The sequence below is a fragment of the Thermoanaerobacterium thermosulfurigenes genome (assembly GCF_051201035.1).
Classification (GTDB): domain Bacteria; phylum Bacillota; class Thermoanaerobacteria; order Thermoanaerobacterales; family Thermoanaerobacteraceae; genus Thermoanaerobacterium; species Thermoanaerobacterium thermosulfurigenes.
Map to the genome: position 1 here is coordinate 1 of NZ_JBPODR010000008.1, position 102579 is coordinate 102579.

Here is a 102579-nt window from a genome sequence, read left to right on the forward strand (position 1 = left end):
ATTGTGATTTGTTGATATTCGTTTGGTTTGAATGCCATGGCTATGTATCGCTCCTTCTATTTCTTTTTGTTTATATTTCTATTTTACCATATTTTCAGTTTATCATGGATGAAAAAATACTTTTGACACCTTAATCAATTATACTATATAACAAATTCGATTTCAACAGCTATTTGCCAATCATAGATCCAAATCTGCTTAAAGGCCAAATTCTAAATACTATTTTGCCCATTATAGCATCTTTGGATACATATTTGTTTTTCCAATACCTTGAGTCAAGAGACTGATTTCGGTTATCCCCAAGCATGAAGTAGTGATTTGGCGGGACTTTATACGGTCCAAATGTCTCATTTTTATTCATGGGCTCTTTAAGGTACGGCTCTTTTACTGGCTTTCCATTTCTATACAATATCCCATTTTTAATCTCAATGGTATCTCCGCCAATGCCGATTACCCTTTTTACAAAGCTTACAGACGGATCGTCAGGATACTTAAATACGACTATGTCACCTCTTTTAATAGGTTCAAATCTGTATATGAATTTTAATTCAATAAACTTATCATTAAGCTGTATTGTGTTAAGCATAGAACCTGTAGGTACGTCAACAAGCTCAAACACATACGTCCTAATGAACATAGCTATGATAAAAGCAAGCCCAATAGTAAGTATCCAACTTACAATCTCTTTTTTAGTATTGCTCTTCATCGTCCAATCTCCTTTTTTAAATATACAGTTATTATTATATCACATCAATATTTCAAATACTAACTTTATATGTATTACAATGTATATAATAAATATATGTGTCAATAATTACTATATAAAATAATTTATGGGGGAATATGATGAACGAAATTAAATATCTATTAGAAATTGCCGACATAAAAGACACAGAGTACAAAAACACTTTAGCTTTGACATCATTGATAGAATTGCTTATCGAAAAAGGTATAATATCTCAATCAGAAATAGCTAAAAAATCTTATGAAATCAAAATAAAGACCGCCCAATAAATAAAATCCGGCAAAACCGGATTTTATTTATTCATTTATGTAGACACGTGGTTATTCCGATACTATAATAAAGAGTAAGGAGGGGTTTTTCGTGAAAGATTTTCTCTCGCGGTATCAAAGCACCATTAGAAATTCAATCGTAATATTGGCAGTTGTACTAAGCTTTTATCTATTTGTGTTCAAGCTTATTCCATTTTTGATGCCTTTTGCAGTAGCATTGTTTTTGGCGATTTTAATTGATCCTGCCGTAGAGTTTTCAGAAAAAAAGCTGAAAATACCAAGAGGATTGTCATCTGCATTTTTTATACTTTTATTGATTGGAATAATTGGTCTTTTAATAAGCCTTTTAGTCACACAGCTTGTATTCGAACTCAATACCTTAGCTGAACACGCACCAAGTTACACAAAAAATTTTGATGTAGTAATATCTGATTTGATAGACAGAATTAGGAGGTATTATGTATCGCTTCCTACAAACATCTCAACTTTTTTAGAAAGCAATCTTCAATCGATTTTAAATAATATATCTGTGTACGCTAAAAACTTCGCAGGATGGATATTAGGCTTGGCAACAAAGCTGCCTAACTTTTTCTTTATGTCAATAATAACAATCGTATCGACGTTCTTTTTAAGCAAAGACAAATGGCTCATATTAAACTTTATAAAAAGACAATTTCCATCAAATTGGGCATTTCACGCTGAAAATATAAAAGGGGATCTTTTTCAAACTTTAATAGGCTTTATAAGGGCTGAAATAACCATAATGTTTATCACTTTTTTAGAAGTTTCCATAGGGCTTACGATAATAGGATTTGATTACGCATTTTTGCTAGGGCTTTTAGTCAGCTTTATAGACATACTGCCTGTTTTAGGATCAGGTTCTGTATTAGTCCCATGGGCATTGTACAATATATTCACAAAAAACTACCTTATTGGAATCTACTTGCTTATCATATATGCCATCGTCACAGTCGTAAGGCAGATGATAGAGCCAAAGATAGTCGGCCAAAGTATAGGCCTTCATCCTCTTGTAACGCTTTTATCCATGTTTATCGGTGCAAGGCTTTTTGGCGGTCTCGGGCTTATAATGGGACCTGTTTTCGTAGTCGTCTTTAAAACATTTCAAAAATCCGGCATAATACCATCATGGAAGTAAAATACCCATCTTAAAAGCGTAATGCTTATAAGATGGGTATTTTTCATAAGCTTTCTATTTCCTTTATCAAATTGGCCATCTCAATTGCTGTAACAGCCGCTTCAAACCCTTTATTGCCTGACTTTGTTCCAGCCCTCATGATTGCCTGTTCAACTGTATCCGTCGTAAGGACTCCAAATATTACAGGCACATCGTAATCTACCGATATTTTTGCTATTCCTTTTGATACTTCATTTGCAACATAATCAAAATGCGGTGTATCACCTCTTATTACAGCACCCAGTGCGATAATCGCATCGTATTTTTTTGATGTGGCCATCTTCTTTGATACAAGGGGTATTTCAAATGCGCCTGGAGTCCAAGCAATGTCAATGCTTTCATCATCAACACCATGTCTTCTTAAAGCATCCAAAGCACCATCCAAAAGTTTATTTGTTATAAATTCATTAAATCTGCTTACAACAATGCCTACTTTTAAGCCATCTCCAATGAGTTTTCCTTCATACTTTTTCAATACAATCTCTCCTTTGCTTATTTTTAAAATGAAGTAAATATGTGGTCAAATTTTTCTTTCTTTGTTTTAAGATATCTTTCATTGTGTCTATTGATTGAAACCTCTATAGGAACTCTTTCTACAATTTTAAGGCCATAACCTGAAATACCAACCAGTTTTTTGGGATTATTTGTCATTATCCTAAGTTTTTTAAGCCCAAGATCCTTCAAAATCTGAGCTCCAATTCCATACTCTCTCATATCAGCCGGAAAACCTAATCTGATGTTGGCATCTACCGTGTCAAGTCCCTCATCCTGTAAATGGTATGCTTTAATCTTGTTTAAAAGTCCTATTCCTCTGCCTTCCTGCCTTAAATACAACAGCACACCTCCTTCTTTGCCAATCTTCTCCATTGCTGCATGAAGCTGATCGCCACAATCACACCTTAATGAACCCATAATGTCACCTGTCAAACATTCTGAATGAACCCTAACCAATGTAGGGTTATGAGACAAACCACCTTTCACCAACGCAACATGTTCTTTACCTGTTAGGATTTCTTCATAACCTATTATCGTGAAATCTCCATACTTTGTTGGCAAATATGCTTCTGCCACTCTTTTTATCAGTTTTTCATTTTTTCTTCTATATTCTATAAGATCAGCGATAGATATTATTTTTAAATTGAATTTTTTCGAAAATTCAATTAACTCTGGGAGTCTGGCCATTTTCCCATCATCTTTTATTATTTCGCAAATTACACCAGCACTTTTAAGACCTGCAAGCCTTGCTAAATCACACGCTGCTTCCGTATGGCCCGCTCTTACTAAAACTCCTCCTTCTTTCGCTTCCAATGGAAATACATGTCCAGGCTTTGTAAAATCATCCGGCATCGATTCATCATCTATAAGCATTTTTATAGTAAGTGCTCTTTCATAAGCAGAAATTCCAGTTTTACAGTTTTTATGATCTACAGATACTGTAAAAGCAGTTTCTTTTTTATCGGTATTATCAAAAACCATCTTGCCAATGTTTAATTTTTTAAGCCTCTCCTCCATCATAGGAACACATACCAATCCACGGCCGTACTTTATCATAAAGTTCACATGGTCACTTGTCACTTTTTCCGCAGCCATAACTAAATCCCCTTCATTCTCTCTATCTTCATCATCGACTACAATGACCATTTTTCCATTTTTTATATCTTCTATTGCGCTTTCAATAGTATCAAACATCTATGAACATCTCCTTATAAATAATTTTCTATTAAAAATTCATCAACGTTTTTCTTCGCCAAAAGCCTTTCTGCATACTTTGAAAGTATGTCAACTTCAATATTTACGGTATCTCCGATTCTTTTTATATTTAAAGTTGTATTGTTATCTGTATGGGGTATAATTGACACTGTAAAGTATGAAGCTGATGATTCTACCACTGTCAAACTTATTCCATCCACAGCAATACTTCCTTTATCAGCCACATATTTTGAATATCTTTCACCAATTTTAATTTTAAATGTCGTCGTGTCGTTTATTTTGTTTTTATCAATTATTGTACCAACGGTATCCACATGACCCGTCACAATGTGTCCATTTAGCCTACCTAATATGCTTAATGCCCTTTCTAAATTGACAATGCTTCCTATCTTTAAACTTACTAAATTGCTTGTTTTAAGTGTTTCATACATTATATCTGATGTAAATAAATCTTTACCTATATTTGTAACCGTTAAGCATACTCCATTTACAGCTACGCTATCTCCAATTCTTACACCATCTAAGACTTTTTTGCACTCTACCGCTATTTTGGTAATATTTCCTCTTTGAATCATCTTGACCTTTCCAACTTCTTCTATAATTCCTGTAAACATCTTAACACCTACTTTTTTATATAACCTTCTATAAGTATGTCATCGTCAAATTTTTTTATATCTATCTTTTCAATCATTATTGCGTCTTTAATCAAAGCAATGCCATCACCTTCCACAGGCGTCAATGAATTGCTTCCACCTATTATTTTGGGAGCAATATAAAACATAACTTTGTCTACTATTCCTTCTTTTAAAGCAGAATAGTTGAGAGTTCCTCCACCTTCTATGAGAATACTATCTATCCCTCTTTCCCCTAACGTATAGATCAATTTATTCAGATGGACTTTATTATCTTTTTTTTCGATTGTAACCACATCAACACCCAAATCCTTCAAAGCTTTCACCTTATCATGTGGCATCATATCTGTTGTAGCTATTAATGTCTTAGCAGATTTATCAATGATGACATTTGCATCTAATGGAATCCTGCCGTGACTATCCACAATAACTCTTAAAGGGTTTTTATATCCTTGCAATCTAACGGTAAGATGTGGATTATCTTTTATAACTGTATTAATACCTACCATTATTGCCATAACGCTACCTCTAACTTTATGGACATACTCCCTTGATTTTTCATTTGTTATCCACTTAGAATCGCCTGTAAAAGTTGATATCTTTCCATCAATTGTCATAGCGGATTTTAATATTACATAAGGTTCTCTACTTGTAATGTACTTTATAAATACTTCATTCAATTTCTCTGCTTCATCTTTTAACAATCCAGTATAAACATTTAAACCAGCTTCTTCAAGCTTTTTAATTCCCCTTCCTGCTACAAGTTCATTTGGATCCTCCATAGCGATAAAAACATTTTTTATGCCTGATTTTATGACAGCATCGACGCAAGGTGGTGTTTTTCCATGATGGCAACATGGTTCCAATGTCACATAAAGCGTGGCTCCATTTACATCTTCTTTAGCGTTTTTTAATGCATTTATTTCTGCATGTGGTCCTCCATAGTATTCATGATAGCCTTCACCTATTATCCTGCCATCTTTAATAATTACAGCTCCTACTAAAGGATTTGGGTTTGTGTGTCCTACACCAAGTTTAGCAAGCTGCAATGCCCTTTTCATGTATTTCTCCATAAAATCACCTCAAAAAATTAGCCCTGAAGCATGTAATACTTCAGGGCATAATGACAATTGCCATTTCGCCTTCTTTCATCCAGACTATACTGTCGGCTCTGGAATCTAACCAGATCTGCCATAAGGCTCGCGGGCTTTACCGCCGGTATGGAATTTCACCAATCCCTGAAGGTTTAATCTTATTTAGTTTCTATAATTATAACATTGATTTTATAAAAATGCTAGTCTATCATCTCTTCAATGGTTCCTCCAGCAGGAATAAATGGCAGAACCATTTCGTCTTTGTCTATGATACACTCTAAAACATAAGGATTGTTGTTTGACAATGCTTCACTAAAAGCATCTGTAAATTCTTCTTTTGTGTAGATCCTTCTTCCAGTTACCCCAAAAGCTTCGGCGACTTTTGAAAAGTTGAGATTCGGATTTAAATCCGTCTGAGAAAATCTTTTATCGTAAAGGAGATTTTGCCATTGTCTAACCATGCCAAGTGTTTGATTGTTGAGGATTATCGTTATAACAGGTATGTTGTACACCGACATCGTTTCAAGTGCATGAATATTCATCCTTATGCTGCCGTCACCTGCAATATTTACCACTCTTTTGTCATCTCGCCCTACTTGTGCACCTATTGATGCAGGAAGTCCAAAACCCATAGTTCCAAGTCCACCAGATGTGACAAATGTCCTTGGCTCTTTGAATTTATAGTATTGAGCCGTCCACATCTGGTTTTGCCCTACTTCTGTCGCTACTACAAGATTGTCTCCTCCAAGCTCTTGAACCCTTTCTACTATCCACTGTGGCTTCAATTTCCCATCGTCTTTATATTTAAAGGACGTTTTATCTTTTATTGATATAAGTTCATGAATCCATTCCCTATTGTCTTTTTCTTTTATCATTGCATTTAAAAGAGACAGGACTTCTTTGATGTCTCCTACTAATGGCACATCGACATCGATATTTTTGCCGATTTCCGCAGGATCGATATCAATGTGAATGACTTTTGCATTTGGCGCCAGACCCCCTGCTTTACCTGCAACTCTGTCGCTAAACCTTGACCCTACTGCAATAACCAAGTCTGATTTATAAACAGCCGTATTGGCATATCTGCTTCCATGCATTCCAATAAGCCCTAATGACAATTCATCATCTTCTGGAAAGCATCCAAGTCCCATAAGCGAAGTAGCTACAGGTATCATGTGCTTTTTAGCAAAATCGTACAAATTCTTTGATGCCTCACTCCATATAACTCCACCACCAGCAAAAATAACTGGCCTTTTGCTTGATGAGATTAACTCTGCTGCCTTTACTAAATCTGATTCTAATACTTGATGTTTCTTTGTTTCAACGTAAAAATCTTTTCGCTTAACAAAGTTTATATCTGCAGTCTGAATGTCCTTCGGTATGTCTACGAGAACAGGACCTGGTCTTCCATCTTTCGCTATAAAAAAGGCTTCTCTCAAAGTGTCCGCTAATTTATCAGGTGATTTCACAATAAAATTGTGCTTTGTCACAGGCATCGTAATTCCTGCAATATCAACTTCTTGAAAAGAGTCCTTTCCTATGAGGCTCGTAGCAACTTGCCCTGTTATAGCAACTATTGGCACAGAGTCCATGTAGGCATTGGCTATTCCTGTGACTAAATTGGTAGCACCAGGTCCTGATGTAGCAAAACACACGCCAACTTTTCCGGTCACTCTCGCGTATCCATCTGCCATGTGGGCAGCCATCTGTTCATGTGTTGCAAGAATATGCCGCAAGTCAGAATTGTACAAAGCATCATAAAGAGGTATGACAGAACCGCCTGGAATGCCAAAAACAACTTCTACTCCTTGCTCTTTTAATACCTCTATGACAACCTGCGAACCTTTTATGATCACGATATGCGCCTCCTTTCATGGAATTTAAGCTTTATCAATCGTCCTTTAAAACCGCACCAGTATTTGCAGATGTGACTAATCTGGCGTATCTTGCCATGTAACCTGTCTTAATGTGAGGCTCAGGCCTTCTAAAATTTTTCCTTCTTTCTTCCATTTCTTCAACGCTTATCTTTAAATTAAGCTTTCTTCCCGGTATATCTATTTCAATAATGTCCCCATCTTTTATCAAAGCGATTTCGCCGCCTTCCATGGCTTCAGGCGACACATGACCTATGCAAGCTCCTCTTGTAGCACCAGAAAATCTTCCATCTGTAATAAGAGCTACATCCTTGTCAAGTCCCATACCGGCAAGTGCTGATGTAGGACTTAACATCTCCCTCATGCCAGGCCCACCTTTTGGACCTTCATACCTTATTACAACAACATCGCCTTTTTGTATCTTGCCATCGTAAATCGCTTTTATGGCCTCATCTTCTGAATCAAAAACTCTCGCAGGGCCAGAATGGTGAAGCATCTCTTTAGACACTGCAGACGCCTTTACTACAGAACCATCCTTCGCTATATTTCCATACAAAATCGCCAAACCGCCTGTATTGCTGTAGGGATCTTCTACTGAGTGTATTACATCATGATTTTTTATCCGTGCATCTTTGAAATTCTCACCAATTGTATCACATGTGACTGTAATGCAATCTGTATTTAAGACTCCTAATTTTGACAGTTCTTTCAATACTGCCTGTATACCGCCTGAGTGGTAGAGATCTTCTATATGATATTTTCCTGCAGGACTTAATTTGCACAGATTTGGAACCTTCTCATTTATTTCATTTATCTTTTCAAGAGGTATATCGACTCCTGCCTCATGTGCAATAGCCTTTAAGTGAAGAACTGTATTTGTAGAGCCTCCTAAAGCCATATCTAAGCAAAAAGCATTTATAAAGGCATCTTCTGTCAAAATATCCCTTGCCTTAATGTCCTTTTCTACAAGCTCTACTATCTTCATTCCTGCTTTTTTTGCAAGTCTTATTCTCTCTGAGTAAACAGCAGGTATCGTGCCATTACCAGGAAGTCCCATGCCAAGCCCTTCTGTAAGGCAATTCATCGTATTTGCTGTAAACATACCTGAGCATGACCCGCACGTAGGACAAGCTGACATCTCCATCGTCTTTAACTCGTCCTCACTTATCTTACCTGCCTTCAATGCGCCTACTGCCTCAAACATGGAGCTTAAATCGCATGTTTCTCCTTCGTAACTTCCAGCCAACATCGGACCTCCGCTTATTACGATAGCTGGTATGTTTAGCCTTGCAGCCGCCATAAGCATACCTGGAACTATCTTGTCGCAGTTTGGTATCAGCACAAGTCCATCAAGGCCATGGGCCATAGCCATCGTCTCAACGCTGTCGGCTATCAATTCTCTTGAAGCAAGGGAATACTTCATACCTTTGTGATTCATGGCTATTCCATCACAAACACCTATTGTGGAAAATTCTAAAGGAGTGCCACCAGCAAGCCTTACACCAGCTTTTACTGCCTCTGCAATCTTGTCAAGATTTATGTGTCCAGGAATTATGTCGTTTTTTGAATTAGCAATGCCTATTAAAGGCTTATTTATCTCTTCATCGGTAAGCCCTAAAGCATACAAAAGTGATCTGTGGGGTGCTTTTTCAACTCCTTTTTTCACGCTATCGCTTATCATAAAATCACCTCTTTAAATATTTTACAACCATATCACCCATCTCTTCGGTGTTTAACATAGTGCCTTTACCTAAATCAGGAGTCCTGTATCCATCTTCCAAAAGATCATTTACCGCATTTCTTATGTCATTTGCGGCATCAATCATATCAAAGGAATACTCCAGCATCATCGCGACAGACAGTATTGTAGCCAAAGGGTTAGCTTTCTTCGTGCCAGCAATATCAGGAGCCGAACCATGTACAGGTTCGTAAAGCCCAACTTTGTCACCTCTCAAGCTGGCTGATGGCAACATTCCTATTGATCCGGTAAGCTGTGATGCTTCATCAGACAATATGTCTCCAAACATATTGGACGTAAGTATCACGTCAAACTGTGATGGATCTTTTATAAGCTGCATAGAGCAATTGTCAACATACTGATGGTTTAATTCTACATCTGGGTATTCCTTACTTACTTCATTGACGACTTTTCTCCATAATCTTGATGAATCCAAAATATTGGCCTTATCAACAGATGTAACTTTTTTCTTCCTGTTTCTCGCCGCTTTAAACGCTATATGGGCAATCCTCTCTATTTCCATCGTGGTATATGATTCTGTATCATATGCTTTATACCCATAATCAATCTTTTCAGTTCCTCTATCGCCGAAATATATGCCACCTGTCAATTCCCTTACAACAAGTACATCTAATCCGTCCTTTAAAATTTCGTCTTTCAAAGGAGATGCACTTCTTAAAGAATTAAAGAGAGTGGCAGGCCTTAAATTTGCATATACATCAAGGCTTTTTCTCAGAGCCAAAAGACCTGCCTCAGGCCTTTTATCGCCATCTAAATCGTCCCACTTAGGACCACCTACAGCCCCTAATAAGACTGCATCGCTTTTAAGACATGCTTCTTCTGTTTCCTTAGGATACGGCGTTCCAAACTCATCTATGGCACAGCCGCCAAACAGGTACTTCTCTACTTCAAATTCAATGCTGTATTTTTCTGAAACAGCATTTAATACTTTAAGGGCTTCCTCCATTACTTCTTTCCCTATTCCATCTCCTGGTAATACAGTTATCTTGTACATCTATACCACCTTTTCCTTCACGTAGTTTACAAGGCCGCCACATTCGATTATCCTCTTTATAAACTCAGGAAATGGCTGCGATTTAAACTCGATACCTTTTGTTATGTCTTTTATGACACCTGTCTCAAAATCGACTGAAACAATATCACCGTCTTCTATTGAAGATGCCGCTTCAGGACATTCTAATATAGGCAATCCTATATTTATGGCATTTCTGTAAAATATTCTGGCAAACGACTTTGCGATGACACAAGATATACCAGACTCCTTTATGGCTATAGGTGCATGTTCTCTTGACGAACCGCAACCAAAATTGTCCCCCGCAACCATTATATCTCCAGGTTTGACTCTATCTTTAAAGCTTTTATCTAAATCTTCCATGCAATGGGCAGCAAGTTCTTTTGGATCAGATGTATTTAAAAACCTTGCAGGTATTATTACATCCGTATCCACATTATCACCGTACTTTATTGCCTTTCCTTCCAATTAAGCCACCTCCTCAGGACTTGCTATATAGCCTTTTATGGCTGATGCCGCTGCTACAGCAGGACTTGCCAAGTACACTTCGCTTTCTGTGTGACCCATCCTGCCAACAAAGTTTCTGTTTGTAGTAGATATTGCCCTTTCACCTTTTGCAAGTATCCCCATGTGACCGCCTAAACAAGGACCGCATGTTGGCGTAGATACAGCAGCACCTGCCTTTATGAACTCTTCTATATAGCCTCTTCTCACACATTCCAAATATATATCTTGTGTGGCTGGAAAAATTATCAACCTTACATCTGGATGAACCTTCTTGCCTTTTAAAATTTCATACGTCACTTCCATATCTTGTAGACGACCATTTGTACAAGAACCTATTACAACTTGATCTATTTTTACATTTCCAACATCATCTATGGACTTTGTGTTTTCAGGCAAGTGAGGAAATGCCACTTGCGGCTTTATCGTTGATAAGTCTATATCGTATATCTTTACGTATTCTGCATCATCATCAGCTTTAAACACTTTGTAATTTCTCTTTGCTCTCCCCAAAACATATGCTTCGGTAATTTCGTCGTAATCGAAAATACCATTTTTAGCCCCTGCTTCTATAGCCATATTTGCAATTGTAAACCTGTCATCAATCGACAAAGACGAGATGTCGCCAGTGAATTCCATCGACTTATAAAGTGCGCCATCTACACCTATCATGCCGATGATGTACAGTATGACGTCTTTTCCGCTTACCCATTTATTAAGCTTTCCTTTAAGATTAAACTTTATGGCTTCGGGAACTTTAAACCAAGCCTTGCCTGTAGCCATGGCACAGGCCATATCAGTGCTTCCTATGCCTGTAGAGAAACACGTTATTGCACCGTACGTGCATGTATGGGAATCTGCACCTATTACCACATCTCCCGGCAAGACTAAGCCTTTTTCCGGTAAAAGCGCATGTTCTATCCCCATTTGTCCTACTTCAAAGAAGTTTACTATGCCATACTCTCTGGCAAATTTCCTTACAATATTTACTTGCTCTGCAGACTTTATGTCTTTGTTTGGAACAAAGTGGTCAGGCACTAATGCAATTTTCTCTTTGTCGAATACTTCTTTTACACCTATCTTTAAAAACTCTTTTATGGCAACAGGCGATGTGACATCATTGCCTAACACCATGTCAACGTCTATCTCTATAAGATCTCCAGGTTTAACTTCATATCCGGCTTTATTAGCTAAAATTTTCTGCGTAAGCGTTAACCCCAAAGCTCTCCCTCCTTAAAACTTTTACTGTTTAAAATGACATCTTCTACGATTTCTCTTATATCTTCATCATCTACAACCTTTTTGTTATCAGCTACATCCTTAAATCTCTTAAAAGCAATATTTATCTCATCTCGCGAAAGATTGAATCCCATGTTTTTTAACTTCAATTCAAAGGCATTTCTTCCGGATAATTTGCCCATAGATATATGATCAGTTGTTATACCTATGTCTTCTGGTTTCATTATTTCATAGGTAGCTTTATTATTTATAACACCGTGCTGGTGGATTCCAGCAGTGTGCCTAAAGGCGTTAAATCCAACAATGGCTTTGTTTGGCTGAAGTTCTATCCCTGCCATCTCACTTACCAGCTTACATGTGCTGTAAATTTCCTTTGTGTTTATGCCGTGGATTACATTAAAATAATCCTTTCTTGTATTTATGGCCATGATGACTTCTTCTAAAGCAGCATTTCCAGCTCTTTCACCTATCCCACATACAGTAACTTCCACTTGATCTGCACCGCTTTCCACTGCTGAAAGGGAGTTTACTACAGCCATACCAAGATCGTTGTGACAGTGAACGCTTATCGTCACATTTTCTCTGTCGTGAATATTATCTTTTACGTACTCTACTAATCTGCCAAATTCTTTTGGAACAGCATATCCTACTGTATCAGGTATATTTATTATCTTAGCTCCAGCATCAATGACTTCGTTAAATACTTTTACTAAAAAATCCCAATCAGTCCTAGATGCATCTTCGGCAGAAAATTGAATTTCATCAAACTTACCTAAAGCATATTTCACACTGTCAACTGCCATTTTTAAGGCTTCATCTCTGGATATTTTTAACTTGTATTTTAAATGAATATCAGATGTAGCAATAAAAAGATGTATCCTGGATTTTTTTGCATTTTTTAATGCTTCATAAGTTCTATCTATATCGCTTTTCACACATCTCGACAATCCTGCAACAGTGACACCATCTAAATTTTCCGCTACATATTTCACAGCCTCAAAATCACCGTTTGATGCAGCAGGAAAACCAGCTTCTATGACATCTACCCCAAGTGAAACAAGCTTATTTGCTATCTTATATTTAGTTTCCTTGTCAAAATTGACGCCTGGTGTCTGCTCACCATCTCTCAACGTCGTATCAAAAACAATGACTTTTCTATCCCCCATAAACAAGCCCCCTCTTTACTTCTTTTTAAGCCATGACATCATTCCACGGAGCTCTTTTCCTACCTTCTCAAGCTTTTGATTTGCTTCTCTTTCTCTTATGGCATTAAACTGCGGTCTTCCTACAGCATTTTCTAAAAGCCATTTCTTTGCAAACTCCCCTGTCTGAATTTCATTCAAAACTTGTTTCATTTCGTTTCTCGTATCTTCCGTTATTATCCTTTTGCCTGTCAGATAATCACCATACTCTGCCGTATCAGAGATGGAATACCTCATGTTGGCAAAACCGCCTTCATAGATCAAATCGACTATAAGCTTCATCTCGTGTATACACTCAAAATAGGCTATTTCAGGTTGATAACCAGCATCTACTAAAGTTTCAAAACCTGCTTTCATAAGCTCCGTGACACCGCCGCACAAAACCGCCTGTTCACCAAAAAGATCCGTCTCTGTCTCCTCTTTAAAAGTAGTTTCCAAGACACCTGCTCTTGTGCCTCCAATTCCTTTAGCATAAGCTAAGGCTATCTCAAAAGCCTTTCCAGTGTAGTTTTGATGAACCGCAACTAAATCAGGAACGCCTTTTCCTTCAGTAAAAACTCGTCTCACCAAATGTCCAGGTCCTTTTGGTGCTACCATGAAGACATCAACGTATTCTGGTGGCACAATTTGATGGAAGTGTATATTGAAACCATGGGCAAAAACTAAAGCATTTCCAGGTTTTAAGTGTTTTTCTATGCTTTCTTTGTACACTTTTGACTGCTTTTCATCAGGTATTAAAATCATTATTATGTCAGATACTTCACACGCATCATCTACATTTAAAACCGTAAGTCCATCCTGTTTCGCTCTTTCAGCAGATTTGCTTCCTTCATATAGACCTACCACAACATCTAAACCAGAATCCCTTAAATTAAGAGCATGTGCATGTCCTTGACTGCCATACCCAATTATCGCAATTTTCTTTCCTTTCAAAAGATTTAAATCTGCATCTTCATCATAATACATTCTTGCCATTTACAATTCCTCCTCGTATTCTTTTAAAATTCTATTTCCTCTTTCTAAAGTTATAAGACCTGTTCTTGTAAGTTCTCTTACTTGAAATTGTTTGATGAGTTTTATAAATGCCTCAACCTTTTCAGTGTCTCCAGTCATTTCAATGATGATAGAATCCAGTGAAATATCAATAACTTTGCCTCTAAAAGTATCTACAATATGCATGATGTCATCTCTCGTGCTGGAATTGATCTCGACTTTTACCAGTACAAGCTCCCTTGAGACATTAGGAAATTTGCCTACATCTTGTACCTTAATGACATCATACAGCTTGCTAAGCTGTCTTATTATTTGTGTTATCACATAATCGTCACCATCGACTGTTAAGGTAATGCGAGATTGATCGTTTTGTTCTGTGGTGCCTACAGCCAAACTTTCGATGTTATAGCCTCTTCTTGAGAAAAGACCTACAACTCTCGACAATACACCAGAATGATTGTTTACCAAGACAGATATTGTGTGTATGATAATATCACCCCTTTCACATATTAAAAAATCCCCGCCCTATATTCAGGGCGAGGATCATCTCGCGGTACCACCTGATTTCGTATTTACCTCACGGCAAATACCTCAGCAAGTAATCATACTTTACCTTTAACGCAGGTCTTACGGTTAAGCCTACTAAAACTTCAACTTAACTACTCCGGAGCGATCTAATATATGTACTCGCACCGGTTTGCAGCAACCACCGGCTCTCTTTAGCTTATACATATACCCCTCTCCATCATCGCTTTTATTGAGATGAAATATCTTAAGGTGAAATTAATAGTTATTCTATCAGCATATTGAAAATAAGTCAACTTAATTTTTTGTAAATTCTTAATAAATCATCGTTTACATTTATTAAAAAATTTTAATTTTTTAAGCAAATAAATACTTTTTTTATCAGTATCATCATAGTATGAATCAACATATATTTTTAAAGAGGTGAATTTTAATGGTAAGCAAAAAAGAGCTTATATCAAACTTGAATACTGACTTAACCAAGGAATATGCCGCAATGGTGCAGTACATCCAGCATTCCAGCATGCTGCACGGTGCGGAATACGTGGAAGTCATCGACAAGATATTAGAACACGCAAAAGATGAACACGATCATGCGGTAATATTGACAGACATTATACAATACCTTGGTGGTATCCCCACAGTGGAAGTTTACCCAAGGCAAACTTCTCTTGACAATAGAGAAATGCTTTATCAAGATTTAAACTACGAGTACGACGCATTGAATGGATACAATCAAAGGATAGCTCAAGCGGAAAATTTAGGATTGTTTGACGTAGGACAAAAGCTCAGAAATATAGCTTTAGAAGAAGAAAATCACATAATAGACCTGGAAAAAGCATTAGGTATACTAAAAATAGATCCATGAAAAAGACCCTCCAAAATGGAGGGGTTTTTTATTTCTTAGCATCTTTCAATGCTTGATTTGCCAACTCTACAAACGTCTTTGATGATTCTGTAGCACCTGCCACAGTATCGACTTTTGACGTATCTTGGCTATCTACTAATTCTTGCTGAAGTTTTTCATCTACTTCTTTTGGCGTTATGTTGTTTTTAGCTTTCATCTTTGATGCGTAGTCGGCATCGTCTCTTTTGAACTTGCCGTTTTTATCTACTTCATTGTACACAACGCTTGAAATCTTGCCGTCTTTTACGGTGATCTCAATCTGTCCTTTGTATCCGTGTGCATCGAATGATGCTTGTTCTGCTTTGTAAGTACCGTCTTTGTACGCACCTGATGAGCCAGATGTATTTGAAGACGTATTGGAGCTATTTGAACCACAACCAACCAAGCTTACTGCAATAAATGCCGTAGTAAGCCCAATAGCCAATGATTTTTTCATGGTAACCTCTCCTTTAGAAAAATTTTTAACAATTTACCTCTATATATATATTCAACATCTATCTTAAAAATCCTTCTTTTGTTAAAATAAATTTTAACAATTTATTCCTCATCATTTGCTATCCTTGCAGTCGAAACAACTCTATCCCCTTCATCAAGCTTCATCAGCATCACACCTGTAGTATCCCTATGCATCTTTGATATATCAGCAATTTTTGTCCTTATAAGGATTCCATTGGCTGAGATTATCATAAGCTCATCTTTTTCACTTACAGACATTATAGAAACCAATTTTCCAGTTTTTTTCGTTATTTTTGCAGCTATTATTCCTTTTCCTGCCCTTGTCTGCGATCTGTATTCATTGGCATCGCTTCTTTTTCCATATCCATTTTCTGTAACAACTAATATGTCTTTATCTCTATCGACCAAATCCATCTCAACAACATAATCATCGTCTCTAAGTGTAACTGCTATTACACCTCTTGCCTGTCTGCCCATTGGCCTTAAATTGTCCTCATGGAACCTTATGCAAAAACCATTGGCTGTACCTATTATGATTTCCCTATCACCATCTGTAAGCATGACGTTTATAAGCTCATCTCCGTCGTCAAGCTTTATGGCTGTATTGCCACTTTTCTTTATCTTCGGGAAATCGTCGATTTCAGTCTTTTTGATTATTCCATTTTTCGTGCACATTACGACATACTTAGCATTGTGAGATTTCTTAATTGGTATCACAGCATTTACTTTTTCATCCTGATCTATCTGAATGAGGTTTATTATAGCTGTCCCCTTAGCTTGCCTTCCTGACTCAGGTATATCTATAGTCCTTAAGCTGTACACCTTACCTTTATTTGTGAAAAACAATAGCCTATCATGTGTCGTAGTCGTAAATACATTTTCCACAAAATCGTCTTCCCTTGTAGATATGCCAGATATGCCCTTTCCACCACGCTTCTGTGCTTTATAAGCATCAAGAGGCATTCTCTTTATGTAACCAAAGTGCGTCATGGTTACAACAGCGTCTTCCAATTGAACCAAATCTTCAATGTCAACTTCGTCTTCTTTTGCCACAATGTGAGTTCTTCTGCCTGATGAATATTTATCTTTTACATCTTTAAGCTCTTTCTTTATTATGTCCAACACCTTTTTTTCATCTGACAGTATGCTTTTTAGCTCTTTTATTTTTTGGTAAAGATCGTTTAATTCATCTTCTATCTTCTGTCTTTCTAATCCTGTAAGGCGTCCTAGCCTCATATCAACGATAGCCTGTGCTTGCCTATCACTAAGCCCAAACTTGTCCATCAAATTATTCTTCGCTATAGGCTCTGTTTTGGAGCTTCGTATAACATTTATGACTTCATCAATATGGTCAAGGGCAATCTTCAAGCCTTCTAAAATATGTGCCCTTTCTTCAGCCTTTTGAAGGTCAAACTTAGTCCTTCTCGTAATGACATCCACCTGATGATCCACGTACTTCTCAATAATCTGGTTTAACGAAAGTATCTTTGGAGCTCCATCTACAAGGGCCAACATGATAGCTCCAAACGTCTGCTGCATCTGTGTATGCATGTACAATTTATTCAAGACGACCTTTGGATTTACATCTCTCTTTAATTCGATGACAATTCTCATGCCGTTTCTATCCGATTCATCTCTTAAATCAGAGATGCCTTCTATATGCTTGTCCCTTACAAGCTCTGCTATCTTTTCAACCAACTTTGATTTTATAACCATATAAGGCAATTCTGTTACGACTATGCGATTCCTGCCATTGTGCTCCTCTATCTCTGCCTTAGCTCTTACTATTATCTTCCCTCTGCCTGTCTCGTACGTTTCTCTGATGCCATCTTTTCCAACTATAAGACCACCCGTAGGAAAGTCAGGGCCCTTTATATACCTCATAAGCTCATCTGTAGCAATATACGGATTATCTATATACGCAATTATGCCGTCTATCACTTCGCCTAAATTGTGAGGAGGAATATTAGTAGCCATTCCAACGGCTATTCCTTGTGATCCATTTACCAATAAGTTTGGAAATCTTGATGGAAGAACTACAGGTTCTTTGTAGTTTTCATCAAAGTTTGGCACAAAGTCTACAGTCTCTTTATTTATGTCAGTAAGCATTTCCAAGGCTATCTTTGATAACCTTGCTTCTGTATACCTCATGGCAGCAGCCGGATCACCGTCGATGCTTCCAAAATTACCATGCCCGTCAACCAATGTCTCTCTCATAGAAAAATCCTGCGCCATCCTAACCATAGCGTCGTAAACTGCCACATCGCCGTGTGGATGGTATTTCCCTAATACTTCTCCTACGACAGTTACGCTTTTCTTGTAAGGCTTGTCAGGCGTAAGACCAAGGCCATTCATTGCATAGAGAATTCTCCTGTGAACAGGCTTTAATCCATCTCTTACATCAGGCAAGGCCCTGCTTACGATGACGCTCATGGCGTAATCTATAAAAGATTTTTTCATCTCATCTTCTACATCTACTGGTATTACTCTCAATTCTTCATTATTTGTGTTATCGCTCACTTAAATCACCTGCCTATATATCAAGATTTCTAACGGTTTTAGCGTATTTTTCTATAAATTCACGCCTTGGCTCTACTTTGTCGCCCATCAAAATAGTAAATATTTCATCAGCTGCAATAGCATCATCAAGGCTTACTTTCAGCATAGTCCTTTTCTCAGGATCCATCGTAGTATCCCAAAGCTGCTCCGCATCCATTTCTCCTAAACCTTTGTACCTCTGTACATTGTAATTTTCTCTTCCGATTTCTTTTAAAATATTGTCAAGCTCTTTATCGGAATAAGCGTAGTATACCTTTTTATTTTTCTCTATCTTATAAAGTGGTGGCTGTGCAATATATATATTTCCATTTTCTATCAAAGGCCTCATAAACCTGTAGAAAAATGTAAGAAGCAATGTCCTTATGTGGCTTCCGTCAACATCGGCATCTGTCATTATAACGACTTTATGGTATCTAAGCTTTGAGATGTCAAAATCGCTACCAATTCCAGTGCCTAATGCTGTTATCATCGCTTTTATCTCATCACTTGATAAAATTCTATCAAGCCTTGCCTTTTCTACATTCAAAATCTTACCTCTAAGAGGAAGTATAGCTTGATATTTGCTATCTCTCCCCATTTTTGCAGAACCGCCTGCAGAATCACCCTCAACAAGGTAAAGTTCGCATTTAGATGCATCCTTTTCTGAACAATCTGCTAATTTACCTGGAAGTGAAGTAGATTCCAGCGCTGACTTCCTTCTTGTAAGCTCTCTGGCTTTTCTGGCTGCTTCTCTTGCTCTTGCAGCAGATGTAGCCTTTTCAAGAATGACTTTTGACAGTGAAGGGTTTTCCTCCATGAAAGCCGTCAGCTTTTCCGTCACGACAGAATCGACTATTGAACGCATCTCGGAATTACCTAATTTCGTCTTCGTCTGTCCTTCAAACTGCGGATTCATGAGTTTCACGCTTATAATCGCCGTAAGCCCTTCCCTTACATCTTCCCCTTGCAAATTTTTGTCGTTTTCCTTTATGATGTTAAACTTTCTTGCGTAGTCATTAATGACTTTTGTCAATGCTGTTTTAAAGCCTATTAAATGTGTGCCGCCTTCTCTTGTATCGATATTGTTTGCAAAGCTAAATATGTTCTCCGTATAGCTGTCATTGTACTGCATCGCCACTTCAACTTCGTACGTATCGCTTTTGCTTTCCATGTAAATAGGCTCTGGATGCAACACTTCTTTATTTCTGTTTAGATACTTTACAAACTCAACTATGCCACCTTCATAGTGAAAAACATCTTCTTTTCCATCTCTCTCATCAACAAGCCTTATTTTTACGCCTTTATTCAAAAACGACAATTCCCTTAGCCTCTGTGAAAGCACGTCATAATCATACTCTAACGTCTCAAATATTTCCCCATCTGGAGAAAATGTTATTGTCGTACCGGTTTCATCTGTCTCACCGATTACTGTAAGATCTGTCTTTGGAACCCCTCTTTCATACTTTTGCTGATACACTTTTCCATTTTGCTTGACGATAACTTCAAGATTTTTTGATAAAGCATTTACTACTGATAGTCCTACACCGTGAAGACCACCAGAAACTTTATAAACGTCATTGTTAAACTTACCACCTGCATGTAGCACAGTCAGCGCAACTTCAACACCTGATTTACCTGTTTGCGGATGTATGTCTGTCGGTATTCCCCTACCATCATCTATTACAGATACAGAATTATCTTTGTGAATAATGACATCTATATTTTTGCAGTACCCTGCCAATGCCTCATCAATGCTATTGTCTACTATCTCATACACAAGATGGTGAAGTCCCCTGCTGCTGGTGCTTCCTATGTACATGCCAGGACGCTTCCTTACAGCCTCAAGACCCTCTAATATTTGAATTTGACTTGCACCATATGTTTCATCATTTGTCATATACATACCTCCGTACTAAATTCCAATAGTTTTATTGTATCATTTTTTTGTTTTTTATACAAGGAAGCGAATTTAAGCAGATTTTTTTGCATTTTTACTTCTAAAAGGAAATTTTTTATTTTATAAAAAGACTATTTTATAATATACTTAAATATGTAGATATGATGTTCATTTTCAAGGTGGTGTTATATTGGATCTTCTCGGTATCTTAGTAGGAAAATTTGTAATACTTGGTTGTAAATTAACTGGAAAAAACGGTACATCATTGCCAGGAAAATTAGCTTTAAAGGTAGATTCTGATATCATAAAGAACATCGTAAAAGATGTAAAAAATGAAAAGATAGTTGTGACGGGAACAAATGGAAAGACTACTACATCAGGACTTATAGCGGAGATTTTAAGGTCGTCTGGCAAGAAAGTAGTTCATAACAGAGAAGGAGCAAACATGTTAAGTGGAATTGCCACTGTGCTTATAAAAAACAGCGACATCTTTGGCAATATAAGTTGCGATACTGGCGTGTTTGAAGTTGACGAAGCGAATATGCCTCTTGTCTTAAATGACATCAATCCAAAGGTAGTCGTTGTGACGAATTTTTTTAGAGATCAGCTTGACAGATACGGTGAATTAGACACGACAATCAAAAAAGTCAAGGAATCTTTAAGTAAACTTCCTAAAGATTCAATGCTTCTTTTAAACGCAGATGAGCCTTTTACAGCTTCTTTAGGCGATGACCTTAACATAAATGTTTTTTACTACGGCATCTTAGATAAGTTAAACTACGGTTACAGCCTATCACCGGCATTTGAACAAAAATATTGTCCAGTTTGCGGTGGAAAATACGTCTACAAGGATGTTTTTTACGGTCAGCTTGGCGACTACTACTGTCCTAAATGTGGAAAATCACGTCCAAAATTGGATTTCGGTGCACTTGACATAAAACTTACAGAAGATGGAATATCATTTAAATTAAAATACAAAGACAAATTGATAAACGTAAAAAGCCATCTTACAGGTGCATACAACATTTATAACGTCATGGCATCTGTAGCAACAAATGTACTTTTAGGTATTTCATTCTCAGATATACAAACGGGACTTAACAACTACACGCCTATTGCAGGTAGACTTCAAAAGACTTATTTAAAAGGCAAAAAAACCATAATAAATCTCATTAAAAATCCAATAGGCTTTGACAGCACTTTAAATATGTTAAGAGAAATCAATAAACCTTTAAACTTATTAATTGCCATAAACGATAATTACGCTGACGGTAGAGATGTATCTTGGCTTTGGGATGTAGACATCGAAAACTTTGTATCACATACAAAAATAAACCATGTTGTAACATCGGGGTTAAGGGCAGAAGATATGGCCTTAAGGCTTAAATACGCCGGAATAGATCAAAAGAAGATAAAAATCATAAAACCAATAGATGAAGCAATGGACTACATTCCAACCATAACAGATGAAGAATTGATAGCTGTACTTCCTAACTACACATCATTGCATGAAGTAAATAACTACTTAAAATCAAGAGGTGTAAAACAATGAAACTCGTAATAGGCCATATGTACCCGGAACTACTGAATCTTTATGGAGATAGAGGAAACATAATAACACTTAAAAGAAGATGTGAGTGGAGAGGAATTGAAACCGAAATAAAAGCTATAACAGTGGATACCAATACAAATTTCAAAGACATCGACATACTGTTCTTAGGCGGCGGCTCTGACAGAGAACAAAAAATCGTCAGCGATGATCTGACATTAAAGAGAGCAAATAATTTAAAGTCTGCCATTGAAGATGGATTGACGCTTCTCAGCATATGTGGCGGATATCAACTGCTTGGCATGTACTATTTATCTTCGGACGGAAACAAATTGCCTGGCATAGGTGCACTTGAAATATACACGGTAGCAGGAAACAAAAGGATGATTGACAACATAATAATAGAATCATATATCGATGGCAAGACATTTAAGATGGTAGGATTTGAAAATCACTCCGGAAAGACATTTTTACAGAATAACGTAAAGCCTTTAGGAAAGGTCATATATGGAAATGGCAATAATGGAGAAGACGGCATGGAAGGTGCAATATACAAAAACACATTTGGAACGTACCTTCACGGTCCAGTTCTGCCTAAAAATCCAGAGTTTACAGATATATTGATAAAAAAAGCTCTGGAAAGAAAATACGGCAATTGCACTCTAATGCCTTTAGATGACTCCTTCGAACATCTAACACAAGATGCGATCGTTAATAGATTTGTAAAAAAATAGAGGTTTTACCTCTATTTTTTATTCACTGTATTTTAAGGCCCTTTTTATAATGGTGTAGGACGATATGGGAGATATGTAAATTATGCTTTTTTTATTTCTCTCTGTTATTACAAAAGACTTTATGTTGTCATCTGATATTTTTACAATAAATCCTTCTTCTTCAGCAATCCTTAAAAATTCACTGGTATCTTTTGAAGATTTAACATCTATATTAAAAACTGCAATTATTTCATCGTCTGGCACCACTACATTCCCACCTAAATGAACGTACATAATTTCCTCCTTAATCAGATATAATTAAACCATCAGAAATCAAAAAATATTTATCACCTTTTACGTCTTTTTTTTCTGTATGTGTTATAAAAGTCTGACATCCCTCAACTTTATTTAAGATATATTTTCTCCTATTTTCATCTAACTCTGACATAACATCATCAAGCAAAAGTATAGGATTTTCACCATTTTCTGATCTTATTACTTCGTATTCTGCCAATTTAAGACATAGAGCAATAGTTCGCTGCTGACCTTGTGAAGCGAAAATTCTTGAATCATGGCCATTTATAAATATTTTCACATCATCTCTGTGAGGCCCGTACTTCGTATCGCCGTATTTTATATCAACATCCCTGTTTAATATCAACTTATTTAAAAGTAAATCTTTGATAGACTTAATGTCATCAATTTTGTCTGTAACATTATTCCAATATATCAAATCAACTTTTTCACATGAAATATCTTGAACAATTTTTTTTACTATTAAGTCAAGATTATTGATGTACTGTCTTCTGTACATAATAATTTTCGAACCAAAAAATGAAAGCTGTTCATCCATAATGTCCAAAAGTCTTGCACTTTCTTTTTTAAATTTTACATCCTTTAAAACCTTGTTTCTGTTTGCTAAAACTTTGTTGTACTGTATTATGTCGTAAAGGTAGTTTCTCTTGATCATTGAAATAGATGCATCCATGTATCGCCTTCTTAATGAAGGACTGCCTTTTACGATATTTAGGTCATCTGGAGAAAAAATCGTAGTAAGTATAACGCCGATTAACTCCGAAATATTCTTTATCTTATTGTTATTTACCTTAAAAAACCTGTTTTGATTTAACTTATACCCTGTCTCAACTGTTACTTCTTCGCCATCTACGTCGAAAACACCTTTTATATAATAATAATCTACATCAAAACAAACCATGTCCCTATTTTTACTATTTCTAAAGGATTTTCCAATGCTTAATAACCTTATGCATTCTAAAAGATTGCTTTTTCCTTGCGCGTTTGAACCGTATATTACATTTGTACCAGCAGAAAATATAACCTTTTGATGCTTTAAATTCTTAAAATTGTCAACAATAAGCTCTTTTAGATACATTCATTCCTTTTCCTTTCGTACAGCAAAACTGTACTTTATTTAATCACAAACTGTTTTTCATCTACGATTACCGTATCACCTTTGCGCAATTTTTTCCCTCTTTTAAGCTCAATATTTCCATTTACCTTTACAAGACCTTTTAATATCATTTGTTTACCTTTACCACCAGTTTCCGCTATACCTACGTACTTTAAAAACTGGTCAAGTGTAATGTATTCAGTGTTTATTTTTACCTCTTCCATCATACCAAACCCTCTCGATTAATCATTTAATTTTACAGGCAACACCATGTACAAGTAGTCATCATCTTCTATAGGTGTTATTATCATGGGGTTTATGCTGTTTATCATGCTAATCTTTATTTTTTTAGAATCGATGACTCTAAGAGCTTCTAAAAGGTACCTGGAGTTAAAAGCTATTTCAATCAGATTACCTTCAATTTCTATATTAAGCCTTTCTGACATCTTTCCCTTTTCAGAGTTTGATGATATCACAAGTTCTCTTTCATTAAAAGTAAATTTAATCAAATTACTTTTATTTGAAGCCAACAATGACGCTCTATCTATAGCACCTATTAAATCATCTTTATCTATAATGACTACAGACTTAAAATCCTTAGGTATTACTGTCTTATAATTCATATAATTCCCATCTAAAAGTTTCGATATAACTTTTGTATCGTTAAATTCAAATAAAATCTGATTACCTGTAAAAGATATAGATACCTCATCATCACTATCTTCCATAACCCTTAAAAGCTCATTAGCTGTAGTACCTGGTATGACAACGCTAAAATCATCCAAATTTTTTGATAAAGGATCTTCTGAAACGTATTTTTTTATGGACATTCGGTATCCATCAAGTGCTACCATATTTATCGTATTTTTGCTTACTTCCATAAGTATACCTGTCAAAATCGGCCTAGCCATATCTTGAGCAACACTGAATGAGGTCATTTTTATCATTTCTTTTAGAATCTTCTGATTTAACGAAAAAGTCACATCTTTTATTACATCCGGAATATCAGGGAATTCATCAGAAGAATTTCCTGATATAGAAAATTCAGTTAAACCACACTTTATATATACCATATTGCTTTCATCAGATTCAAAAAAAACCGTATCATCTGGAAGCTTTCTTACAAGATCTGAGAAAACTTTAGATGAAACAACTATGCTTCCATCTTCAATGATAAATGCCTCAATACTACATTGAATTCCTATTTCCATGTCTGTAGTATACATTACTATCTTGTTGTTTTCTGATTTTAAAAGAATACCTTGGAGAATAGGGAGGGTGGTACGGGGGGTTACCCCTTTTATAACTTTATTTACAGCATTTAATAATGAAATTTTATCACAAGAAAATTTCATAAAAAATTTCGCTCCTTTTAAGCATATTTAAAAAAAATAAAAATATAAATAAATAATAATAGTAGTAGTAATAATAGAGCTTGTTAATATGTTAAAAACTCTTAATTTAGTTAATATACCATATTTTTATGTTGTTGATAACTTATTATTATTTTTGAAAAGATATTGACAATATCAACAAGCCCAAAAAATTTATGTTATCAACAGTTTATCAACGTTGATATGTTAAAAACCTTTTATTCTCTTTTTAAGTTCTTCAATTTGCTTATTTAAAGATTCATCTTCCTTTATGTCGTTTGAGATTTTGTCGTACGCATGAATAACTGTAGTGTGATCTTTGCCAAATTCTTCACCTATCTTAGGCAATGACAAGTCTGTCATTTCACGGGCTAAGTACATGGCAATTTGCCTTGGGAAAGCTATTGTCTTAGTCCTCTTTTTTGATATAAAATCTTCGTAGTTTATGTTGTAGTATTTGCATACCTCTTCTTGTATTAGCTTAACTGTTATCTTTCTAACTTTGTTTGATATTATGTCCTTCAAAGCATCTTTTGCAAGATCAAGGTCTATGTTCGCCTTTGTAAGTGAGGAAAAAGCTACGATTCTTATTAAAGCACCTTCTAATTCTCTTATATTTGAAGGTATTTTTTCAGCAATGTATACTAGCACATCGTCAGGAATATTTAGGTTTTCGTTTTGCGCTTTTTTCTTTAGTATTGCTATCCTCGTTTCGAAATCTGGTGGCTGTATATCTGCTATAAGGCCCCATTCAAACCGCGATCTAAGCCTGTCTTCCAGCGTTGGTATTTCTTTAGGAGGTCTATCGCTGGAAACTATTATCTGTTTATTGGCTTCGTACAGTGTATTAAAAGTATGGAAAAATTCCTCCTGCGTCCTCTCTTTTTTAGCTATAAATTGTATGTCGTCTATTAAAAGTATGTCCATGCTTCTGTATTTATTCCTAAATTCTTCATTTTTGTCGTCTTTTATAGAGTTAACCAGCTCGTTTGTAAATGTCTCTGATGTAACGTACATTATCTTTGTGTTGCTGTTGTGCTCCAGCACAAAATGACCTATAGCATGCATTAAGTGGGTTTTGCCTAGGCCAACACCTCCGTATATAAACAGTGGATTGTACGCTCTTGCGGGTGATTGTGCTACAGCTAAACATGCGGCGTGTGCTAATTTATTGCTATTTCCTACAACAAATGTATCAAAAGTGTACTTTGGATTTAACATATTAGAAACAGTCTTGTCCTTTTCGCTTTTAAATTGGACGGTTTCTTTTATTTTCTTGTATTCTTCTTCATCCTCGGATACTATCTTTATTTCAATTTTTTTATTTGTTATCGATTTTGCTGCATCGTATATTACATTTAAGTACCGTCCATTTATTATGTTTTTTGTAAATACATTTACCGCTGATAGCACAAGTATGTCATCTAATAGTGCCACAGGTTTTAAATGAACAAGCCATGTGGTATAGCTGGTGGTTGTCAATTCGCTTTTTAATTTTTCAAATATTGCATCCCAAAGTGAGTAACAATCGTCATACATTTTGTGACCTCCTACAAATATAAACAAGCTGTTGATAAAAAATAATTTATATGTGTTTATATCGGCAAGTTGTTAATAAATTTTGTTAAAAAGACAAAAAAATATTAACAATGTAACATTGTTTTTTTAAGATATAAAAATGCTGTTGATAAAATTTTATTTGATAAAAATATATTAAAAAAGGCTTAAAAAACCTAATTATAAAATTAATGAATAAAAAATAAATCAAAATAATAACAAGTTATTCACAGATTTATACACAACCTGTGAATAACTAAATATACATACTGATAAATTTTAAAACTTATTAACAACTTCGATTATATGATACCAAAATATTAACACATTATCAATAAAAAAATAAAAATTATTAACAGCTATTGAATAAAACTTTTTAATATGTTAATAACATTAGTGGATTAATTTATTGACATGCACATAAATAAACGATATAATCTTATTAGCATTTTTATGGTTTTAGGAGGTGTAGTAGTGTTACGTACACATCAGCCAAAAGTAAGGCATAGAAAAAAGGAACATGGATTTAGAAAAAGGATGTCTACGAAAGATGGTCGTGATGTTTTAAGAAGAAGAAGGAGAAAAGGTAGACATAGGTTGACAGCATAAGGAAGGCCTTAATGGGCCTTTTTTGCAATCGGAGGTTTATAATATATGATATGATAAAGATAAAACGCAGTAGAGATTTTAAGAATGTTTATAGGCATGGGAAATCTATTTCTAATCAATACATCGTCATGTATTTTTTAGAGAATGGTTTGGATGTCAATAGAGTCGGTTTTTCTATCAGTAAAAAAATAGGTAAGAGTGTAGTTAGAAATCGCTACAAGAGGTTGTTGTATGAAAATTTCAGGTTGTTAGATGGAGATTTAAAAAAAGGATACGACATTATTTTTATTGCCAGAAATAAAATTGTAGAGTCAGATTTTTATACGTTAGGAAATGCTATGAGAAGGCTTCTTAAAAAATCTTCTCTTTATATGGTGAATGATAAATGAAATACATTTTTATATATTTAATAAAGTTTTACCAAAAATTCATATCTCCCATGAAGCCAAAATCCTGTAGGTTTTACCCTACGTGTTCTCAATACGCTATTGACGCTATTATGAAGTATGGCATTTTGAAGGGTGGAATGATGGCTCTGTGGAGGATATTGAGGTGTAATCCGTTTAATCCGGGTGGATACGATCCTGTAAAATAGCTAGGAGGTTTAAAATGGCATCAATTGGTATGTACCTTGGCCAATTATTGAAATTTATATACGATTTTGTTGGAAATTATGGTGTTGCTATAATCATATTTACGATTCTCATAAGGGTTATTCTTTTACCTTTTTATGTCCAACAGATGGGAACAATGAGAAAGATGAAAGAAATTAGCCCTTTAGTTGAAGAGATCAAGAAAAAGTACGCAAAAGATCCCCAAAAGATGAATGAAGAGATGATGAAACTATATAAAGAAAAGAACGTAAATCCTATGAGTGGTTGTTTGCCGATGTTGCTTCCTCTTATAATACTTTGGCCGCTTTTTGCCATGCTTAGAAGTTATCCTGCGTTTAGCACGGCTTCATTTTTATGGCTTAAGAGTTTAGCTGAAAAAGATCCTTATTTTATATTGCCGATATTGTCGGGTGTTACTACGTATATTTCCTCTGCGATGATTCAGACAGACAATAATCAGAAGTCAATGAATCTAATTATGTCTGCTTTTATGATTTGGATAACTGTTTCTCTACCTGCTGGTGTAGGAATATACTGGGTTACCAGCAATATCTTTCAGATAGTGCAGCAGTACATCTTTTTAAGACCTACCGAACCAATGAAGGGAGAGTCTTCAAATGAGGGAAATAATAAAAACAGGAAAGACAGTTGATGAGGCTTTAAATGCTGGACTTTCAGAGTTAGGTATAACGAGGGATTTGGTAGATGTAGAAGTAATAGACGAAGGCAGTAAAGGATTTCTGGGCTTATTAGGTAAACAGGCAATAGTGAAGATAATAGTCAAAGATGTCTTCAAGGAAAATATCAAAAGGTTTTTAGATGGCTTGATAAATTTTATGGGCATAGATGTTGCATACGATATTAGCGAAAAGGATAATACAATATTGGTGAATTTAAAGGGAAAAGGTGTTGGACTGCTGATAGGGTACAGAGGGGAGACGTTAGATTCACTGCAGTACCTTGTATCTTTGGTGGCAAATAAAAACAATGTAGAAGGTATACACAAAAAGGTTTTATTGGATGCGGAAAATTATCGTGAAAAAAGAGAGAAGATACTTATAAATTTGGCAAACAAGATTGCCAGGAAGGTAAAGCAGGAACATAGAAGCATTACATTAGAACCTATGAATGCCAACGAAAGGAGAATAATTCATCTGGCTTTGCAAGATGATCCTGATATAGAGACATTCAGCGAAGGCGATGAACCAAATAGGAGAGTGACAATATCTTTGAAGTAATGGATACCCAAAAGGGTATTTTTTCTTTTACCTTATTGTAAAATAACAATTGGTGTTATATTATCATACTAAAGATTTGAAAGTTTGGTGGTTTATTATGATAGATGATACAATTGCTGCAATTTCAACTCCAATAGGTGAAGGTGGTATTTCCATCATAAGGATAAGCGGCAACGATGCTGTAAAGATAGCTTCTTCAATTTTTAAAGCAAAAAGAAATATAGATTTAAACAGTGTAAAGAGTCATACGGTTCATTACGGGTTTATATACGATAGGAAAAATGACGAGATATACGATGAAGTTTTGGTAAATGTCATGAAGAGTCCACATACTTACACTAAAGAAGATGTGGTAGAGATAAACTGCCATGGTGGTTATATTCCTGCTAAAAGAATTTTGGAACTTGTACTCAGAAATGGCGCAAGGCTTGCCGAACCTGGTGAATTTACAAAAAGGGCTTTTTTAAACGGAAGATTGGATATATCACAGGCGGAAGCTGTCATAGACATAATTAGATCTAAGACAGACCTTTCTAATAAATACGCTTTGATGCAGCTAAAAGGCAGTGTCAAGGACAAAATCACAAAGATAAAAAATGATCTTGTGGCGCTTATTGCACATATATTTGCACTTATGGATTTTCCTGAAGAAGATGTGGAGCTATTTAATGATGATGAACTTATAGATGGTATTAATAAATCAATCAGAGATATTGATGAGATACTTAAAACATCTGAAAAAGGTAGAATCATAAGGGAAGGGCTTAACACAGCAATAATTGGGAAGCCTAATGTGGGTAAATCGTCGCTTTTAAACGCATTGTTAAATGAAAACAGAGCAATTGTGACAGATATACCAGGTACAACACGAGACATCATCGAAGAACATTTAAGCATAAAAGGCATACCTATAAATCTTATAGATACAGCAGGCATAAGGCAGACTGATGAGATCGTGGAGAGAATCGGCGTTGAAAGAAGCAGGGAAGCTATAGATAAGGCTGATTTGATAATGTTTATCTTTGATAGTTCACGCCCTTTGGAGAAAGATGACTATGATATACTTAAACTAATAGAGAATAAGAAAGTCTTGTACATTTTAAATAAGATCGATTTGCCTTCTGCAATTGACATCGATGAAGTCGATAAATTATCAGGTGGAAAATATGTGAAACTGTCATCTTTCACAAAGGAAGGATTAGATATATTAGAAAATACTGTATACAACATAGTTATGGTTGATGGTTTATCGCACGATGAGTTTTTGCTGACAAACATGAGACACAAGGATGCTTTAATTAAAGCGAAAGAAAATTTGCTGTCGTGCCTTAGAACGATAGAAAGTGGTCTTACGGAGGATTTTGTATCGATTGACTTAAATGCTGCAATAGATCATTTGGGTTTGATAACTGGTGAAACTGCAAATGAGGATTTAATTAATGAAATATTTGAGAGATTTTGTGTTGGAAAGTAGGTGTAAGGATGGTATACGATGCAGGTGTATATGACGTAGCTGTAATAGGTTTAGGCCATGCTGGATGTGAGGCAGCTTTAGCCACTGCAAGACTTGGCTTAAAGACAGTCGCTTTTGCTATAAATTTAGATTCTATTGCTTTGATGCCGTGTAATCCTTCGATAGGAGGTCCGGCTAAGACTAATCTTGTGAGGGAGATTGATGCACTCGGTGGCCAGATGGCCATAAATACCGATTTAACATTGATACAACAGAGGACTTTGAATACTAGCAAAGGCCCTGCTGTAAGGGCTTTAAGGGCACAGTCGGATAAAAAAAGGTATCAATTTAATATGAAGTACACGCTGGAGAAACAGGAGAATTTAGACATAAAACAGGCAGAAGTTGTAGATATAGAAGTGGAAGATGGACAAGTTAAAAGTGTTATTACAAAGACAGGTGCAAGGTATCTTTGCAGATCTTGTATTGTTACGACTGGCACATATTTAAGAGGTAGGATAATCATCGGCGATGTAAGTTACAGCGGTGGACCTAATGGATTGTTTCCAGCTAATGAGCTTTCTAAATCCTTTGAAAGGCTTAACATAAGATTGATGAGGTTTAAGACAGGTACGCCAGCGAGAGTCGACAAAAAATCTATAAATTTTGATGCCATGGAGATACAACCTGGTGATGATAAGGTAACGCCTTTTTCATACATGCACGATGAGATAAATGTTGAGCAAATCCCATGCTGGCTTACATATACAAACACGAAGACGCATGAAGTTATAATGAAAAACATAGACAGATCTCCTCTTTACAGTGGTGAAATTAAAGGTGTTGGGCCAAGGTATTGTCCATCTATTGAGGACAAAGTCGTTAAGTTTCCTGACAAGTTGAGACATCAGCTTTTTATAGAGCCAGAAGGAAGAGATACAAATGAGATGTATGTTCAAGGCATGTCATCAAGTATGCCTGAAGATGTCCAGATAGAATTTTTAAGGACAATTAAAGGATTGGAAAATGTCAAGGTAATGAGGCCGGGATATGCCATTGAGTACGACTGTATAGATCCTACTCAGTTGAAACAGTCTTTAGAATTAAAGACTATTTCAGGACTATTTTTTGCAGGTCAAGTAAACGGCACGTCAGGATATGAGGAAGCTGCTGCACAAGGACTTATGGCTGGTATAAATGCTGCTATGAAGCATTACGGCAGAGAGCCATTTATTTTGGATAGATCTGAAGCATATATAGGCGTACTGATCGATGATCTTGTAACTAAAGGAACAAATGAGCCATACAGGATGTTGACATCAAGGGCGGAGTACAGACTTATTTTACGGCAGGACAATGCCGATTTCCGCTTAACTGAGAAAGGAAGGCAGATAGGATTAGTCGATGATGAGAGATATAATAGATTTTTAATGAAGAAAGATCAGTATGAGAAAGAGATGGAAAGATTGAAAAACACCATGATAGTCCCTAGTCATGATGTAAATGAGTATTTAAAGTCAAAAGGAAGTTCACCTATCGTCACAGGGATGACTATGTACGATTTGCTAAAAAGGCCTGAGATAGATTATGTTTCGTCGAAAGTGATTGATTCGGATAGACCTGATGACATTAGAGATGATGTAGCTTTTCAGATTGATATAAACATAAAGTATGAAGGATATATAAGGAAACAAATGGAGCAGGTAGAGAAGTTTAAAGCTTTGGAAAATAAAAAGATTCCATCATGGATAAATTATGATGACATAAAAGGTATAAGCATTGAGGCAAGGCAGAAATTAAAAAGCATCATGCCTACATCTGTCGGTCAAGCATCGAGGATTTCTGGTGTTTCGCCAGCAGATATATCTGTCATCTTAATTTATTTGCAGTCAAGGAGATAGGTATATGAATAGAGAATATATTGATATACTTGTAAATGGTGCTAATGATTTAGGGATAGAACTCAATATGTTCCATGTGGAACAATTCTTAAAATACAGTGATCTTCTTTTAGAGTGGAATGAGAAAATGAATTTAACGGCCATTACAGGAGAAAGGGAAATCATCATTAAGCACTTTTTAGACAGTTTAACTGCATCAAAGTGTAAAATAATAAAGGGTCATGAAAAAATAATCGATGTGGGCGCAGGTGCTGGTTTTCCATCAGTGCCTCTTAAAATTCTTTATCCATCTTTAAAGCTTACTATAGTAGATTCTTTAAAGAAGAGAACAGTGTTTTTAGATGAATTGGTGAGCTATCTTAATTTAAAAGATGTAGAAATTATACACGGAAGAGCAGAAGACTTAGGCAAAGATAGCGGTTTGCGGGAGAAATACGACATTTCTCTATCAAGAGCTGTTGCACAGCTAAATGTGCTAGTAGAGTATTGCATACCTTTTACAAAAGTTGATGGATATTTGATAGCGTATAAAGGGTCTAATACAGATGAAGAAATAGCTACATCGCAAAATGCTTTAAATGTTTTAAGGTGTCAGATAGAAAATGTCATTGATGTTACATTGCCTTACACCGACATTCACCATAAACTTGTTTTAATAAAAAAGCTGGATGCTACTGACAGTAAATACCCGAGAAAGCCAAAATTGATTGAAAAGTCACCACTTTAAAGAAAGGGTAATGATTTATGAGTGATTTTAGGGCTTGTCTGTTAGTTTCAAGAGGTGTTATCATTAAAGACGACAAAGTTCTTCTTGTGAAACACCAGACGGAAGATGAGGTAGGCTGGGTTTTTCCAGGAGGCCGTGTAGAGGAAAATGAGTCCCTTGTAGATGCATTGGTGAGAGAATGCAAAGAAGAAACAGGGTACGATGTTGTAGCTGATAGTGTGTGTTATCTTGAAGAATACCTTATTTACTACGCTACATACTTTAAGTGCAGAATTGTAGGTGGTGATTTGAAGTTAGGCTCTGATCCTGATATGCCTAAAGAGCACCAGGTGATCAAAGATGTAAAATGGATTGACGTATCACAATTTGATAGTTTAGACATATATCCAGAAGGGCTTAAAAAGATGATCGTAGATGGAAGTATTAAGGATCAAAACATAGAACTGCCAGAAATATACAGATAAAAATTAATAAAAATATTAAGGATAATAATGGAATTATAGGAGGAATTTTGATATTATTGTAGAATATATATAATATAATCTATTGTTTTACGAAGAGGTGTTTTTTATGGTGTCGATAAAACAGCAGGAAATAAAATACTTGCCGATAGACCTTATTAGACCAAATCCATATCAGCCTCGCAAAATCTTTGACACTGCTAATCTGCAAGAGCTTTGCGATTCTATAAAAGCTTATGGAGTGATACAGCCAATAAGTGTGAGAGTCGTAAATGGCAATTCGTATGAGCTTATATCTGGAGAAAGACGGCTAAGAGCATCAAAGCTGGCAGGTCTTACGACGATTCCTGCTATAGTTTTTGAGGCGTACGATGAAGATTCTGCAGTAATCGCATTAATAGAAAATTTGCAAAGAAAAGACTTGAATTTTTTAGAAGAAGCTGAAGGGTACTACAATTTGATAAATGACCACAATCTTACACAGGAAAAACTGGCCATTATGCTGGGGAAAAGCCAGTCTACCATTGCCAATAAGTTAAGGCTTTTAAAGCTTAGCGATAATATAAAGGCTAAATTGATAGAGCACAATTTGACTGAACGGCATGCAAGGGCTCTTTTAAGGCTTCCAGATGAGGAAATGCAAAATAAAGTCATCGACATAATCATAAAGAAAAAGTGCAATGTTAAAGAAACAGAGAAAATTGTACAAGACATGATAAACAAAATAACGATGGAAGAAGATAAAAAGCAAGAAAAAAAGAAGATGATGAGGTTTTACAAAGACATAAGAATTTTTGTAAATACAATAAAGCAAGCCATTACAATAATGAAAAATTCAGGTGTCGATGCTGAATACACCGAACTTAACGAAGATGACTACATTGAATTTAAGATAAGAATTCCTAAGAAGTAATTTTTAATCACCCCGTACAATTATTTAACTTTTGTTCCACATGGAACAATGCTATAATAAAAATATGATAAAATTGCGGGGTGATAAATTGGGCAAAGTAATAGCTGTGGCAAATCAAAAAGGTGGCGTTGGCAAGACTACGACAACTATAAATCTTGGCTATTCTTTATCTGCTACTGGCAAGAAGGTGCTGTGCGTTGATATGGATCCACAAAGCAATATGACCAGCGGATTTGGAATAGATAGTTCATCTATTAAATGCACTACGTATAATATTTTAATTGAAGGAAAAGACATAAGAGAAGCATACATAGAGTTAGAAGATATGAGTGGAATTACCATTGTGCCTTCCAGCATACAGTTAGCAGGTGCAGAGATAGAGCTGGTGCCGATGCTGTCGAGGGAATTTAGGCTTAAAAATTCCATAAATGAAATAAAAAAAGAATTTGACTACATTATAATCGATTGTCCTCCATCTTTGGGACTCTTGACAATAAATGCATTGACGGCATCGGATTCTGTTTTGGTTCCGATACAATGTGAATACTACGCGTTGGAAGGATTAACACAATTAATGAACACTATAAATTTGATAAAGAAAAACATAAACCACGATTTAGAAATTGAAGGTGTGGTTTTGACCATGTTTAACGCCAGGACAAACCTATCGATACAGGTTGTTGACGAGGTTAAAAAGTATTTTAAGGGAAAAGTGTACGGCACCATAATACCAAGGAACATAAGGTTAGGTGAAGCGCCAAGCTTTGGAAAGCCTATTTCTCTTTATGATCCACATTCAAAAGGTGCTGAAGCATATGAGGAATTGGCGAAGGAATTAATTGAAAGGAACGGTGAGGCAGGTGAATAACAAAAGAGGGCTTGGTAGAGGTTTACAAGCTCTTATACCGGAGATAGATGAAGAAAGCGCAAAAGGCGTCGAATACATCAAAATCTCAGATATTGAGCCAAATCAATTTCAGCCGAGGAAACATTTTGATGATGAATCGTTAAAAGAGTTATCCGATTCCATAAAAGAACACGGAATTATACAGCCTATAATAGTCAGGAGGAACGATTTTGGGTATCAGATTGTGGCTGGTGAGAGAAGGTGGAGGGCGGCAAAGTTAGCGGGGCTCAAAGAAGTACCTGCTATAGTGAAAGATTTTGATGATCAAAAAGTGATGGAAATAGCCCTTATAGAAAACCTTCAGAGGGAAGACTTAAATCCAATTGATGAAGCAAAGGCTTATAAATCTCTGATGGAGCAATTCAACCTGACACAGGAAGAAATATCAAAGAGGGTGGGGAAAAGCAGGTCGTCAATTGCCAATAGCATAAGGCTCCTAAACTTGGATGAAGAAGTTCAAAATATGTTGATGGAAGGCAAAATAACGACGGGACATGCAAAAGTCATATTAGCCTTGCAGGACGCTGAAAAGCAAAACATGATAGCTAAGAAAATAGTGGACAAGAACCTAAATGTGAGAGATACTGAAAACCTCATAAAAGAAGTCACATCGTCCAAGAAGAAAAAACGAAAAGAAAGCGATGCGTATATAAAAGAGATAGAGGATAATTTTTGTAGATTTTTTGGTACAAAGGTTAAAATTATCCATGGTAAAAACAAGGGAAAAATACTAATAGAATACTACAGTGAAGAAGATCTGTCGAGACTTACTGAACTTATAATAGATAGGTAATCTTAATGCATTTGTAAAAACAAATGCATTTTTCTATTGTAACAAAGGCTAAATAAATATAAAATATAGGTATATGAATAAATTTAAGGTGATATAGATGGAATATTGTATAATAATCTGCAATTCAACGCAGCACATGCTTAATGCAGATAAGATATTAAAGGAAAATAGCATCAAGACAGAATTAATACCAGCTCCGGCGGAGTACGGTTCTGTTTGCAGTACCGCAATTAAAATTGATGCATATAATGTAGATGTAGCAGAAAAGCTCATAAAAAGCAATTCTGTATCAGTAAAAGGTATATATCCTTATAAAATTAGGAAGTTAGATGGCTTATTAGAAAGAATAAATAAAGGATTAAATGGGGATATAAAAGCTGTCTTGGAAAAAGTAGAAAAAGGCATAGAGCTTACAGAAGATGATATAGTTTTGCTGCTTAGCGCTGATGGCGATGAGAACTTAAGTTCCATATACAGAGCCGCCGATGAGATGAGGAAGGCGGTTGTAGGTGATGTAGTCGACATAAGGGCTGCAATAGAGTTTTCTAACATCTGTAAGAAAAATTGTCTATACTGCGGGTTAAGGAGAGACAATTCAACTGTTGACAGGTATAGGATGGATGTAAAGGAGATAGTTGAAACTGCAAAAGAACTAAAGCAGATGGGGATAAAGACGGTTATTCTTCAATCGGGAGAAGATCTATGGTATACAGAGGATAAAATAATAGAGATAATAAGAAAAATCAAGAAAGAGACTAACATGCGGATAACATTAAGCATAGGTGAAAGGACTGAAGAAGAGTACGAGCATTTTATGGAAGCTGGTGCAAACAACTTCTTGCTTAAAATAGAGACTACAAACAGGGAGATATTTAAAAATATACATCCTGATGATGATTTTGACTATCGCGTAAGATGTAGCCAATGGCTTAGGAAAAACGGATATATAAATGGCAATGGAAATATAATAGGTCTGCCCGGTCAGACAGAAAGAGACATTGCAAGAGATATACTTTTCTTTAAAGAGATGGGCATTCACATGGTGGGCATTGGTCCTTTCGTGCCTGCTGCAGGTACGCCTTTAGAAACGTATCCGCATGGAAGCGTCGATATGACCCTTAAAACTGTTGCTGTTACAAGACTTGTACTAAAAAATGTCTTTATTCCAGCAACGACTGCATTGGCCACTGTTGACAAAGAAGCCCAAGTAAAGGCTTTGATGGCTGGCGCAAATACTATCATGCTTATATCTACCCCTTCAAAGTACAGGAACAGGTACAGGATTTACAGCAATAAAAACATGGTGGATCTTAAGACGGCATACATGGCTATTGTAAAAGCCGGCAGAAAATTGCCTCCTTATATAAATAAAGAGTATATAAAAGAGATAGTATAGAAAAGTCGATAGGAGGGTTATCATTGATTTATTTTGACAATGCAGCTACATCGTATCCTAAGCCTGAATCAGTCTATGATGAGATTGATAGAGTGATGAGATACTGTGGCAATCCAGGCAGAGGAAGTCACAGGTTGGCAATAGAATCTGGAAAGCACATATTGGAAGCCAGACAGGAACTTTGCAATCTATTTAATATAAGTGATCCTATGAGGATAGTCTTTACGCTTAACACGACGGATTCATTAAATATTGCCATAAAGGGAATTTTAAACGAAGGCGATCACGTTATAACGTCCAGCATGGAACACAATTCAATGATAAGACCGCTTATTGCGCTGAGGGATAGAAATTACATTGAACTAACTGTAGTCAAATGCGATGAAAAGGGAAATATCGATGTGGAGGATGTAAGGAAATCTATAAAGAAAAATACAAAACTGATTGCCATGATCCATGCATCAAACGTGACTGGAACGTTGATGCCAATAAGGGAAATAGGTAGTATTGCCCGGGAAATGGGTATATATTTCCTTGTAGATGCTGCCCAGACTGCAGGAAGTTATCCTATTGATGTGGAAAAAGACAATATTGATTTATTGGCATTTCCAGGTCATAAATCTTTGTTAGGTCCTCAAGGTACTGGTGGGCTTTATGTGGGAGATACGATAAAACTTAAGACGATAAAAGAAGGGGGAACAGGTAGCAATTCGGAAAACATACACCAGCCTGATATGATGCCTGATATGTTGGAAAGTGGTACGCCAAATACGCCTGGGATTGCAGGTTTAAAAGAAGGCGTAAGATTTGTGAGAAATGTAGGGGTAGAAAATATTTTGAATCACGAAAGTATGCTTGTTAGGAGATTTATAGATGGTGTAAAAGAAATTCCTAACCTTATCTTATATGGAAACGAAGATTTAAAAAAACGAGTCGGCGTCGTTTCGGTGAATATTAACGATATTGATTCTGGCGAAGTCAGCTATATATTGGATAAGGCATTTGATATAGCAACGAGGTCTGGACTCCATTGTTCATCATTGGCACATCAGACAATAGGCACTATAAAAACAGGAACCGTCAGATTTGGAATAGGATATTTTAACACAGAAGATGAAGTTGATAAAGCTATTGAAGCACTGTATATCATAGCAAAGCAAGCTGTTTAAATAATCTTAATATGCGGAGGAAGAAAAACTATGCAGGAACTTATGATGATGCTTAATAAAAATGTGAATCTTCTTGTATTATTTGCAATTGTCCTTGGATTAATAGATTTCATAGTGGTCATTGTGATTAATTCAAAATACACAAAATTGAAAAATAAATATAAAAAGCTTATTAAAGAACTAGAGATGGGGGATGTAGTTGACCTTTTGGCTAAAAATATAAGCAAAAATGACGAGTTTAACGAAAAGTTGGAGAAATTCAGAAAAGAACTAAGCATGATAGACAATGAAATGAAAGCTTCAATAAAAAAGGTTGGAATTGTAAGGTACAATGCTTTTAATGATGTTGGTTCTGATTTAAGTTTTTCGATAGCTCTTTTAGATAGCGATGACAATGGAATAGTAATATCGGGTATCTATGGAAGAAATGAAACAGCCACATTTGCAAAACCTATAATTAAAGCACAATCAAATTATCCTTTGTCTGCTGAGGAAATACAGGCTATAGACAAGGCAAGAAAAGGTCAGAGGTGAGGATAATTTGATTGCCTTTATTGTAAATCCCGCTGCTGGCAATGGTAAGGCATACAAAATGATTCCTAAGATAGAGAAGTATATGAATGAGAAAAACATAAAGTACAAGTTTTTTATAACAAAATATCCAGGACATGGGACTGTACTGGCGAGAGAAGCTATAAAAGATGATTTTGAAATTGTGGTAGCGGTAGGTGGCGACGGGACAGTTCATGAGGTTATCAATGGCATAAGAGATTCAAACGTAGCACTTGGCATAATACCTTTAGGTACTGGCAATGATTTTGCAAGGTATTTCCGCATTCCAAAGGATGTATATAAGGCATTAGAAATTCTACTAATGAAAAACACAAAGTTTATTGATAGCGCTGTCATAAACAAGTATATTACATGCAATAATGTGGCAAATATAGGTATCGATGCAGATGTTGCGGTGCAAGTAACCAGGTTTAAAAGATTTTTCAGTGGAATTTTAGCTTATACATTAAGCCTTATAAATGTGCTTTTTAAATACAAGCCATACAACGTAAAGATAGATATAGACGGAAAGATGATAAAGAGAAAGATAATGTTGGCTGCATTTGGCAATTGCAGCTTTTACGGCGGTGGATTTAAAATTTTGCCTGATGCTAATCCGGATGATGGATATTTAGACGTGATAATTGTAAATGAGATTAGCAAGTTTAAGCTGCTTTTCTTGCTTCCTATGGCTATCTTTGGAAAGCACACATCATTGAAATGCGTTGAGACTTATAAAGCAGAGAAAATACATATAGACGCTGAAAAAGAGTTGGCGCTTTGCGTTGACGGGGAAGTCATTTTATCAAATACTATAGTCCTTAACGTGAAAAGGAATTCTGTAAAAATTTGTACGAATTAAATAAAAAAGTATATTGTCAAAAAACTTCAGCCATACTATATATGGTTGAAGTTTTTTATTTTTTTACTTCTGTGGAGGCGTATAGATGGATGAAATAAAAACAGGAAAACTAATCATAATTGGTGGCGCGGAGGACAAAAAAGATAAATGTGTAATCTTAAGAGAAGTCATAAAGTTATCAGGTGGTGAAAATGGCAGGATTGTGGTGATGACTACGGCAACAGAAAAGCCGCAAGATGTAGGTAAAAATTATGTAGAAATTTTTAAAAGGTTAGGAGCTGGGATTGTAGAAACTGTAAATATAGATTCAAGAGATGATGCAAAAGATGAGATTGCTTTAGAAAAGCTTAAAAAAAGCACATGCATTTTCTTTACAGGTGGAGATCAATTAAGGATTACAAGTATACTTGGCGGAAGCGGTGTAGATAAACTATTGAATGAACTTAATAAGCGAAAAGGGACGGTTATAGTTGGCACAAGTGCTGGTGCTTCTGCTATGTCAGGGACAATGATAATAGGTGGAGATGACGAAGAAGCTCCGAGAAAATGTACCATAAACATGGCTTCTGGGTTGGGACTTTTGAATAATGTCATAATAGATCAACATTTTGCTCAAAGAGGCAGGATTGGAAGATTGCTTACGGCCATAGCTGAAAATCCCAACAATCTTGGAGTAGGAATAGATGAGGATACTGCCATTGTAGTCGATGGTGACAAGTTTAAAGTCATCGGCTCAAATGCAGTAACTGTTGTAGATGGAAGGACTCTAAAAAACACAAATGTATCAGAGTCAAGCCCTGATGAAATATTATCATTAACACATGTTACACTGCATATACTCCCGTCTGGATATGGTTTTGATATCATGTTGAGGGAGCCTTTTAAATACAATGAGGAGGATAAATAATGAATATAAAGGACATAAAGGTGTATCGAGGCAGAAACATATACTGTCATAGACCTGTTGTAAAGATGGTTGTAGATACAGGTGATCATGATATACCTACGAAAGACATACCTGGATTTAATGAGAGGCTTTTAAAGACAATTCCAGGTTTAAGTAAACACTGCTGCTCATACGGCTATGAAGGCGGATTTATAAAAAGGCTTGAGGAAGGAACATATCTTCCCCATGTGACCGAGCACATAATACTGGAGATACAAAATATGTTGGGCTATGATGTGAAATTTGGGAAAGCGCGACTTATTGATGGGCACATGTACAATGTCATTTTCGAGTACGAACTGGAAGAGTGTGCATTAAGATCTGCAAAGTTAGCAGTAAAAATGGTAAATAAATTTATAAACAGTGAGGATTTTGATTTTCAGCAGGAGTTGGAGCAGATTAGAAAAGTCGTCGTAGAAGTGGAATTAGGGCCCAGCACGATGGCTATAAAAAAAGCTGCTGAAGAAGCATCAATACCTGTGACGCGAGTAGGAAATGGCAGCATATTGAGGCTTGGGTATGGCCGCTATCAAAAGATGATAGAAGGTACCATAACGCAAAATACCAGTTGCATTGCCGTAGACATAGCATGCGATAAAATTCTTACGAAAAAAATAATCAAAGAATATGGATTGCCAGTTCCTGAAGGAGATGTGGCGTACAATGAAAATGATGCTATTGCCATAGCTGAGGAAATTGGATATCCAGTTGTAGTTAAGCCTTACAACGGCAATCAAGGAAAAGGCGTCTTTTTAAACCTTTCTAACAAGGAGGAACTTATTGTTGCTTACAGAAATGCTAAAAATATAAGCGATATTGTCATAGTGGAAAAGCACATCAAAGGTAAAAATTATAGAGTTTTAGTCGTAGGCGACAGAGTGGTGGCAGTGGCTGAGAGAATACCTGCAAGAGTATTAGGGGATGGCGTACATGCGATAAGAGAGCTGGTGGAGATAGAAAATGAAAATCCTTTAAGAGGTATTGGACACGAAAAACCTCTTACGAAGATAAATATAGACAACATTTCTCAATTCGTCTTAAAAAAGCAGGGTTACAACATAGATGATATTCCCCAAAAAGGCGTGTACGTTTATTTTAGAGAAAGTGCTAATTTAAGCACCGGTGGAACGGCAGTAGATAGGACAAAAGAAATACATCCAGATAATATTGAAATAGCTGTAAGAGCAGCTAAAGCCATAGGACTCGATATTGCAGGAATTGATATCACTATGGAAAATATATCGCTGCCTTTAAATAGGGAGAATGGTGCAATAATTGAAGTCAATGCAGCGCCTGGAATAAGGATGCACCACTATCCGTCACAAGGGAAACCAAGAGATGTAGCTAAGGCAATAATAGATATGCTTTATCCTAAGGGAAGCAAAGCTACAATACCAATCATATCAGTGACGGGGACAAATGGAAAGACTACCACTGTGAGGATGATATCACATATACTTAGGACATATGGTTATACGGTAGGCATGACTTCAACTGACGGTATCTACGTAGATGATGTGTGCATATACAAAGGCGACAATTCAGGGCCGAAAAGCGCCAGAACATGCCTTGCAGACAAAAATATCGATGCAGCAGTTTTGGAAACTGCCAGAGGTGGCATAGTGAGAGAAGGCTTAGGATATGATTTAGCTGATATTGGCATAATCACTAATATATCAGAAGATCACCTTGGGATAGAGGGCATTGAAACATTAGAAGATCTGGCTTTTGTAAAATCACTGGTTGTTGAGGCAGTAAAAAAGGATGGCTATTCTGTACTAAATGCAGACGATCCTATGACACCATACATAGCGAAAAGAGCAAAGGGAAAGATCATATACTTTTCGATGCACGAAAACAACCTGACGATAAAAAGGCATCTTGAGAATGGTGGAATATCTGTATATTTAAAGGACGATACTATAGTCATAGCAAATGGCGAAATCATACCTATTGTGAAGGTCGATGAGATTCCAGCTACGCTAAACGGCAAAGTCTTGTACAATGTGGAAAATGCCATGGCGGCAATTTCTGCATGCTATGGAATAAAGATTCCAGTTAATGTAATATCGAGAGGAATTAGGTCTTTTTACTGTGATGAAAACCACAATCCAGGCAGATTTAACATATTCAACATAGGAAGCTTTAGAGTATTGGTAGATTATGGCCATAACATCGATGGAATAAAAAAAGTTATAGAATCTGCTCGCAAATTAAATCCAAATCGTTTAATCGGCGTCATAGGTGTGCCTGGTGACAGAAGCGATTCAAGCACACTGAAGGTGGGAGAGATATGTGGGGAAGGATTTGACAAAGTCTACATAAAAGAAGACTTGGATTTAAGAGGGAGAAAACCAGGTGAAGTGGCAAAACTTCTTGAGATAGGCGTCTTAAAAGGTGGGCTTTCTAAAGAAGATGTAAAGGTGATCTTGAAAGAAGTGGATGCACTAAAAGCAGCAATGTATGAAGCAATGCCAGGCGATCTGATAGTCATATTCTATGAAAAGTACACACCGATAATCGATGCGATAAACAATTTTATAAGATTAAGCCAATTTAATATCAATGAAAGCAAAGAAAGGGCGTGATTTACGCCCTTTCTTTGAGGTTTATGATGTTCATTATAGATTGTGTTATGCCGTACGTTATTATATCTGCCATTTTCATAACGATATTAAGCCGCGTATTCTGCAGAACCATAAATTCCATAAAACCTGATATATTTACTATTCCGGTTACGTACATGTTTCCGATAGGAGGCAAATCCTTAGAAACACCGGCGCCAGGTTTTATAGATCCTTCACCTATTGATATGCACCCTACGTGGTTTAAAGAGCCAAGACATGCATCTACAGCAACTATAAAAGGATTCTTATGTACTTTGTTTATTGTATTTAAAGTTTCATTTAAGTTTTTAGCGTGGACAGGTTCATTTAATGTGCCGTATATGCCTATTTTATCAGAGAAATAGTTTTTTAATTTGTATCCCACGATAGGTCCCAGGCTATCTCCTGTGGATCTATCAGTGCCGATACATACTATGACAAATTCGTCCTTAAAATTAAACAATTTATTAAAACATCTTGAAAATTCAAGGCTAAAATCGCTGTAACAAGTTTTGTCATTTATGTTTATCAGTTTCATTGTAGCCCATCTCCTTTAAGCAATCTCATATTTATTTTTCACAATTTTTACCTTGTTAATACACTGATGACATTTTAGGTTGAAAACAAATGTAGATATGTGTATTATAATAGTAGTTGCATTTTAAGGTGGTTTATATGAATATTGTTGATGTGGCAATACTTTTGATAATAGCTTATTTTATATATACTGGCTTCATCAAGGGATTTATCATGACTCTATATGGGATGGCCAGCATTGTGCTATCATGGATTTTGACTAAAAGATTTTATCCAGTTGTAGAACAATTAATATTGAGAAATAATAAATTGGTAAGTTTTATAGTGAAGATTACAGGATACGGTGATGCGGTTTTAAGCGGTGCATCGACGAAGATGATTGTCATATTAATAAGTTTTGTATTTACGTTTTTGATGTCTTTGCTTTTTTTAAAAACCGTTGCAGTAATTATCAATAAGTTGATGGATTATCCTGTCATAAGGACTTTCAACAGAATCGGTGGTGGAATTTTAGGCGCTATAGAAGGATTTGCATTTCTATTTCTGCTGTTTGGATTGTTAAGTGTAGTAAATAGTATGTTGCCATTAAGTTATTGGACTTACATAGAAAAGTCTCAATTTGCAAAGCTGTTTTTGACAGATAAGGACTTTGTTAAACTGCTTTTGCTTTAAATGAAAGGATGTTTAAATTGGATTACATAAGTAGATTTTACGATCAAATATTGAAGCTTTACGATATAAAAATTTTTGGAACTGCTTTTGACATAATAAAAGTCATCATAATAGCCTATATTGCCAAAAAGTTAGGGTATCTTTTAATAGATCGATTTTACATAATGCAAGAGAAGTCAAAACTTCAATTTTCTGAGCGAAAAGTAAAGACTCTTTCTTCACTTACGAAAAATATTTTAAAGTACGTCATATATTTTGTAGCTGTTTATTCTATTCTTGAGATATTAGGGCTTAAAATGGGTTCGATATTGGCTGTTGCTGGTATAGGCAGCCTTGCTGTAGGATTTGGAGCACAAAGCCTTGTGAAAGACGTCATTACTGGTTTTTTCATAATATTTGAAGACCAATTTGGTGTAGGGGACTACATAACAATAAACAATTTCTCTGGTACTGTGGAGGAGATCGGGCTTAGAGTCACAAAAATAAGGGATTTCTCGGGTGATTTAAACATCATACCAAATGGAGAGATAACATCTGTGACAAACCATTCAAAAGGTGCTATGAGAGCTCTTGTGGCTGTATCCGTATCTTATGAAGAAGATGTAGATAGGGTCATAGAAGCTCTTAATGAGATATGCGAAGAAATGAAAAGGGATAGAACCGACCTTTTAGATGGTCCAAAAGTTCTTGGAATAACAAACTTTAAAGATTCCACAGTGGAAATAACTGTAGTAGCAATGGCAAAGCCAATGCAGCAGTGGGCTGTTGAAAGGGATCTAAGGTACAGGATTAAGAAGCTTTTTAAAGACTACAACATTGATTTGCCATATCCTCACATGAATGTGTCAATCGAAGACAAAAATAAAAAGGGTGATGTCAGTGCCGAAAGAGATTAATGTAGGTGATATTGTAAAAATGAAGAAAGTTCATCCTTGTGGCAATGATGAGTGGGAAGTGCTTAGGGTTGGGATGGACATAAGGATAAAGTGTTTAAAGTGCGGCAGGATGGTTTTAATGCCCAGGCCCAAATTTGAAAAAGGAATGAAAAAAGTGATAAAAACTGTTGAAAAACCAAATGAACAATGATAAAATAACAATATGGATTGCCGCCTTGCCCAATAGGGCCGTAAAGTCCATAAGGAGGTGAAAGAATGAGAGCGTATGAAACAATATTCATAATTTCTCCAGATGTAAATGACGAGGCAAGACCTGCTTTAATTGAGAAATTTAAAAATCTCATAACAGAAAAAGGTGGAGAAATTACTAAAGTTGATGAGTGGGGCAGAAAAAAGCTTGCATATGAAATCGATAAGAAAACTGAAGGATATTATGTATTGATGAACTTTACAAGCAATGTAGATGTCCCACATGAACTTGAAAGAGTATACAAGATCACAGACGGTATATTGAGATACTTAATCGTAAAAGTTGATAAATAATGAACGATAGGTGGGTTAATGATGTTGAATAAGGTTATATTGATAGGCCGTTTGACTAAAGATCCTGTCCTTAAGTATGCTTCTGCAAACATGGTTCCTGTGACCACATTTACACTTGCTGTCAATAGGAATTACACGCAGCAGAACGGAGACAGGCTGGCTGATTTTATACCCATCGTTACATGGAGAAAGCTGGCAGAAGTTTGTGGAAATAATCTTAAAAAGGGAAGATTGGTGGCTGTGTCCGGCAGCATTCAAACTCGCACATGGGATGATAATAGCGGCAATCGCCACTGGGTTACGGAAGTTGTGGCAGACGAAGTCAAATTTTTGGACTCAAATAAATCCAGCGGTAGCGATCCTATGCCAGATCTAAGTAAGGATATTCATAATTTTGATATCGACTTAGATGGCGGCGATTTTGATGGGTTCAGTCCGGTAGAGTCAGAAGATGATCTTCCATTCTAAGGAGGGTAGATGATGTCAAACAACAACAGCAATTCTAAGGAAAATTCCGCTCAAAAGAGGAAAAATAGAAAAGCTAAGAAAAAAGTATGCGCTTTTTGCGCTGACAGGATAGATTATATAGATTACAAGGAAGTGGGAAAGCTTCGCAAATATATAACTGAAAGAGGCAAGATACTTCCGAGAAGAATAACAGGAAACTGTGCTATACATCAAAGACAGCTTACAGTTGCTATAAAAAGAGCGAGACAGATTGCACTACTACCATATACAGCCGAATAATGATATAATATAGAGAGGGTCAAACCCTCTCTTGTTTTTCATGTGTTTAAGGTGGGATATTATGGAGAATAATTTTGATATAATGAGAAATATTAAGAGTTTGGAAAATTTAAAAGTTGAGCTTTTATCGAAAACTGCATCAGTTTTTAAAAATTTTAATAATGACGAATTACCTCAGGAATTGATAGATGATATATGTCATGTGATAATAATAGGATATCTTCTCGGTAATAAATTGGGGTATGATTTTAAAGAAATTGATGATGAAATTTTAAAGAGGATAAGGTCTATTTCGGCAGAAATAGAAGAAGATGCGCAAAATTACAGAGAACTCGCAGAGCACATTAAGAAAAGGTAAGACTTTCATGGAGGATAAAAAATGAGCAGCAAAAACATCGTAAATGGAGCTTTAATGGTGGCTGTAGCGGTTATAATGGTTTTGATTGGGTCATATGTACTGCCGCTTTTTTTCATACTGTTTTTTGTGTCAGTACCTGTAAGCGTGGTTGTAATAAGGAACAATAGTTTGCTGTATGGCATCTTAACTACAGTTTTAATTTTTATTGCTACATTTTTGTTTACAGACATAATCACAGCTTCAATTGTGGCGGCTTTAAGCGCTATAGGGATTGCAATGGGATATTTCATTAAAAATGGCAGTACTCCTCAGGATGTGGTGATTGAAACTGGTGCAATATCTTTGGTAGGCTTTGTAGGAGCATTGTATGTCCTTAAATTATTTAGAATAAATGTAATAAAAAGCATTTTATATGACTACCAGCAAATTGGAAATCAGATATTGGACATCTACAAAAACTCACCTGATGCAGCTTACATAAGAAACATGATAAGTTATACATTAGAGTCTTTAAAAGAGCTTATGCCATCTATCTTTGTCATAATGATTGTCCTTATCGTCTTAGCCAACCACATGCTTCTTTCAAGGATAATGGCAAGGGAAGGCAAAGTAAAGAAATTACCTCCGTTTATGTTTTGGAGGATGCCTTACATGACGGGATGGATTTTTATAGGTGCTCTTTTGTATCAGTATTTTGTAAATTCAAGTGTTGTTGCATCTAATCTACTGTTGCTTCTATCTATAGGATTTACCGTAAGCGGTCTTTCATATGTAAAATACTTTATGACAAAGAGATTTAATGTAAGCTCCTTAATAAGCGATGTGATATTAGTGGCACTATTTATGTTCCCGATTACTTTTTCGCTGATGACGCTACTGGGGGTCATAGATACAAGCATGAACTTGCGAAGATTTACGTGATAAGGTTTTTGTATCCTGATTTAAGGGGATGTATTCATGTTTGATAATAAGAATTACAAGTTAATATCTTCTGTAAGTTTATTAAACATCATTTTATCAATGGTGCTTACTCTTATATTCTTGTACTATAATGTCTACATCAGCATTGTATCAATGGTTCTTTTAGCGTACATTTTGTACCAGGAATATAGAGGGGCAAAAAAGAAGCGGACGGAATTTGATAAGTATATTGAAAGGCTTTTTTTTAGCGTCGATAAGGCATCAGGAAATGTACTGCCGCTTTTGCCTATACCTGTAGCATTGATGAGGGAAGATGGGAACATTGTCTGGTACAATTCTTGCTTTGCCCAGACTTTTGAGGATAAAAAGGATATAAACAATGTTTTTTTAAAATACGCGAAGGCAAAAAAGGATGAAAAGTACCACTTCAGGATTGACAATAAATACTACTACATGATAAGCATAATCTCTAAAACCAGAAAAAGAAAATCTAAAGACAGTGAAAATTACTACAATGTCTTCATCTTTGACGAGACTGATTACATGGAAATATCGAAAAGACTTGTAAGATCTCAACCTGTCTTAGGTTACATACTTGTAGATAATTACGAAGAAGCTTTGCAGTCTGCAGATGATTTAAATAAGCCTGTTGTAACTGCAGAAATAGAAAGGCGATTAAACATCTGGATTCAATCCATGAATGCCTATATAATAAAGTACGCCAATGACAGGTATATCTTTGTGACGCAAGAGGCGGATTTGAAAAATCTCGAAGAAAATAGATTTGAGATACTTGACTTTATAAGAGATATAAATGTGGGAAATAAAATACCCATTACACTAAGCATAGGTGTTGGTGCGGATTCGTCGGAATTTGCAAAATTAAACGAGTACGCAGTTTCTGCCATTGATTTGGCATTAGGCAGAGGAGGCGATCAGGCTGTAATCAAAAAAGGCGAAAAAATCCTCATATACGGAGGAAAGACACAGGCTGTAGAAAAGAGGACGAAGGTAAAGGCGAGGGTTGTGGCACATGCCATAAGAGAGCTTATTGAAGATTCATCAAATGTTTTGCTTATGGGGCACAATTTTATGGATTTTGACTCATTAGGTGCTGCAATAGGCATGTACAGGTGTGCTGTTTCTTTTGGAAAAGATGCAAAGATAATTTTAGACAAGTCAAATCCAGCGATAGAAACCCTTTTAGAGAAGATAGAGAAAGATGAAGAGTACGCAAATCCCTTTATCGATATAGGCAATGCCAAGAATATGGTTAATCCAAAGACGCTTCTTATCGTCGTTGATGCTCATAGACCCAGCTACCTCACGTACCCTGAATTGATAAATATGGTGGACAGGATAGTAGTCATCGATCACCATAGGAGAGGAAAAGAATTTATCGATAAGGCATTGCTTATTTACCTTGAGCCATACGCATCATCGACATGTGAACTTGTGACTGAGATATCACAGTATATAAAGGACAAGATTGATTTAAAACCGATAGAAGCGGAAGCCCTCTTAGCAGGAATTACGGTGGATACAAAAAATTTCACATTTAGGACAGGCGTAAGGACATTTGAGGCCGCATCTTATCTTAGGAGAAAGGGTGCCGATACTATATCTGTAAAGATGCTGTTTCAAAATGACTTAAAATCGTATATAATAAAATCTACGATAGTAAAAAATGCTGAGATAACAGAAGAAGGAATAGCGATTGCAGTGAGCCCTGATGAGACGGACAATGTCATTGCTGCACAAGCTGCAGATGAACTTCTCAATATAAAAGGTGTTCAGGCATCTTTTGTCGTATTTAAAAGGCATGACGATGTGGCCATAAGCGGAAGATCGATAGGGGATATAAACGTTCAGGTAATACTTGAAAAATTAGGCGGCGGCGGTCATTTAACTGTGGCAGGGGCTCAGGTCAAAAAGCCTCTTAAAAATGTTGTAGATGATTTAAAGAAAGCCATAGATGAATATTTTAAGGAAGGTGAGTCGTGATGAAAGTGATTTTGCAAAAGGATGTAAAGGGCATAGGCAAAGCAGGTGACGTAGTAAATGTAAGCGATGGTTACGGTAGAAACTATCTTTTGCCTCGTGGACTTGCTATAGATGCCACGAAGTCAAACATAAATGTTCTCAACGAAAAGAAAAAAGCGGAGGAGAAAAAAAGGCAGAAAGAGGTAGAAGCTGCACAAGAGATGGCTAAAAGGCTTTCGCAAGAGTCTATCGTGCTTAAAGTTAAAACAGGCGAAAACGGCAAATTGTTTGGTTCTATAACATCAAAAGACATACAAGACGAGCTTAATAAAAAAGGATACGATATTGACAAGAAGAAGATAAATCTTGCGGATTCTATAAAGACAATCGGCACTTATAATGTAGACATCAAAATATACCCCGGCATACAAGCGAAGGTAAAAGTAGATGTTGTAGGACAATAATTGTTCCAGTTTATTCAAGACTTGGTGGGGAAAATACACAAGGTTTTGGATGCTTTAAGGGGGGAATGAGATGGAGTGGAATAAAATCCCTCCTCAAAATATAGAGGCAGAACAGGCTGTCTTAGGTGCAATGCTTTTGTCCAGAGATGCCATAATCGATGCATCAGAGATAGTAAAAGCAGATGATTTTTACAAAGAGTCAAATAAAAAGCTTTTTACCATAATGATGGATATGTTTGAAAAGAACATACCTGTCGATTTGGTTACGGTGGTTGATGAGCTGAGAAGGCAAAATATGCTGGAGGCTGTAGGCGGGCTTGACTACATAACAAATTTGTCATCCAGCATAGTAACTACTGCAAACGTGTCGTATTACGCAAAGATGATTAGAGAGAAAGCGACTTTGAGGCGTCTCATCCAAGCATCATCAGAGATAATGGAGTTAAGCTATGAGGGTGGAGATCTTCACGATGTGTTGGATACGGCTGAGCAGAAAATATTCGACATAGCACAAGGCAGAAATACCGAAAATTTTTATCCTATTAAAGATGTGTTGATGGACACATTTTACAACATAGAAAATCTTTATAAAAATAAAGGACATCTTACTGGGGTACCATCTGGCTTTCCTGATTTAGACTTAAAGACGTCTGGTTTTCAGCCGTCTGATTTTATACTTCTTGCTGCAAGGCCATCTATGGGCAAAACGTCGTTTGCATTAAATATTGCGGAAAATGCTGCATTGGCACTTAAAAAACCCGTCGCCATATTCAGTCTTGAGATGTCTAAAGAGCAGCTTGTAAGTAGGCTAATATGCTCTACGGCAAACATAGACAGTCAAAAGCTTAGGACGGGAAATTTAGATGACGACGACTGGCCAAGGCTTGCTGCTGCAATGGCTCCTCTTTCCACAGCCCCAATATACATTGATGATACACCGGGTATATCAGTCATGGACATAAGGGCAAAGTGTCGAAGACTGAAGCTGGAGAAGGGCTTGTCTTTAGTGTTAATAGACTATTTGCAGCTTATGCAAGGAAGGGGAAACTCGGAAAGCCGTCAGCAGGAGGTTTCTGAAATATCAAGGTCATTAAAAGGCCTTGCAAGGGAACTGCAAGTTCCTATAATAACACTTTCGCAGTTATCTCGCGCACCTGAAGCCAGATCCGATCACAGGCCAATTTTAAGCGATTTAAGAGAGTCAGGTGCAATTGAGCAGGACGCTGATATAGTCATGTTTCTTTACAGAGATGATTATTACAACAAGGATTCTGAAAAGAAAAACATCGCAGAGCTTATCATAGCAAAGCACAGAAACGGTCCTACAGGTACCATAGAGCTTCTGTGGATGGGCCAGTACACGAAATTTGTAAGCATAGATAAATACAGGACAGAGTAGTCAAGAGGGTATTTTTATGGGTGATTACGATTATTTAAGAAAGATACCGTACTTCAATGTCTTAAGTGAGAAATCTCTATTTGAGATCAGTAAAATAGCTTTGGTGAAGGAGTACAAAAAAAACACCGTCATTTTTTACGAAGGTGATGAAGGTGACGCCATTTATTTTGTAAAAAAAGGCAAAGTCAAGATATCTAAAATATCACAACAGGGAAAAGAACATATAATAAGAATAATGGAGGATGGAGATATTTTTGCTGAATCCCTTCTGTTTATAGGTGGTAAGTATCCAGCCACTGCAGAGGCCATAGAGGATTCAAAGATTATTGTGCTTAAAAATAAAGACATAGAAAATTTGATACTGAACAACAATGAAGTAGCCTTAGGCATAATAAAACTCATGGCAAAAAGACTCCAAAATGTGGCGGTCATAATAGAGAACTTAGCGCTTAAAGATTCTCTCGGCAGGACGGTTTCTATTCTTTTGACGTTTGCCCGAGAAAAAGGCATACAAGGCAAAGATGGGATAGCAATAGAATTAAACCTAAATAGACAAGATCTTGCTAACATGGTAGGCACGTCTCGAGAAAATATGACAAGAATCTTAAGCCAGTTAGACAAAGAAGGTGTCATAAAGCTTGAAAGACATGCTATAGTAATAAAAGATGTAAATGCATTAAAAAATTTGTCATAAATTTGTTGTAGTTATATTCAATGTGTGTTATAATTTATATGCAATTGAATAAAGTTCGTTAAGTGAGGCTCCTATGCGGATACATGCTGATGCCCGGAAACATCGAGAGATGCCAATGGGTCAACAGATTCTACCGTTACAAGGTTTAATCTAATTCAGCCGGTACTACCTATGCCGCATAGTGCTAAAACCCAACGAGTGTGTTGAGATTAGAGCCTTTTACGTTTTGTAAAAGGCTTAAATTTTTTAAAGGCAGGTGGTAATGATGGACTCTGGCCCTTATAGTCATAAGCGAATAAAATTTAATAATTCAAAAAAGAATATGAGGGAGGAGTCTATCTTACCTTAAAACTCCTCCCTTAGAAAAGGAGGTAGTGAAATGCCAATTTTAAGCCTTTATTTAAGCAGGATTTTAGGCAATAAGATATTGCTTAAAAACGGTGAGATCTTAGGTAAGCTTAAGGATATTGGAGTTTCAACGGCGTTGACGCATCCGATTGCAATATCCATGTTGGTAAAGACGAAGTCTGGCGTCAAAGAGTACAAGTGGGAGAACATAAAGATAACGAAAAAATTTGGGCAGTACGAACTTATGTGCACTAATCCAGTAGAGGCACATAACCTTAAAGATATTTTGTACTTGTCGAAAAATGTCTTAGATAAGCAGATTATCGACGTAAATGGAAGAAAAGTAGTAAGAGTCAATGACATAAGGTTGGCGCTTTTAGATAAAGGCTTGTTTGCGATTGCTGTCGATATAGGCATTGAAGGCATATTGAGACGACTTGGCTTTGCAAAGCCTTTAAAGAAGATTTTAAAGAGATTTGGTAAAACAATATCCAGTAAATTTATACTTTGGGAAGATATAGAGACGATTACTCGCTCAAGAGAAAACATAATGTTGTCAAAGACGTATCATAAATTGGCAACACTTCACCCTTCTGACCTTGCGGACATCATAGAAGATCTGGATTTAAAGGCCGGTATAGATATATTTTCCAGTTTAGAGCATGGAAGAGCTGCAGATGTGCTGGAAGAAATGGAGACAGATACTCAAAGAAGCATATTAAACGAGCTGCCTGTTTCTAAAGCTGCGGACATCTTGGAAGAAATGCCTGCAGATGAAGTTGCAGACATACTTGACGATCTGAATGAAGAAAAAGTGGAAGAGCTCTTAAATGAGATGGAGAACAATGCGTCGTTGGAAGTCAGGGAGCTGATGGAGTACCCTGAGTACGCTGTTGGTAGCTTGATGACGACTGACTTTGTGGCATTTGAAAATACGCTTTCCGTTGAGGAGGCAATACGGGAGCTTAGGCTTTTAAAACCAGACGAAGATATCATTTATTACATCTATATAGTTGATGAGTCAAACAGGCTTTTAGGTGCGGTTACACTTAGAGATTTGGTGATTTCAGAGCCTAACACCCTATTAAATGAAATTATGAATAAAGACATCATCTATGCTCGTGATATGGATTCAATAAAATCCCTCATAAAGACAGTGACGAAGTACAATTTGGTAGCGATTCCTGTTGTAGATGAAGATATGAAGCTATTAGGCACTGTCCTTATAAATGATATAATATACGAACTTATGAGAAGTGGAAAGACATTTGCAAGGAGGTAGTGGGAAGTGACAAAGAGGAAAACTTTTTTGACTAATTTATTGATATTTTTGTCAATTTTGGGGCCTGGTATAATCACAGGAAGTGTCGACAATGATGCAGGTGGCATAACCACGTATTCTGTGGCAGGTGCTACCTATGGATATAAACTGCTTTGGACATTGATACCGTCATTTATCGTCTTAATCGTCATTCAGGAGATGAACGCCAGGATGGGCGTCGTGACAGGAAAAGGGTTGGCAGATCTTATAAGGGAAAACTTCGGCGTAAGAGTGACGTTCTTCATCTTTCTCGGACTGCTTATTGCAGATATTGGAAATACTGCTACGGAGTTTGCCGGTGTGGCAGGCAGCATGGAAATCTTCGGCATAAGCAAGTATATAATGGTACCATTGGCTGCTTTAGCGGTATGGCTTTTGATCGTTAAAGGTAATTATACTGTAGCGGAAAAAGTGTTTTTGATATTTAGCGTTTTTTTGTTGTCATACGTAATATCAGCCATTCTGTCACATCCAGATTGGAAAGCTATAGGTGAGTCCATCATAAAACCTACAATGTCATTTAAGACAGATTATTTAAGCATGGTAATAGGACTTGTAGGTACTACGATAGCTCCTTGGATGCAATTTTACATGCAATCATCTGTTATAGAAAAAGGTATAAAGATAGATGATTATAAGTACACAATTTGGGATGTTGTGATAGGCTGTATTGCAACAGTCGCTGTAGCTTTTTTCATAATAGTTGCTTGTGCATCGACTCTCAATGTGAATGGCATAAAAATAAATGAGGCAAAGGATGCAGCCATGGCTTTAAGGCCGTTGGCTGGTGAGCTGGCATCAGGTGTATTCGCATTTGGGCTTTTTATAGCATCTATCTTTTCCGCTGCCATACTTCCAGTGGCGACGTCATTTTACATCTGTGAAGCATTTGGCTTTGAAGCAGGCATAGACAAAAGGCTTGATGAAGCGCCAGAATTTTATACGCTTTTTACAGCCATAATTATAATAGCCGTTGCGATTATATTGATTCCACATGCGCCGCTTATTACAATCACTATATGGACGCAGGTTTTAAATGGAATCTTGTTGCCAGTGGTTTTGATTTCCATGATGCTGCTTGTAAACAATAAAGAGATAATGGGGAAATACGTAAATAGCCCAGTGAAAAATTTAATAGGATGGACTACCACAATAGTATTGATATCATTGACTGCCATCCTCATGGTTTTTTCATTTGTTTAAAATATAAGATAAGCAAAGAAGGCGGGAAACCGCCTTTTATTTTTTGCCACAATATGATTAAAATATATAGTATACGATATTGTTTTTGATATCTTATGATGTTAAATTAGATGTGAGGTGGTAATATGCCAGAACTTATATATATAGTAGACGATGATAAAAATATAAGAGATCTCATGGTTAAGTACGTCGAAAAGGAAGGATATACTGTAAAATCATTTGAAAATGCTGAAGCGGTTTTAGATAACTTTGAAAAAGACAAGCCTGACATGCTTATATTGGATATAATGATGCCAGGCATGGATGGATATGAGCTTTGCAGACAGATAAGGAAAAAAAGCGACGTGCCGATAATAATCGTTTCAGCGAGAGATGAAGATTTGGACAAAATATTGGGATTGGAATTAGGCTCAGATGATTACATTGCAAAGCCATTTTCACCGCGAGAGCTTATAGCGAGGATGAAATCTGTATTTAGAAGGGTTAAAATGCCTAAGAGAAACGATGAGATAAGGATAAAGGATATCGTCATTGTGCCTGATGAGAGGAAAGTAATATACAATGGCGAAGAAATAGGATTTACTTCTATGGAATTTGAGCTTATACAATTTTTGGCCCAAAATGCCAATAAAGCTTTCACAAGAGAACAGCTTTTAGAGAAAGTGTGGAAGTACGACTCTTTCACTGAGACGAGGGCTGTTGACGACATGGTGAAACGGATAAGGAAAAAACTGCAAAGTTATGGGTGTGAATTTAACATATCGACTATTTGGGGATATGGGTATAAGGTGGAATCGTGATGTCTATCAGGTTTAAACTTATAATTTCATATATGATGCTGGTATTCATCTCTTTCTCTATAATAGGTGTATTTTTTAATCTGATGATAAGGGATTTTTTGATAAATGAAGCCAGGCAAAACCTCATAAGGCAAGGAACTGTCATTCAGCGGCTTTACAATGGAAGGATAAGCACTCCAGAGGCGCTGCAATCCATAAGGTACATGCCTAAGTTTTGGGTGGGAGGAAGGATTTTGGATGGCGACCTTATAGTTGTCGATTTAAACGGCGATATTGTGTATTCATCAAGGCAAAATCCCTTCGGCGGAGGGAATAGGATAGAATACGCAATACTTGACAAAATAACAAAAGAAGGCTCCTACAACAGCATAAAGATTGGAAACACAGATGTGGTAGCTGCAGTTTTTCCAATAATAAGCAACTTAAACGGAAAAGTCATCGGCTCTATCGTCATGTACACGCTTGTAAAAGGCATAAAGATAGCATCCCTTCAGATAGTAGGTGTCTTGCTAAAGGGTATTTTGCTTTCTGGCATTGTATCATTGATAATAGGCTACTTTCTTTCAAAGTCAATCTCTGCCCCTATTGCAAAGCTTACAGAAGTGGTAGAGAAAATAAAGGATAAGAAGTTTGGAGAGAAGGTAAACATAAAGTCAGATGGGGAGATAAAACTTTTGGCAGATGCCTTTAATGAAATGTCTGTGGAGCTTAGGAATTATTACACATCTCAGAGGCGGTTTTTGCAAAATGCTTCACATGAGCTAAAGACTCCACTTATGTCTATACAAGGTTATGCAGAAGGCATAAAAGATGGTGTCATAGAAAAAGACGATATACCAAAATCACTTGATATAATCATAGATGAAAGCAAAAGGCTGAGAGATATAGTAAACGACTTGATGTACCTTACAAAAATCGAAACAAATCAAGAAGGCATAAAAAAGCACAAAGAGTATTTAAAGGACATTTTTGAAGAATGTATAGAAAAGATAATGCCTCAGCTAAACAAGAAAAACATAAAAATAAGTTTAAGTGGCGACGATGTAAATGTAAAATGCGACAGAACAAAGCTTATGCAGGCTTTTATGAATATATTAAGCAATGGCGTAAGGTATGCAAAGACGTCTATTGATATAGAAATAAAGAAGATAAAGGATTATGTGGAGGTAAAGATAAAAAACGACGGAAGGAAGTTTACTGAAGAAGAGCTAAAAAACATGTTTGAGAGATTTTATAAAGGTGATGAAGGTGAGACAGGCTTAGGACTGGCTATAACTAAAGCTATAATCGAATGGCATGAAGGCACCATAGAAGCATTCAATACAGATGGTGGCGTATGCTTTTTAATAAAACTAAATGTTGTGTAGGTAAATAATTTTTGTGGTATAATATAAAAGCTCTAAAGTTTGTAAGAGTAATGTCGATAATTCTAAGTGAGGTGTTAAATTGAAAGCGTCGATTTTAGCATTATTTACGGGTTTTTTGGTAGGTGTGATTTTCTCATTTTTAAAGCTGCCATTGCCTGCGCCAAACGTTCTTCCAGGTATTGCAGGAATCGTAGGCATATACTTAGGTGGTCAGCTATTTGTCTATCTGATGAGGCTTTTAGGTAGATAGCCTAAAAAGCTCTTCAAAGTAGGGGAAACAATATAAGTTAGGGGGTATATGGATGAGAAGTGTATTTTGGAGACTGATGCTTTCTTTTATAGTTGTAGCGCTTATTCCTCTTGCAGGAACATATCACTACGTATTGGATGACAAAAGTGCCGGTGTGTTTATTTTTGTAGCTGCAGCGTCGTTTTTATTATCAATATTATTTTCAATATACATATCTTTTACGATTACAAGACCTATAGCAAGACTTAAAGAGGGGTTTAAAAAGCTTTCAGACGGCAATTTCAATGCCAATGTTGCAAAAGGCCGCAATGATGAGATTGGCTCTTTGATAGAAAGCTACAATCAGATGGTGGATAAGGTTAAAGGCATAATCAAAAATGTCACTGAATTTGCAAAGAGTGCAGAAGCTACAGTAAGCAAGTTTACAGAGTCAATAGAGGAAGCAAACAATACATTTACTCAGATAGCCAAAGCAGTAGAAGAAATAGCACAAGGTTCTTCTGAACAGGCGAAAGATGCTTCAAATGCAGCAGAAATGGCTCAAAAGATGGGTCAAAACATAGACGAATCTGCAAATTACTTTAAAGCTGTTGAAGAGTCTACAAACAATGCCAATAGAATAAGTCAAAACGGCATAGAGACCATAAAGTCACTTAAGGACAAGACGGCAGAGACGAAAAACTCCATCGATAGTGTCGTGACAGAAATAAATGAATTGCAGTCTAACTCAAGGCAGATAGAGAAGATCATAGAAGTAATTACAGGTATATCCGATCAGACAAACTTGCTGGCTTTGAATGCAGCCATTGAGGCCGCAAGAGCTGGTGAAGCAGGCAAAGGATTTGCAGTTGTTGCTGAAGAAGTGAGAAACTTAGCTGAACAGTCAAGAGAAGCTGCGGCTGAGATAGCAAAGATAATAAGCACTATAAAACAAAAGACAGATGCTACAGTGCAGCAAGCAAGCGCTGTTAAAGAAATAGCAGATGAGCAATCAGATCAAGTTGAAACTACAGCACAAGCGTTTAACGAAATAAAGTCCTCTATCGATACAATAACGAAAAATACGCGAGTCTTGAATGATGCTGTAGTAGGTCTTACTGAGTACAAAAATGAAATAATATCTTCTATTGAAAACATATCTGCGGTTTCAGAGGAAACTGCTGCATCGACAGAAGAAGTATCAGCATCAACAGAGGAGCAGTCTAAGTTCATACAAGACATAAAGGATAATCTTGAGGGCTTATTATCCACTGTAAGAGAGCTTGATAAGGAGCTTTCAAAGATTACCGTCTCATAATCCTGGAAAATGAGATCACAAACATAAGTCCGGCGGCTATTGCCAAAGCGATGCCGATGGTTTGCAGGCCTAAATCAAAGGCCTGTTTATTATTGCCCTGGATTATGGCAAGGACAGTCTTGTAGGAATACGCACCAGGAACAAGAGGTATTATGCCTGGAATGACAAATATGGTGGTGGGGTACTTCTTCTTTTGAGCGAATATTTCCCCCATTATGCCTATAAAAAGCGATGCTATAAATGTAGCGGCGATGATGGAAGGATATATCTTCATGACAAGTAGGTAACCTGCCCATCCCACTGCACCTGAAAGTCCCGATACTACAATGGCATCAAGTGGCACATTGAATAAAAATGCAAATCCTGCTGTTGCTAAAAATCCAAAGAAAATCTGCTGTATCATAATTTGCCTCCAATCACGTACCAAATATTTAGAACGAATCCTACTCCAGCAGCTATACTTATGGCAGACATTCCGGCTTCAACGCCTCTTGACACGGCTGAAACCAAGTCACCCCATATAGCATCTCTGACTGCATTCGTTATGGCTACCCCCGGAAGCAATGTGACGATTGACCCTATTATTATGCCATTTAAAGTGCCTATTGCAAAGTGAGAAAATGCTAAACCTAATAATGCGGCAAAAGCACCGCCTATGATGTTTATTATGAATGTAGAAAGGCGCAGCCCTTCAAAATACGTTACAATACACTGAAGCATTGTAGCTGTTATGAACGTAGGAATGAAATCCCTTATGGTGCTGCCTAAAAGCATACCAGATGATGCTGCAGCAACGCCTGCAAAGAAAACTCTCAATAAATAGCTGTATTTGCCTTTTGACCTAATTTTTATAAGTTCATCTGTGTATTTTGAAAAGTCGAGTGTATCTAAACTTTCTTTGCTAAATCTTCTGGACAAATCGTTGACAAGAGCGACTTTGTTTAAGTCGCTATCCCTCTGTTTGACTCTTGTTATCGTTGTTTCTATTTTTCCGTTGTTTTCAATAGAAGCAAAGATTCCTGTAGGGGTTACAAATGTCTCTACTCTCTCAACTTTATTATTAAGCATCCTTTCTATGGTGTCTTCACTTCTATACGTTTCACCGCCGTTTTCAAGTATTGTTTTTCCGGCTATTACAGCGAATTTTAGGAGATCTTCATGGTTCAATTGTCCACATTCCTTTCATATCTGAAATCACAAGACTATTATATATTATTTTAAGCTATAAAAAAATGATGAATTTGGCTTTATTCTATTAACGGGGAAAAGTTTCTGAGATTTTATCAATATTTTGCCGAAAAATCAAAATAAAAACCGGCAAAAAACGAACATTATAAAAAAAATAATGATTATAATTCGTAAATTTAGTTGATTAAAATTAGAATATCTGATAATATACTAAAGGGGATGTTGTTATACTATCAAAAAGGAGTGTTCAAAATGAAATCATATGATGTAATAATAGTAGGAGGCGGTCCGGCAGGACTTTTTACATCCCTGGAATTGGTGAAAGAAAATAGTGGACTTAGTATATTGCTTTTAGAAAAAGGCAGGAACATAAGAGGTAGACTTTGTCCCATAAGCCAGTATGGCTCTAAGTGTGCAAACTGCAAACCATGCTCTATAACTTGTGGCATAGGTGGTGCAGGTGCATTTAGCGATGGAAAGCTGACTTTGACATCTGATTATGGTGGAGTATTGGATGAATATATACCAAAAGGTGAGTTAAATGAGCTTATAAAGTATGTGGATGATATTTACGTAAACTTTGGAGGCACGAAAGAAGTACATGGCACTGATAAAGCTAAAATAAGGGAGATAGAAAAAAGAGCTGCTGCGGCAGACTTGAAGTTAATCCCTGCTGTCATAAAGCATTTAGGGACTGAAAAGTGCTACGACATAATAAAAAATATAGAAGATTACTTGATGGATAAAATAGAGATAAAGACTAAAAAGATGGTCAAAGAAATATTGACAGACGGCGGCAAGGCGTGTGGCGTCGTCACAGAGGATGGCGAAAAGTACTACTCAAAGTATGTGGTAGTAGTGCCTGGAAGGGAAGGAGCAGACTGGTTTAAAAAGGAATCTGAGAGATTGTCGTTGGAGACTAAAAACAATGCAGTTGATGTTGGTGTGAGAGTAGAGATTCCTGCTGTTGTGATGGAGGATATAACCGATGTCGTCTATGAGTCAAAGTTTATATACTACTCCAAATCATTTGATGACAGGGTCAGGACGTTTTGCATGAATCCATATGGAAAAGTAGTAGTAGAAAACAACGATGGCCTAAAAACCGTAAATGGACACAGCTATAAAGACATAAAGACAGACAATACAAACTTTGCAATATTGGTAAGCAAGGAATTTACGGAGCCTTTTAAAGAACCTATAGCTTACGGAAAGTACATCGCATCCCTTGCAAATATGCTGGGAGATGGTGTAATCGTGCAAAGACTTGGAGATCTTTTGTCGGGGAGAAGGTCAACTCCGGAAAGGCTTAAAAGAGGGCTTGTAGAACCTACTCTTAAAGATGCTACGCCTGGAGATCTAAGTCTCGTATTGCCTTATAGATTCCTCCAGTCTATAGTGGAAATGCTTAAGGCTCTCGACAAAGTGTCGCCAGGGATATATTCGAAACATACGCTTTTATACGGTGTGGAAGTTAAGTTTTATTCTTCAAGGGTGAAACTTACAAATAAATTTGAGACTCAGATAGAAAATTTGTTTGCTGCCGGTGACGGTGCAGGCATAACAAGAGGACTTGCACAAGCATCTGTGTCAGGTATCGTTGTGGCGAGGGAAATTTTAAATAGAGTAAAGTAGAGAAAGGGGCAAAATAATGTCAACGCTTGTAATAGTAGGCTCACAGTGGGGAGACGAAGGAAAAGGAAAAATAACAGATTATCTTGCTGAAAAGGCTGATGTGGTCGTAAGGTATCAAGGTGGAAACAATGCAGGGCACACAGTTTTAAAGGATGGTGTTGAGTATAAACTTCACTTAATACCTTCTGGCATTTTGTACCCTGACAAGATCTGCATTATAGGAAATGGCGTCGTTTTAAATCCTGGTTCTTTGATTTCTGAGATGAATGAGCTGAAAAATCAAGGAGTAGATGTAAAAAACCTCAAAATCAGTGATAGAGCACATATAGTCCTTCCGTACCACATTAAACTTGATGAATTAGAAGAAACTTCAAAAGGCGAGAACGACATTGGCACAACAAAAAGAGGAATTGGACCATGTTACATGGATAAATCGGAGAGAATAGGGATAAGAGCTTGTGATCTTGTAGATCAAGAAGTGTTTAGGGAAAAATTGATGATAAATCTCAGAAAGAAAAATGATATATTTACAAGGATATACGGTGCATCTGAAATGAGCTTCGAAGAAATATACGAAGAATACATTGAATACGCAAAAATACTTAAACCGTACATTGTAGATACGACTTCATTGCTGTACGATTTAATAAAAGAAGGCAAAAAAGTATTATTTGAAGGTGCGCAAGGAACGCTTCTTGATATAGATTTAGGAACATATCCTTATGTGACAGCATCACACCCCATATCTGGTGGAGTAACAGTTGGAGCAGGAGTTGGCCCAACAATGATAGATGATGTAGTTGGTGTTGTTAAAGCATATACGACGAGGGTTGGAAAAGGACCATTTCCAACAGAGCTTTTGGATGAAGAAGGTGAACTTCTAAGAGAAAAAGGGCATGAATATGGTACAACGACAGGAAGACCGAGAAGATGCGGATGGCTTGACATTGTCATCGTAAATTATGCCATAAGGTTATCTGGAATAAGGTCGTTTGCGCTTACTAAGCTTGATACTCTCACTGGATTTGAAAAGATAAAGATATGCGTAGGATATAAGTTAAATGGAAGGATAATAAACACATTTCCAGCCAGCCTGAAAGATTTAGCTATTTGTGAGCCTGTATACGAAGAATTGGATGGATGGACTGAAGACATCACAAATGTAGAAAGATTTGAGGACTTGCCTCAAAACGCAAAGAAATATGTAGAAAGAATAGAAGAATTGACAGGGATAAATGCTTCTATAATATCTGTAGGACCCGGAAGGGAGAAGACGATAATAAGAGAGGAACTGATGAAATAACCATCAGTTTCTCGCAAAAATTTCTCAAAAAAGTGTTGACAGAGTGAAACTTAACCGGTATAATATATAACTGTCAGGGCGATAAATGCTGGCGTAGCTCAATCGGCAGAGCAGCTGACTTGTAATCAGCAGGTTGAAGGTTCGATTCCTTTCGCCAGCTCTCATTTTAAGAGGATTTCAGGGTATCGAGATTTGATCGATACCCTTTTTTGTATGCAAAACTGGAAAATCTTAATTTTAGGATTTTAAAGTATCGATAAAAATCAATACTTTTTACGTCTAAAATTAATTATAAAAGTGCAAGCAATTTATTTGTTTTTTTCTAATATTTGGATTATAATTATAATTAGATAAAGAAGAAAGGAGGTGTTAGCATGAAATCCAATGTAGGCAGTGTTGACAAAATAGTCAGATATGTAATCGGAATAATTCTTTTACTCTTGTTATTTATCTTAAAAGGCAATGCCAGATACTGGGGACTCCTTGGACTAATACCTATACTTACGGCTGCATTTGGTTTTTGCCCTTTATACAAAATTTTCGGTTTCAGCACTGCAAAGAAGGAAGACAAGTCAGAAAAGAAAAACTAATATGCTGTATAAAATTGAGAGTGAGCGCAATACTCACCCTCAATTTTTTATAAATTTACCAAAAAGGTGATACAATGGATAAAATCCGTTTAGAACGATTTGATTCTTATGGATATGCTCGCTATATATGCACATCATGTTATCACTGCGAAAGCAAAATGGGTATAAGTTATTGCAGCATTAAGATGAGAGGATGCTGTTCATATTTTCCGAAGTTTGAGCTTGTTGATATTCATAGAATGGTAAAATCAACTGAAGGCCTTAATGTGCTAAACAGGATAATTGATAATCCAGGAACAGTAGTGTATAGTTATTACATTCACGCAAAAGGGTATTTTGACAAGGAAGGATATGAAAAGTATATAAAGACAAACGCTGATGACAGTGGAATAAAAGACAAGACGATATTTTTTAGAGCTTGTCCCTTTGTTAAAAGCGGTTTTGGCTGTACACTTCCTCCTGTTTATCGTAACTATGTTTGCAATTTTTTCATCTGTGACGAGGTTATGAGCAAGGTTACTGATGATGAAATTAAAGAGCAATATGTAAGGGAGAGGGAAAGATTTGTAAAATGGGCTGAATGGGAGAATAGATCGCTGGAGACAATTTTATCTGAGCGCCATATAAATTTGAGAAACAACTTGGAGGAATGTATAAAAGTTTTACAAGATGTGCCTCTTACAATTTTCGAATTTCCACAATTAAAAGAGCTTAGTGTATTTGACACAGGCGAAAAAGAAGCGTGATAAACGATAAGAAAAAGGTATGCTTGACTTTAGCATACCTTTTTTGGTGAATATTAGAAACAGCTAAATGAAAACAAATATATAGCAAACAACCAAAACGGCCATGGAAATAGGAATTCCTATTTTGGCCCACTCTTTGCTTTTTATTTCCAGCTTCCCTGCTGATATAATATTTGGTATATTTCCGGGTATCAACATGCCCCCGCTTATTAAAAGTCCCATTAGAATAGCGCGGATGTGCTCAGGATCCATTGCTGGGCTTATTTCCGCTGCTGCTAATGTGGCATTGTCTAGTACTGCTGAAATCATGTTTACCCAGTATAAAAGCCGAACGTTCATGTGCATTACATAGTTGTCAACCAACGGCTTAAATCCTGCACTTAAAAGCTCTAAAGCCAGCAAAAATATGAAGATTTTTATTGAACGGATGACGATAAACTTAATATTTTCTATTTGTCTAATTTCTATTTCTTCTTCTTTAAAATATTCTTCCTCTTTTTTTGGTTTCGCATTATTTGTAAATCTATTTACGTAAAAAGCACCTAAAATACCCATTACAAAAATTGTAGGTACAATGTAAATGCCAATCGTTCTTAGAAGGTAGAAGAAATCTTTTTTTAAAGCAGAGATTACCAATGTGGATAAAGGCTCTCCTACAGGTGTCAATGCCGCTCCTAAGCCAATCGAAAGGCATGCGATTACAGTGATGACGACTTTGTCTTTGTGATGTATTGGCAAGATGTGGACTATTTCAACTAAAACTAATGAAGCAACAATCGCAGTTATAATACTTGATGTAAGTCCTAATACGACTATTAACATAAAAACAAAAATTTTAAGCGATATGTGTTTTAAAATTGACTTTACTAATTCTTTAATTTTATTTTTAAAAGTTTCAAATAGAAAACCACTTATAAAGACGGCAGCCGTTATAATGTACAAAAGATGGTTTTTTAATATATGTGATAAAAGATCAAGTGACATTGCACCTGATACGGTAACTGCGATGATGCCCATAGCAAATAGAAAATACTCAATATTATCTTCTATTACCTTTACAAAAAATGGTACTGTCAGTATTATTAATAGTATTGCAAACAAAATAGCGTTAATCATGTAAATCACCTTTCTTTATTTTGTCCATTAATAAAAAATAAAAAGGCAGAAAACCCATCATGACGATGAGCTTCCCACCCTAGAAGCCAAAAATCTTGAAGCAAGAAAATCTTGCTCAACCGAAAAATCAATTATTAAACTAAACTGAATTGTATCACAAAAATTGTTTTAAATCAATACTAAGCGATGTTCCTTTTAGTTTTATACTTTCGACTTTTTATATCAAAATTATAAATTTTACTTGGAAATTTTGGAGGATTTTTGATGGTTTTGTAGAATATATAAGGTAAAACATCTTAAAGTCATTGCAGCTTGATTTTAAATAATCACAGAAGGAGTAAAGCGATTCAATGATTTTTAATGAGGTTGAGTATGTAAAATTTTTTAAAGATGTGACTGGATTTGAGCCCTATGATTTTCAAATAGATTTGGCGACAAAGGTTTTTGCTGGGAAAAATGTAATTATGCAAGCGCCTACTGGTTCAGGTAAAACATGGGCTAGTATTATGCCGTTTTTATTTGCGTATTGTAAAGGAATCAATTTTCCGAGGAAATTGATATATAGTTTGCCTCTGAGAGTTTTGACTAATAGTCTATTTAATGATATACGAGAAAAGGTAGATAAGAAGTTTAATGGGAATATACAAGTAACTATTCAGACTGGTGAAAACAGCAATGACCCTTATTTTTTAGATGGTGATATAATATTTACAACAATTGATCAAAGTTTAAGTTCCTTATTGTCAATACCTTTTTCGTTGTCAAATAAACAAAGTAATATAAACACTGGAGCTATAATCTCTTCCTACTTGATATTTGATGAATTCCATTTATTGGATGTTAAACGTTCGTTATCTACGTTGTTAAATATTGTAAGTAAATTAGATGGCATAACACCTTATTGTCTTATGAGTGCCACACTTAGCAGTAAGCTACTAGATAATTATTGTAAAAAATTAAACGGTAGCCAGATATCTATTAAAGAAAATGAAGTTGCCAAAATTAAAAGTCAGAAAGATAAGGTAAAACGAGTCTTTGTAAAGGAAACGACCATCAGTGCAGAAGAAATCATTAAAAATCATGTTAAAAAGACAATTGCAATATGTAATACTGTAGAAACGTGTCAGAATTTGTTTTTAGAACTTAAAAACAAAATTGATAAAGAAAAGTCATTGAATAATGTTAGACTTTTGTGTATTCATTCGCGGTTTAGCTCAAATGACAGGAAAGACAAAGAAGAATTAATAAAGAAATTTTTCAACAAATATAGCGATGAAAATGTAATACTAATTTCAACACAAGTTATAGAAGTTGGACTTGATATAACCTGTGATGTAATGCATCTTGAAATTTCTCCAATAAATTCTTTTCTTCAAAGGATTGGCAGATGTGCAAGATATGAAGGAGAAAATGGGAAAATTTTTGTTTATGATGTAAATAGGGATGATAAAACAAAACCTTATTTACCGTATGATGAAGAATTGTGCGTTAGGACTTTGAATAAATTGAAAAGTATAGGGGATGGTGTGAATATTGATTATCAAAAAAGCGAAGTTTTGATAAATGATATTCTTACTGATAAGGAATTGAGAGATTTCGAGCGTATTGAAGAAGGAAAGCATAGGAGATTTACAGAAATAGTTGATTGCTGGATAAATAATGAAAAAGGAAATGCCAGTCGATTAATAAGAGATATAGACACAATTAATGTGTTAGTGGTTCAAAATGTAAGTCTATTAAAGAATCCATATACATATGATGCGATTCCGATAAATAGGTATACATTAATTTCAAGATTAAAAAAGGTTGTAAAAGAAGATGAGGAAGACTGGCTGGTAAGAGCAATAGAAGAGTCTTTTCTTGATGATGAAGATTTATTCGGAAAGTTTAATTATCCTCAAATAGCATTTGATGATATACGATTGAAAGTCGAGAATAGAGTGATTTTAAATTCTAAATACGTGTTTTATGATTATGACATTGGATTAAACCTTTTAAATGTTGGTCAACGAGAAATTTTAAAAATAGACAAACTTCAACAAAAACAGGATTACATAATTACAAAAGATACTTATGAAGAACACATAAGGTATATGATGGTGGCTTTTGATGATTTATTCAAAGTTAAATATAAGTATATATTTTTAAAATTAAAAGAAAGATTAAATTTAAAATATGATATGGAAGAATTAATAAGATTTATCATTATAATGCATGATTATGGCAAGTTGAACGCTGTTTGGCAAGCATCGGCTTCTAAATACCAAAACAAAAAAGGAAATTATAACAAAGAAGAATTATTAGCGCATACTGATTATAATCCAAATGTTGATGAAAATAATAGACCTAAACTACCTAATCATGCGGGTATTGGTGGTGTTGTAGCTGCAAGTTTAGCTGGCGATATATTGGATTATGGGGTTTGCATAGCTATTTTAAATGCTATAGCTAAACATCATTCAGTAAAGACTGAATCTTCCGCAAAGTATAGAATCATGAAGGAAGGCAAGGAAAAAACTTTAAAGTTAATAAAAACTTATTGTCCTAATTTGTATAAAGATATTGATAAATCAAAAGAATTTTTATCAGAAGGAGATGAACAATCTTTTAATGACTATGCAGTCAATTTTAATAAATTTGGTATTGATTTTGATGTATTATTATATTTTCTTTTTGTTAGGATACTTAGAATTTGTGATCAAAAATCATTTGCTTATAAGCAGATTATGATGGAAGGAGGTGAATATAGAGATGACAGATAAAAAATATTATGTATTGAAAGAAAGCGGAACATATTCAAACGCGTTGGAGGCTTATGGACTAGCCGAATTGATTTTAGGACTTACTCATGAGAAGGCAAAAATATCAATTATTGATAAAGGTATTTACTATGAACTTGATGTAAAAGATATGGAACTTTCTGAAATCAGGTACTTTGATTTATTTCCTTATTTAAAGAAAAAAGATGATAAGGAAGTGATAGAAAAAGGAATTAAAAATTATGTCGATTTAGAAGAGGAAAAAGAAAGAAAGAATAGATATAATGATTATCTTAAAAAAATAAATGAAGAAAAGAAAAAAGCCAAAAGTTTACCTGATGCAAAATCTATATTAGCTGAATTAGATAAAAAAATTAAAAATTATGAAGATAAGCCAATAAAAGAATTGGATGTTATAACAGGCATAAATCAGTTTAAAGCACTTGATATGTATAAAAAAACATATTTTAATTTATACGATAACAAGGACAGTTTCCAAAATATTATTGATGTGGTATTAAGACTATATTCTGATACAACTAACAACATTGAAGAAGCAAAAGCAATAATATCAGATTTAAAAAAGAAAAGAAAAATAAAAAATATAGAAAAAGTAAATAGTTTACAGCTATATAATCCGTCAATGGTTAAAGGGGCACATCCTCAAAAAAGTAATGACATAACTCCAAAATCCGTCGATGGATTTTGGCTGCAAGAATGTTTAAAAATTGCCGGAAGTTTCACTTCTATGGTTATAAAACCTGTACAAATAGCTAAACAAAAGTGGGACAATAAAGTTTATGTATTCGATGTAAATAATTTAGATTGGGATATAAGCAAGAAGGTATTTAACGAATTTAAGAAACTTTTGAAAGGAAATACGTCTGTAAGATTAGACATCAATTCTGTGCTTTTGATGACTAAAGAGTTGATTCAACATAGGGAAGATTATAAAAGCAATAGAAAATTTCTAAATGGATATCGCCCTCACGATGAGGTAAAGGGATTTTATGCAGTTTATTTTAAAAATATGGGGAATGCTAATTCGCCTACTAATATTTCGTTTATTGAACTGCCTTTGTTTATAGAGATAAATTCAGATAAAGAGGCAAAAGATTGGATAGAGATAATTGATGAACATTTAAAGATCATCAATAATATACGAAACTCTATTTCAGATCAAGATGAAAGTGGTAATATAATTTCTTTACTTAAAACATATAGACAGTTTTTAACGACATCTGATATGGATTATTTTTACAACTTCATAGGACAATATTCAATCTTTCTAATGGAGCAGATCGCAAAGAAAAATTATTTTACTAAACCTTTTAGTGAAAAATTGATGGAGGTGTTTTTGTTGAAAACTGATAGCAAAATATCAGAAATACTACAAAATCAGGGCTTTAGGAATATTGCTAAAGCTATACGCAAATCCACAATCTCGGAACAATACGCAAAGAGCAAAGGGCAACAAAAATATGATATTAGGTATGGACTTGCTCAGGAATTGTTGAGGAAATCAGCCTATAAAGAAGACTTGATAGAATTTTTGTCAGAATTTATTGTATCATATAATCAAGAGACAGCTAAAATGGCTGAGAAAGATAAAGGGAAAGTTAGAGCTACAATAAAGCAACAAGATTTAGAAGATTTGGTGAAATTAATTGATGAATATGATAACCCATCGTTAATAGGTAAATTATTGTGTGCCTTTGGATATTCACTTGACAGGAAAGAAAAAGAAGATGAACTGGCAGAAGATGAAAATAATGAACTTGATGAGATTAATGGTTAAAAAGGGAGGAGAATGAGAAATGGATAAAAACTTTATTTCTTCGTTATCGATTTGCGGAGAATTAGGACTCAATATGCATTCATTAAATAATGAAGGAGGGGAAGGGAATCAAGTTTTGACTCGGGAAGTTACAATTGTGAATGAGGACGGGAAAATTTTCACTGTAAATGCAGTTAGCGGAGACATGTTAAAACATATCCAAGCCGAACATTTGTATCATATATCAATAGAAAAAGGGCTTCCGCTTTGTGAGAAGTGTAAGGTTTTTGATGCAAATAGGATAAGTGGGGACAAAACCTTTACAGAAGAAACAAAAGACAAAAAAGATGAAGAGATTTTGGACATGTTAGTTAATAAATGTGCCATAGATGATTTGGAGGGCATCTTGATAACCAATAATAATAAAAATTTACCGAGAAAGTCAGCAGCAGAATTTGGCTGGTTGATTGGAATACCTGAAAAGGTAAAAACGGATACCTTTTTCCATGTCAAGTTAGTAGCAAATGCAGGAAATAAAAGTAACGATGAATCAGCAAATCAAGGACAAAATATATTTCATAGACCTGCTAATTCTGGCATTTATGCGTTAGTGTCTAATTTTGATGTATATAGAATAGGTTATAATGAGATATCAAGAACATATGCTATTGATGCGATTCAAAGATGCGAAAGATATAAAGCTTTTTTGCAATCCATAATGTACACATTTATTAAACCTAATGGTGCTATGAGAAATACCCAAGATCCCCACATTATTTCTTTCAAAGGGGTTATTGCGATTTCAAATAGTACGGTTCCTGCTCCAACTATAAGTCCATTAAATGATACATATACAAATGAAATAAAAGCTATAGCAGAAAATATTAATAAATTAGAGAAAAGTTCAATTAGGGTGATAGAGTTCAATACTTTGTCAGAGTTCACTGAAATTATGACTGATTTGATACAAAATTATGAACCATATGAGTTGGGAGCAAATAATTAGAAATGAAAGGGAAGATAATTTATGCTTCTTGAGGTTGTTTATAAGCCGACTTCTCTATTCTCATTGAGAAGAAGTGATGCAACAAACCCCGCTGCAAAGTCTTTGATAGCTCCTTCTCCGTATTCAATTAAAATGGCTTTGATTAATGCGGCAATAACCTTTAAAAGTTTTGATGATGATATATTTGAGATGATTAAAAACTTGGAAATACATTATAACCTCCCGGATTTTATATGTGTAAATAATTGCTTTGTTAAAAATCAAAGTAAATATGAGGTAAAAACAAAGAAGGAGAATGTGAATTTAGAAGATATTGAGGGATATGCCTTTAAAACAACAATTGGATTTAGGGAGTATATATACTATAATGATTTGGTAAAAATTCTGATAAAGACTGAAATAAAAGAAAAAAAAGACATAGATTTTCTTAAATCATTATTTATGAGGGTAAATTACTTTGGAAAAAGAGGAAGTTTTTTTCAGTTCATTGAAGCAAAAGAGTACAATGATAATAAAAGACCTCCAGGCTACAGCTATATTTTTGATGAAATAGTATCAAATAATTATGGAAAAAATATGATAATTTTTAAAATGGATGATGTTGATAAAGAGGCAAAATTCACCAATATGAATTCTTATTCGGGAGAAAAAGCTAAAAGAGTTAGCAAAATATATTGCTTTGAATACGAGCAATATAGGGCAAACAAAAATTTTACTTTACTGAGAAAAATAAAATGATGTTGTCTGAGGGATATATGATAAAGCTAAATGCTTTACCATATATCCCAGTATGAAATTGGTAAGGTGATACTATGGATTTAGCGACGGGTACAGAAGTAAATTATTATTTCGTCTGTAAGCACAAATTATGGCTTTTCGCACATGGCATAAACATGGAACATAATTCAGATTATGTTGACATAGGGAATGCAATTCACGAGAAAAGTTTTCAAAGAGAAGACAAAGAAATTTTGCTGGATGAACGGATAAAAATCGATTTTATTAAAAATCAGATGGAAATACATGAAACCAAAAAGAGTAAGGCTATGGAAGAAGCTACTAAATACCAAGTTTTATACTATATTTATTATTTAAAGACAAAAGGAATGGAAAATGTTAAGGGTGTCATACATTATATGGATAACCATTCAAAAGAAGAAATTAATCTTAGTGAAGAAGATGAAAATGAAATAAAAAAGATAATTGGAGAAATCAATAAAATAAAATCTGCAGATAAACCGCCGGCGATAGTAAAAAGTAGGGTTTGCACAAAGTGCAGCTATTATGAATTGTGTTTTAGTTAGAAGGTGATTTTATGAAAAAAAGCATATATATAAATACAAGTGGACGACTTAGCAGGAAAGACAATACCATTTTCTTTGAAAGTGAAACACTTGGAAAAAAGTTTATACCCGTGAACAATGTCGAAGAAATATTTTTATTTGGAGAAATAGATTTTAATACAAAAGCAATTAATTTTTTAGCACAAAACAACATAACGGTGCACGTATTTAATTATTACGGCTATTATTCCGGAAGTTTTTATCCAAGAGAACATTTACCATCAGGCTTTTTATTGGTTAAGCAAGTGGAAAAATACAAAGATGATGTGGAGAGACTTAATATCGCAAAGGAAATTATAAATGGCGCTAGTCATAATATATTAAAAAACATTAAGTATTACGCCAATAGAAAAGAGGGATTAGACGAATTTGTAGAGAGGATTGAAAACGAGAGAAAAAATCTAAAGGATATAAAGACAATAAATGAGCTCATGGGTGTCGAAGGTAGGATTAGAAATATATATTATTCTGCTTTTAAAACAATAATTGATGGAAAATTTGTATTTAAGAATAGAACGATGAATCCTCCGGATAATCCCATAAATGCATTGATTTCCTTTGGGAATTCGATGATGTATTCTATTGTTCTTACAGAGATTTATAATACACAGTTAAATCCGACTGTAAGCTATTTGCATGAGCCTGGTGAAAGGAGATTTTCTTTAAGTCTTGATATAAGTGAAATATTTAAACCAATCATTATAGATAGGATTATTTTTAGCTTAATAAATCAAAAAATGATAAGAGAAGAGCATTTTGATCAGGATTTAGAGATGTGCTATTTGAATGAGAAAGGTAGAGTTATATTTCAAAGAGAGTTTGAAGAAAAATTGGGGACTATTATTAAACATCCTGGCTTAAATAGAAGTGTAAGCTATAGAAGACTTATAAGACTTGAATGTTATAAAATTATTAAACATTTATTAGACGAAGAAAAATATGAATCATTAAAAATGTGGTGGTAAAGTGTATGTACTTATAGTTTATGATGTTGATGAAAAAAAGGTTGCAAAAGTAAATAAATATTTGAAAACTTATCTAAATTGGGTGCAAAATTCAGTATTTGAAGGTGAATTAACAGAAGCCCAATTAAATAGAATTATGTTATGGTTTAAAGGACATTTGGATTTAGAAAGCGACTCGGTTTTGATATATACAGCAAGTTCTCAAAAGTGGCTATCAAAAAGAATCATAGGAATAGAGAAAAATTCTACTGATAATATTTTGTGAGGTGGTACGATTGAGGATAAAAATAACATTATTACCAGAGGAAGATAAAAGCTTAAATATAAATTATAATTATTTTTTATCTGGATGGGTATATAACACTTTAAAAAAAGCGAATAGAGAATTTGCGGAACACCTTCACGAAAAAGGATATAAATATGGGAAAAAGGTTTTTAAATTATTTACTTTTTCTCAATTGCGCAGTAAAAAGCTCAAAATAATCGATGATGAGATAATGTTTTTGGACGAAACATACCTATACATAACCTCTCCCAAAAAAGAGTTTATGTTAAATTTTGTGACAGAAGTATTAAACAATGAGTTTTTAAAATTACAAGATTACCAATTTAGGATTAAGAGTGTGGAGATGTTAAAAGAACCGGAATTCAGTAATAGAGAAGATAAATTTATATGTTTATCTCCAATAGTTATGTCTACCGCTATTGAAATTGATGGAAAGAGGAAAAGTATAAATCTACCTTTACATGATTCTCGATTTATTGAAAATATAAAAAATAATTTGATTGAGAAATACTATGTTTTATATAACACGCTTCCAGATAATTTAAATATAAATATAGATTTTGATGTAAATTATTATATGAAAAATCCTAATGGGAAGAGAATAAAATTCAAAAATGTTTATGTTAAAGGATATATGGTACCTTTTAAGATGTCAGGTAATCCCGATTTAATAAAAGTAGCATACGAATGTGGATTAGGGGAAAAGAACAGTGCTGGATTTGGAATGATACAAAAAATAAAATGAATAATTATAAAAGAGCAATCTTTGTCGACCTTTCTCGATGTAAAAAACATAGGAGGTCGACAAAGAAATTGATAATGTAAAAGATTATTGTTTTTTGTTACTAAAGGGAGAGACGATGAAAATTGAATTTTTATACAATGTCAATAAACGGACTGGAATTTTAAAAAGTATTGAAAAATAACTCATGTTGTGTTAAATTGAATTTAAGCGGGAAAGTATTTTCATGCAATTTTCGTGGGATTTAATCTAACCATAGTGGAATTGAAACTTTGTTATTACAGCTGCTATAAATGCCCATTTACTTGATTTAATCTAACCATAGTGGAATTGAAACTGTGTAAAAATAGTCATACCAGATGCCAATAAAGAAGATTTAATCTAACCATAGTGGAATTGAAACTTGTCTTACTAATTGCCAACCTATTTTGTCGTTTGGTTTGATTTAATCTAACCATAGTGGAATTGAAACTAGGAACTCTTGGAACGATATTTGCGGGGATAGAAAGATTTAATCTAACCATAGTGGAATTGAAACTCACTAAGAACATAATTATAACCATCAGCATCAGGATTTAATCTAACCATAGTGGAATTGAAACTATAACTTACAGTCATATCAGTAGAAGTATCAGTTTGATTTAATCTAACCATAGTGGAATTGAAACTTAACAACACCTCACAATTTTTTATACAAATTTTATGATTTAATCTAACCATAGTGGAATTGAAACGACGTAAAGTACAAAAATTAGTAACATAATCAGCAGATTTAATCTAACCATAGTGGAATTGAAACCCAATCTCAAATGCGTATCATTTAATAAATCATAAGATTTAATCTAACCATAGTGGAATTGAAACCAAGAACGTTTAAGGATATGTCAAGAATTATTGCAAGATTTAATCTAACCATAGTGGAATTGAAACGAAAAAGATATACCAAGTTGTTCAGCCAACCGTAAAGGATTTAATCTAACCATAGTGGAATTGAAACTTTTCAGAGCGAGAATTTCTATTTTCAATATCTTTCAGATTTAATCTAACCATAGTGGAATTGAAACTACGCAATCGGAATTTTAGTTATATTTTTAGGCTTGATTTAATCTAACCATAGTGGAATTGAAACAAATGAAAGGTTCTGTTGATCCTTTTATTATTCGTAGATTTAATCTAACCATAGTGGAATTGAAACATTTTTTGATAATATCCACATTTTCATCTCTCCTTTTGATTTAATCTAACCATAGTGGAATTGAAACAGAGAAGCTTTGAAAATATTACAAGAAAAAGGTGTAGATTTAATCTAACCATAGTGGAATTGAAACTTGTTCGGGACAGGCACTTTTTGAGATTAGAATAAAGATTTAATCTAACCATAGTGGAATTGAAACTTGTGATAATTCCTCTGCTTCTATTGGTGTTACTGGGATTTAATCTAACCATAGTGGAATTGAAACGATATAAATTCCAATGCAGAATTAGAAGCAGACCAGATTTAATCTAACCATAGTGGAATTGAAACCTGCATGGCAGCAGCGGATTAGGTGGTAAAGGATTTGGATTTAATCTAACCATAGTGGAATTGAAACGCGGATTTTGTACCTGTTATCGCATGGAGAAAGCTTGATTTAATCTAACCATAGTGGAATTGAAACAACATCATCGAGGCAATAACAGTCCACACAGAAACAGATTTAATCTAACCATAGTGGAATTGAAACGGAATTGATTGACAACAGTCCATACACAGGTGACGAGATTTAATCTAACCATAGTGGAATTGAAACTAAGAGGTAAGTCACATCTGTAGCCTTTTTAATGAGATTTAATCTAACCATAGTGGAATTGAAACCTAACTCTTTCATCTGTTGAAATGAATATGTCATATGATTTAATCTAACCATAGTGGAATTGAAACTATTACTTTTATCCATTTTATGATATGTGTTATGTGCGATTTAATCTAACCATAGTGGAATTGAAACTTTCTAAAGACGTATACATATTTTTCTGAAAGCAGGTTAGATTTAATCTAACCATAGTGGAATTGAAACTATTGTGCTACTTCTGATATAGGCATAATAGACCACGATTTAATCTAACCATAGTGGAATTGAAACTATTTTAACGCCTCCTCTTTTGTATTCATATATACAGATTTAATCTAACCATAGTGGAATTGAAACTCTTAAAAGATTTTTGTCAATTTTTTTATTTATCATTGATTTAATCTAACCATAGTGGAATTGAAACTAAAAAGAGGCAAAGAGGTAGCAGACAGAGAAGTAGGATTTAATCTAACCATAGTGGAATTGAAACGTTCCTCAAAAACATCTATGATGCTTTGAGGAGTATGATTTAATCTAACCATAGTGGAATTGAAACTAGGATCTCAAGCCTTTTGGAAGTATTCTTTTAGCCGATTTAATCTAACCATAGTGGAATTGAAACTTTTTTAGCGACGTTTTTGCATTATCAAATAGCTTAGATTTAATCTAACCATAGTGGAATTGAAACTGTTTTTATAGTTCATTTTGGTTACTTTTTAGCTATGATTTAATCTAACCATAGTGGAATTGAAACGAATTCGTCGTAAAATTCCATATAGTCAGGTTCAAAGATTTAATCTAACCATAGTGGAATTGAAACCTATATTATCAACTTGATTAAGACGCTCTGTTTTAGGATTTAATCTAACCATAGTGGAATTGAAACGTTATAGCTAATTTTGAGTTAAATTTTAGTGCTATGATTTAATCTAACCATAGTGGAATTGAAACGGAAGTGGTGATTATTTTTATGTTGATGGTATACAAGATTTAATCTAACCATAGTGGAATTGAAACCCAATTATCATTTTTTTTGCTACTGTCTGAAACATAGATTTAATCTAACCATAGTGGAATTGAAACAATTTCATTCTCCGTTTTAGCAGGAATGATACCCAGGATTTAATCTAACCATAGTGGAATTGAAACACACAATTAGGACAGGAAATTAAGCAACTATATGAAGATTTAATCTAACCATAGTGGAATTGAAACAACAATATATAGTCCTGATAATACTGATAGAGCAGCGATTTAATCTAACCATAGTGGAATTGAAACAAAACAAATTGGAATGTTGAGACACCGCCAACTTAGATTTAATCTAACCATAGTGGAATTGAAACGTAGCAAAATCGGTCTGTGTAGCTTCTGTTTTTGCGATTTAATCTAACCATAGTGGAATTGAAACCGATTTTGTATAAATTTCTGCAAGAGCATCTTCTACGATTTAATCTAACCATAGTGGAATTGAAACTGCTGTAGTGTGGAACGGTGTCAGAGCTGCTATGGGGATTTAATCTAACCATAGTGGAATTGAAACAAACTTCATTTTGTGAGGCAATACGTTCATTGTCTTTGATTTAATCTAACCATAGTGGAATTGAAACAATACATTATCAGCAGTTTGTTGGGGATAACTAATAGATTTAATCTAACCATAGTGGAATTGAAACGCGTTCACGTGTATTGACACAAACAAGTTAGCATTGGATTTAATCTAACCATAGTGGAATTGAAACTATATATCATGTAACCCTGCGTATTGACTTTGTTTTTGATTTAATCTAACCATAGTGGAATTGAAACGGGAGCAAAGGCAAAATATCACAAATACAAAAAGGCGATTTAATCTAACCATAGTGGAATTGAAACGTGTGAAAGTTGGGTTTGTGTCACTGATTGCTGTAGATTTAATCTAACCATAGTGGAATTGAAACAGCTGTAAATCCGCCAACTACTAATACAGCAACTGCGATTTAATCTAACCATAGTGGAATTGAAACGATATGCTAATGCTTCCATGGAGCCGAAATGGACTACGATTTAATCTAACCATAGTGGAATTGAAACATGGCATTAATAATGCTGCAATACTTACGCCATCTAGATTTAATCTAACCATAGTGGAATTGAAACAAATAGGCAATCAACTTGAAAGTATATCTGTAGATCGATTTAATCTAACCATAGTGGAATTGAAACATATATCAACTTTATCTTTATAATCCTTCAAAACATCGATTTAATCTAACCATAGTGGAATTGAAACAAATTTTATTTTTAGAAGTCTTTATTGACTTCTATTGATTTAATCTAACCATAGTGGAATTGAAACAGACATTTGCAGGAATTTTATGACTTATTGCGAGAACGATTTAATCTAACCATAGTGGAATTGAAACGTGGTTTTACAGTAGGTTCCAGTACTCGTAGCACTGGGATTTAATCTAACCATAGTGGAATTGAAACAATGGAGGACATCCTATATATGAATACCCAGGTGCAGATTTAATCTAACCATAGTGGAATTGAAACGAATCTTGATGAACTTATACAGAAGGCCCACTCAAGATTTAATCTAACCATAGTGGAATTGAAACTGAAAAAGTAGCAAATCAGAGAAAGGACTACCTGCAGATTTAATCTAACCATAGTGGAATTGAAACTGCCAATAAATAATCGTCAATGCCTTTCCCTAAATTGATTTAATCTAACCATAGTGGAATTGAAACGTAAGAATGAGCTTATATTTTGCAACCTTACTCAACGATTTAATCTAACCATAGTGGAATTGAAACGTCTATATTGGCAAAATAACGTGGAAGAAAAAAGACGATTTAATCTAACCATAGTGGAATTGAAACTTGCGTCACCGGTCTCGGAACAAAAACAAAAATTGGATTTAATCTAACCATAGTGGAATTGAAACGAGATAATTGTTTTTTTTGACACTGAAAGTCATGTAGATTTAATCTAACCATAGTGGAATTGAAACATTGTCGTTTTGTCATACACGTTCACAAGCCCGTCAGATTTAATCTATATATGAGTGTAGAATAATGCCGAAATGTTCGATATATATAAGAGAAAATATATATGGGGGGCGTATTTACAAATGAAAAAGAAAAGTATTATTAAAAATGAACATGGGCAGACCATAAAGAGTTTAAAGAAATTCAAAAGAGGACTTAAAGATTCAAGGAAAATAGACCGTATTAATGTTATTATTCTTGCATTTCGAGGAAAGAATCGGCTGGAGATAGCAAAAATACTTGGGTTTAACAATCAAACCGTTGGAGAATACGTGAAAAAATACAATGAAGGCGGCTTGGATGAATTGCTGACCATAGGGAAGGCACCTGGACGTATTCCGAAAATCACTCCTGATATTCAGGAGGAGTTAAAGGAAGTAATTTTAAAGACACCAAGTGAAATCGGGTATGCTGTGAATGTAAACTGGAATTCAAGAATTATCGCTCAATATGTAAAAGATGTTTATAATATTAATATTGAAGCCTCAAGCATTAGACGATTGATGAAGCGGATGGGTTTTACCTATACCAGGCCCACATATGTTTTGATGAAAGCAGACGAAGAAGAGCAGAAAAAATTTGAGGAAAAGTTTGAAGATATAAAAAAACATTAAAAGAGATGAAGTAATTCTTTTCGAAGATGAATGTAAAATCAGGGATTATCAAGCCATTACAGCTACTTGGTTTTTAAAAGGGCATCAGAGAATTGTTAAGACATATGGGCATCACATAGGAGTCGGAATATTTGGAGTCATTGATTATTTTACAGGGGATATTATATATTCCGAAACTGAGACGTTGGATGCACAATCATTTTTGGACTTTTTAAGAAAGGTTGTGGAAGCCTGTTCTGGCAAGAAAATAAAGATGATTTTGGACAATGGGAGAATTCATTATGCCAAACTGCTGAAAGAATTCAAAGAGAAGCACAAATGCAATTTAGAATTTATCTTTTTACCGCCTTACTCACCAAATCTTAATAGGATTGAGGGATTATGGAAATGGTTGAAGGAAACTGTTATATATAATGCTTTTTATAAAACTAGAAAGGAAATTAGTAATGTTATAAAACGATTTATAAATACTATTTCCAAGAATAAATCAGCCATTATTAAAAGGTTATGTTGGTAATTTCGAAATTATATTACACGAGTATATAAGTGGCTGAGTGAATGTTCATGTCTCCTAAATCTGATGAGAATTTTTGCACTGAGGCATCAACTATCTTGGCGTCTTTCAGTAATGGGTCTTTTCCATACTGGACTTGGCCTAAATTTACTGTCGTGTCTGTTCTCCAAGTAATTGTCTGAGTTGTTGTAGGGTCTTGTGTCCATGTTAGTCTAATCTCATCAGGTAGATCAGTTGCACCTGTGGCATTTGAGTCGGCGAAAATTGGTTTTTGTACTGCAAAGATGGAAAGTACCATTGCTAATGCTGTGATAAAAGATAAAAACCTCTTCATAACTAAACCCCTTTCTTTAATTATAATTCTAAGTAAATGATAATACTTTTGTGTTAAATGGATATTATATGTATGTAAAATATGTTAAAAGTTTATTACGCAATTGTTAAACTAAAATTTAAAAGGCATCATTGTCGATGCCTTTTATAAAGATTATATTACCTGTTTTATGCCTATAAGTATCAATATCAGTCCTGCAATCACTGTTGCTTTTTTTCTAAAGTTCCATCTATTTAAAAAGTCTGTCACATAGTTTCCAATCCACAAGGCAATGAAACTTATAAGAGCAGACAGAAATCCTATAAAAAAGGAGTTAAGGCCTATCATGCCAGCGCTTAATCCGCCTCCGATATTGTTTATAGACAAGGCAATGCCGAGAAATGTAGCTTCTTTAAAGTCAATGTCTTTAGAATCATCCACATCGGCTTCCTCAGGCTTTTTCAATATGTCATATATGTTTTTCGCTTTATCGTTCATATCATAAGGGCTATTGCTATTTTTTTTGAAATATGGCTCAATAGCTATCCAAAGGCCTATAGAGATAAAGAGAATCATGCTCAATATGGAACTTATGTGCTTACTAAGTACTCCAGATATTATATTGCCAGACATGGCAGCGATTGATGATATTATAAATGTTATCAGGGATATCCATAAATTTTTAACCGCGGTGATTTTTATTCCTCTTACGCTGTAGGCTATTCTGACGCTTATGTTGTCTATGTTGTTGGCTAAAGCGATGAACAGTGAATAAATAAAGTGCATATTTTATCCCTCCTCTTTTAGATTCATAATCAATATATGTTGGGGAAGTAAATATGTGTTTTGCTTAATCAAATTATGTTCTAATATTTGTGGTTTCGTATTAATATATAGTGAACAATAATATGGGGGAGCTGATTTAATGAAAAGCAAAAAATATATATGGCTGGTAATTCTTGTTGCTGCCATTGGGCTACTTATCTATTTTGCCCCTATAAAAAACAGCAACAGGACGGTGTACAATATGGATCTTAAGTACAACGACAAAGACAAGACCATTATAGGAACAGAAGTGGTAGACTTTATAAACACATATGATGTGAATTTAAGCGAGGTGTACATGCATTTGTATCCCAACGCATTTAAAGATAAAAGTAAAGTTCCATTTACAAAAGAAGAAATAGGGTTGGCATATCCAAATGGATTTAAGCCAGGGTATATAGAGATAAATGGAGTGACTTTTGGTAAAAATGAAAAAGCTACATACAGCATTGATCAAAAAACAGGTGAGATTTTAAAGATACTTCTCCCTAAAAAATTGGAGAAAGGCGACAGGATAAGCTTCGCTATAGGCTTTAAAGTTCAGATTCCTCCATCTTGCGGCAGATTTGGTTATGGAAACAATACCATCCAGGTGACAAATTTTTATCCTATTTTGTCGGTGTACGACCAAAACGGCTGGAACAATGATCCCTACTATGCATTGGGTGATCCATTTTACAGCGATGTATCAAATTATAAAGTGAAACTTGCTGTGCCAAAAGGAATGGAAGTGGCGACAACAGGTGTCGTGAAGTCTAAGGCGAGACAAGGCGATATGGATGTATTAACTATAGATGCTCCAAATGTGAGGGATTTTGCCGTCGTCATGAGCTCTAAATTTAAAGTAGCGGAAGGAGATGTTGACGGCATTAAGGTTAAGTCATATTACTTTGATGAAGATTCAGGATTAAAAGCCTTAAAGTACGCACAGGATGCTATAAGATTTTACAATAGCTACATAGGCAAGTACCCGTATAAAGAGTACAGCGTAGTAGAATCGGATTTTTACATGGGTGGGATGGAGTATCCAAATTTGGTGTTTATATCAAAAGATCTCTATTCAAAAGACAATTTGTTTAATTTAGAATACGTTATAGCACATGAGACAGCTCACCAGTGGTGGTATGGCGTCGTTGGGAATAATGAGGTAAGGGAAGCGTGGCTTGATGAAGGGCTTACAGAGTATACGACGATAATGTACATTGAGCGGTATTACGGAAAAGCCACTGCAGATGCGGTATTTAAATCCATAATTTCAGGAGAATTTTATAAGTTTTCCAAGACCAACAAAGATGATGGAATGGTGAAGACATTAGGGCAATTTAAGGATTGGAATGATTACACTAATATCGTGTACAACAAAGGGGCAATGGTATTCAATGAACTTAGGAACCTTATAGGAGATGAAAAATTTAAAGAGGTCTTAGATAAGTACTATTCAGATTACAAATATAAAAATGCCACTACGCAGAACCTTATAGACGTAGTGGACAGTGTGACTGGAAAGGATACAGGAGGATTTTTCGAAGAATGGCTTGATTAATTTATAGTTTTTCTCTTAATCCTTATGTCATCTCCGTAGAAGTTTAAAAGTTTGAAATTCCCAAGTATTCTTGAACACAGTCTTTCTGGGTAAATATTCATTACTTCTGATAATGGCAAGTTTGTAGATATAATGAATTTCTTGTTGGCCAAAAGCCTTGCGTTGACGATGCTGAAGATTTCCTGGAGGCTGAATGGCGTAATAGGTTCAGTCCCCAGGTCATCTATTATAAGCAAGTCGCATTCTCTAAGCAAATCTGTGTACTCGTAGTACGAATCATTGTCAGAATTCAACTTATTAAGCCTTAGTCCTTCTACAAGGTCTGGAGCTGTCCTGTATAGGACTACTTTGCCTTTGTCTAAAAGTTCTTTTGCAACGCAGTGGGAAAGAAAAGTCTTGCCAAGTCCAGAGTCCCCGTAAAAAAACAGGCTTTCCTTCTCTTCATCGAAGTAATCTATAAAGTCCTTGGCTACTTCTACTATGGTTTTAATATTTTCCCTTGGAGACATTTTTCCTTTGTACGGTTTGTCTGAGTATAAGTGATAGTCAAAGTTGTCAAAGTTTTCGATCTTAGTTATTTCTTCTATGCTGGACTGCTTGTAGTACAAATTGATAAGTTTTTGTTCGAAACACCTGCACCTTTTGTTGTTTACAAAACCTGTATCTTTGCAAATGTTGCATTCATATTCTTGCTCCATGTATGTCTCAGGGTAACCGTTAAGCCTAAGAAGTTCAGCCTTTTCCTTTTTCAAATAGATAAGCTTATGCCTTAAGTTTTCTAAAAATTCTTTTTGGTTTTGGGGATTTAGAAAAATGGCTTTTGATATTTCGATGCCGATTTCTTTTATTTTATCGTCTATTTGAGATATCTGCGGTATCTTTCTGTAGACTTCTTCCCGCCTACTGAGGGCTTCTTTCAAGGACTTGTCCCTCAACATGTCGTATTCCCTTAAAACCTCTTGAACCAAGTTATTCACCAAATTCACCTCTTGAATGAGCTAAAAGTTTCTTTTCCAGCTCGTCTACATCGTATGTCCTCTGAGAGTATCCATTGAAGTAATTTTTAGGGACTTTGTAGTTGGGAGCAGTCTTTTTAGTGTATGGTTTTTTCTTTATTTTATCTAAGTCATTTACAGTTCTTATGCCGTCGTTGTACCAATTGATGAGTATCTGATTGATGTACGGAAAACTGGGTTCGTTTATCTTTAAGACGCATTCGTCACACGCTTTTATGATGACATCGACATCAAAGCCTAAATCGTCCATCCACCTGTCCATCATGGCTTTGTGGGCTTCCATCACATCGTCATCTTTTAATCCCAGTGCTCTTAAGATTTTTTTGTACCTTATCCACTTTTCGCTTTCCGATTTTAAGTATGCTTCTACATCAAGCGCTGTCTTAAGCCCTGCATCATGCCATGCAATTGCTACCTTTTCCATGTACTTAAGAGACGTCTTGTTTTTTGACACACAGTAACTTATAAGCATTGTCAAAATCTCCAGAGAGAATCCATACTCATCAACCCAGCTTAGGTAAGTGTTCATCTCAGTTGGTGAAAGAGGTCTGCCTATCATTTTTTCTACCGTTTCAAACATCTGCTTGACTTCAGTATCGTCAATCGACAATGTGTGTACATCATCAGATTTTTTGACAAGTGGAAGATATTCTATGTAATATTCGTTGTCAGAATACCTAAGCCTGATTACGCCAGATCTTTCCCAGAATTTCAAAGCTTTGTCTATGTCATTTTCTGACATAAAAAGCTTATCTGCCATTTCTTCCATTGAGAAGCTTTGGTTGTAATATGAATATTTAAGTCCTAAAAGGTATACTTTTACGTATTCACCTGGTGCTTCTAACATATAATGATTTATGAAAAAATTGCTAACGGGGGTGCTTCCCATATCATCAAAATCATTAGAAAAATTACATCTGCTCATGTACACCACCTCAAGTTTAATTATAACACGATGTGTCATAACCATCAATTTAAAAGAATATAATATATATTACGACAAATTTGTCTATTTTTTAAGTTTGATATGCATAAAATTTGCAAAAAAACAAAAAATAATAACGCATTTTTGTATGCAATCTATGCGCAAATGAAAGGAGAAGACGATGGATAACGAAGATAAGTCAAACCCTTTTAGTTGCAACTTAATCAAAAAAGTTTCAATTAAAAGGCGATTTATATTAACTGCCACTTTGACGATTTTGTTTGCCGTAGTTTTCTACATTGGCATCGACAAAAGTGCATTTTTTAGTACGGAAGATCAAAGCTTAAATCATTTTGCATATAGCGTAGAACAGGGAAGATTTGTGCGCATTGATAGACCCACAGCGATTGTAGTTGACGGCTTTAATGTAGTGACGCTAAAGAATAGAGAAGACGCATTGTGGGTACTTAATGATATCCTTGACAAGTACAAAAACGGGTCTATGAAAGTCTATTTCAAAAATGATGTAAAACTGGTTGAGGTAGATAGCCCTGCAGTTAAAATCGAGACAGTTGGAGAAGCCTTAAAAAAGCTGGAAGGTGATGATGTTGAGACTTACACTGTAAAAGACCATGACACTCTTTGGTCAATCTCGAGAAAATTTAGCATCTCGTTAGACGACATATATAAATTAAATCCTATGGTTACCACTACAATCTTTAAAGGGCAGATTTTAAAAGTAAAAGAGCTTAAACCTGTTTTGACTGTAGTATCAGAGAGAAAAATCGTGTACATGGATGACATTCCGCATGAAACCGTTTATCAAAAAGATGGTGACATGTTTGCCAACGCTTCCAAAGTTGTAGCAAATGGAGAAGATGGTGTCAAAATAGTTACTGCCGTTTTGAAGTATTACAATGGGCAAATATCCGAAAAAGATGTGATAAACGAAGAGGTGGTAAAAGATCCAGCAGATGAGATTGTATCTGTAGGGACTAAGAATCTTTCAACTGCAATCGCTCTTGATTATCCAATACGAGGGCATATAGTGATAACGTCCAGGTACGGGCAAAGGTGGGGAAGACTTCATGCAGGTATAGATATAGCAGCATCTATGAATGATCCTATATATGCAGCGGATGGAGGTACTGTCGTATTTGCAGGATGGGAAAATGGCTATGGAAATCTTGTTGAGATCGATCATGGAAACGGATATGTGACGTATTATGGCCACGCCAGCAAGATTTTGGTGAAAAAAGGAGACAAGGTTTATAAAGGACAGGAAATTGCCTTAGTGGGTATGACAGGAAATACTACAGGACCACATGTTCACTTTGAAGTCAGAAAAAATGGTGTGCCAGTAAACCCTATGATGTACTTAAAATGAGAGCCGAAATACGGCTCTTTTTTGTTCCTTAAATTTACTTTGCAATGTGCTTGACATTGGGTTATAATGTAATTGTATTACCTCATATATTTAAGTATATACATATTTTTAGTATTTTGTGAGGTGATACACTATGAAGAAAAATAAAATCATTGTGGCGATTGTTTTTATCGCTTTTGTGTTGGCTTTATTGTTTAATGAAAGCATATTGACAAAGGCATATCCGGTTTATAAGGTGATTGGCAAAGACAAGATTGAAGAAAGTGTAAAAAATTTTAAGACTAAGGAAAGCAAACATTTTATTGTTAGATATCAAGATTCAGATAGCAAATACGTTTCGCTTATCATAGATACGGCTGAAAAGCACTATTATGGCGTCATAAAAGATTTAGGATATGCACCTAAAGATAAGTCGGTTATCATAGTTTATAGCAATCCTGATGAAATGAATAAGGACTTTTCCCTTGCAAAAGGAGAAAATGCCATGGGAATATATTTAAACGGTGTAATAAGCATAGAATCTCCAGCCATTTGGATACCTTCAGGGCAGGATGTGACGAAAGTTTTTCAATACGAAGGTCCTGTTGTCCATGAGTTTACGCATCTTGTTGTAGACGACATCGCTAAAGGCAATTATCCGACGTGGTTTACAGAAGGCATAGCCCTTTTAGAGGAGTACAGACAAGATGGATACGAATGGGGCAAAGACTTAAGCTATAATGGGAAACCATATACTTTTGACCAATTGGAAAACAATTTTGACTCACTTGATGAGATGTTGGCGTATAAAAGGGCTTTTCAGGTGACAAAGGCCATAAGCGATAAATTTGGCATGGAGACTATAAGAGAGATGCTTAGAGATTTAGGAAGCGGAATGAGTATAGAGTCAAGCTTTTACAAAGAGACTGGCTTAAAGCTTGATACATTTGTCAACAATGTTAAGGGGTGATGGCATTTGAGCAGAATCCTGATAGTAGACGATGAAAAGCCAATTGTCGAGATCTTGAAGTACAATTTAGAAAAAATGGATACAGCACGATAGAGGCATATGATGGGGAGGAAGGTCTTAAAATGGCTCAAGAGAAAAATCCTGACCTTATCCTCCTTGACGTCATGCTTCCAAAAATGGACGGTTTTACAGTTTTAAGGATATTGAGGCAGACTATGACTACACCCATATTGATGCTTACGGCAAAGGAAGAGGAAGTAGACAAAGTATTGGGATTGGAACTGGGTGCCGACGACTATGTGACGAAGCCTTTTTCTATGAGAGAGCTTATTGCCAGGGTAAAAGCTAATTTAAGAAGAAGCGGTATAAGCAATGGTGAAACTATGTCAAATGTTTTAAGTGTAAATAGCTTAAACATCGATTTGTCAAAATACAGAGTAGAGAAAAATGGAAAACCCATCGAGCTTACATCGAGAGAGTTTGACCTTTTAAAATTTTTGGTAGCCAACCGAGGGCTTATATTTTCGCGAGAGATGCTTTTAGAAAAGGTTTGGGGTTATGAATACTTTGGCGATGTAAGGACGGTGGATGTTACAATAAGGCGACTTAGAGAAAAAATTGAGGATGATCCGGCAAACCCAAGGTATATACATACCAAAAGAGGGGTTGGTTATTATTTTAGCGAAGAAAGTGAACTATAAAAGCATACAGTGGAAGATAATACTCATATATGGCCTTTTGATACTGGTGGCGATGGAGATAATATGGGTATACCTTTTCAAATCTTTAGAAAATTATCACATGACGAATTTCGAAAACTACATTGAAGCACAGGCTACAGGCATCGCCTTCACATTGAAAGACAACATGAATTCCAAAACAAGTTTAGACAATATAATAAACATGTATTTAGGACCTAATGCCTACATAAAATACTTATACATACTTGACAAAGACGGCAATATCTTAGCTAGTTCTACAGGAGAAAAAGGTAAGATGTTGACACCTGCAGTCATAAAAGCATTGTCTGGCAAACAGGGGATGGAGACTACAAATGATAACAATTCAAACGGCAAATTGAGAAGCATTGCCATGCCTGTAGTTGACAGCGATGGGAAAATATCAGGAGTTGTATATGTTAGCGGTTCTTTAAAAAGCGTATACGATACACTGTCTGATGTGAATTTCATCTTATTAAGTGCAACATTTATAGCGGTGATAATAACCGTCATTTTAGGATATATATTAGCAAAGACCATCACAGATCCCATAAAAGAAGTGACGAAGTACGCTAAAGAGATGGCGGAAGGAAATTTCGACGTTCACATAAACATAAGATCTGATGATGAGATAGGCAAACTTGGCAGCATGTTTAACTTCATGTCTAAAAGGCTTAAGACTACTCTAAATGAGATGGAAAATGAGAAAAGCAAAGTAGAAGCCATAATAAGCTATATGTCAGATGGAGTAATTGCGACAAATGACTTAAATAGGATCATACTTTTTAATGATGCTGCAGAAAAAATGATAGGCGAAAAGTTAGCTATGGATGAACCTATAGAGAAGATAGCCCAAGGACAGCTAAAAAACACTGAAAGCCTTATTTACTGTAATGGCAAGATTTTAAAGTCGTTTGTAAGCCCTATAAAAGTAGACAAAAACATAGATGGCAATGTATTTGTGCTGCACGACATAACAGAGCAGCAAAACCTTGATAACATGAGAAAAGAGTTTGTGGCAAATGTTTCACATGAATTGAGAACTCCTCTTACAACCATAAAAAGCTACACAGAGACCCTTCTTAATGACGGTGTTGACGATGAAATGAGGAACAGGTTTTTGTACATAATAGATAAAGAAGTTGATAGAATGACGAGGCTGGTGAAAGATCTTCTTCTTTTATCAAGGATGGATTCAAATGGAAAGTTAAATTTAACTGAGGCAAATCTCAATGAATTTGTGGAAGAAGTTTTGTACAAAATAAAGATAGAGGCACAGAAGAAAAATCAAAAGCTGTTATTCTGTGCAGGAGAAGAAAAAAGAAATGTAAATATAGATAAAGACAAGATGGAACAAGTGATTTTAAACATAGTTTCAAATTCTATAAAGTATACGAATCCGGGTGGATATGTGAGAGTTTTTACAAAATACCTTGACGATTACGCATATATAGTCGTTAATGACAATGGGATTGGCATACCCAAAAAGGATCTTCCGAGGATATTTGAGAGGTTTTACAGAGTTGACAAGGGAAGGTCAAGAGAGCTTGGAGGAACTGGCCTTGGCCTTGCCATTGCAAAAGAGATCGTCACCGCTCATGGAGGAGAGATAAATATAGAAAGCGAAATTGGAGTAGGCACTACTGTAACCGTAAAACTTAAGTATTAGTCAAACCGTAACTATATTTTAATATTTGTGTAACATTGTTGTAATAATGATGCTCTATAATCAAGATATAGAATAATGGTTATATTAGGTATCATGTGCAAAATTTTATATATTAATGTCAGTTTATGATGAGGAGTGGTACTTTTGAAAAAGGTTTTAGCCCTTGTTATTGCCACGATGATGTTTATGACATTTTTTATGACTTACGGGTTTGCCGATGATTTGATCACCGTCAAATCAGATATAAGCGATGTCACCACAAACAACAAATACTTTGTCATATCAGGCAATGGGCAGCCAGATACTTACGTGGAGCTTATATTAAATGATAATTTAAATGACAAGTGGGTTATAGGAGATACTGGTCTTTTTGCCAAGCTTATAACGTTGGCTTTAGGGGACAACTACGTAACTTTAAAGGCTGTCAAAGACGGACAGGTGCAGGTGGTAAAGGGTCATATAGTATTGCAAAGCAACAATGGCATTATCCAGATTACGGTTGATACGTTGGAAGGCTTGTGGAATAAGCTTTTTAAATAAAGCGGTGCGATTATGAAAGAGCATATTAAGACTGCTGTACTCATATTGCTTGTTTCTACAAGCCTTTATTTTAGTTACACACTTTGGACATCTTTTCCTCAGAAAAGCTTTTTTATGACCAAGTCTACACCAGTAAGTGTAGATATATCCGATATATTGAGGCCTTCTTCTATCATTGTAGAGTCAAGCGGCACATTTATGGATGTAACGTCGTCAAACGATATAAATTCAGTGTGGATGAATACGGTAAAGATTTTAAAAGAGATTAAGAATACAACACTTTTACAACTTTCTAAGAATGACTTAAACCGAAAAGGGGATTTTGTGCATATTTATTTTGGGAAGGGCATAACAGAGGATTTGTTTAAAAATGCCCTAAAATTAAATGATTCACCTATCTTGAAAATAGGGCAAGACACTTTGATAAAAGAGATAATCATAAAATTAGGTGTAAAACCTCAGATTATCTTTACGGATTACAGCAGTTATTATGCCATAGATCTTAAAAATCCCAGTTATTTTTTAAGCCTTATAAGCAAGCAATTTCAAAGCTATATAAATTATTCTATTACTACCGCAGGCGATGTATATGGCGAAAACACATTTGCAGTAAAAAGTTTTCCATTAAAAAAATATGTAAGTAGAGGCTTTGAAAATGACACCGTATATAGGACTATTACCAAAAATGTGTTTGTCAATATATCTGTAGTGCGGGAGATAAAAGAAAACAGTGGTTCGTACATATACACCGATGGTGTAAGAGGATTAAGGCTTTACCAAAATGGATTAATAGAGTATTTTGATACAACTACCACATCGTCAAAATTAACTTTAGGTAGAGTAGAGTCTTTAGATAAAGCAGTGGAATTTATAAAAGCCTTAGGCATAGATGAGAAAAATGTTTACTTGACAGGCGTCAGTGGCAGCGGTGGAGATTACAGCTTTGCCTTCAATTACGATTATGATTACCCTATGTATGTACTGAGAAACGGTTATATCAAAGACCCAATTTATGTATTTGTATCAAATGGGACAATTAAATCTGCGATTGTAAACTATATGAATATTTACTACGCAGGTCAGTACAATGGCGGATTTTACGATATAGGCAAACTTTTGAAGGACCACAAAATAGATGACGTACAGTTTGTAGATATGGTGTATGTTTTTGATGGCAATGAGCTTATACCTGCTTGGCATGTAAAAACTCAGGCAAATGAGTATTTTTTCAGCGCTTTAGATGGGAAAATAATGTGATGATGGTGTTTTAATATGGACTGGTCAAAAGCAAAAACGATCTTGATTATTATATTTGCTGTGCTAAATTTGATACTTTACATGGGAAACTTAAGTATAGCAGAAACTAATAATTCTGTTCCATCTTTTTCTGATATGAGCAAAATGAAGGAGATTTTAAGAGAAAACAATATTGTTGTTAATGCTAAGATACCTTACGATTATAATCCTATGCCTATGCTTCTGGTAAAGCTTAAAAGCTACAGCAAAGCGTACATAGATGAAAATTTTCTAAAAGGCTTAAAGTACGTATCAAATGGCGATGGTTCACTTTACACATTTAGCAATGGTTCATTAGAAGTTAAAAACGGCTTTTTATATTTTCAGGTTAAAGACGAAAAGTTTGCCAAAATGAATAGTGATGAAGCTTTTCGCTACATAACATCCTTTGTAAATGACAAGAAACTTAAAGAGGAGTATTCCATTTTAAGGCAGTACATAGATGGTGATAAATACACTGTTGAATATACAGAAAAATACAATGGGATTAATGTCGATGTAAGCTACATGAAAGGTGTCATATCAGGCGATACATTTTCCTTTGAATCGACGTGGCTCATACCTTTAAGAGAAGAAAATGACAAAAAGGAGATCATACCTCCAATAAGCGCACTTTTAAAGCTTTTAGATGTGAATGAAGGCAGTAAAAGCGTCGTAGTAAGAGACATAAGACCAGTTTACTATTTTAGCTGGAGAAATGCTGATACCGGCGAAGCAATACCTACGTGGAGGATAACGACGGAAAACACGGTGTACTACATAAATGCGTATACAGGTAATTTTGAAGAGAGGTAAAAATTACCTCTCTTTTTGCGTAAGATGTTTTCGTAAAAATGCTTGTAAAATTGTTGAAATTGTATTAAAGTATATATGTATGATTGTGAAGTTTTTTAGATTCTGTGAAGGGAAGATTAAACAGTGGATAAGTTTGTTATAAATGGAGGAATACCTCTTAAAGGAACAGTTGAGATTAGTGGGGCGAAAAATTCTGCTGTTGCCATACTTCCTGCTGCTCTTTTAGCAGATACTCCCAGTAGTATTGACAATTTGCCAGATATAAACGACATAGAACTGCTTAGCAAAATGATTCAATATCTTGGTGGAAAAACCATCAAAAAAGAGCATGAGATTACGATAGACCCTGAAGGCATCAATTCATTTTGTCCGCCGCATGAGTTGGCAAGCCAGATGAGGGCTTCATACTATCTTATAGGTGCTCTTTTAAGCAGGTTCAAAGAGGCCGCTATAGCCATGCCTGGTGGATGTAACATAGGTGTGAGGCCAATCGATCAGCATATAAAGGGGTTTGAAGCGTTAGGTGCAAAAACGACTATAGAACACGGAATAATAAGGGTAAAAGCAGATAAGTTAGTGGGGAATCATATATATTTTGACGTTGTAAGTGTAGGTGCTACTATAAATTTGATGTTGGCTGCCTGTAAAGCTGAAGGCACTACAATACTTGAAAATTGTGCAAAGGAACCTCATGTTGTTGATGTGGCAAACTTCTTAAATGCAATGGGTGCCAATATAAAAGGCGCTGGTACAGACACCATAAAAATCATTGGAGTAGACAAGCTTCATGGCTGTAAGCATACAGTTATACCTGATCAGATAGAAGCTGGGACATATATGGTGGCTGCGGCGGCAACACATGGAGATGTCATCGTAAAAGGCATAATACCGAAGCACTTAGAGTCCATAATCGCGAAGATGTCTGAAATGGGTGTGAAAATCGAGGAGTATGATGAAGAACTTAGAGTTACCACAGATGGCAGGTTGAAAAGAGTAGATATTAAGACACAGCCGTATCCAGGTTTCCCTACAGATATGCAGCAACTTATGGCGGTATTATTGGCTCTTGCAGATGGCGTCAGCGTTATTACCGAAAATGTGTATGAAGGCAGGTTTAAATACTTAGATGAACTTAAAAAGATGGGTGTCAATGCAAAGGTGGAAGGTCGCATAGCTGTCATAGAAGGAACTCAAAAGCTTACTGGTGCGCCGCTTACAGCTACTGACTTAAGGGCTGGTGCAGCTATGGTGATAGCAGGACTTGCAGCCAGTGGCACTACAGAGGTTAAGAATATCTACCATATCGACAGAGGATATGAGTCGATTGAGAAAAAACTGCAAAAATTAGGCGCAGACATAAAAAGGGTAAAATAAGTCCTCATTAGGACTTATTTTTGTACATAAATATAGAATAAATCACCTTATAATACACATGATAATTATGAGGTGATATGATGCAAAGCGGCGACGATAGAAATGTAAAAAGACCGTCTTATCTTATGACAGTCGTAATAATAGCTGTGATTACATCACTTGTTTTTACATACATTGCTCCAAAATTTTTGTGGGGGAAGGTGATACCTCTACCGTACACAAATACTGCTCCACTAAAAAAAGAAGTTATAATACCTAAAGCAGAGCCTTCTACGATAGCAGAAGCTGTAGCCAAAAAAGACACGCAGGCTGTCGTAGGGATATCATCTATCGAGTATGAAAGGCAGTATTACGTGTTGGAAAAACAAGTAGAAGGCGTAGGCTCTGGATTTATTGTGGACAAAAACGGATACATTATTACAAATAACCATGTTGCAAGTCCAGAGTCAAAGAAACTTACCATCTATTTAAGCGATGGAAATACGCTACCTGGAAAGGTTTTGTGGTCTGACTCCACATTGGATCTTTCGGTTGTAAAGATAAACGCTAAAAATCTTCCAACCATACCTTTAGGAGATTCGGATAAGGTTCAAGTTGGTCAAACGGTTATAGCCATAGGCAATCCTTTGGGGCTTCGCTTTGAAAGGACAGTGACATCTGGCATAATAAGCGCGTTAAATAGGAGTCTGCCATTAGAAGAAAATAACAAACAAAAAATCATGGAAGATTTGATACAGACAGATGCATCGATAAATCCCGGCAATAGCGGTGGTCCTTTAGTGGATGCTCAAGGAAATGCAATAGGCATCAATACGGCGAAAGTAACCACAGCGGAAGGATTGGGCTTTGCCATACCAATCAATATTATAAAGCCTATCATTAAAAAAGTGATTGCAACAGGTACATTTAAAGCACCTTATTTAGGAATAGTAGGGTACGATAAAGAGATAGCCAGCTATATAAATGCAGATATAGTTATAGCGGAAGGGATATACGTTGCTGACATAGATCCTGCAGGGCCAGCAGAAAAAGCTGGTATCAAAAAAGGATATATACTTTTAGAGGTTGATGGTAAACCTGTTGATACAATGGTGCAGCTTAAAACTGTAATATATTCAAAAAATATAGGTGACAAAGTAAGTGTGAAATACAGGACATTGACGGGGAATATCGGGATGACTACAATAACGTTAGGAAAATGAGGAGAATATTGTTATGTATGTTGTTTGTGAAAAACATTTGGAGGATGCCATTGAAGAGTTTGTAGATGTATATGAGCAACCGCCAGATATATACATGCTTGACGATGTATCATTTACTGATTGGTTGGCACCTCATAAGTGCGATTTTTGCGATGACATTCCTAAGTATCTTGTCGTATAATGGAGGGAGAATTTTGAATATAGACGTAATTGCAGTTGGAAAGATAAAAGAGAGATTTATAGAAGATGGAATACAGGAATACGCCAAAAGATTGAAGCCATACTGCAATATAAACATAACTGAAGTAAACGATGAAAAAGCCCCTGAAAGCTTAAGCGATAAAGAAAAAGAAGCCATTATGTTAAAAGAAGGCTCTAAGATCATCGATAAAATCAGAAAAGGAAGTTTTATAATTTCTCTTTGCATAGAAGGTAGACAAATGGATTCGGTAGAATTTGCCCGCTATATAGAAGATGTCATGACGGCGGGCAATTCTAATATAACATTTGTGATAGGAGGATCATTAGGCTTACACGACGATATAAAATCTATGTCGGATCTAAAGCTATCATTTTCAAAGATGACATTTCCACACCAGCTCATGCGGCTTATATTAGTAGAACAAATTTATAGGGCATTCAAGATAATGAAGGGTGAGACGTATCATAAGTGAGGCTTTTCACATCTGTAAACATACAACAGTGTTTTTTTGATTTTTGGCTATATATAGCGCCTTATCAGCTATTATAACAATTAAAATATAGTCAAAATATTTCCTGTTGTATAAACTGGTTAGCTTGTCTATTCTTGCATTGTTTTTAAGTACATATGTATAAATACTTATTGTAATGCAAATAAAGAACTGTATTAGTATAAAAACAATACTATTAGCAGTATAGTAAGTAATTAGAGTAATTAAAAATGATAAAATGATGACATAAAAATCTATAATTTTCAATTATATCACCTTTCCCCTATACACTTTTATACAAAATTATAAGGTAACTATATAAAAAAGTAAACTATTAAGCAATAAAAATATGTGCGTTTTAGTTTATTTATAAAGTTTGTAATACAGAATAATATATATATGTATTAAATTTTTGTGGAAGTTGAGTGAATATAAAGGTGAATGGTGATTTTGATTTAAAAAAAGTAGGAATGCGCATAAGAGCAGAAAGAGAACGAATAGGATTAACGAGAGAGCAGTTTGCAGAAGCAGTAGGCGTTTCTGCTATGTATATTGGGCATATAGAGCGTGCTCAACGAGTAATGAGTTTAAAGACATTTGTACGTATTGCAAAGAGTCTTCATGTAAGTACAGATTATCTTTTATTCGGGATAGGGGAAGCGGAAAATAAAAATAACGATGGAAAAGAAGATGCGCTAATAGAATTGCTTAATAAATGTACTGACAGGGAACGTAAAATTGCAGAAGAAATATTAAAACTTTTGGTTACATATATAAAATAGTCAAGGTGCAGTTACTACACAATAGCATCTTATTTTTTTGTCTCTTTTATTAAAGATTTAAACATATAGTGATGTTATAGAGTTTTAAAACATGCGTGATTTTACATGTGCTTTTGTGCAGTTGACATAAAGTATATTTGTATTAAAATTCATGTAAGAAGGTGTATAATTTGTGCATACAAATATTGTTATAGATGATAAGCTTATTAAAGAAGCCTTAAAGATAACTGGGATAAAAGCAAAGGAAGAAATTGTCAATGTAGCTTTACTTTTGTCCAAGTGCTGCCTTTACCTCTACCAAAATTAATTATTAAACCCTCTTTTTTAAGGTCGTTTAGTACCTTTCTAATTGTAGAGTCGGAGGCATTACTAAATCTATTTCGTAAGTCGCTTATTGTGAAATCTCCATTAATATTTTCAAGAATTTCTTTTCTAATGTCGTAGTAAATTCCACCTGTAAAGTCATTCTTCGTTTGATAATCTGATATTTCTTCTGCGACTACATCAGGTATTGATTCGCTTTCGTGTGATATAATGGCTTGGAAAAACCTTAATGTCCATTCATTAGCCAATTTTCTATTGCCTGCAAAGATTACTTGAAATTTTGGATGAAATGCAAAAATCTCAGCTATCACCTTTGACATATACGATGGCGTATAGACGCCTAATTTGTAAGGGTTTAAGTAATCAGAATAGTTGGCTTCAATGACAAGAGCCGAATGCTTGTATTTTTCCAATTCACCCAGCTTCTGATGCAAAATTGGCAAATTAGCCATGTCGGCTCTAAAGTTTTCAAAACTTTTTCTTTCTACGACGGCTTCTATTTCGTTATTGTAAAACAATGCGTAATCACCTGCTGGCAACTGCACTCTTTCAACAATGCAATTGTTAAATTTCCAGGGATATTTTTCATTTGCATCAATTAATATGTGAAGATTATTGTTTCCTTTTGCAGTCAATTTAACACGAGGCTTGTGCTCCTTTAAGCCTTGCTGTGTTCTCCAAAATATCTGTTCGTATTCCCCTTCTTTATTCTTGTATTTCTTTTTAAGAAAGAGAAATTCACATCTTTTATTTACACCACGATCTAAAACTACAGATAGACGCTTCCCATATCGATCAATTGATATAATTGGAACTTTTTCAATGACTTCATAATCATTGGATTGTTCATTGGTATCTTTAAGGCAAAATATCTGACTTCCAGCACCAGGCCATTTATTCTGCACAAACAGCGATAAAAGCACCGTATCGTCTTTTTTGATACTAAGCCTGTATGGAAATTTATCGCTTTTTGTTGATTCAAGTACCCATAAAAGATTGCTCATAATGACCCTTTCCTAAATATGATTTTATTACATATCTATTTTATTATAAGAAGGAGGTCATTACAACTTTTTTCATGCGACAAGTACCGTTTTAGTACTTTCGTACTAAAAAAATTAGTACTTTTGGTCAATTAGCATATTTATGAAGTGGATATATCATGAAATTAAGAGATTTACCGGTAAGTTCTCAGACGTAAGAATTTGATTGATGAGCTTTAAAAAATGTAAAAATACTATGTACAATAGTCGGTTATGGAACTATGCATCAGGATTGACAATACATGAAAGGTTATTTAAGTTATATTCTCAGGGGATGAATTAGTTTGGGAATGAATTTTCCAATAGGGTTAAAACTTATTTTGTTTATTTTCTTCATTCCTCTTATTATAAAACAATTTAAGTTGACAAAAAATATTGTTATGGTTACATTTATAACAGGGTTTATTATATATGCAATTGAACTAATAAGTATAGTGTTTTTCCCGATTATATTTTATCCACTTATGCCTAAGTATACTCCAAATAATAAATATTGTTCCTATGAAAGATATAATAATTTTTATGAGTTCACCACCAATTAGTATAGTTATAAAAAATGTGGTTGAGAATATTATACTTTTTATACCACTTGGCTTTTTTGTACCGATAATATATAGAAATATGAACAAATTTAATTATATGCCATTGTTGGGTTTGTGTGTTTCAGTATTTATAGAAATCGCTCAGTTTATTATTGATTATTTAATAAAATATCCCAATCATAAATCTGATGTTAATGATGTCATATTGAATATTGTTGATTAATATTGGGGTTTATGATTTAAAGAGGAATTAGAAAAGTATCTTTTATGGTTAACTATATTAATAATGTTGCAAATAAAATTGAATAATCAGATATGATTTGCAATTAATGCTTATTCCTGCAGGGCAGATATAAATCTGTCCCTTGTTTAAATTGATAAAAATTAAAAAAATTATTAAAAACATTAAGAATTTATTAAGAAGTATTAAGTTTTGGTTACATAAAAAGGAATTCAAAAGTTTTTGTAGAAATATGATTATAGAAAAAATACAATAATAAACTTGGACATTTTGAAAGTTGCTAATGTTTTAACTTTATTTTAATAAGGGGGATCGAGATGAAGTATGAAGTCATAAAATATGATACTCATAAACTTTTGTTTGATGAAGCATGGAGAAGGTGTATAAAAAGAGGACTTGATCAAGATGTAAAGCCGTTTATGTTTGTATCAGATTTTTACATTTTCGATGAGAAGAAGTTGCTAATTAAAGCCTTTAGAAAAAGCATTCATGAAATATCTAAGATTAATAGTCAATTTAAAAATTATACATATCTATTGACAGATGAAAATGGCGTCATAATAGATTTGATTGCGCCTAACAAAGTAGTTTTCTCCATTTAAATATAGGTGTTCAGTTGAAAGAAGAATTTGCAGGAATAAATGCAGTATCGATCGCTTTAAACGAAATAGAAGCTGCATTTGTCAAAAAGAATGAACATTATCTTAAGTGCCTCAGGAAGATAGATTGCATAGCTGTACCTATCTTTGATAATAAAGGGCAATTGATAGGTGTAATCGATATTTCATGTATGAATGGACTTACTGATGAATGTGTGTTTATGGTGTTTTTGATGGCAAAATATACAGAATACAATTATGCAGCGCTTAAAAAGGAAATGATAAAGCAAAAATTGGAAGAAGTGGAGCTAAAGATTTTAAAACTAACAGCGGAAGGAAAGACAGATGAAGAGATTGCAAAAATGATTAATAGATCAATAAGCAATGTAAAATATCATAAGAATAAGATCTTTGAAATATTAAACGTGAAAAATGTAAAGGACTGTATATACAAAGCGGCGAAGATGGATTTGATATAATTTCAAATGCAGCTTATTCCACTTTAGTACTTTCGTGCTAAAAAATTAGTACTTTTGGTCAGTTGTCACAATTTTGGAAGAAACATATAATGAAATCAAACATCGACTGGCAATTTTATCAGAATAACTTAAAACAGCAGAAGTCTCAGAACGAATAAAAAATGGAGGTTTATGGGGTTATTATGAAAGAGGTACCCTTTCAGCCTGGCAAGTGTCAAACTGGGAAACTGGTACTACAGTTATAAATAACGGAGAATACTGCAGAGCTTATGCAAGAGGTAATTTTAACTAGGGAATAGAGTGTGAGGAGAATGGTTTGGTTGTACAAGATGAGTATGTTGATCTAAGAGTAAGCGTTACTCGAAACGGCGATGTCTGGAAGGATTGAGGTGAATGGGTTTGGATAAATTCTTTAAATGGTTGTTATCTATCATTTTGGTTGTACTGGTTTTAAATCTTTTGTTTTTGTTATGTGTCTTTATCATCAATCGGAAATCTCCTTAACAAGATAATTTAGTGGACATACAAATGATAGAAATCAAGTAAATTACTCAAGTATATCAGGCTATGAATATTATGTTCTTTGGAATTAAGATTAATGAGTGTTTAATTCATGCAAATAAGAAGCTTATGTTACTTCATCTTTGTACGAACTTTTTAGGAAGGAGTTTTTGTTCTTTATGAAAAAGTTTTTCTTGATGGTCTTTGTACTTATATTTATTGCTACAGGCTGTTATACTGTAGATAATACTAAAGTCACAGAAAAAGAAAGACCTAAGAGCGACATTGAAGAGATAAAAATACCTTTTTTGATATATACAAATGAGCCAGATAATAAATATGCGGCAATGTTAGCTTATTGGGATTTGAATAATTCTAAAGTAAATTTAACCAAAAAGACGGTCTATGCCTCAGAAGACCCAAATTTTGTCACACCTTTATTTTGGGATGGAGATGGCAGGATAGTATTGAGAAAGACTTCTTATTCAACAGATGAATATAAGGACAAAGTAGATTTTGTCAAAGGCAATGATGTGGGTATGATATACGGCAAGGACATTGAGGCTAAAGGGAATGTAGATGACAATCTTGAATCAATTAAAAAAGTAAAAAGCTATACATTATACTTACACAATGGCAACGATGTAATGGAAAAAAATGTATCATTTCTGAATGTATCATTTCTGCATAAAACGAAGGATGACAAAGGCAATGACATTACAGTAGGTGAATATAATCAACCATGCTTTATAGATTATGACAGCGAAACAGGTAATATAACATTTATCTTTAACTATCCATTTGAGACACATTCCAATATATATATTGCCAAGTGCAATGTAGATAACATTGACAAGATAAGCTGGGACGAGGTAAGGCTTCCAGGTGGTGGTGTTGTTTATACACCTTGTCTAAATAATACAATGCTTGTAGGTTCTAAATACTACATCCAATGTTTCAAAACATTAGGTGAAGTCGATCTCAAGACAAAAAAGGCAACTTTACTTGATGATGTTGCGAAAGAATGTAGAAGCATCGTGAAAGAAGGAAGCTTTAAACCAGACTATTCTAAAGATATAACGCCTGTTGGAAAATACAAAGACGTGTTGATTTTAAGCCTTCCTATAAGTACAGATACAAATGTGGAGCCTTTAATATGCGCCTTTAAAGATAATAACTAAAACTTCGCACATAAATAATTACTCTGTTCCTTGAAAACTTAATGCTTTGCCAGAAAAAAGTAATAGTAATTTACACAATTATGCACACTT

The 102579-nt window shown here is 35.2% G+C and carries 102 protein-coding genes, 1 tRNA gene, 1 pseudogene, 1 CRISPR repeat array, 2 riboswitches and 2 other annotated features; of the genes and pseudogenes, 74 read left to right on the forward strand and 30 right to left on the reverse strand.

Annotated features, from left to right (window positions below):
* Nucleotides 1-169 precede the first annotated feature (169 nt).
* Nucleotides 170-706, reverse strand: a complete 537-nt coding sequence (gene lepB / locus HNR52_RS04385) for a signal peptidase I (RefSeq protein ID WP_013786854.1) — start codon at nucleotides 704-706, stop codon at nucleotides 170-172.
* 140 nt (nucleotides 707-846) lie between these two features.
* Here lepB and HNR52_RS04390 point away from each other — a divergent pair, with 140 nt between their 5' ends.
* Nucleotides 847-1014 carry a hypothetical protein gene (locus HNR52_RS04390; protein WP_013786853.1) on the forward strand — a complete coding sequence of 56 codons (168 nt, stop codon included), beginning with the start codon at nucleotides 847-849 and terminating at the stop codon, nucleotides 1012-1014.
* A 91-nt stretch (nucleotides 1015-1105) separates the two neighbouring features.
* Complete coding sequence (ytvI, locus tag HNR52_RS04395) at nucleotides 1106-2170, forward strand: sporulation integral membrane protein YtvI (RefSeq protein ID WP_013786852.1); 1065 nt, start codon at nucleotides 1106-1108, stop codon at nucleotides 2168-2170.
* Nucleotides 2171-2213: 43 nt separating this feature from the next.
* Here the strand turns inward: ytvI and ribH are convergent, their stop codons facing one another.
* The 12 genes from ribH to ilvN all read right to left on the reverse strand — a co-directional run bounded on the left by ribH (nucleotide 2214) and on the right by ilvN (nucleotide 14714).
* Nucleotides 2214-2684 (reverse strand): 6,7-dimethyl-8-ribityllumazine synthase, encoded by a 471-nt coding sequence (gene ribH / locus HNR52_RS04400; protein WP_013786851.1) that lies wholly within the window; start codon nucleotides 2682-2684, stop codon nucleotides 2214-2216.
* 23 nt (nucleotides 2685-2707) lie between these two features.
* Nucleotides 2708-3898 (reverse strand): bifunctional 3,4-dihydroxy-2-butanone-4-phosphate synthase/GTP cyclohydrolase II, encoded by a 1191-nt coding sequence (locus HNR52_RS04405; protein ID WP_435619793.1) that lies wholly within the window; start codon nucleotides 3896-3898, stop codon nucleotides 2708-2710.
* A gap of 14 nt (nucleotides 3899-3912) precedes the next feature.
* On the reverse strand, nucleotides 3913-4533 hold the full coding sequence (locus HNR52_RS04410; RefSeq protein ID WP_435619794.1) for a riboflavin synthase: 621 nt from the start codon (nucleotides 4531-4533) through the stop codon (nucleotides 3913-3915).
* An 8-nt stretch (nucleotides 4534-4541) separates the two neighbouring features.
* Entirely contained in the window at nucleotides 4542-5624 is a 1083-nt protein-coding gene (gene ribD / locus HNR52_RS04415; RefSeq protein WP_013786848.1) for a bifunctional diaminohydroxyphosphoribosylaminopyrimidine deaminase/5-amino-6-(5-phosphoribosylamino)uracil reductase RibD, read from the reverse strand.
* A gap of 63 nt (nucleotides 5625-5687) precedes the next feature.
* Nucleotides 5688-5801, reverse strand: a riboswitch (FMN riboswitch).
* A gap of 44 nt (nucleotides 5802-5845) precedes the next feature.
* Nucleotides 5846-7501: a biosynthetic-type acetolactate synthase large subunit gene (gene ilvB, locus HNR52_RS04420; RefSeq protein ID WP_435619795.1), complete on the reverse strand. Its 1656-nt coding sequence runs from the start codon at nucleotides 7499-7501 to the stop codon at nucleotides 5846-5848.
* Between the two features lie 34 nt (nucleotides 7502-7535).
* A complete protein-coding gene (gene ilvD, locus HNR52_RS04425) occupies nucleotides 7536-9200 on the reverse strand; it encodes a dihydroxy-acid dehydratase (RefSeq protein WP_435619796.1) in 1665 nt (554 codons plus the stop codon).
* A 4-nt stretch (nucleotides 9201-9204) separates the two neighbouring features.
* Entirely contained in the window at nucleotides 9205-10272 is a 1068-nt protein-coding gene (leuB, locus tag HNR52_RS04430; protein WP_435619797.1) for a 3-isopropylmalate dehydrogenase, read from the reverse strand.
* Nucleotides 10273-10758 (reverse strand): 3-isopropylmalate dehydratase small subunit, encoded by a 486-nt coding sequence (gene leuD / locus HNR52_RS04435; RefSeq protein WP_013786844.1) that lies wholly within the window; start codon nucleotides 10756-10758, stop codon nucleotides 10273-10275.
* Nucleotides 10759-12015, reverse strand: coding sequence for a 3-isopropylmalate dehydratase large subunit (gene leuC, locus HNR52_RS04440; RefSeq protein ID WP_435619798.1), 1257 nt, complete (start codon nucleotides 12013-12015; stop codon nucleotides 10759-10761).
* Nucleotides 12006-13199, reverse strand: a complete 1194-nt coding sequence (locus tag HNR52_RS04445; protein WP_435619799.1) for a 2-isopropylmalate synthase — start codon at nucleotides 13197-13199, stop codon at nucleotides 12006-12008. Before HNR52_RS04445 ends, leuC begins: the two co-directional genes overlap by 10 nt.
* A 15-nt stretch (nucleotides 13200-13214) precedes the next feature.
* Nucleotides 13215-14210, reverse strand: coding sequence for a ketol-acid reductoisomerase (gene ilvC, locus HNR52_RS04450; protein ID WP_013786841.1), 996 nt, complete (start codon nucleotides 14208-14210; stop codon nucleotides 13215-13217).
* Complete coding sequence (gene ilvN / locus HNR52_RS04455) at nucleotides 14211-14714, reverse strand: acetolactate synthase small subunit (RefSeq protein WP_041592037.1); 504 nt, start codon at nucleotides 14712-14714, stop codon at nucleotides 14211-14213. It lies immediately after the preceding gene.
* Between the two features lie 43 nt (nucleotides 14715-14757).
* Nucleotides 14758-14986 (reverse strand) — a binding site (T-box leader).
* A gap of 200 nt (nucleotides 14987-15186) precedes the next feature.
* Between ilvN and HNR52_RS04460 the strand changes: the two genes are divergently transcribed.
* Nucleotides 15187-15621: a ferritin-like domain-containing protein gene (locus HNR52_RS04460; RefSeq protein ID WP_013786839.1), complete on the forward strand. Its 435-nt coding sequence runs from the start codon at nucleotides 15187-15189 to the stop codon at nucleotides 15619-15621.
* Between the two features lie 28 nt (nucleotides 15622-15649).
* On the opposite strand, the gene HNR52_RS04465 is transcribed toward HNR52_RS04460, so the two are convergent.
* The 3 genes from HNR52_RS04465 to gyrB form a co-directional block, all read right to left on the reverse strand.
* Complete coding sequence (locus tag HNR52_RS04465; protein ID WP_013786838.1) at nucleotides 15650-16096, reverse strand: FMN-binding protein; 447 nt, start codon at nucleotides 16094-16096, stop codon at nucleotides 15650-15652.
* A gap of 101 nt (nucleotides 16097-16197) precedes the next feature.
* Nucleotides 16198-18636 carry a DNA gyrase subunit A gene (gene gyrA, locus HNR52_RS04470; RefSeq protein ID WP_435619800.1) on the reverse strand — a complete coding sequence of 813 codons (2439 nt, stop codon included), beginning with the start codon at nucleotides 18634-18636 and terminating at the stop codon, nucleotides 16198-16200.
* 13 nt (nucleotides 18637-18649) lie between these two features.
* On the reverse strand, nucleotides 18650-20551 hold the full coding sequence (gene gyrB, locus HNR52_RS04475) for a DNA topoisomerase (ATP-hydrolyzing) subunit B (protein ID WP_435619801.1): 1902 nt from the start codon (nucleotides 20549-20551) through the stop codon (nucleotides 18650-18652).
* Nucleotides 20552-20741: 190 nt separating this feature from the next.
* Here gyrB and HNR52_RS04480 point away from each other — a divergent pair, with 190 nt between their 5' ends.
* Nucleotides 20742-22103: a MurT ligase domain-containing protein gene (locus HNR52_RS04480; RefSeq protein ID WP_435619802.1), complete on the forward strand. Its 1362-nt coding sequence runs from the start codon at nucleotides 20742-20744 to the stop codon at nucleotides 22101-22103.
* Nucleotides 22100-22834 carry a type 1 glutamine amidotransferase gene (locus tag HNR52_RS04485; protein WP_013786834.1) on the forward strand — a complete coding sequence of 245 codons (735 nt, stop codon included), beginning with the start codon at nucleotides 22100-22102 and terminating at the stop codon, nucleotides 22832-22834. Before HNR52_RS04480 ends, HNR52_RS04485 begins: the two co-directional genes overlap by 4 nt.
* 18 nt (nucleotides 22835-22852) lie before the next feature.
* Here the strand turns inward: HNR52_RS04485 and remB are convergent, their stop codons facing one another.
* The 5 genes from remB to dnaA all read right to left on the reverse strand — a co-directional run bounded on the left by remB (nucleotide 22853) and on the right by dnaA (nucleotide 27136).
* A complete protein-coding gene (remB, locus tag HNR52_RS04490) occupies nucleotides 22853-23107 on the reverse strand; it encodes an extracellular matrix regulator RemB (RefSeq protein WP_013786833.1) in 255 nt (84 codons plus the stop codon).
* Nucleotides 23108-23117: 10 nt separating this feature from the next.
* The gene (recF, locus tag HNR52_RS04495; protein ID WP_013786832.1) at nucleotides 23118-24206 is read right to left on the reverse strand and encodes a DNA replication/repair protein RecF; all 1089 of its coding nucleotides are present in this window, start codon (nucleotides 24204-24206) and stop codon (nucleotides 23118-23120) included.
* A 35-nt stretch (nucleotides 24207-24241) separates the two neighbouring features.
* The gene (locus HNR52_RS04500; protein WP_435619803.1) at nucleotides 24242-24448 is read right to left on the reverse strand and encodes an RNA-binding S4 domain-containing protein; all 207 of its coding nucleotides are present in this window, start codon (nucleotides 24446-24448) and stop codon (nucleotides 24242-24244) included.
* Nucleotides 24449-24466: 18 nt separating this feature from the next.
* Nucleotides 24467-25579, reverse strand: a complete 1113-nt coding sequence (gene dnaN / locus HNR52_RS04505; RefSeq protein WP_013786830.1) for a DNA polymerase III subunit beta — start codon at nucleotides 25577-25579, stop codon at nucleotides 24467-24469.
* A 225-nt stretch (nucleotides 25580-25804) separates the two neighbouring features.
* On the reverse strand, nucleotides 25805-27136 hold the full coding sequence (dnaA, locus tag HNR52_RS04510; protein WP_013786829.1) for a chromosomal replication initiator protein DnaA: 1332 nt from the start codon (nucleotides 27134-27136) through the stop codon (nucleotides 25805-25807).
* A gap of 492 nt (nucleotides 27137-27628) precedes the next feature.
* Here dnaA and rpmH point away from each other — a divergent pair, with 492 nt between their 5' ends.
* The 18 genes from rpmH (at nucleotide 27629) to cphA (ending at nucleotide 44283) form a co-directional block, all read left to right on the forward strand.
* Complete coding sequence (gene rpmH / locus HNR52_RS04515; protein ID WP_013789130.1) at nucleotides 27629-27763, forward strand: 50S ribosomal protein L34; 135 nt, start codon at nucleotides 27629-27631, stop codon at nucleotides 27761-27763.
* Between the two features lie 50 nt (nucleotides 27764-27813).
* Nucleotides 27814-28152: a ribonuclease P protein component gene (gene rnpA / locus HNR52_RS04520; protein WP_041592279.1), complete on the forward strand. Its 339-nt coding sequence runs from the start codon at nucleotides 27814-27816 to the stop codon at nucleotides 28150-28152.
* Nucleotides 28149-28358, forward strand: coding sequence for a membrane protein insertion efficiency factor YidD (yidD, locus tag HNR52_RS04525; RefSeq protein WP_013789128.1), 210 nt, complete (start codon nucleotides 28149-28151; stop codon nucleotides 28356-28358). Before rnpA ends, yidD begins: the two co-directional genes overlap by 4 nt.
* A 14-nt stretch (nucleotides 28359-28372) precedes the next feature.
* Nucleotides 28373-29029 carry a YidC/Oxa1 family membrane protein insertase gene (locus HNR52_RS04530; protein ID WP_013789127.1) on the forward strand — a complete coding sequence of 219 codons (657 nt, stop codon included), beginning with the start codon at nucleotides 28373-28375 and terminating at the stop codon, nucleotides 29027-29029.
* Nucleotides 28995-29615 carry an RNA-binding cell elongation regulator Jag/EloR gene (gene jag / locus HNR52_RS04535; protein WP_435619804.1) on the forward strand — a complete coding sequence of 207 codons (621 nt, stop codon included), beginning with the start codon at nucleotides 28995-28997 and terminating at the stop codon, nucleotides 29613-29615. Before HNR52_RS04530 ends, jag begins: the two co-directional genes overlap by 35 nt.
* Before the next feature lie 97 nt (nucleotides 29616-29712).
* The gene (gene mnmE / locus HNR52_RS04540) at nucleotides 29713-31089 is read left to right on the forward strand and encodes a tRNA uridine-5-carboxymethylaminomethyl(34) synthesis GTPase MnmE (protein ID WP_435619805.1); all 1377 of its coding nucleotides are present in this window, start codon (nucleotides 29713-29715) and stop codon (nucleotides 31087-31089) included.
* Nucleotides 31090-31097: 8 nt separating this feature from the next.
* Nucleotides 31098-32969, forward strand: a complete 1872-nt coding sequence (gene mnmG / locus HNR52_RS04545) for a tRNA uridine-5-carboxymethylaminomethyl(34) synthesis enzyme MnmG (RefSeq protein ID WP_013789124.1) — start codon at nucleotides 31098-31100, stop codon at nucleotides 32967-32969.
* 4 nt (nucleotides 32970-32973) lie between these two features.
* Nucleotides 32974-33696, forward strand: coding sequence for a 16S rRNA (guanine(527)-N(7))-methyltransferase RsmG (rsmG, locus tag HNR52_RS04550; protein ID WP_435619806.1), 723 nt, complete (start codon nucleotides 32974-32976; stop codon nucleotides 33694-33696).
* Between the two features lie 17 nt (nucleotides 33697-33713).
* Nucleotides 33714-34160, forward strand: a complete 447-nt coding sequence (locus HNR52_RS04555) for an NUDIX domain-containing protein (protein WP_435619807.1) — start codon at nucleotides 33714-33716, stop codon at nucleotides 34158-34160.
* Nucleotides 34161-34266: 106 nt separating this feature from the next.
* A complete protein-coding gene (noc, locus tag HNR52_RS04560) occupies nucleotides 34267-35070 on the forward strand; it encodes a nucleoid occlusion protein (RefSeq protein WP_013789121.1) in 804 nt (267 codons plus the stop codon).
* Between the two features lie 88 nt (nucleotides 35071-35158).
* Nucleotides 35159-35938 carry a ParA family protein gene (locus tag HNR52_RS04565; RefSeq protein ID WP_041592152.1) on the forward strand — a complete coding sequence of 260 codons (780 nt, stop codon included), beginning with the start codon at nucleotides 35159-35161 and terminating at the stop codon, nucleotides 35936-35938.
* Complete coding sequence (locus tag HNR52_RS04570) at nucleotides 35931-36770, forward strand: ParB/RepB/Spo0J family partition protein (RefSeq protein ID WP_435619808.1); 840 nt, start codon at nucleotides 35931-35933, stop codon at nucleotides 36768-36770. Before HNR52_RS04565 ends, HNR52_RS04570 begins: the two co-directional genes overlap by 8 nt.
* 97 nt (nucleotides 36771-36867) lie before the next feature.
* Nucleotides 36868-38166: a [FeFe] hydrogenase H-cluster radical SAM maturase HydE gene (gene hydE, locus HNR52_RS04575; RefSeq protein ID WP_435619809.1), complete on the forward strand. Its 1299-nt coding sequence runs from the start codon at nucleotides 36868-36870 to the stop codon at nucleotides 38164-38166.
* A 23-nt stretch (nucleotides 38167-38189) separates the two neighbouring features.
* Nucleotides 38190-39335: an aminotransferase class V-fold PLP-dependent enzyme gene (locus tag HNR52_RS04580; protein WP_013789117.1), complete on the forward strand. Its 1146-nt coding sequence runs from the start codon at nucleotides 38190-38192 to the stop codon at nucleotides 39333-39335.
* Nucleotides 39336-39365: 30 nt separating this feature from the next.
* Nucleotides 39366-39869 carry a DUF4446 family protein gene (locus HNR52_RS04585; RefSeq protein WP_013789116.1) on the forward strand — a complete coding sequence of 168 codons (504 nt, stop codon included), beginning with the start codon at nucleotides 39366-39368 and terminating at the stop codon, nucleotides 39867-39869.
* A gap of 7 nt (nucleotides 39870-39876) precedes the next feature.
* The gene (locus HNR52_RS04590; RefSeq protein ID WP_013789115.1) at nucleotides 39877-40749 is read left to right on the forward strand and encodes a diacylglycerol/lipid kinase family protein; all 873 of its coding nucleotides are present in this window, start codon (nucleotides 39877-39879) and stop codon (nucleotides 40747-40749) included.
* An 85-nt stretch (nucleotides 40750-40834) separates the two neighbouring features.
* Complete coding sequence (locus HNR52_RS04595) at nucleotides 40835-41656, forward strand: cyanophycinase (RefSeq protein ID WP_013789114.1); 822 nt, start codon at nucleotides 40835-40837, stop codon at nucleotides 41654-41656.
* Nucleotides 41656-44283: a cyanophycin synthetase gene (cphA, locus tag HNR52_RS04600; protein ID WP_435619810.1), complete on the forward strand. Its 2628-nt coding sequence runs from the start codon at nucleotides 41656-41658 to the stop codon at nucleotides 44281-44283. Before HNR52_RS04595 ends, cphA begins: the two co-directional genes overlap by 1 nt.
* A 1-nt stretch (nucleotide 44284) precedes the next feature.
* Here the strand turns inward: cphA and yyaC are convergent, their stop codons facing one another.
* On the reverse strand, nucleotides 44285-44839 hold the full coding sequence (gene yyaC, locus HNR52_RS04605) for a spore protease YyaC (RefSeq protein ID WP_435619811.1): 555 nt from the start codon (nucleotides 44837-44839) through the stop codon (nucleotides 44285-44287).
* A 137-nt stretch (nucleotides 44840-44976) separates the two neighbouring features.
* On the opposite strand from yyaC, the gene HNR52_RS04610 reads away from it, so the two are divergent.
* The 18 genes from HNR52_RS04610 to HNR52_RS04695 all read left to right on the forward strand — a co-directional run bounded on the left by HNR52_RS04610 (nucleotide 44977) and on the right by HNR52_RS04695 (nucleotide 60101).
* Nucleotides 44977-45510 (forward strand): CvpA family protein, encoded by a 534-nt coding sequence (locus HNR52_RS04610; RefSeq protein ID WP_435619812.1) that lies wholly within the window; start codon nucleotides 44977-44979, stop codon nucleotides 45508-45510.
* 8 nt (nucleotides 45511-45518) lie between these two features.
* A complete protein-coding gene (locus HNR52_RS04615; protein WP_435619813.1) occupies nucleotides 45519-46406 on the forward strand; it encodes a mechanosensitive ion channel family protein in 888 nt (295 codons plus the stop codon).
* Nucleotides 46390-46596: a DUF951 domain-containing protein gene (locus HNR52_RS04620; protein WP_013789109.1), complete on the forward strand. Its 207-nt coding sequence runs from the start codon at nucleotides 46390-46392 to the stop codon at nucleotides 46594-46596. Before HNR52_RS04615 ends, HNR52_RS04620 begins: the two co-directional genes overlap by 17 nt.
* Nucleotides 46597-46661: 65 nt before the next feature.
* On the forward strand, nucleotides 46662-46949 hold the full coding sequence (rpsF, locus tag HNR52_RS04625) for a 30S ribosomal protein S6 (protein ID WP_013789108.1): 288 nt from the start codon (nucleotides 46662-46664) through the stop codon (nucleotides 46947-46949).
* 21 nt (nucleotides 46950-46970) lie between these two features.
* Complete coding sequence (locus HNR52_RS04630; protein WP_085113228.1) at nucleotides 46971-47417, forward strand: single-stranded DNA-binding protein; 447 nt, start codon at nucleotides 46971-46973, stop codon at nucleotides 47415-47417.
* Nucleotides 47418-47429: 12 nt separating this feature from the next.
* The gene (gene rpsR / locus HNR52_RS04635; RefSeq protein WP_013789106.1) at nucleotides 47430-47696 is read left to right on the forward strand and encodes a 30S ribosomal protein S18; all 267 of its coding nucleotides are present in this window, start codon (nucleotides 47430-47432) and stop codon (nucleotides 47694-47696) included.
* A 61-nt stretch (nucleotides 47697-47757) separates the two neighbouring features.
* A complete protein-coding gene (locus HNR52_RS04640; RefSeq protein WP_435619814.1) occupies nucleotides 47758-48054 on the forward strand; it encodes a MazG-like family protein in 297 nt (98 codons plus the stop codon).
* Between the two features lie 21 nt (nucleotides 48055-48075).
* A complete protein-coding gene (locus HNR52_RS04645; RefSeq protein WP_435619815.1) occupies nucleotides 48076-48975 on the forward strand; it encodes a DUF2232 domain-containing protein in 900 nt (299 codons plus the stop codon).
* Between the two features lie 36 nt (nucleotides 48976-49011).
* A complete protein-coding gene (locus HNR52_RS04650; RefSeq protein WP_013789103.1) occupies nucleotides 49012-50979 on the forward strand; it encodes a DHH family phosphoesterase in 1968 nt (655 codons plus the stop codon).
* A complete protein-coding gene (gene rplI, locus HNR52_RS04655) occupies nucleotides 50979-51422 on the forward strand; it encodes a 50S ribosomal protein L9 (RefSeq protein ID WP_013789102.1) in 444 nt (147 codons plus the stop codon). The genes HNR52_RS04650 and rplI overlap by 1 nt, the downstream gene beginning before the upstream one ends.
* 70 nt (nucleotides 51423-51492) lie before the next feature.
* On the forward strand, nucleotides 51493-52821 hold the full coding sequence (gene dnaB / locus HNR52_RS04660; RefSeq protein ID WP_013789101.1) for a replicative DNA helicase: 1329 nt from the start codon (nucleotides 51493-51495) through the stop codon (nucleotides 52819-52821).
* Between the two features lie 16 nt (nucleotides 52822-52837).
* Entirely contained in the window at nucleotides 52838-53515 is a 678-nt protein-coding gene (locus HNR52_RS04665) for a Crp/Fnr family transcriptional regulator (RefSeq protein ID WP_435619816.1), read from the forward strand.
* A 47-nt stretch (nucleotides 53516-53562) separates the two neighbouring features.
* A riboswitch (M-box (ykoK) riboswitch) is annotated at nucleotides 53563-53725 on the forward strand.
* 169 nt (nucleotides 53726-53894) lie between these two features.
* Entirely contained in the window at nucleotides 53895-55145 is a 1251-nt protein-coding gene (locus tag HNR52_RS04670; protein WP_435619817.1) for a magnesium transporter, read from the forward strand.
* Nucleotides 55146-55151: 6 nt separating this feature from the next.
* Nucleotides 55152-56387, forward strand: coding sequence for an Nramp family divalent metal transporter (locus HNR52_RS04675; protein WP_435619818.1), 1236 nt, complete (start codon nucleotides 55152-55154; stop codon nucleotides 56385-56387).
* Between the two features lie 125 nt (nucleotides 56388-56512).
* A complete protein-coding gene (locus HNR52_RS04680; RefSeq protein ID WP_013789097.1) occupies nucleotides 56513-57187 on the forward strand; it encodes a response regulator transcription factor in 675 nt (224 codons plus the stop codon).
* Nucleotides 57187-58554, forward strand: coding sequence for a sensor histidine kinase (locus tag HNR52_RS04685; protein WP_435619819.1), 1368 nt, complete (start codon nucleotides 57187-57189; stop codon nucleotides 58552-58554). Before HNR52_RS04680 ends, HNR52_RS04685 begins: the two co-directional genes overlap by 1 nt.
* A 79-nt stretch (nucleotides 58555-58633) precedes the next feature.
* Nucleotides 58634-58804 carry a XapX domain-containing protein gene (locus tag HNR52_RS04690; protein WP_014757462.1) on the forward strand — a complete coding sequence of 57 codons (171 nt, stop codon included), beginning with the start codon at nucleotides 58634-58636 and terminating at the stop codon, nucleotides 58802-58804.
* A 52-nt stretch (nucleotides 58805-58856) separates the two neighbouring features.
* A complete protein-coding gene (locus HNR52_RS04695; protein WP_435619820.1) occupies nucleotides 58857-60101 on the forward strand; it encodes a methyl-accepting chemotaxis protein in 1245 nt (414 codons plus the stop codon).
* Here HNR52_RS04695 and HNR52_RS04700 read toward each other — a convergent pair.
* Both HNR52_RS04700 and HNR52_RS04705 read right to left on the reverse strand, forming a co-directional pair.
* A complete protein-coding gene (locus HNR52_RS04700) occupies nucleotides 60088-60504 on the reverse strand; it encodes a threonine/serine exporter family protein (RefSeq protein ID WP_013789093.1) in 417 nt (138 codons plus the stop codon). The genes HNR52_RS04695 and HNR52_RS04700 overlap by 14 nt on opposite strands.
* On the reverse strand, nucleotides 60501-61268 hold the full coding sequence (locus HNR52_RS04705) for a threonine/serine exporter family protein (RefSeq protein WP_013789092.1): 768 nt from the start codon (nucleotides 61266-61268) through the stop codon (nucleotides 60501-60503). The genes HNR52_RS04700 and HNR52_RS04705 overlap by 4 nt, the downstream gene beginning before the upstream one ends.
* A 273-nt stretch (nucleotides 61269-61541) precedes the next feature.
* Between HNR52_RS04705 and HNR52_RS04710 the strand changes: the two genes are divergently transcribed.
* The 5 genes from HNR52_RS04710 (at nucleotide 61542) to HNR52_RS04730 (ending at nucleotide 65563) form a co-directional block, all read left to right on the forward strand.
* The gene (locus HNR52_RS04710; RefSeq protein WP_435619821.1) at nucleotides 61542-62924 is read left to right on the forward strand and encodes an NAD(P)/FAD-dependent oxidoreductase; all 1383 of its coding nucleotides are present in this window, start codon (nucleotides 61542-61544) and stop codon (nucleotides 62922-62924) included.
* Nucleotides 62925-62940: 16 nt separating this feature from the next.
* The gene (locus HNR52_RS04715) at nucleotides 62941-64227 is read left to right on the forward strand and encodes an adenylosuccinate synthase (protein WP_435619822.1); all 1287 of its coding nucleotides are present in this window, start codon (nucleotides 62941-62943) and stop codon (nucleotides 64225-64227) included.
* Nucleotides 64228-64314: 87 nt separating this feature from the next.
* A tRNA-Thr gene (locus tag HNR52_RS04720) sits at nucleotides 64315-64387 on the forward strand.
* A gap of 214 nt (nucleotides 64388-64601) precedes the next feature.
* Nucleotides 64602-64817: a YgaP family membrane protein gene (locus HNR52_RS04725; RefSeq protein WP_435619823.1), complete on the forward strand. Its 216-nt coding sequence runs from the start codon at nucleotides 64602-64604 to the stop codon at nucleotides 64815-64817.
* 74 nt (nucleotides 64818-64891) lie between these two features.
* Nucleotides 64892-65563, forward strand: coding sequence for a hypothetical protein (locus HNR52_RS04730; RefSeq protein ID WP_435619824.1), 672 nt, complete (start codon nucleotides 64892-64894; stop codon nucleotides 65561-65563).
* Between the two features lie 63 nt (nucleotides 65564-65626).
* Here HNR52_RS04730 and HNR52_RS04735 read toward each other — a convergent pair whose 3' ends face one another.
* Nucleotides 65627-66679, reverse strand: a complete 1053-nt coding sequence (locus HNR52_RS04735) for a DUF1646 family protein (protein WP_435619825.1) — start codon at nucleotides 66677-66679, stop codon at nucleotides 65627-65629.
* 68 nt (nucleotides 66680-66747) lie between these two features.
* Nucleotides 66748-66800, reverse strand: a sequence feature (sodium ion sensor (DUF1646 type); this cis-regulatory element may regulate processes involved in with the transportation of sodium ions).
* A 229-nt stretch (nucleotides 66801-67029) separates the two neighbouring features.
* Here HNR52_RS04735 and cas3 point away from each other — a divergent pair.
* From cas3 to HNR52_RS04785, 10 genes are all read left to right on the forward strand, one after another.
* Nucleotides 67030-69441 (forward strand): CRISPR-associated helicase Cas3', encoded by a 2412-nt coding sequence (cas3, locus tag HNR52_RS04740; RefSeq protein WP_435619826.1) that lies wholly within the window; start codon nucleotides 67030-67032, stop codon nucleotides 69439-69441.
* Nucleotides 69431-71236 carry a hypothetical protein gene (locus HNR52_RS04745; protein ID WP_435619827.1) on the forward strand — a complete coding sequence of 602 codons (1806 nt, stop codon included), beginning with the start codon at nucleotides 69431-69433 and terminating at the stop codon, nucleotides 71234-71236. The genes cas3 and HNR52_RS04745 overlap by 11 nt, the downstream gene beginning before the upstream one ends.
* Before the next feature lie 19 nt (nucleotides 71237-71255).
* A complete protein-coding gene (locus HNR52_RS04750) occupies nucleotides 71256-72221 on the forward strand; it encodes a DevR family CRISPR-associated autoregulator (protein ID WP_435619828.1) in 966 nt (321 codons plus the stop codon).
* A gap of 21 nt (nucleotides 72222-72242) precedes the next feature.
* A complete protein-coding gene (locus HNR52_RS04755; protein ID WP_435619829.1) occupies nucleotides 72243-72959 on the forward strand; it encodes a hypothetical protein in 717 nt (238 codons plus the stop codon).
* Nucleotides 72960-73033: 74 nt separating this feature from the next.
* Complete coding sequence (gene cas4 / locus HNR52_RS04760) at nucleotides 73034-73525, forward strand: CRISPR-associated protein Cas4 (protein WP_435619830.1); 492 nt, start codon at nucleotides 73034-73036, stop codon at nucleotides 73523-73525.
* An 11-nt stretch (nucleotides 73526-73536) separates the two neighbouring features.
* Complete coding sequence (cas1b, locus tag HNR52_RS04765) at nucleotides 73537-74529, forward strand: type I-B CRISPR-associated endonuclease Cas1b (RefSeq protein WP_435619831.1); 993 nt, start codon at nucleotides 73537-73539, stop codon at nucleotides 74527-74529.
* A gap of 1 nt (nucleotide 74530) precedes the next feature.
* On the forward strand, nucleotides 74531-74794 hold the full coding sequence (gene cas2 / locus HNR52_RS04770) for a CRISPR-associated endonuclease Cas2 (RefSeq protein ID WP_013789071.1): 264 nt from the start codon (nucleotides 74531-74533) through the stop codon (nucleotides 74792-74794).
* 1 nt (nucleotide 74795) lies between these two features.
* Nucleotides 74796-75560, forward strand: coding sequence for a CRISPR-associated endoribonuclease Cas6 (cas6, locus tag HNR52_RS04775; protein ID WP_435619832.1), 765 nt, complete (start codon nucleotides 74796-74798; stop codon nucleotides 75558-75560).
* Nucleotides 75561-75798: 238 nt separating this feature from the next.
* A CRISPR array of direct repeats spans nucleotides 75799-80387; the repeat unit is 30 nt; unit sequence GATTTAATCTAACCATAGTGGAATTGAAAC.
* A gap of 120 nt (nucleotides 80388-80507) precedes the next feature.
* Nucleotides 80508-81038 carry a helix-turn-helix domain-containing protein gene (locus HNR52_RS04780; protein ID WP_435619833.1) on the forward strand — a complete coding sequence of 177 codons (531 nt, stop codon included), beginning with the start codon at nucleotides 80508-80510 and terminating at the stop codon, nucleotides 81036-81038.
* A gap of 13 nt (nucleotides 81039-81051) precedes the next feature.
* On the forward strand, nucleotides 81052-81555 hold the full coding sequence (locus HNR52_RS04785) for an IS630 family transposase (protein ID WP_435619849.1): 504 nt from the start codon (nucleotides 81052-81054) through the stop codon (nucleotides 81553-81555).
* Between the two features lie 13 nt (nucleotides 81556-81568).
* Here the strand turns inward: HNR52_RS04785 and HNR52_RS04790 are convergent, their stop codons facing one another.
* Together HNR52_RS04790 and ytaF are read right to left on the reverse strand one after the other, a co-directional pair.
* Entirely contained in the window at nucleotides 81569-81886 is a 318-nt protein-coding gene (locus HNR52_RS04790) for a fibronectin type III domain-containing protein (RefSeq protein WP_435619834.1), read from the reverse strand.
* 153 nt (nucleotides 81887-82039) lie between these two features.
* A complete protein-coding gene (gene ytaF / locus HNR52_RS04795) occupies nucleotides 82040-82651 on the reverse strand; it encodes a sporulation membrane protein YtaF (RefSeq protein WP_435619835.1) in 612 nt (203 codons plus the stop codon).
* A gap of 139 nt (nucleotides 82652-82790) precedes the next feature.
* Between ytaF and HNR52_RS04800 the strand changes: the two genes are divergently transcribed.
* On the forward strand, nucleotides 82791-84233 hold the full coding sequence (locus tag HNR52_RS04800; RefSeq protein ID WP_013789066.1) for a M1 family metallopeptidase: 1443 nt from the start codon (nucleotides 82791-82793) through the stop codon (nucleotides 84231-84233).
* Here the strand turns inward: HNR52_RS04800 and HNR52_RS04805 are convergent.
* Together HNR52_RS04805 and HNR52_RS04810 are read right to left on the reverse strand one after the other, a co-directional pair.
* On the reverse strand, nucleotides 84230-85210 hold the full coding sequence (locus HNR52_RS04805) for an ATP-binding protein (protein WP_435619836.1): 981 nt from the start codon (nucleotides 85208-85210) through the stop codon (nucleotides 84230-84232). The two genes, HNR52_RS04800 and HNR52_RS04805, sit on opposite strands and share 4 nt — an antisense overlap.
* On the reverse strand, nucleotides 85203-86174 hold the full coding sequence (locus HNR52_RS04810; protein WP_435619837.1) for a DnaD domain protein: 972 nt from the start codon (nucleotides 86172-86174) through the stop codon (nucleotides 85203-85205). The genes HNR52_RS04805 and HNR52_RS04810 overlap by 8 nt, the downstream gene beginning before the upstream one ends.
* Nucleotides 86175-86355: 181 nt before the next feature.
* Here HNR52_RS04810 and HNR52_RS04815 point away from each other — a divergent pair, with 181 nt between their 5' ends.
* From HNR52_RS04815 to HNR52_RS04875, 13 genes and pseudogenes are all read left to right on the forward strand, one after another.
* Nucleotides 86356-87561: a peptidoglycan DD-metalloendopeptidase family protein gene (locus tag HNR52_RS04815; RefSeq protein WP_435619838.1), complete on the forward strand. Its 1206-nt coding sequence runs from the start codon at nucleotides 86356-86358 to the stop codon at nucleotides 87559-87561.
* Between the two features lie 133 nt (nucleotides 87562-87694).
* Nucleotides 87695-88510 (forward strand): peptidase MA family metallohydrolase, encoded by an 816-nt coding sequence (locus HNR52_RS04820; RefSeq protein WP_435619839.1) that lies wholly within the window; start codon nucleotides 87695-87697, stop codon nucleotides 88508-88510.
* 6 nt (nucleotides 88511-88516) lie between these two features.
* Nucleotides 88517-89211 (forward strand): annotated as a pseudogene (locus tag HNR52_RS04825) (response regulator).
* Nucleotides 89201-90898 (forward strand): ATP-binding protein, encoded by a 1698-nt coding sequence (locus HNR52_RS04830; RefSeq protein WP_435619840.1) that lies wholly within the window; start codon nucleotides 89201-89203, stop codon nucleotides 90896-90898. The pseudogene HNR52_RS04825 and the gene HNR52_RS04830 overlap by 11 nt, the downstream one beginning before the upstream one ends.
* A gap of 144 nt (nucleotides 90899-91042) precedes the next feature.
* Nucleotides 91043-91438, forward strand: coding sequence for a hypothetical protein (locus tag HNR52_RS04835; RefSeq protein ID WP_435619841.1), 396 nt, complete (start codon nucleotides 91043-91045; stop codon nucleotides 91436-91438).
* 12 nt (nucleotides 91439-91450) lie between these two features.
* Nucleotides 91451-92695: a two-component system activity regulator YycH gene (gene yycH / locus HNR52_RS04840; RefSeq protein WP_435619842.1), complete on the forward strand. Its 1245-nt coding sequence runs from the start codon at nucleotides 91451-91453 to the stop codon at nucleotides 92693-92695.
* A gap of 15 nt (nucleotides 92696-92710) precedes the next feature.
* Nucleotides 92711-93529, forward strand: a complete 819-nt coding sequence (locus HNR52_RS04845; RefSeq protein ID WP_435619843.1) for a two-component system regulatory protein YycI — start codon at nucleotides 92711-92713, stop codon at nucleotides 93527-93529.
* A 123-nt stretch (nucleotides 93530-93652) separates the two neighbouring features.
* Entirely contained in the window at nucleotides 93653-94903 is a 1251-nt protein-coding gene (gene murA / locus HNR52_RS04850) for a UDP-N-acetylglucosamine 1-carboxyvinyltransferase (RefSeq protein ID WP_435619844.1), read from the forward strand.
* 125 nt (nucleotides 94904-95028) lie between these two features.
* The gene (locus HNR52_RS04855) at nucleotides 95029-96105 is read left to right on the forward strand and encodes a S1C family serine protease (RefSeq protein WP_435619850.1); all 1077 of its coding nucleotides are present in this window, start codon (nucleotides 95029-95031) and stop codon (nucleotides 96103-96105) included.
* 13 nt (nucleotides 96106-96118) lie between these two features.
* On the forward strand, nucleotides 96119-96286 hold the full coding sequence (locus HNR52_RS04860; protein ID WP_013789054.1) for a CxxH/CxxC protein: 168 nt from the start codon (nucleotides 96119-96121) through the stop codon (nucleotides 96284-96286).
* 13 nt (nucleotides 96287-96299) lie between these two features.
* Nucleotides 96300-96779, forward strand: a complete 480-nt coding sequence (gene rlmH / locus HNR52_RS04865; protein WP_013789053.1) for a 23S rRNA (pseudouridine(1915)-N(3))-methyltransferase RlmH — start codon at nucleotides 96300-96302, stop codon at nucleotides 96777-96779.
* A gap of 443 nt (nucleotides 96780-97222) precedes the next feature.
* Entirely contained in the window at nucleotides 97223-97579 is a 357-nt protein-coding gene (locus HNR52_RS04870; protein WP_013789051.1) for a helix-turn-helix domain-containing protein, read from the forward strand.
* 172 nt (nucleotides 97580-97751) lie between these two features.
* The gene (locus tag HNR52_RS04875) at nucleotides 97752-97886 is read left to right on the forward strand and encodes a type II toxin-antitoxin system VapB family antitoxin (RefSeq protein ID WP_083815345.1); all 135 of its coding nucleotides are present in this window, start codon (nucleotides 97752-97754) and stop codon (nucleotides 97884-97886) included.
* Here the strand turns inward: HNR52_RS04875 and HNR52_RS04880 are convergent.
* A complete protein-coding gene (locus HNR52_RS04880; RefSeq protein WP_435619845.1) occupies nucleotides 97834-98907 on the reverse strand; it encodes an ERCC4 domain-containing protein in 1074 nt (357 codons plus the stop codon). The two genes, HNR52_RS04875 and HNR52_RS04880, sit on opposite strands and share 53 nt — an antisense overlap.
* A 531-nt stretch (nucleotides 98908-99438) precedes the next feature.
* Between HNR52_RS04880 and HNR52_RS04885 the strand changes: the two genes are divergently transcribed.
* The 4 genes from HNR52_RS04885 to HNR52_RS04900 all read left to right on the forward strand — a co-directional run bounded on the left by HNR52_RS04885 (nucleotide 99439) and on the right by HNR52_RS04900 (nucleotide 102489).
* On the forward strand, nucleotides 99439-99711 hold the full coding sequence (locus HNR52_RS04885; RefSeq protein WP_435619851.1) for a VanZ family protein: 273 nt from the start codon (nucleotides 99439-99441) through the stop codon (nucleotides 99709-99711).
* A gap of 335 nt (nucleotides 99712-100046) precedes the next feature.
* Nucleotides 100047-100331, forward strand: a complete 285-nt coding sequence (locus tag HNR52_RS04890; protein WP_435619846.1) for a hypothetical protein — start codon at nucleotides 100047-100049, stop codon at nucleotides 100329-100331.
* 14 nt (nucleotides 100332-100345) lie between these two features.
* Nucleotides 100346-100807, forward strand: coding sequence for a helix-turn-helix transcriptional regulator (locus tag HNR52_RS04895; protein ID WP_435619847.1), 462 nt, complete (start codon nucleotides 100346-100348; stop codon nucleotides 100805-100807).
* Nucleotides 100808-101487: 680 nt separating this feature from the next.
* On the forward strand, nucleotides 101488-102489 hold the full coding sequence (locus HNR52_RS04900) for a hypothetical protein (protein WP_435619848.1): 1002 nt from the start codon (nucleotides 101488-101490) through the stop codon (nucleotides 102487-102489).
* Nucleotides 102490-102579 lie beyond the last annotated feature (90 nt).

Excerpts from the sequence above, each read along its gene's own strand:
- ilvD (WP_435619796.1), bottom strand. The coding sequence starts at position 9,200 with ATGATAAGCGATAGCGTGAAAAAAGGAGTTGAAAAAGCACCCCACAGA.
- HNR52_RS04890 (WP_435619846.1), top strand. The coding sequence starts at position 100,047 with ATGAAGTATGAAGTCATAAAATATGATACTCATAAACTTTTGTTTGAT.
- HNR52_RS04730 (WP_435619824.1), top strand. The coding sequence starts at position 64,892 with ATGGATAAAATCCGTTTAGAACGATTTGATTCTTATGGATATGCTCGC.
- HNR52_RS04715 (WP_435619822.1), top strand. The coding sequence starts at position 62,941 with ATGTCAACGCTTGTAATAGTAGGCTCACAGTGGGGAGACGAAGGAAAA.
- HNR52_RS04500 (WP_435619803.1), bottom strand. The coding sequence starts at position 24,448 with ATGGAAGAGGTAAAAATAAACACTGAATACATTACACTTGACCAGTTT.
- rplI (WP_013789102.1), top strand. The coding sequence starts at position 50,979 with ATGAAAGTGATTTTGCAAAAGGATGTAAAGGGCATAGGCAAAGCAGGT.
- HNR52_RS04645 (WP_435619815.1), top strand. The coding sequence starts at position 48,076 with ATGAGCAGCAAAAACATCGTAAATGGAGCTTTAATGGTGGCTGTAGCG.
- ribD (WP_013786848.1), bottom strand. The coding sequence starts at position 5,624 with ATGGAGAAATACATGAAAAGGGCATTGCAGCTTGCTAAACTTGGTGTA.
- HNR52_RS04640 (WP_435619814.1), top strand. The coding sequence starts at position 47,758 with ATGGAGAATAATTTTGATATAATGAGAAATATTAAGAGTTTGGAAAAT.
- HNR52_RS04780 (WP_435619833.1), top strand. The coding sequence starts at position 80,508 with ATGAAAAAGAAAAGTATTATTAAAAATGAACATGGGCAGACCATAAAG.
- cas1b (WP_435619831.1), top strand. The coding sequence starts at position 73,537 with ATGAAAAAAAGCATATATATAAATACAAGTGGACGACTTAGCAGGAAA.
- HNR52_RS04595 (WP_013789114.1), top strand. The coding sequence starts at position 40,835 with ATGGATGAAATAAAAACAGGAAAACTAATCATAATTGGTGGCGCGGAG.
- rnpA (WP_041592279.1), top strand. The coding sequence starts at position 27,814 with ATGATAAAGATAAAACGCAGTAGAGATTTTAAGAATGTTTATAGGCAT.
- leuB (WP_435619797.1), bottom strand. The coding sequence starts at position 10,272 with ATGTACAAGATAACTGTATTACCAGGAGATGGAATAGGGAAAGAAGTA.
- HNR52_RS04555 (WP_435619807.1), top strand. The coding sequence starts at position 33,714 with ATGAGTGATTTTAGGGCTTGTCTGTTAGTTTCAAGAGGTGTTATCATT.
- dnaA (WP_013786829.1), bottom strand. The coding sequence starts at position 27,136 with ATGTATGACGATTGTTACTCACTTTGGGATGCAATATTTGAAAAATTA.
- HNR52_RS04610 (WP_435619812.1), top strand. The coding sequence starts at position 44,977 with ATGAATATTGTTGATGTGGCAATACTTTTGATAATAGCTTATTTTATA.
- ilvC (WP_013786841.1), bottom strand. The coding sequence starts at position 14,210 with ATGGCAAGAATGTATTATGATGAAGATGCAGATTTAAATCTTTTGAAA.
- yycH (WP_435619842.1), top strand. The coding sequence starts at position 91,451 with ATGAAAGAGCATATTAAGACTGCTGTACTCATATTGCTTGTTTCTACA.
- gyrB (WP_435619801.1), bottom strand. The coding sequence starts at position 20,551 with ATGACAAATGATGAAACATATGGTGCAAGTCAAATTCAAATATTAGAG.
- HNR52_RS04665 (WP_435619816.1), top strand. The coding sequence starts at position 52,838 with ATGGGTGATTACGATTATTTAAGAAAGATACCGTACTTCAATGTCTTA.
- HNR52_RS04650 (WP_013789103.1), top strand. The coding sequence starts at position 49,012 with ATGTTTGATAATAAGAATTACAAGTTAATATCTTCTGTAAGTTTATTA.
- HNR52_RS04800 (WP_013789066.1), top strand. The coding sequence starts at position 82,791 with ATGAAAAGCAAAAAATATATATGGCTGGTAATTCTTGTTGCTGCCATT.
- HNR52_RS04485 (WP_013786834.1), top strand. The coding sequence starts at position 22,100 with ATGAAACTCGTAATAGGCCATATGTACCCGGAACTACTGAATCTTTAT.
- HNR52_RS04755 (WP_435619829.1), top strand. The coding sequence starts at position 72,243 with ATGCTTCTTGAGGTTGTTTATAAGCCGACTTCTCTATTCTCATTGAGA.
- dnaN (WP_013786830.1), bottom strand. The coding sequence starts at position 25,579 with ATGAAATTTTCTTGTGATAAAATTTCATTATTAAATGCTGTAAATAAA.
- HNR52_RS04405 (WP_435619793.1), bottom strand. The coding sequence starts at position 3,898 with ATGTTTGATACTATTGAAAGCGCAATAGAAGATATAAAAAATGGAAAA.
- HNR52_RS04860 (WP_013789054.1), top strand. The coding sequence starts at position 96,119 with ATGTATGTTGTTTGTGAAAAACATTTGGAGGATGCCATTGAAGAGTTT.
- rpsF (WP_013789108.1), top strand. The coding sequence starts at position 46,662 with ATGAGAGCGTATGAAACAATATTCATAATTTCTCCAGATGTAAATGAC.
- HNR52_RS04585 (WP_013789116.1), top strand. The coding sequence starts at position 39,366 with ATGCAGGAACTTATGATGATGCTTAATAAAAATGTGAATCTTCTTGTA.
- recF (WP_013786832.1), bottom strand. The coding sequence starts at position 24,206 with ATGTATCTAAAAGAGCTTATTGTTGACAATTTTAAGAATTTAAAGCAT.
- HNR52_RS04820 (WP_435619839.1), top strand. The coding sequence starts at position 87,695 with ATGAAGAAAAATAAAATCATTGTGGCGATTGTTTTTATCGCTTTTGTG.
- HNR52_RS04725 (WP_435619823.1), top strand. The coding sequence starts at position 64,602 with ATGAAATCCAATGTAGGCAGTGTTGACAAAATAGTCAGATATGTAATC.
- rsmG (WP_435619806.1), top strand. The coding sequence starts at position 32,974 with ATGAATAGAGAATATATTGATATACTTGTAAATGGTGCTAATGATTTA.
- HNR52_RS04855 (WP_435619850.1), top strand. The coding sequence starts at position 95,029 with ATGACAGTCGTAATAATAGCTGTGATTACATCACTTGTTTTTACATAC.
- HNR52_RS04390 (WP_013786853.1), top strand. The coding sequence starts at position 847 with ATGAACGAAATTAAATATCTATTAGAAATTGCCGACATAAAAGACACA.
- HNR52_RS04685 (WP_435619819.1), top strand. The coding sequence starts at position 57,187 with ATGTCTATCAGGTTTAAACTTATAATTTCATATATGATGCTGGTATTC.
- HNR52_RS04615 (WP_435619813.1), top strand. The coding sequence starts at position 45,519 with ATGTTTAAATTGGATTACATAAGTAGATTTTACGATCAAATATTGAAG.
- jag (WP_435619804.1), top strand. The coding sequence starts at position 28,995 with ATGAGGGAAATAATAAAAACAGGAAAGACAGTTGATGAGGCTTTAAAT.
- remB (WP_013786833.1), bottom strand. The coding sequence starts at position 23,107 with ATGTACGTTCATTTAGGTGGGAATGTAGTGGTGCCAGACGATGAAATA.
- HNR52_RS04710 (WP_435619821.1), top strand. The coding sequence starts at position 61,542 with ATGAAATCATATGATGTAATAATAGTAGGAGGCGGTCCGGCAGGACTT.
- HNR52_RS04845 (WP_435619843.1), top strand. The coding sequence starts at position 92,711 with ATGGACTGGTCAAAAGCAAAAACGATCTTGATTATTATATTTGCTGTG.
- yidD (WP_013789128.1), top strand. The coding sequence starts at position 28,149 with ATGAAATACATTTTTATATATTTAATAAAGTTTTACCAAAAATTCATA.
- HNR52_RS04670 (WP_435619817.1), top strand. The coding sequence starts at position 53,895 with ATGCCAATTTTAAGCCTTTATTTAAGCAGGATTTTAGGCAATAAGATA.
- ytaF (WP_435619835.1), bottom strand. The coding sequence starts at position 82,651 with ATGCACTTTATTTATTCACTGTTCATCGCTTTAGCCAACAACATAGAC.
- HNR52_RS04700 (WP_013789093.1), bottom strand. The coding sequence starts at position 60,504 with ATGATACAGCAGATTTTCTTTGGATTTTTAGCAACAGCAGGATTTGCA.
- HNR52_RS04900 (WP_435619848.1), top strand. The coding sequence starts at position 101,488 with ATGAAAAAGTTTTTCTTGATGGTCTTTGTACTTATATTTATTGCTACA.
- HNR52_RS04410 (WP_435619794.1), bottom strand. The coding sequence starts at position 4,533 with ATGTTTACAGGAATTATAGAAGAAGTTGGAAAGGTCAAGATGATTCAA.
- dnaB (WP_013789101.1), top strand. The coding sequence starts at position 51,493 with ATGGAGTGGAATAAAATCCCTCCTCAAAATATAGAGGCAGAACAGGCT.
- cas3 (WP_435619826.1), top strand. The coding sequence starts at position 67,030 with ATGATTTTTAATGAGGTTGAGTATGTAAAATTTTTTAAAGATGTGACT.
- HNR52_RS04735 (WP_435619825.1), bottom strand. The coding sequence starts at position 66,679 with ATGATTAACGCTATTTTGTTTGCAATACTATTAATAATACTGACAGTA.
- cas4 (WP_435619830.1), top strand. The coding sequence starts at position 73,034 with ATGGATTTAGCGACGGGTACAGAAGTAAATTATTATTTCGTCTGTAAG.
- yyaC (WP_435619811.1), bottom strand. The coding sequence starts at position 44,839 with ATGAAACTGATAAACATAAATGACAAAACTTGTTACAGCGATTTTAGC.
- HNR52_RS04465 (WP_013786838.1), bottom strand. The coding sequence starts at position 16,096 with ATGAAAAAATCATTGGCTATTGGGCTTACTACGGCATTTATTGCAGTA.
- rpsR (WP_013789106.1), top strand. The coding sequence starts at position 47,430 with ATGTCAAACAACAACAGCAATTCTAAGGAAAATTCCGCTCAAAAGAGG.
- HNR52_RS04445 (WP_435619799.1), bottom strand. The coding sequence starts at position 13,199 with ATGGGGGATAGAAAAGTCATTGTTTTTGATACGACGTTGAGAGATGGT.
- HNR52_RS04460 (WP_013786839.1), top strand. The coding sequence starts at position 15,187 with ATGGTAAGCAAAAAAGAGCTTATATCAAACTTGAATACTGACTTAACC.
- mnmE (WP_435619805.1), top strand. The coding sequence starts at position 29,713 with ATGATAGATGATACAATTGCTGCAATTTCAACTCCAATAGGTGAAGGT.
- HNR52_RS04790 (WP_435619834.1), bottom strand. The coding sequence starts at position 81,886 with ATGAAGAGGTTTTTATCTTTTATCACAGCATTAGCAATGGTACTTTCC.
- hydE (WP_435619809.1), top strand. The coding sequence starts at position 36,868 with ATGGAATATTGTATAATAATCTGCAATTCAACGCAGCACATGCTTAAT.
- lepB (WP_013786854.1), bottom strand. The coding sequence starts at position 706 with ATGAAGAGCAATACTAAAAAAGAGATTGTAAGTTGGATACTTACTATT.
- noc (WP_013789121.1), top strand. The coding sequence starts at position 34,267 with ATGGTGTCGATAAAACAGCAGGAAATAAAATACTTGCCGATAGACCTT.
- HNR52_RS04695 (WP_435619820.1), top strand. The coding sequence starts at position 58,857 with ATGAGAAGTGTATTTTGGAGACTGATGCTTTCTTTTATAGTTGTAGCG.
- HNR52_RS04680 (WP_013789097.1), top strand. The coding sequence starts at position 56,513 with ATGCCAGAACTTATATATATAGTAGACGATGATAAAAATATAAGAGAT.
- HNR52_RS04745 (WP_435619827.1), top strand. The coding sequence starts at position 69,431 with ATGACAGATAAAAAATATTATGTATTGAAAGAAAGCGGAACATATTCA.
- HNR52_RS04880 (WP_435619845.1), bottom strand. The coding sequence starts at position 98,907 with ATGAGCAATCTTTTATGGGTACTTGAATCAACAAAAAGCGATAAATTT.
- cphA (WP_435619810.1), top strand. The coding sequence starts at position 41,656 with ATGAATATAAAGGACATAAAGGTGTATCGAGGCAGAAACATATACTGT.
- HNR52_RS04750 (WP_435619828.1), top strand. The coding sequence starts at position 71,256 with ATGGATAAAAACTTTATTTCTTCGTTATCGATTTGCGGAGAATTAGGA.
- mnmG (WP_013789124.1), top strand. The coding sequence starts at position 31,098 with ATGGTATACGATGCAGGTGTATATGACGTAGCTGTAATAGGTTTAGGC.
- HNR52_RS04530 (WP_013789127.1), top strand. The coding sequence starts at position 28,373 with ATGGCATCAATTGGTATGTACCTTGGCCAATTATTGAAATTTATATAC.
- HNR52_RS04815 (WP_435619838.1), top strand. The coding sequence starts at position 86,356 with ATGGATAACGAAGATAAGTCAAACCCTTTTAGTTGCAACTTAATCAAA.
- HNR52_RS04810 (WP_435619837.1), bottom strand. The coding sequence starts at position 86,174 with ATGAGCAGATGTAATTTTTCTAATGATTTTGATGATATGGGAAGCACC.
- HNR52_RS04630 (WP_085113228.1), top strand. The coding sequence starts at position 46,971 with ATGTTGAATAAGGTTATATTGATAGGCCGTTTGACTAAAGATCCTGTC.